Consider the following 115,343-nt stretch of genomic DNA (forward strand, 5'->3'; position numbering starts at 1 on the left):
ACAGAAGCGAACCATCGCCGATACCTGGCGACACATCGGACACCTCGTCGCCACCATAGAACCCGACGAATGCTCAAACTACTTCAACAACGCCGGATATGCTTCCGTCAAAACCTGAAAGGCTCTAGGCTGAAGATCGGCGACACGCTCTAGCTAGAGCAATTCCAGGAAAAGTGCGTAGCGGTTTTCCGTCCGGAATTGCGTAAAAGCAAATACTTAGAGCGGGTCGGCGATTCAATCAAAAGCTGAACCGCTCTAGACTCTCAGCCGCGAGCCCTCGGGATCGAAGAACGGCATCGGCGCGGCCGTCGCTCGTGTCGGAGTTCCGTCGATGTCGATGCTGAGTTCGGTGCCGACAGCGGTGAACGGCAGCCTGAGATGCGCGGTCGCCAGCACCTTGCCGAGGGAATAGCCATGATCGCTGTAGGTCACCATCCCGGCGTCCTTGCTACCCGCCGTGACCCGGGCATTGGTCGCGGCCGACTTGTCGCCGTCGAGGATCAGGCCGGTCCAGCGCTCGTCGACACCCTTGTCGCGAACCCTGAGCAAAGCGTCGCGGCCGACGAAATCGCCCTTGTCGAACCGGATCCAGCGATCGAGGCCGACATGGAACGGTGTGCGGCTTTCGTCCATGTCGATGCCATGCGCCGGATAGGCCTTCTCCAGCCCCAGCGTGAACATCGCCAGCACGCCGTACGGCTTGAGGCCGAAATCCCGGCCGGTCCGCATCAGCATGTCCCAGACCGATGCTGCCTCGTCGGCCGGCACGAACAACTCGTAGCCGAGTTCGCCGGTCACGCCGGTGCGCGAGATCAGCACGCGCGTCTCGCCGATGCGCCCTGATGTGAACGACCAGCGTTTCAGCCCGTCCAGATCGGCATCCGAAACCAGCGCCTTGAGAAGCGCGCGCGAGCGTGGCCCCTGGATCGTCGGGAAGGCGATCGCCGCCGTGATGTCGGTGACATAGGCCTTTCGCCCCTCGGCGTGATGCAGCAGCCAAGGCAACATCTTGAGGCGGTTGACCGAGCCGGTCACCAGCATGAAATGCTCCGCCGCCAGCCGGAACACGGTGAGGTCGTCGATGATGCCACCGTCCTCGCGGCACACCGTGGAGTAGCGCACCTGACCCGGCCGCATCGCCGATGCATCATTGACGATGACATGGTTGACCAGCGCCTCGGCATCCGGCCCCTTGATGTCCATCTTGCCCATGGTGCTGAGGTCCTGGACGCCGACATTGCTGCGCGTGTTCAGGTGCTCGTCGGCGATGCCGGAATAGTATCTGGCCGAGATGAAATCGCCGCCGACCCGCCCCATGGTCGCGCCCAGTCCGACGATGCTGCCGTAGAAAGGGGACCGCCGCTCAGCCAAGAAAGTCTCCCATACGGTGGTGCAGCATCAGGAGCGCCCCGAGGGACGCTCCATGGGTTGCATTGTGACGGAAATCAGCTGCCGTAGACGTCGAACGAAAAATACTTGTCGTTGATTTCCTTATACTTGCCGTTGGCGCGCAGCGCATCGATGGCGGCATTGAGCTTGTCGGTCAGTTCCTTATTGCCCTTTTGCAGCGCGATGCCGACGCCGGGCCCGTGAATGGCCGGATCGGCCGTCAGGGTGCCAAGCAGCTTGCAGCAGGCGCCGTCGGGCTTCTTCAGCCATTCGGTCAGGATGATCGAGCCATCCATCATCGCATCGAGGCGACCATTGGCCATGTCGGTGCGGGCATCATCGCCGGTCGGATAGGCCTTGATGGTCGATCCGCCGTATTTCTGCTCGGCGAAGTTCTGATGGATCGTCGCGCTCTGCACGCCCAATGCCTTGCCCTTCAAGTCGTCCGGCGAGGTGCCTGTTGCGGTCGAGTCCTTTGGCACCGCGATGGCCGGTGGTGTCTGGTAGTACTTGTGGGTAAAGTCGACCTTCTCGGCCCGCTCGGGCGTGATGGTTATGTTGATGATGGCATCGAACTTGCCGGCCTGGAGCGCGGGAATGGAGCCGTCGAAATCCTGCACGACGAACTCGCATTCGGTCTTCATCTCGGCGCACAGCGCCTTGCCGAGATCGATGTCGAAGCCGCCCAGCGTGCCGTCGGCATTGGCGTAGTTGAAGGGTGGATAGGCACCCTCGGTGCCGAGCTTGAGTTTCTTGTCCTGGGCGAAAGCCGCGCCCGAGGCGAGGGAGAAGGCAACTGAAGCGGCAAGCACGAAACGACCGAAAAGACGCATGGTCCAGATCTCCGTTGACCGGCGAAGTCTACGGTCTTTCATACTCCCGGCGGAGACGGAAACGACATGTCATGCGCCGATCACGGCGCGACGGCTTCGCGCGTGATCCTGCGCGATGCCCGCTAATCCGGCGCACCACTTTTGGCCAAGGATAAAATCGGCGCAGCGGTCGCCGATCATGATCGCCAGAGCGTTGGTCTTGTACGCGGTGTGTTCGACCTCGCAAGGATCGTCGTGCCCGACTGGTGATTCGGGCCTGACCATTTGTTCTGGCGATGCTGTTTTTGCCGAAGGGGCTGATGCGGAGTTTTGGGCGGAGGGTACAGTCGTCTGCTTAGGCGTCGCAGAAGGCGCCTCCTGGTCTTGGCAAGCGCTTTGTGTGTGTCTGAGGCTGAGAAGCTCATCGGCGTGGTTGGGTGGCAAGGGCAAGCACCTGCTCGCCCCCGACCGGTCAGGCAGCCTCGTCGCCGACTCAAATTTAAAACGTTTGCAATTTCGCAAAACCGCATTACAAACGTTTCAAAGAATTCGTTCGGGAGGAGCGATTGCCAGCCCGTGTCATCACGCTGAAGGAGCTTGCGGCGAGCCTTGACCTGTCGATCACGACGGTCTCGCGGGCGCTTGCCGGCCATCAGCAGATTGCCCTGAAGACGCGCGAGCGCGTCGCCCAGGCGGCGCGCCAGGCGGGCTATGTTCCCAACACCGCAGCGCGCACGCTGGTGTCCGGCCGCAGCGGCTTCGTCGGCCTGGTGCTGCCGATCCGTGGTCCCAACCTTGTCGATTCCTTCCTCGGCGAGTTCGTCACCGGGCTTGGCGAGGGACTGGTGTCGCACGGCGCCGACCTCATCCTCGCCACTGCCGCGGAAGGCCAGTCGGAACTGTCGGTGCTGCGCCATGTCGTCGAATCCGGGCGCGCCGACGGCGTCGTCGTCACCCGCATCGCCGAGGTCGATGAGCGGCTCGCCTATCTGCGCCAGCGCGGCTTCCCCTTCGTCGCCCATGGCCGGCTGCTCGACAGCGACTTTGCCTACAACTGGCTCGACACCGACGGCGCGCACGCCTTCGGCGAAGCCTTTGACATGCTCTACGATCTCGGCCATCGGCATTTCGGCCTGGTGACGATTTCAGAGCCGATGACCTTCCGGCATTTGCGGCAGGACGGGCTTGCCGCGGCCATTGCTCGCCGCGGCGACCCGTCGGTGCGGCTCGATGTGGCGACCGCGCCGCGCTTCGATCGCGGCGCCCGCATCCAGGCCCTCAACAAGATGCTGCACGGGCCTGAGCGGCCGACGGCCATTGTCGCCCTGTTCGACGAACTGGCCCTTACGGTGATGGAGGAGGCTGCCCGCGCCGGCCTCACGGTGCCGCGCGATCTCTCCGTCATCGGTTTCGACAATGTCGTCGCTTCGGCCTATGCGCCGCCAGGCCTCACCACCTTCGACGCCTCGATCCGCCAGTGTGCGCGCGAGATCGCCGACATGCTGCTCACCATCATCGCCGACAGGCCGGCTGAACCGCTGACACGATTGATCCGGCCGACGCTGGTTCCTCGGGCCAGCCATGGACCCGCACCACTGACAAGAAGCTGACGCCGCAAATGACGGCGCCTATCCAGGGAGGATGAGCATGATCAATGCATTGAAGACACTGGCAGGCGCAGCGTTGGCGCTGTCCCTTGCCGGCGGCGCTACGCACGCCCAGCAGGTGCTGTTCTGGTCGACACAGGCGCGCCCGGTCGAGGAAACGCAGAAGATGCGCGACGCGGTGCTGAAAGGCTTCGACGGCCCCGTCGACTATCAGGTCGCCGAGGACGGCCCCTGGCTCACCCGTCTGCAGGCCGAACTTCAGGCAGGCTCCGGCACGATCGGCCTGCTTGGCGGCCTGCATGGCGACTTCTCCACCGTCGGCGCCAACCTTGTCGACCTGTCCGGCGTCGATGTCGGCGGGGTCAAGGTCAACGAGGCCTACAGGAAGCTCGGCATGCTCGGCACCAGCGAGCAGAAATACATGCCCTGGATGCAGGCCACCTACCTGATGGCGGCGAACAAGCAGGCGCTGCAATATCTGCCGCAAGGCGTCGATCTCAACACCATCACCTACGACCAGCTGATCGAATGGTCGAGGAATATCGCCGAAAAGACCGGCTCGCCGAAATTCGGCTTTCCGGCCGGTCCCAAGGGACTGAAGCACCGCTTCTTCGAAGGCTTCCTCTACCCGTCCTACACCGGTTCGATGGTGACCAAGTTCCGCTCGGCCGAGGCCGAGACCGCCTGGAACAAGTTCAAGGAACTTTGGCAGTACACCAACCCGAACTCGACCAACTACGCCTTCATGCAGGAGCCACTGCTTTCAGGTGAGGTCTGGGTCGCGTTCGACCATGTCGCGCGGCTCGCCGATGCCTTCAACCAGAAGCCCGACGAGTTCGTCGCCTTCCCGGCCCCGGCTGGTCCCGCCGGCCGCGGCTTCATGCCGGTGGTCGCCGGCGTCGCCATTCCGAAGACCTCGCCTGACATGGACAAGGCCAAGGCACTGGTCGCCTATATGCTGAAGCCGGAAACCCAGATCGCGACGCTGAAGGCGACCAATTTCTTCCCCGTCGTCGACGTCAAGCTGCCCGACGACATGCCGGCCTCGGTGAAAGCCTTCGGCCCTGCCATCGCCACCATGACAGGCGCTCCCGATGCGCTGCCGGCGCTGCTGCCGATGGGGCTCGGCGATCTCGGCGGCAAGTTCAACCAGGTCTACACCGACAGCTTCGAGCGCATCGTGCTTGGCGGCGAGGACGTGCATGGCGTGCTCGAAGAGCAGGCGGCCGCGCTCAAGGCGATCATCGACCAGGCCAAAGCGCCGTGCTGGGCGCCCGACAAGCCGTCCGAAGGCGCTTGCCCGGTCGAATGAGTATCAACCGATCCTCCCAAGGGGCGCCCGGAGCTTTTTGCACTCCGGGCGCCCAGATCGCAGCACCATCGCAAAGGACACCACCATGCACGGCAAGGCTTTGCCCTATCTTCTGCTGATGCCGGCGACGCTGTTCCTGTGCGTGTTCTTCCTCTACCCGTTCGCGCTGGTTGCCTTCGAGGCGGTGACCCGCGACGGCGCCTTCACCCTCGACAATTTCCGCACCATGGCCGGCAGCTGGAAATTCCCGGTCACCGTCCGCAATACGCTGCTGCTTGCGGCGATCGTCGTGCCGATCCAACTGGCCGTGGCGCTGCTGATGGCTTCAGTGGTGTCGCGGCTTGAGACGGGTCGCAGTGCCGCGCTTTACATCTTTGCCATTCCGCTCGGCATTTCCGATCTCGCCGCCGGCCTGATCTGGCTTGCCATCTTCGACCAGTCCGGCTTCCTCAACACGCTGCTCTCCGGCCTCGGCATCGTTGACCGGCCGATCATGTTCCTCGGTTATCAGAGCAAGCTGACGATCTTCATCGCCGTAGCGCTGGCCGAGATCTGGCGCGCCACCGCCATCATGATGGTCATCCTCGTCGCCGGCATGGGCTTGATTCCGAAAGAGTATTACGAGGCGGCCGAAGTGTTTGGCGCCGGCCCTTGGAAGCGCTTCGTGCGCATCACGCTGCCGTTGCTTCGCCCCAGCCTGCAGACGGCGATCATCCTGCGCGTCATCCTCGCCTTCGAGGTTTTTGCCGTGGTCGCCGCCCTTGGCGGCACCAATTTGCCGGTGCTGATGGGCGAAACCTACAACTGGCAATTCACGCTGCAGGATCGCAATGTCGCGGCCGCCTCGGCGCTGCTCATCCTCGCCATCTCGATCGGTTTCACGCTGTTCTTCCTCAGGGTGCTGCGTGTGCCCAAAGAGGCGCGCATATGAGCGCCGTTGCCGAAGCGCCGATCGCTACGGCCGCCGATGCGCGCAGGGCCGGCGGCTGGCTGCTCGTCGCCACCGCCATCCTGCTCAGCGTCTGGGTGCTGCTGCCGATCTATCTCCTGATCGTCAACGCGCTGTCGTCGCCGGAACAGGTCACCGCTTTCCCCAAGCGCTTCTTCCCGTCCTTCGACGTCGGCAGTCTTTCGTTCTTCATCAATTTCGCCGGTGTCGCCAGGGCGCTGTGGAACTCTGTCCTCGTCGCCACGCTAACGATGATCCTGTCGATCGGCTTCGGCGCGCCGGCCGGCTATGCGCTGTCGCGCTTCGATTTTCCGGGCAAGGGCACGTTCCGTTTTATGGTGCTGATGACGCGCGCCTTCCCGCTCCCGCTGCTGGCCCTGCCGCTGGCGGTGATGTTCATCCGCACCGGTCTCGACGACACCGCGATCGGCCTAGCGCTGGTGCACACCACGCTGGCGCTGCCCTTTGCCGTGCTGATCACCTTCTCGCTGTTTTCGGGCATACCGGTCGAACTCGAGGAAGCGGCCTGGACGCTCGGCTGCACACGGCTGCAGGCCTTTCGCAAGGTCATCCTGCCGCTGGCGCTGCCCGGCATCGCCGCTTCGGCGGTATTCGCCTTCACCATCTCCTGGAACGAGGTGTTCGCCGCCGCTGTGCTTACCATCGAGAACCGTACGCTGACCGCCTTCCTCCTGCAGAGCCTTGGCGAGTCGCCGCTGTATCTCAAATTCGCCGGCGGCGCGGCTTTGGTCGTGCCGGCGCTGATCTTCATTTTCGCCGTCAGGAAATATCTGTTCGCCATGTGGGGGATCGCCAACCGATGACGCTCGACCGGGAGAAGGCTCATGGCTGAAATCGCGATCAAGGGAGTGGCCAAGCGCTTTGGCGGCTTCACCGCGCTGCATCAGGTAGACCTCAGCATCGCCGATCAGGAATTCATGGTGCTGCTCGGCGCCTCCGGCTGCGGCAAGACCACTCTGCTCAGGATCGTCGCCGGGCTGGAGACGCCGAGCCATGGCGAGGTCTGGATCGGCGGCCGCCGCGTCGACAACCTGCCGCCGCGCGAGCGCGGCATTGCCATGGTGTTCCAGAACTATGCCGTCTTCCCGCATCTGACCGTGTTCGAGAACATCGCCTTCGGCCTGCGCATGAAGAAGCTGCCGCAGCAGGAAGTTGAGCAACGCGTCAACCGCACCGCCGAGCTCATGCATATCGAGCAGTTGCTGAAGCGCTATTCGGGCCAGCTCTCAGGTGGCCAGCGCCAGCGCGTCGCCGTTGCCCGCGCGCTCGCCATGGAGCCCGACGTCATCCTGATGGACGAGCCGCTGTCCAACCTCGACGCGCTGCTGCGACTGGAGATGCGCGCCGAACTCAAGGGCGTGCTCGCCGCGTCGAAGACCACCACGATCTATGTCACCCACGACCAGGTCGAGGCGATGAGCCTCGCCGACCGCATCGCCGTCATGCATCAGGGCCGCATCGTCCAGGCGGCTTCGCCGGTCGAGGTCTATCGCAACCCGGCCGCCCGCTTCGTCGGCTCCTTCATCGGCAATCCGCCGATGAATTTCATTCCCGCGACGAAGGCTGCGAATGGCAGCTGGTCCGTCGCCGGACTGACGTTGCCCGGCCCGAAATCGGACAGGCAGAAGATCGAATTCGCCATCCGCCCGGAAGACGTCGACGCTGGCAGTGAAGGCCTGCAGGCCACGGTGCGCGTCATCGAGCCGCTCGGGCCACACACGCTGGTCACCTGCGATGTCGAGGGCGGGTTGTTCCGCGCCATCCTGGAATCGAATGCCAGCGTCCAAGTCGGCGATCATCTGCGCCTCGCGCCCAAACCCGACCGCATCCGCTGGTTCGATCCCGAAACCACCAATGCCCTTTGATCCAGAAAGAACGAACGCTTCATGACTTCTCTTGCCGTCGACGAAACCATCGCCCGCGCCATCGAGGTGCTGAAGGAGAATGACCACGGCGCTTACACTATCCCGACCAAGGGCCTCTATCCATTCCAGTGGAACTGGGATTCTTGCCTCACCGCGCTCGGCCTTGCCCACTATGATGAGGCGCGTGCCTGGACCGAGATCGAGACCTTGTTCGCGCATCAGTGGCCGGATGGCATGGTGCCGCACATCGTCTTCCACGTCTGGAGCGACGGTTATTTCCCCGGCCCAGAGGTTTGGCAAACCGGCCGCCCGACGGCCACCTCCGGCATCACCCAGCCGGCCGTCGCTGGCTTTGCCGTGCGACGCCTGTTCGACCGCGCCAAGGACAAGAAACTGGCGTCCGAGCGTGCCCGCGCGCTGCTGCCCAAGATCGACGCCTGGCACCGCTGGTTCTACGAAAGCCGCGACCCGAAGGGCGTGGGGCTGGTCGCCATTATCCATCCCTGGGAGTCCGGCCGCGACAACTCCATCGACTGGGACGATGCCTTCGAGCGCGTGCCGACCGAAGGCGTCGAGCCCTACACCCGCCGCGACACCCTGCACGCCGATCCGGCGCATCGTCCGACAAGAGAGCAATACGATCGCTACCTCTGGCTGGTGCAGCATTTTCGCGCACTCGGCTGGGACAATGCGCGGCTTCACGATGCCTCGCCCTTCCAGATCGTCGATCCCGGCTTCAACTCCATCTTGATCCGCGCCTCATCCGACCTTGCCGATCTCGCTGAGGCTCTTGGTGAAAAAGAGATCGCCAGCGCCAACCGTGCCCGCGTCGAAAAGGGCCTGGCGGCGATGGAGCAGCTGTGGAGCGAGGCGCACGGCCAGTATCTCTGCCTCGACCGCACCACCGGCAAGCTGGTAGACAGCGCCTCCGTCGGCGGCATCCTGCCGGCCTTCGCGGCCATCCCTGCGGCGCGCGTCGCTTCTGTCGCCACAACCGTCGAGCGACTTGCCGGCAAGGCGCGTTTTGTCGTGCCCTCGCACGATCCCGACGATCCGCGCTTCGACGCCAAGCGCTATTGGCGCGGCCCGGTCTGGCTGGTGGTCAACTACATGATCGCCGACGGACTTGCCGCCGCCGGCCATGGCGCGGTTGCCCGGCGCATCACGCAGTCGAGCCTCGATTTGATCACCGAGAGCGGTTTTGCCGAATATTACGACCCGCACACCGGCGAGCCGCTCGGCGGCGGCCGTTTCACTTGGACGGCGGCGATGGTGATCGAGTTCTTGAAGGGCAGAGGCTGACGCCCCTTATTCGCTTCGCGCGCCCCCTCGCGTAGGCTGCCGGTGGGTGCTCGATCGATAAGCTGGGCAAGGCACGCTTTCCTACATCCGCGCTACAATAATTCTTCACAAACGGCTACCTATACTGGCGACGACGTTTGGTTCGGGGTCACGAGGGGCGCGGCTTGGAATTCGACTTGAAAACCATAGAGGCGCTTGCTCCCGACCAGGCGTCGCTCGGCGCCGCCTCTAAGCTGACCAAGCGATCGAACTGGCCGCGCCTTGAAAGGAATGAGCAGCAGGCCCTGATCTGGGGCGAATGCCAGGGCTCCGGCTCCAACCCTTATCGCGTGGTGGTCGATACCAGCGATCACGGCTACAAATGCACCTGCCCATCGCGAAAGTTTCCCTGCAAACACACGCTGGCCTTGATGTGGATCGCCGCCACGGCGCCAGCCAGTTTTGCTCCCGCTGGCTCGACGCCGGACTGGGTGAATGATTGGCTTGGCCGGCGCCGGAAAACGACGCCACAGGCGGCGGGGCCAATGCCCGGCGCGGCAGCCAAGAGCATCGACGAGGCTCTGCAGCCGGATGAGGGTGCGGTCGTCGAGGACGCCGCGGCGGTCGAACGCCGCGAGGCGGCGCAGCGCAAGCGGGCGCAAGATACACGGTCCGCGGTGTCGGCGGCGCTCGATGAACTCGACCAATGGATCGCCGACCAGTTGCGGCTTGGCCTTTCCGGATTTGTCGACGCCAGCAGCGAGCGTTGCCGCCGCATTGCCGCGCGGCTCGTCGACCTGAAGGCAACTGCGCTTGCCGGGCGCATCGACGAGATACCGTCGCGGCTGATGGCGCTGCGCAGCGAGGAAAGACCGGACGCGGCGATCCGCGAGCTCGGCAAGCTGGTGCTGCTGGCCAAAGCCTGGCGATCGGAGCCTGACGACCCTGAACTGAAGCGGCTCGTAGCGACATCCGAAACCCGTGAACAGATTCTGGCCAATCCCGACGCCCGGCAGGTGGAAAGCCATTGGGAGGTTCTCGGCGAGAAGATCGAAACCCGTCGCGACGGCCTCGTCAGCCATTCGACCTGGCTGCTCGATCTGAAGAGCGCCACGCCGCAATTTGCCCTGCTGCTCGATTATTTTCCGGCTTCGGCCGGGCGCCGATCCAACGCTTTCGCGCCAGGCGACCGCTTCAACGCCCGGCTGGTGTTCTATCCATCGCGTGCACCGCTCCGCGCGCTGGTGGCGGAGCGCATCGGTGACGTCGCTTCCGGGGCGGCGTGGCCTGATTTCGGCGAGTTGAAAGACCCGCTCGCGGCGCGCGCGTCCCAACAGGATGGCGCGCCATGGCTTACCGACAGTCCTCTCATCCTGCCTCCTGGCGCGATCTCGCTCGACGACCGCGGCACCGCCTGGTGGCAGGCGGACGATGATCCGCATGGGATTGCCTTGCCGATCGCCGGTGCTGTCGATCAAACCTTGCTCGGCATCGATCTGGGAGCCGCCGCGGCGCTGTGGAATGGCGCCAGGCTTGACCTTCTGGCGGCGCAGAGCAGGTTCGGGAGGCTCGATCTGTCGTGAACGAGCTTGAGCAGACAGGCCTGGCGGCAATGCGCGACTGCTGGATCACCGGCGGACCGACATTCGACCTCGCACCAGCCGCGTGGAAGGAAATCGCTGGCACCGCAAGCCCCGACGAACGCGAGCGCCGGCTGCTGGCGATCGCCGCGCAGGTGCTCGACATCGGCTTGCGGCCTGCGGCACCGAAGGTTCTAAAGCGTCGTCCGCCGCTGCCTGTGCTTGCCCCGCCCATGCTGCCGGAGCGGCTGCGGCCACTGTTGAGGGCCGCGTTGAAACAGGCTGCTGACGCAAGGCGCAAGGTTCGTGTGGTGACGCTGGTGGCCAGCCGCGGCTTCGTGCTTCATCCAATGGACTGGATGCCTGCCGTGTCGGACCAGAACAGCCCGGATGTCTACGCCCCCTGGATCGACTGGCAAGCCGGCGTCGAAGGGCAGGCGCATGCCCCGCGCGAGAAACTGACGGAGGAAAACTGGGATGACTTCTATCCCGCAGCGCGCCGCATCGCTCTGGCCGACATGCGTCGCATCGAACCGGCCGCGGCTCGCATGCTGATCGAGACTAAGGCGCCGGGTGAAGTGGCGGAGGTCAGGCTTGCGCTCATCGAACTCATGCGCTTCGGTCTCACCCTTGAGGATGCGCCTTTCCTGAAAAGCCTTTCCACCGACCGTTCCGGCAAGGTGCGCGAACTGGCTGGCCGGCTGCTGGCAAGGTTGGGCGAGCACGGTCGCCCTAGCGACGTCGGGACGGATGATCCCGTTGCCGAACTCGCCGCTTTCGTCAGCGAAGGCAAATCCGGCTTCATCCGCCGCCGCACCACCTACACGCCGGCAAAACTCAAATCCCCGGCGCAGGAACAGCGTCGCGCCGAATTGTTCGAGACCTGCAATCTTGTCGACCTCGCCGCACGGTTCGGCGCCACCGAACCCGAAATCATCGGCGCCTGGCAGTTCGGCGCCGACAACAATGCCGACATCCTGATCGCACGAATGGTCGCCGCCTCGGGCAGCGACGCCGCGGTGACACAGATGGCGGATACGCTTGTCACCGATGGCGGCAAACCGGCGATGTTCGTGGTGCACCTGACACCGCGCCTGGACAGCCGCAGAAAGCGCGTGTTCATCCGCTCGATCCTCAAGGAAACGAACTACCTTGGCGTAATCAGTCTGGCGGAAGGCATCGAGGCCGGCTGGCTGGGATGGGACGACTTGACGAACGGGCAAGTGCTTCCGGCACTGCGTTCGATCATCGGCGGAACCGACGACGCCATGCGGCGCGGCGTCGACGATGTCCTCGAAACGATGGGCTTTCTCACCACCACCGCCACGGCGGCCAGACTGATCGACGAGGTCGTCGCAGCCGGCATTCCGCCCGCGGCTCCTTCACTGACTCTCCTGCGCCTAAACGCAGCGCTGACAGAACAATCGTCTGGAACCGACACATGATCAATCCGGAGAAGAACCCATGAACGCAGCCATCCGTCTCCCGGTCGAGCAGGCCTATGCCAGTGAATTGCAAGCGCTGGCGCGCGGCGACGACAAGCAAAAGCCCGCTGGCTGGAGCCTCTCGCCCAAGGCCGTCCTGACCTATCTGCTGGGCGGCAAGGCCAGCGACGGCACATTGATAACGCCGAAATATGTCGGCCGCCGGAGGCTGATGGAAACCGCTGTGGCGACCTTGGCCACCGACCGTGCGCTGCTCCTGCTCGGCGTTCCCGGCACCGCCAAATCCTGGGTCTCGGAACATCTCGCCGCGGCCATCATGGGCGACTCGACAATGATCGTGCAGTGCACGGCCGGAACCGACGAGAACCAGATCCGCTATGGCTGGAACTATGCCCGGCTTCTGGCGAAAGGCCCGAGCCAGGAAGCGCTGGTGCCGACGCCGCTCTACCGCGCCATGCAGGACGGCAAGCTGTGCCGCCTCGAAGAACTGACGCGCATGGGCTCGGACGTGCAGGACACGCTGATCACCGTGCTGTCCGAAAAGATGATGCCGATCCCCGAGCTGAACACCTCGATCTATGCCCAGCGCGGCTTCAACATCATCGCCACGGCAAACAACCGCGACAAGGGCGTCAACGAGCTGTCCTCGGCGCTCAAGCGGCGCTTCAATGTCGTGGTCCTGCCGCTGCCCGAGGACATGGCGCAAGAGGTCTCGATCGTCTCCAAACGCGTCGGTGAGATGGCAGGCGGCCTCGACCTGCCGGTGCCGAAGAATGTCGCCGAAGAGATTGCTCGCGTGCTGACCATCTTCCGCGAATTGCGCTCCGGCTCGACCGCCGACGGCAAGGTGACGCTGAAGACACCTTCGGGCTCGCTGTCGACGGCAGAGGCCATCGCCACCATGGTTGGCGGCCTCAGCCAGGCGGCCTGGTTCGACGGCGGCAAGCTCGGCGCCGAAGGTCTCGCCGCCAGCCTTGTCGGAGCGATCGTCAAGGATCCGGTGCAGGACAAGATCGTGCTGGAAGAATATCTGGAAACGGTGCTCAAGAAGCGGCCCGACTATGCCGGCTACTATGCGGCGCTGAACGCGGCGATCTGACAACGATGAAGCACAGCGACATCGCCTATTTCGGCATACGCCATCACGGGCCCGGCTCCGCCGACAGCCTCGTGCAGGCGTTGCAGGAATTGCGTCCGGTCGCCGTCCTGATCGAAGGGCCGAGCGATGCTTCGGCGCTGTTGCCGTTGCTGGCCCGGCCGGAAATGCAGCCGCCGGTGGCATTGCTCTGCTACCCGCAGGACGACCCGGCCTCGACCAGCTTCTGGCCGTTCGCCGAATTCTCTCCCGAATATCAGGCGGTCCTCTGGGCGGTCGGCAACAAGGCGGCATTGCGCTTCATCGACCTGCCGTCGTCGGCGCGGTTGCCCGCCGAGGCGATGGATACCGCGCAAAACACTGACGCTGCCGAAGCCAGCGAAGTCACCGAAGCCGGCGATGACGAGGACCCGCATCGCCGTGATCCGATTGGCACTCTTGCGCATGCCGCCGGCTACGAGGATGGCGAAAGCTGGTGGTCGGACATCGTCGAGCAGAACCCTGAACCCGGCCCCATTTTCGCGGCCATTGCCGACGCGATGACGACATTGCGCGAAGGTGAAGGGTCGATCGCAAAGTTCGAAGCCAGGCGCGAAGCGCATATGCGGCTCGAAATCGCCGCAGCGCGAAAAGAGTTCGATGGACCGATAGCGGTGGTCTGCGGCGCATGGCACGTGCCGGCGCTGCAGGCGACGCACGTCCAGAAAACCGATCAGGCGCTGCTCAAGGGCATCGCCCGGCGCAAAAGCACGATGACGTGGGCGCCCTGGACGGGACCGCGCCTGGCGTCGGGCCTTGGCTATGGCGCGGGCGTCGTGGCCCCGGGCTGGTGCAAGCATCTTTGGCGCACGCGCGGCCGCCATGACGGGGCAACCCTGTGGCTGGCGATGATTGCGGCGGTGCTGCGGGAGAAGGGGCACCTGATCTCGACCGCTTCGCTGATCGAGGCGGAGCGGCTCGCCCGTGCGCTCGCCGCCATTCGCGAGCGGCCAAAGCCGGGTTTTGAAGAATTGCGCGACGCTTCAGTCGCCGCCCTGTTCAACGGAGAGGCACTGCTGTGGGCGCTTGTCGGGGCCGAACTGCTCCTCGGTGCGGACGTCGGTGAAATCCCACCCGACACCCCGCTGGCGCCATTGATCGAGGACCTGCAGCGCAACCAGAAGGCGGCGCGGCTGAAACCCGAGGCGCTGGAGCGCGAACTGTCGGTCGACCTGCGCAGCGAAAGCGGGCTTTTCCGTTCGACATTGCTGCACCGGTTGAACGTGCTCGGTGTGCATTGGGGCAAGCTGACGGACGCCGGGCGCAGCCGCGGCACTTTCCGTGAGCGCTGGACGCTGGCCTGGGAGCCGGAATATGCCGTTCGGCTGGTCGAGAACCTTGTCTACGGCCCGACCATCGAAAAGGCCGCTAACGGCCGGCTGACCCAGATGGTCGGCGCGGCGGCAACCCTCGACACACTTGCCGCCCTGGTGCAGGGCGCGATCACGGCCGACCTGTCGGAAGCCTCGAGCGCCGGCCTCGTGGCGCTGGAGGCGCGCGCGGCGCACAGCAGCGAATGCCTGGAAATCCTGGCGTCGGTGCCGCCGCTAGCCGACATCATCCGCTATGGCGAGGCGCGCAAGACGGAGACGAACCGCCTGTCCGGCCTCATGGAACGGCTGATCGTCGAAGCAGCGATCGCACTGCCCTATGCCGTGCGCGATCTCGATCAGCAGGCTGCCGCGGCACTGGTCGGCGCCCTGCGCAAGGCCGATGAAGCCATCAGGCTGGTCGAACCCGGGGACGACGTGCTGAGCGGATGGCGCGACGGGCTGGCCGCCGTGCTCGACGGCCCACGATCGACGGCGCTGCTGGCGGGATGTGCCGCGCACCTTCTCTACGAAGCCGGCCAACTGTCCGCCGAAGCTGCCGCCGGATTGCTCGGGCGCCGCCTGTCGCCCGGAACGCCGGTCAGCGATGCGGCGGGGTTCTTCGAGGGCTTCTTCAGCACCGCCGGCCAGCGGCTCATCTATGACGAGGGTCTGCGTGGCGCGGTCGATTCCTGGCTGAAGTCGCTCGATGAAGAGGCTTTCGTCGCGCATCTGCCATTGCTGCGCCGCGTCTTTTCCAATCTGGACAGCATGGAGCGCCGGCGGTTGATCGAGGCGGTTCTCGGCCGCGCGGCGCGCCTGCCGGCTGGCCTGACGCCGGCGCCGGATGGTGGCGAGGCCTGGCGCCGGCACCTGGAACGGCTCGGACCATTGCTTATGGGGGGTGGCGATGGATGACGAGGCCGAAATGAACGAGCCTGGTGCACTCACGCCGGACGGCGAGCGGGAGCGTCGCTGGCGCCTGGCGATCGGCGCCGCCGACGAAACATCGCCAGCCCTTTCCGACGACGACAAGCGGCTTTCGGCCGCGCTCGACGCCCTCTACGGCGATGGCGCCGGCAATGCTGCCGCCGATCCGCGCAAGCGCCGCGGCGGCCTCGGCCGCTCTGCGCCGCGCGTTGCGCAATGGATGGGCGACATCCGCTCCTTCTTTCCCGCGCAGGTCGTCCAGATCGTCCAGAAGGACGCTTTCGAACGGCTGAACCTGAAGCAGATGCTGATGGAGCCGGAATTCCTCAAGGCGATCGAGGCGGACGTCAATCTGGTTGCCGACCTGATTTCGCTTCGCTCGGTGATGCCGTCCAAGACCAAGGACATCGCCCGCACCATTATCGCCGACATCGTCGCCAAGCTGATGCAGCGGCTCGAACAGAAGACCGCTGAGGCGATACGCGGTGCGCTCGACCGGTCGAGACGCACCAACCGCCCGCGCCAGCGCGATATCGACTGGCCGCGCACCATCTCGGCAAACCTTCGCCACTACCAGCCCGAGCACAAAACCATCGTGCCGGAAAAGCTGGTCGGCTTCATGCGCAAGCAGCGCCGGCTGGTCGACCTCGACGAGGTCGTGCTGTGTGTCGACCAGTCCGGTTCGATGGCAAGCTCTGTGATCTACGCTTCGATCTTCGCGGCGGTGATGGCCTCGCTGCCGGTCGTGCGCACCAGGCTTGTGTGTTTCGATACAGCGATCGTCGATCTCACCGAGGAACTTAGCGACCCGGTCGAAGTGCTGTTCGGCGTGCAGCTTGGCGGCGGTACCGACATCAACCAGGCGGTCGCCTATTGCGCCGAGCGCATCGAGCGGCCGACCAAGTCCCATTTCGTGCTGATCACCGACCTCTATGAAGGCGGCAACGGCCAGGAATTGTTGCGTCGGCTGGCATCGCTGGTCCGGTCCGGCGTCAATGTCGTCGTGCTTCTGGCGCTTACCGATCAGGGCCGGCCCGGTTATGACCCTGCCATGGCCGGTTCGGTCGCCGCACTTGGGGTTCCGGTTTTCGCCTGCACGCCGGACCTGTTTCCGGACATGATGGCGGCGGCTTTGCGGCGGGAGGATATCGGCGCCTGGGCCGCGGCGGCCGATATTAAGGTCGTTCGCGCCGACACCGAAGCGCCGAAGCCAGGCTGAGCTTTGTCGGCGGTCCCGGCACCGCTCAAGACGTCTTTTCGCCGACCAGTTCAAAGCGCTCGAGCTCGCAGTGCTGGCCGACCACCGCCAGCACGTCCGTCGAGGGTTCTATCGCATCGGGTTGTTTCCATTCGAGGTTGAACGAAAACACGAAGCGCTCGCGGCCGGCGTCATGCTCCATGCCGACAAAGCGCGCCTCGTAGCCGAGCGGCCGCACCATCTCCTGGAGGTCGGGCGGCAACCCTTTCGCCCAGGAGACCGAAAGGATTGCGTGATGGTCGCGCGGGATCCGGAGATCGACCCATCTCAAGGCCTGAAGCGTCACCAGGGTCAGCAGCGTCGCAATTCCCGCCAGGCCGAACTGGCCACCGCCAAAAGCCAGTCCGATCATCGTCATGATCCACATCGTGGCGGCGGTGGTGACGCCGGTCACGAGGTCGCCGCGCCGAAGGATGGCGCCGCCGCCGATGAAGCCGACGCCGGTCAGCACGCCGAGCGGAAATCGCAGCACATCCATGCGGCCGAAGGAGTCCGTTTCCTTGCCCGCTATGTCGAGCAGAATGTTGGCCTGGATCATGGCGATGGCAGCCGCAAGGCCAACCAGGATGGTCGTTCGAAGCCCGGCGGTGCGACCGCGCGACTCTCTGTTCAGGCCAATGAGGACGCCTGCCAGCAGCGTGAGCAGAAGCCGCGCGGCGAGGTCGGGCCAGGTCGGATGAAGCGGCATCTCGCAGCAAAACGGCTCGAACATCGTTCCATCTTGGCGGCTTAGACGCGCCGCGTCCTCGCATACATCGCATCCCCACCGTCTCTCAACATCGCTGGGGCAGTGATGGTTCCCCTTCGCTGACGCCACTCCTTTGCGCGATTTGAACACGCGGCGCTTGACTCCGGCAAAGCCTTGTGAAAAATTTTGCAACAACTGATAAAAATATCAAAGGGTGGAAATGGTTGGGTTCGGCAACGGCTTGCTGCGCGACGATGAGACCAGCATGGCGACCCGCGCCGCCTGGCTTCACTATGCCGGCGGCCTGACCCAGTCCGAGGTCGCCAAGCGGCTCGGCCTGACCAGCCTCAAGGCGCACCGCCTGATCACCAAGGCCAACCAGGAAGGGCTGGTCAAAGTCTATATCGACGGCGAGGTCTCCGAATGCGTCGCACTCGAGGACCAACTGTCCGGCCGCTACGGCCTCGACTATTGCGAGGTGGTGCCGGACTTCGATTCCGAGGACCTGCCGCTCAAGGCGCTGGGCATTGCCGGCGCGCAGTTCCTCAAGCGCGAGATCGAACGCGGCGAGGGCACGCTGATCGGCGTCGGCCACGGCCGCACGCTCGCCGCCTGCGTCGAATACCTGCCGCGCATATCGGCCGACGGGATCCGCTTCGTCTCGCTGCTCGGCGGCCTGACGCGAAAATTCTCGGCCAACCCGCATGACGTCATCCATCGCCTTGCCGAACGCACCGGCGCCGAAGCCTATGTCATGCCGGTGCCGATGTTCGCCAACACCGCCGAGGACCGCACTGTGCTGCTCGGCCAGAAGGGCATCAGCGAGGTCTTCGATCTCGCGAGGTGCGCCGACCTTTTGATCGCCGGCATCGGCACTGCCGAGCGCGAGGCTTCGCTCGTTGCCACTGGCATGATCGAGAAGGGCGAGATGGAGGAGACCCGTAGCAACGGCGCCGTCGGCGAGTTGCTCGGCCATTTCTTCGACGCGGCCGGAAAGCCGGTGGCGACGACGGTGTCCAGTCGGGCGCTGGCGCTGGCGCGCGAGGACATCGCCAACCGCAGGATTGTCGCCGTCGCCGGCGGCAAGGTGAAGGTTCGTGCCATTAAGTCAGTGCTGGAAGGCCGCTATCTCAAGGGCCTGATAACCGACGAGCGGACGGCGCGATCGCTCGTGGAGCAGACGCTGGTCGGGTAGCCGGCAATTTATTGGTTGAAACTACCCTGTGGAGGAGAAGAGAAAATGTATGAGAAAGAGAAAGACCTGATCGACGCGTTCATGCGCGGACAAGTCGATCGCCGCGGCCTGATCAGGGGCCTCGGCGCACTGGGCCTCGCCGCCGGAACGGCCGGCACGCTGCTCAACTTCGGACAGACCCGTGCGCTCGCCGCCGATTTCGACTGGCAGGCGCACAAGGGCAAGACCATCAAGCTCTTGCTCAACAAGCATCCCTATGCCGATGCGATGATCGCCAACCTCGAGAACTTCAAGCAACTGACCGGCATGAACGTCGTCTATGACGTGTTCCCGGAAGACGTCTATTTCGACAAGGTCACCGCGGCACTGTCGGCGAGCTCGCCCGAATACGATGCCTTCATGACCGGCGCCTACATGACCTGGACCTACGGCCCGGCCGGATGGATCACCGACCTCAATGAATGGATCAAGGATCCGGCCAAGACCAATCCGAACTATGCCTGGGACGACTTCCTGCCCGGCGTCAGGAATTCCTGCGCCTGGAACGGCAAGCCGGGCGGAGAGCTGGGTTCCGAGGATGCCAAGCAGTGGTGCATTCCGTGGGGCTTCGAGCAGAACAACATCACCTACAATCATGGGATGTTCGAGAAGGCCGGCGTCAAGGTGCCCGGCAACATGGACGAGCTGGTCGCCGCGGCGGCCAAGCTCACCAAGGATGTCGGTGGCGGCGTCTACGGCATCGGCGTGCGCGGCTCGCGCTCCTGGGCGACGATCCATCCGGGCTTCCTGTCGGCCTACGCCAATTTCGACCAGAAGGACCTGAACGTGTCGGCCGACGGCAAACTGTCGGCCGCCATGAACACCGCCGAATCCAAGGCCTTCCACAAGCAGTGGGTGCAGATGATCCAGGAGAGCGGTCCCAAGGACTGGTCGACCTACACCTGGTACCAGGTCGGCACCGATCTCGGCGCCGGCGCCTCGGCGATGATCTTCGACGCCGACATCCTCGGCTACTTCATGAATGGCGGCGACAACAAGATGGCCGGCAAGCTCGCCTTCGCCGGCTTCAAGGCCAATCCGGCCGCCAAGGCACCGACCCCGAACATCTGGATCTGGTCGCTGTCGATGTCCAACTTCTCCAAGGACAAGGACGCCACCTGGTACTTCATGCAATGGGCCTCCGGACCAGAGCATGCGCTGTTCGGCGCCACCAAGATGGACTTCGTCAATCCGGTTCGGCAGTCGGTCTGGAAGGACGATGTGTTCCGCGAGAAGCTGAACAAGAGCTATCCTGGCTATGTCGAGATGTTCGATGCTTCGGCACCGGGCGCCAGCATCAAGTTCACGGCGCAGCCGCTGTTCTTCGACCTCACCACCGAATGGGCGGCGACGCTGCAGAAGATGGTGGCCAAGGAAGTGCCGATCGACGAGGGCCTCGACAAGCTGGCCGAGAGCATCAATGGTCAACTTAAGGAAGCTGGTCTCGGCTAAATCGCGTGGCGTCTGGCCTGTTCCGGCGGGCCAGTTCGACCACGCAGTTCTAGGTTTGCGACGCGGTGCCTGATGGCACCGCCAATTCGCCCGACCGGCCGCCTGGCTCCCTGGGCGGCCGGCAGGGCGAAGCAACAGGAATGATGGAGCAGCAGATGACTGCGGCGACAGTACAGAGGGTCAGACCCTCCGGCTTCAGGATCAGCAAGCGGGTTCTGCCCTATCTCCTCAGCCTACCGGCCCTGCTGGTCTGCATCGGTATACTGATCCCGTTCCTGACTTCAGTGGTCTATTCGTTCCAGCGCTACCGGCTGAGTCAGCCCTGGGCGCGGCAGTTCAACTGGGGCGACAACTACATCTCCTTCTTCACCGACCCGAAATTCTGGAACACACTGCAGGTGTCGCTGCTCTATGCCGGCATCACCGTCGTGCTCGAACTGCTGCTCGGCCTCGCCATCGCCATGCTGCTGCAGAAGCGCTCGACACTGAACAACTTCATTTCGATCATGCTCTTGATGCCGCTGATGACGGCGCCGGCGCTCGCAGCACTCATGTGGAAGCTGATGACCAATCCGGGCTTCGGCGTGCTGAGCTATCTCGCCAGCCTCATCGGCCTGCAGGATTTCCGCTGGGCCTCCTCGCCGTCGACGGCGCTTTTGACCGTCGTGCTGGTCGACATCTGGGTCTACACGCCCTTCATCATGATCCTTTTGCTGGCCGGCCTGCGCAGCCTGCCGACGCAGCCCTTCGAGGCGGCCGCCCTTGACGGCGTGCCGCGCAGCTTCGTCTTCTTCCGCATCACCCTGCCGATGCTGACGCCCTACATCCTGACGGCGACGCTGTTTCGCCTGCTCGATTCCATCCAGCAGTTCGACATCATCTATGCGATGACCCAAGGGGGGCCCGGCGACACGCTGACCGTGTTCCAAGTCGAGGCCTATCTCAACTTCTTCCAGTCGACCAATGTCGGCCGCTCGGCGGCGCTGATGATCATCCTGTGGGCGATCACTTATTTCCTGTCGAACATCTTCATCAAGAACTGGCTGCGGCTGCGCGAACGCGCCCGCGGGCAGGCATAGGAGGCCGGGATGGAACACACCTCGCTTCTCGAACGCATCCTGCGCGGCATTGCGCTGACGCTGGTCGTCATCTTCTTCATGTTCCCGATCGTCTGGATCTTCATGATGTCGTTCCAGACCAACGAGACCATCCTGCGCATTCCGCCGCAGCTGGTCTTCGAGCCGACGCTGGCCAACTACACCGCTCTGATCACCGGCAAGCTGACGACGGTGTCCGGCACGCTCGACATCGCCTTCATGCGCAACCTGTGGAATTCGGTGTTCCTGTCGGTCACTTCTGTTGCCGTCGCGCTGCTGCTCGGTGTTCCCGCCGCCTACGCCTTTGCCCGCCACAAGTTCCGCGGCTCGGAGGACATCGCCTTCACGCTGCTGTCGTTCCGCTTCGCGCCGGCACTGCTGGTGCTCCTGCCGCTCACCCTCTATTTCCAGAAGCTTGGGCTCGCCAACACCTATTTCGGCCTGATCTGGGTCTACCAGTTGATCTGCCTGCCGCTGATCCTGTGGATCGTGCGCGGCTACTTCGAGGACATTCCAGCCGACATCGAATACGCCTATCGCATCGGCGGCCATTCCTGGTTCGCCACCTTCCGCAAGATCGCGCTGCCGCTCGCCGGCCCGGGCATTGCGGCTGCCGGCCTGCTCGCCTTCATCTTTGCCTGGAACAATTTCGTCTTCGCGCTGGTGCTGGCTTCGGCCGACAAGCAGCCGGTGACCGTCGGCGCGCTTGCCTTCATCACCTCGTCGGGCATCCAGTACGGCCAGATCTCGGCCGCGATCGTGCTGTCGATCACGCCGACGCTGGCGCTTGCCCTCTATGCCCAGCGCTATCTCGTCGAAGGCCTGTCGCTCGGCGCGGTGAAAGGATAGTCCGATGGCAAGCCTTGAACTGAAGAACGTCGTCAAGCGCTACAAGAGCCAGACTGTGCTCGACGATCTGTCGCTGACCGTCGCCGACGGCGAGACGCTGGTGCTGTTCGGGCCGTCCGGCGCCGGCAAGACGGTGCTGCTGCGCCTCGTCGCCGGCGTCATCGATCCCGATGAGGGCAAGATCCTCATCGACGGCGAGGACATGACCGACGTCGATGCCGAATTCCGCGGCGTCGGTATGGCGTTCCAGAATTTCGCGCTGTTCCCGCATATGACCGCCTTCGACAACATCGCGACGCCGCTCGAAGCCAGGCACTCCTCGCAAGGCGTGATCAAGGCCGGCGTCGAAAGCGTCGCCAAATTGCTCAAGATCGACCATGTGCTGAGCCACAAGCCGCGCGCCCTGTCCAACGGCCAGAAGCAGCGCACCGCGCTTGCCCGCGCTCTGGTCGGTTCGCCGCCGCTGCTGCTGCTTGACGATCCCTTGCGCAACGTCGATGCCAAATTGCGCTTCGAGATGCGGCTCGAACTGCCGAGGCTTCTGCACGATCGTGGCGCGACCGTCATCTACGTCACCCAGGACTACAAGGAGGCCATGGCGCTCGGCAACCGCATCGCGGTGATGTCGCAAGGCGTCATCAGGCAGCTCGGCACGCCCGAGCAGATCTATCGCGAGCCGGCTAACATCGAGATCGCCAGGCTGTTCGGCGACCCGACCATCAATCTGCTCGACGTCAAGCCGGCGCGCGACGCCAAGGGCATCTATGTCGGCCTGTCGAACGTCCAGGTGCATCTCGCCGGCGCCTTTGAGACGGCGGTCGGGCGCGAATGCGTCATCGGGCTGCGGCCCGAGGCGCTGAGCTTCGCCGGCGAAGGCACGCCCGGCGCTTTCCCCGTGACGGTCGAGGCCGAGACGCCGCTCAACGAAAAGATCGTCACGCTGGTGCGCACCGTGCGCGGCCGCGAAATCCTGGTCTCGCGCCCGGCCGGAACCCCGGGCCAGGCCGAAGGCAAGGCCCACATCGCCGTCGACAGCAAAAGCGCGCTTCTGTTCGATCATGCGAGCGGCGAGCGCATCGGCGCGAACAAGGTCGTCAATTTGCGCAGCGGAGAAGCGGCATGAGCGCCAGCGCAATCACCCTTTCCGGCGTCGACAAGTTCTACGGTCCAATCGACCGTGGCGTGCACGCGGTCAAGAACCTGACGATGGAGATCGCCAAGGGCGAGATCGTGGCGCTGCTCGGCTCGTCCGGTTGCGGCAAGACCTCGACATTGCGCATGATCGCCGGCTTCGAGGAGATCTCGCGCGGCGCGATCTCGGTTGGCGGCCGCAAGGTGCACACGCTGGCGCCGGTCAAGCGCAATGTGGCGATGGCCTTTGAGGGCTATTCGCTCTATCCGCCGCTCACCGTACGCGAGAACATGGCCTTCGCCCTGAAGGCGGCGAGGCTGCCGAAGAGCGAGGTCGACGCCAAGGTCGCCAGCATCGCCAAGCTGCTCGAGATCGAGGACATCCTCGAGCGCTATCCGAGCTTCATCTCCGGTGGCCAGCAGCAGCGCGCCAGCCTCGGCCGGGCGCTGATCCGCAATGCCGACCTGCATCTACTCGACGAGCCGATGGGCCAGCTCGAACCGCAGCTGCGCGCCGTGCTGCGCGGCCGCATCAAGCACTTCATCAAGGAGCGCGGCCTGACCGCGATCCTGGTCACCCACGACCAGACCGAGGCCAACGCGCTGGCCGACCGCATCGCGGTGATGGAGGGCGGCGTGCTGCAGCAGTTCGACACGCCCGACATGATCAAGCAGCGGCCGGCCAATTTGTTCACCGGCACCTTCGTCGGCGAACCGCCGATGAACGTCTTCGAGGCCTATGTCGGCAATGCCGCCGGCAAGATCAGTCTGAGGCTGCCCGATGGGCTGTCGCTCGACTATGACCACGACGCTTTCAGCGCCCCGGTCCGCGACCAGTTGCTCAACCGCGAGCGCGTGGTGATCGGCGTCAGGCCCTATGCGGTGCGCCGCTCCAAGGAGGGCGTGCCGGCCACCGTCTCGGCCAACCAGTGGCTCGGCGACCAGACGCATATCGCCGCCGATTTCGCCGGCGGCTCGCTGGTCCTGGTCGAGCACGACCGCACCCGCCTGGAACTGGGCGCGCCGATCAATGTCAGCATCGACCCGAAGAACCTGCATGTCTTCGACCAGGCGAGCGGCAATGCGATTTCGCACGGGATGGAGCTTGCCTGATGCGGGATGTGCTGATCGGCATCGACGCCGGCACGTCTGTCATCAAGTCCGTCGCCTTCGACACGGCGGGCCGGCAGATCGCAGCTGCGGCGCTGCCGAACAAATACGAGACACTGCCTGGCGGCGGCGCCGAGCAGGATCTGGCGCGCACCTGGGCCGATACGGCGACCACGTTGCGCCAGCTTGCCGACAAGGTGCCGGATCTCGCCAGCCGCGTCATCGCCATCGCGGTGACCGGGCAGGGCGATGGCACCTGGCTGATCGACAAGGATGGCGAGCCGGTCGCCAAGGGCTGGCTGTGGCTCGACGCGCGCTCCGCTGCGGTGGTCGAGGAGATCCGCGCCCGACCCGAGGACCGGCTGCGCTTCGAGAAGACCGGCAGCGGTCTTGCCGCCTGCCAGCAGGGATCGCAGTTCGCCTTCATCAAGCGCACCATGCCGGCCATGCTCGCGAGCGCCGCGACGGCGTTCCACTGCAAGGACTGGCTCTATTTCCGGCTGACCGGCGAGCGAGCCACCGATCCTTCGGAAGGGACCTTCACCTTCGGCGACTTCCGCACCCGCGACTATTCCGACGATGTGCTCGATGTGCTCGGCGTCGCCGATCTCCGGCATCTCCTGCCGCCGATCGTTGATGGCACCAGGCAAAGCGCTGCGCTGTCCAAGGCGGCGGCCGACGTCACCGGCCTGCTTGCCGGCACGCCGGTCGTGCTCGCCTATGTCGACGTCGTCTGCACCGCCCTCGGCGCTGGCCTGTTCGACCGGCAGCGCAAACCGGGCTGCACCATCATCGGCTCGACCGGCATGCATATGCGGCTTGCCGAGACCCCCGACGAGGTTCAGCTGAATGAGGCCGCGACCGGCTACACGATGGCGATGCCGGCGCCTGGCGTGTTCGCGCAACTCCAGTCGAACATGGCGGCGACGCTCAACATCGACTGGGTGCTCGGCCTCGCCTCCGGCATCCTCGCTTCGCAAGGGATTTCGCGCACGAATGGCGAGATGATCGCGCTTGTCGACCAGTGGATCGCATCCTCGCAGCCGGCCTCGATGATCTACCAGCCCTACGTGTCGGAGGCCGGCGAGCGCGGCCCATTCGTCGACGCCAATGCCAGGGCCGGCTTCGTCGGCATTTCCTCACGCCACGGCTATGCCGACATGGTGCGTGCCGTCTTCGAAGGGCTGGCCTTCGCGGCGCGCGATTGCTACGCCGCGATGGGTCCATTGCCCAAGGAAATCCGCCTCACCGGCGGCGCGGCGAGAAGCCCGGCCTTGCGCAAAATCCTGGGTGCCGCGGTCGGCGCCGACATCCGCACCAGCGAGCGCGAGGAAGCGGGCGCGGCGGGTGCCGCCATGATCGCGGCGGTGTGCGTCGGCCAATACGCATCGATGGACGATTGCGTCGCCGAATGGGTGACGCCGCTGCTCGGCCCGGCCGAGCCGAGCGACCAAAAGCTTGCCGCCATCTACGAGGCGATGGCCCCGTCCTACACATTGGCGCATGAGGCGCTGCGTCCGGTCTGGCGGTCGATGGCCGCCGCGCCGAAGGCAAATTGAGAAGTCGAGCATGCAGAAGAAAATAGCGATCATCGGCGACCGTTTCATGCTTCCGGACGTGTTCCGGTCGGAGATCGAGAAGGCCTGCGGCAACAGCCTCGACATCCGCACACTCGAGATGGCCTGGCCCGACGAGCCGATGGAGTTCGGCAATCCGGCGCTCGGCCTCGACAAGGTCAAGGAGTATTTCGGCGACCCGGACGAGGTGGTCGATTTCATCGGCGACGCCGAGATTTTCGTCACCCAGCTCTCGCCGCTCTCCGACGCCATGATGCGGCGCCTGCCGGCGCTCAAGCTGGTCGCGGTGTCGCGCGGCGGTCCGATCAACATCGACATGGCGGCTGCGAAAACGCATGGCATCACCGTGGTCAACGTGCCGGGACGCAATGCCAGCGCGGTGGCTGAATTCACCATCGGCGCCATCCTTGCCGAGACGCGGCTGATCCGCGTCGGCCACGAAGCCTTGCGCAAGGGCGAATGGCGCGGCGATCTCTACCGCGCCGACCGCACCGGCCGCGAGCTCAGCGAAATGACCGTCGGCGTCATCGGCTACGGCAATATCGGCACCCGGCTTGTGCGCCTGCTGCGCGCCTTCGGCTGCCGCATACTGGTCTCCGATCCCTATGTGCAATTGAGCGCAGACGACCGCAATGCCGGCGTCGAGCTGGTCGCGCTGGACGATCTCCTCGCCCAATCCGACGTGGCCACGCTGCATTCCCGCGTGACCGCGGAAACCCGTGGCCTGATCAACAAGGACACCATCGCCAGGATGAAGCCCGGCGTGATCTTCATCAACACCGCACGCGGCCCGCTGGTCGACTATGACGCGCTCTACGAGGCGCTGGTGTCCGGCCACATCGCCAGCGCCATGCTGGAGACCTTCGCGGTCGAGCCGGTGCCGTCGGATTGGCCGCTGCTGCAACTGCCCAATGTGACGCTGACGCCGCATATCGCCGGCGCTTCCGTGCGCACCGTCACCTACGCCGCCGAGCAGGCGGCCGAGGAGGTGCGTCGCTTCATCGCCGGTCTGCCGCCGGTCAATCCGTGCTAAGGCCGCCGCCATGAAACGGACAGTCTGCAGCGAGGGTCTGGCGCGATGAGCGGCGAGAGTGAAATCGTCGACCTTTTCGTCATCGGCGGCGGCGTCAACGGCGCCGGCATTGCGCGCGACGCCGCCGGCCGCGGCCTTTCCGTCATCCTGTGCGAAAAGGACGATCTGGCCGAAGGCACCAGCTCGCGCTCGGGCAAGCTTGTCCATGGCGGGTTGCGCTATCTCGAATATTACGAATTCCGCCTGGTGCGCGAGGCGCTGATCGAGCGCGAGGTGCTGCTGGAATCCGCACCGCACATCATCTGGCCGATGCGCTTCGTGCTGCCGCATAGTCCGGACGACAGGCCAGCCTGGCTGGTGCGGCTCGGGCTGTTCCTGTACGACCATCTTGGCGGCCGCAAGCGGCTGCCGGCCACCCGCACGCTCAACCTGCGCACCGCGCCCGAAGGCGCGCCGATCAAGGATGCCTTCAAACGCGGCTTCGAATATTCCGACTGCTGGGTCGACGACGCCCGCCTCGTTGTCATCAATGCGCTCGACGCGGCGGAACGCGGCGCGAAGGTTTTCACCCGCACCGCCTGCACCGCCGCCCGCCGCGAGAATGGCCTGTGGTCGGTGGAAATGCGCGACGGCAAGACCGGTGTCAAAACCACGGTCAGGGCGCGGGCTCTGATCAACGCCGCCGGTCCCTGGGTCAACGACATCGTCAACCGCGTCGCCGGGCAGAACTCCAAGCGCAATGTGCGCCTGGTCAAGGGCAGCCACATCGTCGTGCCGAAATTCTGGGAGGGCCGGCAGGCCTATCTCGTCCAGAACAACGACAAGCGCGTCATCTTCATCAACCCTTACCAGAACGACCTGGCGCTGATCGGCACCACAGACATTCCCTATGACGGGCGGCCCGAGGACGTCACGGCGGAGGACAGCGAGATCGACTACCTGATCAAGGTCGTCAACCGCTACTTCAAGCGCGGGCTTGCGCGCAGCGATGTCGTCTATTCCTTCTCCGGCGTCAGGCCGCTTTACGACGACAACGCCGACAATCCGAGCGCGGTGACCCGCGACTACATCTTCGAGCTCGACGCGTCGGACGGGCAGGCGCCGCTGCTTTCCGTCTTCGGCGGCAAGATCACCACCTTCCGCAAATTAGCCGAGCACGCGCTGGACCGGATCCAGCCTTTCTTCCCGAAGATGGGCAAGGCGTGGACGGCAAAAGCCCATCTGCCGGGCGGCGAGATCGCCAATGCCGACTTCGAGCAGTTCCTCGGCGACCTCGGCCGCGACTATCCGTGGATGCCGGCCTCGCTGGTCAAGCATTATGGCCGGCTCTACGGTACGCGCACCCGTGCGCTGGTCGGCGCCGCCGGCTCGCTCGCCGATATGGGTCGACCTTTCGGCAAGGATTTCTTCGAGCGCGAGGCCAGCTTTCTCTTAGCGCACGAATGGGCGCTGACGGCGGCCGACATTCTGGACCGGCGCACCAAGCACGGCCTGCATCTCAGCACCGCTGAGAGAGCCTCCTTCGAGGACTGGTGCACAAACCGATTGGCGAAGGCCGGCTGATGGCTGCAGGGATTGATCACAATGCCGCCGAGTTGGAGGCGCTGCGGGTGCTGTCGGCCAGGGTCGGCGCCGATCCGCTCCTGGTCCAGGGCGCCGGTGGCAACACCTCGCTCAAGCAGGCCGGCCTGCTGTGGATCAAGGCCTCCGGCACCTGGCTGATGAACGCGGCCACCACCGACATCATGGTGCCGGTTGCGCTGGCGCCCTTGCTCGATGCCGTTGCGCGTAAGGATCCAGCGGCCGAGAAGGCCGCTGAATTCACGCTTGCCGACCTCAACCCGCACCAGCTGCGGCCTTCGATCGAGACCACGGTGCATGCCTTGTTGTCGCACAAGATCGTCGTCCACGTCCATTGCGTCGAGACGATCGCGATTGCTGTGCAGACCAATGCCGAAGCCTTGCTCGAGGAACGCCTGCGTGGCCTCGACTGGGCGTTCGTGCCCTATCGCCGCCCGGGGCTGCCGCTGGCGCAAGGGATCGCCGAGCGGCTGCAGCCACGGACCAATGTGCTGGTGCTCGGCAATCACGGGCTGGTCGTCGCCGCCGACACGGTCGCCGAGGCCAGCCTGCTGCTCAGGCGCGTCACCGGCCTGCTCGCGCGAACGCCACGTGCGGCACCATCGCCCGATCTCGACGCGCTGATCAGGCTTGCCATGGGCAGAGGCTACCGGCTTCCGATCGCGGTCGAGGCGCATGCCGCCGCCACCGATCTCGCCAGTTGCCGCATCGCGGCCTCCGGGAGCCTCTATCCGGACCATGTGATCTTCCTCGGCCCCGGATCGGTAATCGCCGGTCCGAACGAGAACGCCGACGCCGTGGTGGCCAGGACAACGGCCGCCGGGCAGCCGGCCCCGGCCTCGCTCCTTTTTCCGGGCAAGGGCATCCTGATGCGCAGGGACGCCAATGCCGGCGCCGAGGCGATGGCGCGCTGCCTCGCCGATGTCGCCGCGCGCATCGATCCTGCGGCGCGCGTCAACTATCTGAGCCTCGAGCAGAATGCCGAATTGCTGAACTGGGACGCCGAGAAATATCGCCAGGAGCTCAACCGGCGCAACGTCACCACGCTGCAATGATGGCGCTCGGCCCCGATGGTGGCGGTCTGGATGATCGTGCCGCCGGGTGCGCTGCCCGGCAGGCCTGACAGGAGTTTCGATCTTGCCCTTCACGCTGTCCCTCAACACCAATCCGCTGGTCAACCGCTTCGCCGACCCGGACGATCTGATCGATGCGATCGCCTATGGCATCGGCATCAGGGACGTGCAGCTCACGCATGAGTTAGTCAATCCGGGTTGGCCGGCGGCGACGATCGCGAAGTTCGTGCGACTGTTCCGTTCGGCGCTGGACCGGACGGGCGTGCGCATCACATCTGGCATGACCGGCCCCTATGGCCGGCTCAATCATTTCGGCCATCCCGACGCCGATGTGCGCCGCTACTATGTCGACTGGTTCAAGACATTCGCCGACATCTCGGCCGAGCTCGGCGCCAGCGGCATCGGCACGCAATTCGCCATCTTCACCCATCAGGATTATGACGACCCCGAGCGCCGCGCGCAGCTGATCGACATCGCGCTCGAATGCTGGCGCGAGGTTGCCGAGCATGCCAAGGCGGCCGGGCTGACCTACCTGTTCTGGGAGCCGATGTCGGTCGGCCGCGAATTCGGCCACACGATCGAGAGCTGCCGCGCGCTGCACGAAGACATCAAGGCGGCCGGCATGGCCATTCCGCTGCAGATGATGGTCGACATCGACCATGGCGACGTGACCTCGAGCAATCCGGCCGACATCGACCCTTATGCCTGGGCCGAGGCCTTTCCCAAGGAGTCGCCGATCATCCACATCAAGCAGTCGTCGATGAACAAGGGCGGCCACTGGCCGTTCACCGCCGCCTACAACAAGGATGGCCGCATTACGCCGGAGAAATTCCTGGAGACGGTGCGGCGCGGCGGCGGCACCGACAACGAGATCTGCCTCGAATTGTCGTTCCGCGAGCGCGAGCCGGTCGATCACCAGGTCGTCGCCATGATCCGTGAATCGGTCGACTACTGGGCGCCGTTCATCGATGCCGGCAGGACGGACCTGTCGCCGCGGGCAAAATGAAAGGGCGGGAGTCGATGCGGCTCCCACCCTTTGAATTGGGTCGTCCCGGCGGCCGAACTCAGCCGAATTTCGGGTCGAGGCTGCCCGACTTGTAGCGCTTGGCCATTTCGGCGACCGGCAGCGGCTTGATCTTCTGCGCATTGCCGGCGGTGCCGAACTGCTCGAAGCGCTCCTTGCAAAGCTTGCGCATGGCAGCCATGGCCGGCGTCAGATATTTACGCGGGTCGAACTCCGAGGGGTTCTCGGTCAGCACCTTGCGGATCGCGCCGGTCAGCGCCATGCGGTTGTCGGTGTCGATGTTGATCTTGCGCACGCCGTGCTTGATGCCGCGCTGGATCTCTTCCACCGGCACGCCCCAGGTCGGCTTCATCTGGCCGCCATATTTGTTGATGATCTCTTGTAGGTCCTCCGGCACCGAGGACGAGCCGTGCATGACGAGATGCATGTTCGGCAGGCGGCGGTGTATCTCCTCGATCACGTTCATGGCCAGCACCGCGCCGTCGGGCTTGCGCGAGAATTTGTAGGCGCCGTGGCTGGTGCCCATGGCAACCGCCAGCGCATCGACATGCGTATCCTTGACGAACTCGACCGCCTGTTCCGGATCGGTCAGAAGCTGGTCGTGGCTGACGGCGCCTTCGACACCGTGGCCGTCTTCCTGCTCGCCGCCGCCCATCTCCAGCGATCCGAGCACGCCGATCTCGCCTTCCACGGACACGCCGCCCCAATGCGCCATGTCGACGACGCGCCGCGTGATGCCGGAATTGTAGGCATAATCGGCCGGCGTCTTGCCGTCCTCCTTCAGCGAGCCGTCCATCATCACCGAGGTGAAGCCGTACTGGATCGCGGTGACGCAGGTCGCTTCGTTGTTGCCATGGTCGAGATGCATGCAGACCGGGATGTCGGGGTGGATTTCGACCAGCGCGTCGATCAGCTTGGCCAGCACGACGTCATTGGCATAGGCGCGCGCGCCGCGGCTCGCCTGCAGGATGACCGGCGACTTGGTCTCCTCGGCGGCCTCCATGATGGCAAGGCCCTGTTCCATGTTGTTCATGTTGAAGGCCGGCACGCCATAGCCGTGTTCGGCGGCATGGTCGAGCAATTGTCTCAGTGTGATGCGAGCCACCCAATAGTCTCCCGTGTCTGGTTTCGAACCGTGTCTGTTGGCTGGCCGACCGTCGTCCAGCCCGTTGATGCTTCTGGCCGGATTTCCGCCGGACCGCAACCTGTGGACCGCGCGTCCGAAGCAATTCTTGTTACAGGATCGCAATCACAGGCGGGCCGATATCCCATAGAAATATAACATTATCACAAAAATTTTGGTGCAAACGCGGTTTTCTGGCGTTATATATCGGATCATGGTTCAACGCGCAGCTTGTTGCGCGAGAAAGCGTCGGGATGAAGAGCGACGACCGCCGCCAGGGCATCATGGATTTTCTGATGGACGCCGGCACGGCGTCGGTCGACGACCTTGCCTCGCGCTTCGGTGTGTCGAAGATGACCGTCCATCGCGATCTCGACGAGCTGGAGGAAAGCGGCTTCCTGCGCAAGGTGCGCGGCGGTGCCTCGATCCAGCCGAGCGGCCTGTTCGAGAGCGATTTCCGCTACCGGCAGAAGCAGGCGGCCGAGGAGAAGCAGCGCCTGGCGGCTGCTGTCGTGGCAATGATCGAACCGGGACAGACGGTGATCATCGATGACGGCTCGACGGCGGGTGGTATTGCCGCTCGCCTCGCCGAACTTCGCCCGCTGACGGTGATATCCAACAATCTGGCCGTCATCCAGGAACTGGCCGGCGTCGGTGGCATCACCCTGATCGCGCTTGGCGGCCAGTACAGCAAGAAATTCCATGGCTTTTTCGGCCTGCTTACCGAGGACATGCTGAAGTCGTTGCGCGCCGATGTCGCCTTCCTGTCCTCGTCCGCCATCCACGGCGCGTCGGCTTTCCATCAGGACCAGGAAGTGGTGCAGACCAAGCGGACTATGATGGCTGTCGCGGCGCGCAAATACCTGTTGGTCGATCACGGCAAGTTCGGCCGCACTGCCCTGCATTTCCTGACCGATCTCAGGGCGTTCGATACCGTCTTCACAGGTCGCGAGCTGGAACCGCAGGTGCGAGAAGCGCTGGATGCTGCCGGCGTTTCGCTGACGGTGGTCGGCAACAAGGATTAGAACAATTCCAGGAAAAGTGTGAAGCGGTTTTCCGTCCGGAATTGCGTCAAAACAAAGAGATCAAGGAGCAGTACGCGTGGTCTACTGGGTCGGTACAAGCTGGAAGATGAACAAGGCGCTCGCCGAGGCGCTCGATTTCGCCAGGACGCTGGCCGCGTTCGTGCCGGGTTTCGACGAGCGCATCCAGCCCTTCGTCATTCCGCCGTTCACGGCTGTGCGCGCGGTCAAGCAGGCGTTGTCGCCGACGCGCATCAAGGTCGGCGCCCAGAACATGCATTGGGCCGATGCCGGCGCCTGGACCGGCGAGATCTCGCCGGTGATGCTGACGGATTGCGGGCTCGATCTGGTCGAACTCGGCCACAGCGAACGGCGCGAGCATTTCGGCGAGACCGACCATGCGGTTGGCATGAAGACGGCGGCGGCAGTTAAGCATGGGTTGGTGCCGCTGATCTGCGTCGGCGAGACGCTTACCGAGCGCGAGAGCGGGCGAGCTGATGCGGTGCTGACCGCGCAGGTGCAAGGCGCGCTGCAATTTCTCGACGGCGAGGCGAAGGGCGCAACAATCCTGTTTGCCTATGAGCCGGTCTGGGCGATCGGCGACAAGGGCATTCCGGCCAGCTCAGACTATGCCGACAAACAACAGGCGCTGATCAAGAAGGTTGCCGGCGGCCTTTTGCCCTCCGTGCCGCCGGTGCTCTATGGCGGCAGCGTCAATCCGCAAAATGCCGCCGAGCTGATCGGCCAGCCGCATGTCGACGGCCTGTTCATCGGCCGCTCGGCCTGGCAGGCGGAAGGCTACATCGACATTCTCAGCCGCGCCTCGGCAGCGATCTGAATCAATCGAACAGGAAAGGGACAAGAAAAATGAAAATAGCCATTGGAGCCGACAGCGCCGGCAAGCCGCTGCTCGACGTCATCGCCGCACACCTCGCCACCAAATCCGGCCTTACGGTCAGCGACCTCAGCCAGGCTGGCTACTATGCCGACCTGTCGCAAAAGCTCGCCCAGACGATCGTCGACGGCGAGAATGATCGCGGCATCCTGTTCTGCGGTACTGGCATCGGCGTGTCGATTTCAGCCAACAAGGTGCCGGGCATTCGCGCAGCACTCACCCACGACACCTATTCGGCCGAGCGCGCGGCGAAATCCAACAACGCCCAGATCATCACCATGGGTGCCCGCGTCATTGGCCCGGAACTGGCCAAGGCTATCGTCGACACCTGGCTGGCCTCGGAGTTCGACGAAAAAGGTCCGTCGGCCGGCAATGTCCAGGCGATCAACCGGCTCGATGCGGCGAAGGGCTAAGCCAAGCTCTTTGTCATCGCGGCGATGACGGTCACGGCCGACGCCGCGCCCGGATCGATGTGCCCGAGCGAGCGCTCGCCGAGCCGCGAGGAGCGGCCCTTGGCGGCGATCATATCCTTGGTCGCTTCCGCACCGCGCTCGGCCGCTGCAAGGGCTGCGTCGAGGCTTTCTGCCAGGGTGCTGCCGGCGGCATGCGCGGCGGCTGCCGCTTCGGCCGCCGGCAGCCAGGCGTCGATCATCGTCTTTTCGCCGATCTCGGCCTTGCCGCGATCCTTGATGCCTTGCGCCATCGCCTGGAACATCGCGATGACGTCGGCACCCTCCAGCGCCGCCTTGCCCTTGACAGCGGCGGCTGCGCGCATGAGCGCCGTCGCGTAGAGCGGGCCCGAGGAGGCGCCGACGGCATTGAGGAACGATTTTGCTGCTGTATTCAGCAGCACTGTCGGCTCGGTCGCCGCAAGATCGAGCCGCTCCAGCGAATCGCGTACCGCATTGAAGCCAAGCTCCATGGCAATGCCGTGATCGGCGTCGCCGATGACGCCGTCGAGCTGGCAGAGCCGGTCCTTGTCGGCCTCGATCGCCACCGCGATGACATCGAACATGTGCTTCAGCCGGGCCGTGTCTATGGCTGTCATGGTCTGCCTCAGCCGGCGCGGAACATGGCGCAGTCGCAAGGGTGGTCGAGCATCGTCTGCAGCTCGCCGTCCAGATGCTCCAGCGTCACCGAGGCGCCGGCCATTTCGAGCGAGGTGCAGTAATTGCCTACCCAGGTCGCGTGCACCGAAACGCCGATGTCGTCGAGCCTCTGCTTGACCCGCCGGTTCATGATGTAGAGCTCCATCAGCGGCGTCGAGCCGAGCGAGTTGACGAGCACAGCAACCTTGTCGCCGCGCTGCGGCGCCATCTCGGCAAGGATCCTGTCCAGCATTTCGTCGGTGATCTCGTCGGCCGTCCTGAGCTTGCCGCGCGCGATGCCCGGCTCGCCATGGATGCCCATGCCGATCTCCATCTCGTCGGCGCCGATCTCGAAATTCGGCCGCCGCGTCTGCGGCAGCGAGCAGGGCGACAGCGCCACACCCATGGTGAAGGTGTGGTCGTTGGCCTTCCTGGCGATGCGCTCGCATTCGTCGAAGGAGAGTATCCGGTCGCAGGCCGCGCCCGCCGCCTTGAAGATGAAGAAATTGCCGGCGACGCCGCGCCGTTTGTCCCGCTGGTCGCGCGGGGCCGAGGCGACGTCGTCGGTGGTCAGTACCGTGCGCACCTCGATGTCATCCATGGCGGCCATCTCGGCGGCCATGTCGAAATTCATCACATCGCCGGCATAGTTGCCATACATGAACAGGACGCCGGCGCCGCCGCTGACCGCCTTGGCGCATTCGAGGATCGGGTCCGGCGGCGGCGAGGCAAAAACGTTGCCTATGGCCGCAGCGTCCGCCAGCCCCTTGCCGACAAAGCCGAGAAAGGTCGGTTCGTGGCCCGAACCGCCGCCGATGACGAGGCCGACCTTGCCGGGACGCGGCCCGTCGCGGGCGACTATCGAGCGCGGGCTGCCGTCCACGCTCTTGAGGTGGCGAGGATGCGCGGCGAGGATCCCTTCGAGCATCTCGTCGACGGAGCGGTTACCGTCATTGATGATCTTCTTGGTCTGCACCGGCATCCTCCCGCCTCGGTATTTTCCTAGATATTACCGGGTGTTGCCGGGATTTCCACCCGGCAACGAACCTTATGCCGCGATCTGTTCTCGCGCGGCGAGGATCTCGACGCAGGCCTTGGCCGCCTCTTTGCCTTTCACTTGAAAGTGCTCAAAGAAGAAGCGGTGATGCTCGGCGCTGTCGTGATAATTGTGCGGCGTCAACACCGCCGAGAGCACCGGAACGCCGGTCGACAGCTGCACATTCATCATGCCGTCGATGACGGCGCCGGCGACGAAATCGTGTCGGTAGATGCCGCCATTGACGACGAAGGCGGTGCCGAGGATCGCGGCGTAGCGGCCGGTCCCGGCAAGTGTCTTGGCATGCAGCGGGATCTCATAGGCGCCGGGCACGTCGAAGACATCCACGGCAAAGCGACCACCGCCGAGAACGGCAAGCTCGGCCTCGAAAGATTGCACGCACTGGTCGACGATGTCGGCATGCCAGCGCGCGCGAATGACGGCAACGCGAATGACTTCGTAGTCTTTTGGGGAATGCTGATTCATGGGTCCATCCTTCCGTTTCGAACCAGAATCAGGACGCACGATACGAAAATCCGGACCGTGCAAGCGGCCGTCTTCCGTTCGTTCTCTTCCATCCGGACTGTGACCGTCGGCTCCGGAATCACACCGGATCTGCTGACCTTTCCGGCTAAGCGGAAAGCGCTCGCGGGCTTGGATCGGGACCCTTACCGCCGGTGGGGACTTTCACCCCGCCCTGAGAACATTAACGCGGTTTGTATGGAAGGGCAGGGCGGCGCTGTCAATCACCATGGCCGGTGCGGATCGTTCTGGAACAACGATCTGGTTTATCTGCCCGCGACGCTGCAGAGATCACCCGCGCTCGGGGAACATCGTCTTCAGGCCTTCGCGCGAAGCCTTGGCGATGCCGCGTTCGGTGATCAGGCCGGTAACCAGCCGCGCCGGCGTCACGTCGAAGGCCGGGTTCGCCGCCGGCGTCGCTTCCGGCGACACGCGCACCTGGGCGATATCGCCGGACGCGGTCTTGCCCCAGACGAGCGACACCTCGTCGCCGGAGCGCTCCTCGATCGGGATCTCGGCCAGCCCGTCGCCCACCGTCCAGTCGATCGTGGGCGAGGGCAGCGCGACATAGAACGGCACGTCGTTGTCGGCGGCGGCCAGCGCCTTGAGATAGGTGCCGATCTTGTTGCAGACGTCACCACTGGCGGTCGTGCGGTCGGTGCCGACGATGACCATGTCGATCTGGCCGCGCTGCATCAGATGGCCGCCGGCATTGTCGACGATCAGCGTGTGCGGCACGCCGTGGCCGGCCATCTCCCAGGCGGTCAATTGGGCGCCCTGGTTGCGCGGCCGCGTCTCGTCGACATAGACGTGGACGGGAATGCCGGCCTCGGTCGCCAGATAGATCGGCGCCGTGGCGGTGCCGTAGTCGACGGTCGCCAGCCAGCCGGCATTGCAGTGGGTCAGGATGTTGACCGTTTCCCCCGGCTGCTTGCGCGCCGCGATCGCCTTGATGATTTCAAGCCCGTTCTCGCCGATGGCGCGGTTAAGCCCGACATCCTCGTCGGCGATCTCGGCGGCGCGGCGGTAGGCTGCCTCGGCTCGTTGTTCAACCGGCAGTGGCTTGAGAAAGCGCCGCATCTCGTCCAGCGCCCAGCGCAGATTGATCGCCGTCGGGCGCGTCTCGTGCAAGATCTCCCAGACGGCATCGAGCGCCGCATCCGACGGGTCCTCGGTCATCTGGATGGCGACGCCATAGGCGGCCGTGACACCGATCAGCGGCGCGCCGCGCACCCACATGTCGCGGATCGCGGTGGCGATGCCGGCGACGGTGCCGATCTTCTCGATGCGGAAATCATGCGGCAGCCAGCGCTGGTCGATGATCTCGACCGAACGCTTGTCGTCGCTCAGCCAGATGGTGCGATAGTGGCGCTCGCCGACGTTCAAATCCTGCTCTCCTGTTCGATCAGCGCGGCCAGGGTGTTGACCTCGTCGATGCTATGGATCTGGCGCCGGTTGACGGCGAGGTGGCGGCCGAATTTCAGCGCCTTTGCCTCACATGTGGCGCGCATGTCTTCGTCGGCAATGGTCTCGAAATCGGCATTGTGGGCGAGGCCGAGGATGCGCCGATGAACCTCGATGCCGGCGAAACCCAGAAGGTCGGTCCAGATCGAATGCAGCACGTAGTCGAGCGCCTGTTCGGCGCCGAGCAGGTCGCCCTGATCCTCGAACAGGCTCTTCTGGTAGAGCATGCCGCTGCGCTCGGTCCGCCACAGATGCGAGAACTCGGTGCGGAACACCGCCCATGTCTCGACGGCGACATCGAGCAGATAGGTGCGCATGGCGTCGCGCTTGCCGCTCTGTTCGTGGCCGCGCTGCGAGAAGAAGGACATCCAGAAATTGGCAAGCAGCATGCCGACATCGAAGGCCATTGGACCATAGAAGGCGAATTCCGGATCGATCATCCTGGTTTCCTGGTCGGTGACCATGATCGAGCCGGAATGCAGATCGCCATGCAACAGCGTCTCGGCATTGGCGGCGAAGAGATGCTTCAGCCGTTGCGCCTCCACCTTGAGGTCGCGGTCGGCGCGCAATTCGGCGACCAGGCTGTCGAGCTGCGGGCTGGTATGCCGGTTCATCTTGGCGTCGAAATAGGGATCGGAGAACACCAGGTTCTCAGTGATGTCGCAGAGTTCGACATTGTCGGCGAACAGTGCCAGATCCGCCTTGCGGCCCTTGGTCACCATCGAGAGGTCGGAGCCGCGGAACAAAGTGCGGGCCATGAACAGGCCGATGTCCCGAGCAATGTTCGGCAATTGCCGGCCTTCGATCAGCGCCCGCCGCAAGATGATGTGCGGCGACAGATACTCCATGATGATCAGCGCCTGGCCTTCGTCGAAATGGTAGATCGCCGGAACCGAGCCCGGTGCGCGCGCCTCCTGCCTGGTCAGCGCATGATACTCGAAGAAGGAGCGCTTCAGCGGCAGCGGCCAGCTGTCGCCGACCAGCCGGACATAAGGCAGGGCCTGCTTGACGACGGCAGCGCCCGTCGCGCCTTCGACGATGAAGACCAGGTTCAGATTGCCGTCGCCGACCTCGCGCACCTTCCAGCGGCTTGTGTCCTTGCCGATCCTCGCGCTGAGCACCTCATTGGCGCCGAGGCGCGCCGGCAGCGTCTCGACCGATAGTGCTTCGAACGGCAGTTTCTGCGTCATCGTCATCCTCCCGCATATGCGCTTCGAACATAACGGAGGCATGGCGGCGGGGCCAAGCTAGGAAGCTCTCTGGCAATTGTCAACCGTGTTGACAATTGCCGGAACACCCCATAGCGTCACAGTCAGGGAGGAACGAATGGGCGCTGATGCCGTGTTCCGTGTGGACGGCCTGAGGAAATCCTTTGGCCAGAACGAGGTGCTTGGCGGCATCTCGGTCGAGCTGCATGCGGGCGAGGTGACGGTGCTGATGGGCGCCAACGGCGCCGGCAAGTCCACCCTGGTCAGGATCATCAGCGGCGTCTACGAGCGCGGCGCCGGCATGATGAGCCTTGCTGGTGAGGATTTCGCGCCGAAGACTCCTGCTGAGGCGATCCGTGCCGGTGTCGTCACCGTGCATCAGAACATCAATGACGGCGTCGTTGCCGACCTCGACGTCGCCACCAATCTGACGCTGGACAGGCTGAGCGGCAGTGGCGTGCCGACATTGTTCAATCCAGCCCGTGTGCGCCGCGAGGCCAAGGCCGTCGCCGATCGCATGGGCCTGGCCATCGACCTCAAGGCCAGGGTCAGCGATCTGTCACTGGCCGACCGCCAGATGGTGGCCATCGCCCGGGCCATGGCGCACCGGCCGAAGGTGCTGATCCTGGACGAACCGACCTCTTCGCTATCCAGCGCCGAAGCCGACCGGCTGTTCGCGCTGATCGACCGGCTGCGCGAGCAAAGCGTGGCGATCCTCTACATCTCGCACCGCATGTCGGACATCAGGCGGCTCGCCGACCGCATCATCTCGATGCGCGACGGCGTGGTCAGCGGCGTGTTCGACCGAAAGCCGCTCGACTATGAGGGTGCCGTCAACGCCATGCTCGGCCGCAAAATCCATCTCGATCGCGTCGTCGCCCGGAATTCGGCGCATGCCGTTCTGACAGTCGAAGGCTTGCGGCTTGCGCCGGGCGCGCGGCCGATCTCACTGACGCTCGGCGCCGGCGAGGTCGTTGCCGTCACCGGTCTCGTCGGCGTCGGCAAGACGGCACTGGCCGAGACCCTGTTCGGCGTGCGCAGACCGCTCTCCGGCACCATGGCGTTGAACGGCAAGCCCTATGCGCCGGGATCGACAGGCCAAGCGATCGCGGCCGGCGTGTTCCTCGTCGCCAAGGACCGCGGCGAAAACGGCATCGTCGGCGGCTTCAACATCGAGCGAAACATCAGCCTGCCGTTCCACAAGCGCATGTCGCGTTTCGGTGTTCTCAAGCGCCGCATCGAACGTGCCACCGCCCGCCGGCAGATTCAGGATCTGGGCATCGTCTGCCGCTCGGAAAAGGATGAGATGGCGTCCCTCTCCGGCGGCAACCAGCAGAAGGTGATGGTGGCGCGCTGGATGGCGCAGGATGCAAAACTGTTCATCCTCGACGAGCCTTTCCAGGGCGTCGACATTTCGGCCAGGCGCGACATCGCCGCCAAGCTGAGGGCAAGCGCCGACGGCCGCGCGACGCTTTTGTTCGTCACCGAACTCGACGAAGCGCTGGAGACGGCGGACCGCATCCTGGTGATGTCGGAACAGACGATCGTCGGCGAGCACAGGAATGCCGATATCGATCTCGAGCGGCTGCTGGCCGAAGTGGCGGGCGGCCCGCTGCACAGCGCGGCATGAACCAAGGACATGGAATGGAGCAGGCATGAGTTGGGTTGAGACGACAGCAGCGCGCGGGTGCGCCGGATGATGCTGCGCGACCATGCCATCCGCTATGGCTTCATCGTCCTTCTGTTCGGGCTGATCGCTTGTTTCGCCATCGCCGCCGACGGTTTCGTCTCGCCGCAGAGTGCCGTGTTCATCTTCCAGTCCGTCGCCATCACCGGTGTCCTGGCGCTCGGTGTCACCGCTACGCTGGTTGTCGGCGGCTTCGACCTGTCGATCGGCTCGGTCGCCACCAGCGCCATGATGGCAGCCTCCTATGTGATGGTGGTGCTGGAGCAGAACGCCGTCGTCGCGGTCATCGCCTGCCTGCTGATTGGCGTTCTCGTCGGCCTCATCAATGGCTGGTTGATCGTCTACATGCGCGTGCCGGATCTTCTGGCAACGCTTGGCATGATGTTCCTGCTCGTTGGCCTGCAGCGCATTCCGACCGAAGGCCGCTCGATCGCCACCGGCATGACCATGCCCGACGGCTCGGTCGCCAACGGCAAGTTCGGCGATGCCTTCCTGGCGCTCGGCCGCCACCGCTTCGATTTCTTCATCCCGAACCTCATTCCGGTGTCGGTCGTCGTCCTGCTCGTGCTCGCCGTGCTGATCTGGTTCTTCCTCGAACACACCCGTTTTGGCCGCATGATGTATGCCGTCGGCAGCAATGAACGCGCCGCCGAACTCGCCGGCGCGCCTGTCAAGGCATACAAAATCTGGGCCTACGTCATTTCGGGAGTTTTTGCCTCGATCGGCGGCATTTTGCTCGCCGCCCGGCTTGGACGCGGCGACATCGCCTCGGGTAATAATCTGCTGCTCGACGCGGTGGCGGCAGCACTCATCGGTTACGCGGTCCTCGGGGCCGCCAAGCCCAACGCCTTCGGCACCGCCGTCGGCGCTGTGTTCGTCGGCGTGCTGCTGCAGGGCCTGACGATGATGAACGCACCCTACTACACGCAGGATTTCGTCAAGGGCGTGGTTCTCGTCGTCGCCCTTGTCTTCACCTTCGCCCTTTCCGGCAGGGGCAAGAGATAGGGTTTCGACCGGGGCAGATTTTGGGTTCAACAAGTGGAGGAAACAACGTGACGATCACAAGAAGACTTCTAGGAAAGCTGGCGCTCGGGCTTGCCGGCGCCACGATGCTGATGCAGGCGCCGGCTCTTGCCGCGGACAAGCCGGCGCCGTTCGACAAGCCGGGCGTCAAGATCGCGTTGGTCCGCTATCTCTCGACCGGCGACTTCTTCCAGGCCTATCTGTCCGGCGTCGAGGCACAGTCGAAAGCGCTCGGCGTCGACCTGCGCGTGCTTGACAGCCGCCAGGACGCAGCGCTCCAGGCCGACATGGTCGACCAGGCCATTGCGCTCGGCGTGCAGGGCATCATCATCCAGCACGGCCTGACGGAATCGATGAAGGAAGCCGCCCAGCGCGCCGTCGACGCCGGCATCAAGGTCGTCGCCTTCGACGTCAATGTCGAGAACCCCAAGATCCCGCAGATCGAGCAGTCCGACCGCGACCTCGCGCGGCTGGCGCTCGAGCAGGCAGTCAAGGACAATGGTGAGAGCTGGAAGGCCGGTTATGTCTATGTCGCCGGCATCGCGCCGCTCGATCGCCGCAACGAGACTTGGGTCGACGTCAAGAAGAAGCATTCGGGCATCAACGAAGTCGCCATGTTCGGCACGCTCGACAACCCGATCGCCAATTCGGTCGCCAACCAGGCGCGCTCCGTGCTGTCGGCCCATCCCGACATCAAGGTGATGTTTGCGCCCTATGACGAGTTCGCCAAGGGCGTCAAGATCGCCGTCGACGAGGCCGGCATGAACAAGGATATCAAGATCTATTCGGCCGACATCTCGACTTCGGATATCGCCGCCATGCGCGAGACTGACAGCGCCTGGGCGGCTACCGCAGCCACAAACCCGGCCGTCGTCGGCCAGGTCTCGGTGCGTGCCCTGGCACAGCTTTTGGCCGGAGAAGACCCCGGTCACAACGTCATCGTGCCGCCGACGCTGATCACCCAGAAGGAGCTGATCGACAAGGACATCAAGAACATGGAAGACCTGTCGGTCAAGCTGCCGCAGTTCGCCCATGCCGATGTCGCCATGCCGGCCTGGATGCCGAACCCGAACGCCAAGTAGTTCTTGGCTCATAGGCAAAGGAAAGAGCGGCTCGCGGGCCGCTCTTTTTGTTTGCAGCCGAAGCTTCGTCTTCAGTCGGATCGGCCAGCGCGCGCCAGCCCGTGCGCCACCAGCCGGTCGATGACCTCGGCGTAGCTGACGCCGCTTGCCGCCATCGCTTTGGCATACATGCTGATGTCGGTGAAGCCGGGGATGGTGTTGAGCTCGTTGATGACGAAATTCATGTCCGGCATGACGAAGAAGTCGACGCGGGCCATGCCGTCGCAGCCGACCGCGCGGAACGCCTTGGCCGCCGTCTCGCGGATCCTGTCTTCGATCTCCGGAGGCAGCTCGGCAGGCACCTTCAGCGCCGCCCCGTCTTTGTCGATGTACTTGGCGTCGTAGCTGTAGAAGCCATGGCTTTCGGCCGGCACGATTTCGCCGGGACGGGAGACGAACAGGCCGCCCTCTGTATCTTCCAGCACGCTGCATTCGATCTCGCGGCCACGGATGAATTCCTCGGCCAAAAGCTTGCGGTCGTGCTGAAAACCTTCGGCGAGCGCCCCGGCGAATTCCTGGCTGGCCGAGACTTTTCTGACGCCGACCGACGAGCCTTGCCGCGCCGGCTTGATGAACAGCGGCAGGCCGAGTTTCTCTTCCAATTCGGCGAGGGAAGGCGCTGCACCCTCATCGATCGTCACCGAGCGCGCGACGGGCAGTCCGGCAGCTTTCAGCAGGCGCTTGGCGATGTCCTTGTCTAGGGCTGTTGCCGAGCCAAGAATGCCGCAGCCGGCGAGCGGCACGCGCGCCACTTCGGCCAGGCCCTGCACGGCGCCGTCCTCACCATGCAGCCCGTGCAGGACAGGAAACAACACATCGATGCGAGGCAGGTCGTGCGGCGCGCTACTGGCAGGAATCGCCAGCATCCGTCCATGCCCGCCCGGTACAAGGCAGAGCTCCGTACCGCTGAATGGTGCCGCCAGCGTGCCGTTCTCGAAGCTGCTCAGCAGCCATTGCCCTTCGCGGGTAACGAAGACCGGAACGGCATCGTACTTCGCCGGCTCCAGCGCGCGCATGACATTGGTCGCCGAAAGCACGGAGACATCATGCTCGGCCGAGCGTCCGCCAAACAGCACGGCAATACGCAGTTTTTTCGAGGCCATGAACGTCTCCAAAAGGGTCCTGGGTTGAAAGGCTGAACAATCCGCGGCGATGCCGCGATTGGCGAAAAAGCGATCGAAGTTGCAAGCGGCATCGTTGCGGAGGCCCCAGCCAGCAGGAACGGTCCGAAACGGGATTTTTGATGGCCCGACAGCGACGATTCCAAGACAGCCTTGGCTCGAAGCGCAAAAGAAAAGCGACCCGCAGGCCGCTCTTCGTCGTTCCAGTATTTCCTTGTCGCCTACCGCATCGCAGCGGCGATATTTCCGCCATCGACCGTCGTCACGTCGGCGGTGGTGCGTTCGGCCAGCGCCTGGTGCAGGAAGGCCTGAGCGACGTCCTCGGCCGTCACCTCCTGTCCGAGCAGATTGCCGGACATGTATTCCTTCTCCGACACGCCGCGCGCGCCCGAGCGGCTGGCGATCATGGCGTCGGTCAAGAGCCCCGAGCGGATGCGGTCGGCATTGACCGCGTTGGAGCGGATGCCCTGCGCGCCGTAGTCGAGCGCGTATTGCCTGGACAGGAACAGCGTCGCCGCCTTGGGGATGCCATAGGCGCCGAACTTCGGACCCGGATTGACCGCCTGCTTGGAGGTGTTGAACAAGAGCACGCCGCCGGTGCCCTGTTCCAGCATGATGCGCACGGCGTTCTGCGCTGCCGACTGGTGGGCGAAGAAATTGAGCTCGAAACTCTTGCGCAGCAGGGCGTCGTCGAGGTCGCCGATCCGGCCTTCCCAGGCCGCACCGGCATTGGAGACCAGTATGTCGAGGCCACCGAAGACGGCGACGGCCTTGTCGAAGGCGGCGCGCAACTCGGTCGCATTGGTGATGTCGGCGCCGACGCCGATCGAACCGTTTCCGGCCTTCTTCGCCGCTTCCGAAGCCTTCACCGGATCGAGATCGACGATGACGGTATGCGCCCCATTGTCGGCGAACAGTTTTGCTGTGGCAGCACCAATCGCGCCGGCGCCGCCGGTGACCAGCAGCACCTGGCCGGTCAGCGGCTTCGGCTTGTTCGAGGCAAGCTTAGCCTGCTCCAGCGACCAGTATTCGAGCGGGAACAAATCGGCCTTCGACAGCGGGTGGAAATGGCCGACGGCTTCGGCGCCGCGCACCGCCTCGATCCACATCTCGCCGACATCGGAAGCGATCCTGGCGTCCTTCAGCGTGCGGCCATGGCCGAACATGCCGAGGCCCGGCACCAGCGTCAGCCGCGGCATCGGGTCGAGCATGGTGCGCTTGACGTCGTCCAGCGCGTCATTGGTCTCGAAATAGGCGCGATAATCCTTGGCGAAGGTCTCGACATGGCTGCGGATGACCGCCTTGTAGTCGCCGATCTTGTCGGCATCGGGCGCCGGCACCGCCATTGGCCCGGTCTTGATGCGGATCGACAGATCCGGCGTCGAGACGCCGCACCCGGCATAGTCGGCGATCTTGGCCGAGTTGATGAAATCGACGATCGCATCCGAAGTGCGGAAGTCGCTGATCATGCGATCGAAGCGGCCTTCGCCGCGCGCCACCGCCACCGCGCCACGCAGCATCGGCGCGATGTCCTGCGGCTTGGCCAGTTGTGCCGGCAGCGCTGCCTTTTCGCTGCGCGGCTTGCCGTGCTTCGCGACATAATCCTCGGCGACATTCACATAATGGATCATCCGGTCGTAGGCTTGCCTGGCGTCGTCGCCGAAGGTGAAGATGCCATGCTTGTCGAGGATCAGGCCCTCGACGCTCGGGTCGGCGTCGAAGACGTCGCCCGCCGCCTTTGCCAGGTCGAAGCCCGGCATGATGTAAGGCACGTAGCCCATCTTTTCGCCGAACACCTTCCGCACCAGCGGCTCGCTGTCTTCCTGGTCGACGATGGCGAGGATCGCGGTGGAGTGCGTGTGGTCGACGAATTTGTGCGGCAGGAAGGCGTGCAGCAGGGTCTCGACCGACGGGTTAGGCGAGGCGGGGTCGATGAGGTTTGCCCGCTGCAGCGCGACCATGTCCTCGTCGCCGAGTTTGTTCAGCGCCCGCGCCTTGATAAGCGCGCCCATCTTCACCGCCGGCAGGCCCTGCGGCTCGATGACGGCCATGTCCCAGCCGCTGCCCTTGACGCAGAGCACATCCCACTCGTCGCCGACGAGGTCGGTGGCCTTGGTCTTGCAGGACGTGTTGCCGCCGCCATGCAGCACGAGGCGCGGCTCGCCGCCGAGCAGGCGCGTCGTGTAGACGCGCAGCGCCAGATCGCGGCTGACGCCCTTCTTGGCATAGTCGGCAACCATTTTTTCGGCGTCGCCGTCATTCCACAAATTCTTCATTTCGCTTCGTCCGCTTTGCTGTCTTTGGTTGCTGTGAACAGGAATGCCGCGACGCTTTGATGACAATGCGCCGGCGGCAAGGATTGTGACTTTCTAGGAGGCCTTTTCGGTCGCCGCTCCCGCGTGCTCCAGCAGCCGCTTCGCCATGCGCGCGCCGACCACCAGATGCGTGCAGAGCCCGCCGGCGAGGGCAGCGAGCAGCGGTTCGAACTTGCTGTCCTCCTGCACCACCATCAGGCGCTTTTCGATCTGGCGCAGCGACGACAGCGCCGCCGAGATGACGCGGCGATTGTAGCTGCAGTCGAGCGCCTTGCCGCTGGCGTCGATGATCTGCCCGGCGATGACGCCAGCCGCACCCGCCTCGCGCAGTAAAGCCATCTCTCCGACGCTCAGCGCGCCGCATTTGACGACATGGCTGTCGGCATCGACTGTGCCGACCGAATAGAGCGCGAGATCGCAGTCGCTTATCCCGGACAATTGCTCGCGGATCACCGGCTCGGCGCGCAAGCCATGCGCCAGCGCTTCGGTCGTCAGCACCAGCGGCGCGTAGAAATTCAGTCCCTTGGCGTTGAGCCGGCGCGCGATTTCCATCGTGCACTGGTCCGGCCGGTAAGAATAGGGCGCGCCGAGATTGCCGCAGAGCTGCACCACGGTGACGTCCTGAAGATCGGCATACGACATGATGTCGGCGATGGTGTAGATGGTTCGGCCCCAGGCGACGCCGATGCGGTCGCCCTTCCTGACCAGTTCGAGAAAGACGCTCGCCGCCAGCACGGCGATGTCGGTCGATGGATCGATGACATAGTCGTTTTCCGGCGCGATCCAGACGGCATCGAGGCTCAAGGCGTCCTCGAGCCGGCGCGCCATGACGTCGTCGGTGAAGAGCTGGGTCGAGGTCGAGATGTTGACGATGCCGGTCTCGCGCGCCTTGCGCAGATACATGGCGACCGAAGCGCGGGAAATGTTGAGTTGGCTGGCCACCTGGTCCTGTCGCAGGCCGTGGGCATAGTAGAGCCATGCGGCCTTGTGGATAAGCTGTTCTGCCGGTCGGATCGCCATGCCATCTCCTCCGCTGACATTATTCACGGCTCTCGACAAAAGTCAAATTGAGCGCACGCGATGCTCGTTCGCCCGCTGAATCTGGATCATCATTGTGCCAAATGCACCCTGTCGTGGCATCGTTGGTGGTGACGCGGCGCGAGGCCTGTGATTAGAAAGTCGATAATGGACATTACAGCGCCGCGCGTCCTTTCGGACGCGCAAAGGACGCTGTAACACTTTGATCTTGCGCATGATCCTTTCCGAAAATCGATTCCGATTTTCGGGGTCATGCGCTAGGGGAGGACGGGATGGGCAATCCCTACGAACAGGATCTCGACAGGAACGCCGCCAACCACCAGCCGCTGACGCCGCTCACCTATCTGGAGCGCGCGGCCAGGACATATCCCGACCATATCGCCATCATCCATGGCAGCCAGCGCATCGCCTATCGTGATTTCTGGCGGCGCTCGCTGAAGCTCGCCTCGGCGCTCTCGAAGCGCGGCATCGGCAAAAGCGATACGGTGACCGTGATGCTCTCCAACACGCCGCCGATGCTGGAAGCGCATTTCGGTGTGCCGATGACCAAAGCGGTGCTCCATTCGCTCAATACCCGCCTCGATGCGGCGGTGATTGCCTTCCAGCTCGACCATGCCGAGACGAAAGTCCTCATCGTCGACCGCGAATTTTCCAGCGTCCTCAAGGAGGCCCTGGCGCTGGCCAAGGCCAGGCCGCTGGTCATCGACTATGACGATCCGGACTATGCCACTGATGCTCCCTATCCGAAGGGCGAGCGCATCGGCTCGCTCGACTATGAGGCGTTCGTCGCCGGCGGCGACGAGGATTTCGGCTGGTCGATGCCCGATGACGAATGGGATGCCATCTCGCTCAATTACACCTCGGGCACGACCGGCAATCCCAAGGGTGTCGTCTACCACCATCGCGGCGCGGCGTTGATGGCCTACACCAACACCATCCATGCCGGCATGGCCAAGCACGCGGTGTATCTGTGGACGCTGCCGATGTTCCACTGCAATGGCTGGTGCTTTCCCTGGACGCTGGCCGTGCAGGCCGGCACCCATGTCTGCCTGCGCTGGGTACGGCCGAAGCCGATCTACGATGCGATTGCCGATCATGGCGTCACCCATCTCTGCGGCGCGCCGGTCGTCATGTCGGTGCTGATCAACGCGAAGGTCGAGGACAAGCGCGAATTCCCGCAGTCCGTCACCTTCAACACGGCCGCCGCACCGCCGCCCGAAGCCGTGCTGTCGGGCATGGCCGATGCCGGCTTTGCCGTTACCCATCTCTACGGCCTGACCGAGACCTACGGTCCGGCGGTCGTCAACGAATGGCACAATGAGTGGGATCAGCTTGAAAAGGGCCCGAGGACGGCGAAGAAGGCGCGGCAGGGCGTGCGCTATGCCGCGCTCGAGGGCCTGACCGTCATGAACCCCGAGACGATGATGGAAACGCCGGCCGACGGCGAGACCATCGGCGAGGTCATGTTCCGCGGCAACATCGTCATGAAAGGCTATCTGAAGAACCGCAAGGCAACCGACGAGGCCTTCGCCGGTGGCTGGTTCCACTCGGGCGATCTCGGCGTCATGCACGCTGATGGCTATATCCAGCTCAAGGACCGCTCCAAGGACATCATCATTTCCGGCGGCGAGAACATCTCCTCGATCGAGGTCGAGGACGCACTCTACAAGCATCCCGCCGTCGCCTCCTGCGGCGTCGTCGCCCGGGCCGACGACAAATGGGGCGAGGTGCCGGTCGCCTATGTCGAGCTGAAGCCCGCCAAGACGGCGACCGAGGCCGAGATCATCGACCACTGCCGTGCCTTGCTTGCCCGCTTCAAGGTGCCGAAGGCGGTGATCTTCGCCGAGATCCCCAAGACCTCGACAGGGAAGATCCAGAAATTTCGGCTGCGGGAGATGGCTAAGGGGGCGTGAACTGCACGCGGCCTTCGCGACTTCGTCATCCCAGGGCGGAGCAGGAGCGAAGCGACGTCGCGGAGACCCTGGGATCCATGCCGTGACCTGGCGGCAGTGCGCCGAGGGTGGAGAACGGCTTGCCACTGGTGTAGGCCGCTGATCGTTGTAACTTCTTGATCCGCTGCATTATTCGATTGATGTATGGGCATGGATCCTAGGGTCTACGCCGCGTCGCTACGCTCCTTGCTTCGCCCTAGGATGACGACGGAGATAAGCGCCATCGCCAATCTCGGGCGTGCGCCCTTACCCTCGTCACTGTCACCATTTGTCACCAATTATACGCGTACGTCGAATCCGCGTTGACATCTCACGAATTTCGATTTATGACTGATGAAAATTGAAATTCGTCACTCGTAATTTGACAGAGAGCCATGCCCGAGACCGCAAACATCGTGGCCGATCCGACCCGCCAGGAGAATGTCACCCGCATTCTCGACTGCGCCGAACGCCTGTTCCGCCACTATGGCTACGGCAAGACCAATGTCGCCGACATTGCGCGCGAGCTCGGCATGTCGCCGGCCAACATCTATCGCTTCTTTGCCTCCAAGGTCGAAATCCACCAGGCCGTCTGCGGCCGGATGCTCGGCGCCAGCTACAAGATGGCCTACGAGATTTCCCGCCTGCCGATCAGCGCCGAGGAGCGGCTGCGCCGTTACGTGCATGCGCAATACAAGATGACGATGGAAGTCATGCTCGACGACCAGAAGGTGCATGAGATGGTCATCGTCGCCCTCGAGCGCGACTGGGGCGTCATCGACAAGCATGTCGACAGCATCCACGATCTGTTCGCGGAGGTGATCCGCGACGGCATCAAAGCCGGCGAGTTTGCCGAGCAGGATCCGGTGATCGCGTCGCGCTGCTTCGGCGCCGCCACCGTCATCCTGTGCCATCCGCAGATGGTGGCGCAATGTCTTGCCAAGACCAACCGGGCGATGCCCGACGACCTCATCGATTACGCGATCAAGGCCTTGAAGAAATAACCGCCGCCCGCCGGGCGCCGGAAGACAGTTCATCTCCAGTTTGGGAGTACTAAAGTGTCTTTGTCCAATTCCATCATGAGCAGGCTTCCGGCAGTCGGTCCGGCCGTGCTCGTCGTCGCGGTGCTCGGGCTTGCCGGCTGCAGCCAGGAAAAGGCCGAAGTCAAGGATATCATCCGGCCGGTCAAGGTAGTCGAGATCGGTCAGGCGCAAACCACCCGAGAGCTCGACTATTCCGGCTCGGTGCGCGCCCGTACCGAGATGAACCTCAGCTTCCGGGTCGCCGGCAAGGTTACCGAGCGCCTCGTCGATATCGGCCAGCATGTGACTTCGGGCGATGAGCTGGCCCGCATCGACCCTTCCGACTACGACTTGTCGGTCAAGAGTGCGGCGGCGAGCCTCGATGCCGCCGAGCGGCAGGTCGAGACAGTCGATCTGACCAAGAAGCGCGCCGAGCAGCTCTACGCCAAGAACTTCGCGTCGAAGTCGCAGCTCGAACAGGCGACGCTGACCTACAACCAGGCGGTGGCGACGCGCGATGCCGCCCGCTCGACCCTTGCCCAGGCCCGAAACCAAGTCGGCTATACCGATCTCAAGGCAAGCCAGGACGGCATCGTCACCAATGTCAGCGCCGATGTCGGCCAGGTGGTCGGCGCCGGCACGCCGGTCATGACGGTCGCCGTCGACGGCGAGAAGGAAGTGCTGATCGCCGTTCCGGAAATGGATATCGCCGAATTCAAGCCGGGCAAGGACGTCAAGGCGAGCTTCTGGTCGGACGATGCGCTGACGCTTGCCGGCAAGGTCCGCGAGGTTGCCGGCAGCGCCGATCCGCAGTCGCGCACCTTTGCCGTTCGCGTCTCGCTGCCCAACGATCCGCGAGTGCTGCTTGGCATGACCGCCAATATCGAGGCCTCGGTGGCGAGCCGGCAGCAAATGGTGTCGGTCCCGCTCAGCGCGCTCGCCGAGCAGGACGGCCAGAAGATCGTCTGGACCGTCGACCGCACCAGCGAGACGGTGCATCCGCGCCCGGTCAAGGTCGGAGACTTCACCGCCGACGGCGTCAATGTCGCCGACGGGTTGAAGCAGGGCGACGTGGTGGTTGCCGCCGGCACGCAGTTCATGACCGAGAATCTGAAGGTCAAGCTCTCCGGCGATGCAGCGCAGCAGGCCGCCTCGGCGGAGAATGATGGCGAGATCACCAGCAGCCTGCGCTGAAGCCAGGCGAAATGAAAGCCCACTTGTCATCACCTTAGGCGCAAGCCGCGAGGTCTGGTGGGTCACGGTTTCCGGGCGACGAGTGCCCGATTGTCGAGACGTCAGGTCGATGTAACCCCCACATCCGTCCTCGCGTCCCACCGCGACGAGTGTCTCTCCGCTCGGAAAGCCTCGTCGCCCGGAAGCCAGCATCGGAAATTCCGTGAGCATGCCGCGCGCATGCGCCGACAATCAATTGGATTGGACTGACGCCGATGACCACCGACACGAATGAAAAAAAGCCTTTCAATCTTTCGCGCTGGGCGATCGGACACCCGAGCATTGCGCGCTTCCTGTTTGGCCTGATCATCATCGCCGGCGCGCTCGGCCTGATGCGCATGGGCCAGAAGGAGGACCCGGATTTCACCTTCCGCGTCATGGTCGTGCAGGCGGTCTGGCCAGGCTCCTCGATCAAGGAGATGGAAGACCAGGTCGTCAACAAGATCGAGCGCAAGCTGCAGGAAACGCCGCACCTCGATTTCGTGCGCTCCTACACCCGCGCCGGCAGCGCCATCATCACGGTCCAGATCAAGGGCGACACCAACGCCGACCAGGTGAAGGATGCCTTCTACCAGGTGCGCAAGAAGGTCGGCGATATCGCCGGCGATCTGCCGCAAGGCCTGCTCGGTCCCTATTTCAACGACGAGTTCGGCGACACCTTCATCACGCTGCATTCGATCAGCGGCGACGGCTACAGCTATCCCGAGCTGAAGAAGTTCGCCATCCAGGCGCGCGATATGCTGCTGACGACGGCCGGCGTCGAGAAGGCGGTCATCATCGGCGACCAGCCCGAAAAACTCTATGTCGACGTTTCGTCCAAGGCGCTCGCCGAACGCGGCCTGACGCTCACCGATCTGCAGAACGCCATCAAGGGCCAAAACAATGTCGATCCGGCAGGCTCGGTCGATACAGGCCTGCGTTCGGTGCGCATCTCGGTCGAGGGCGACGTGACCAAGGCGGCCGACATCCGCGAGCTGCGCCTGCGCGCCGGCAACCAGGTAACGCGGCTGGGCGACATCGCCACCGTGACCTCCGGTCTCGAGGATCCCTACCAGCGCAAATATCGCTTCAACGGCCACGAGAGCGTCCAGGTCGGCGTCGTCATGGCCAAGGGCTTCAACGTCAAAGACGTCGGCAAGGACGTCGAGGCGACCTACCAGCGCTTCGAGGAAGGGCTGCCCTATGGCGTTGCGGTCGACCAGATTTCCGACCAGCCCGAGGTCGTCAAGGACGCCGTCAACGAGTTCATGGAGGCGCTTGGCGAGGCGCTGCTGATCGTGCTCGTCGTTTCGTTCCTGTCGATCGGCTGGCGCTCCGGTCTGGTGATCGCGATTGCCATTCCGCTGGTTTTGGCCGCCACCTTTGCCATCATGTACGAGATCGGCATCGACCTGCAGCGCATTTCGCTCGGCGCGCTGATCATCGCGCTCGGGTTGCTGGTCGACGACGCCATGATCGTCGTCGAGATGATGGAACGAAAGCTTGAGGAGGGGCTGGTCAAGATCGAGGCGGCGAGCTTTGCCTACTCCTCGACGGCCTTCCCGATGCTGACCGGCACGCTGATCACCACCGCCGGCTTCATCCCGGTCGGCTTCGCCGCCTCGACGGCCGGCGAATATGTGCGCACCCTGTTCTACGTCGTCGGCATCGCGCTGGTCGTGTCCTGGTTCGTGGCGGTCTATTTCACGCCATGGCTCGGCCACATGATCCTGAAGCAGCGCAAGCATGCCGGCAATCATCACGATGCCTTCGACACCAGCTTCTACCGTCGGCTTCGCGCCACCGTCGGCTGGGCCGTGCGCCATCGCATCATCGTCCTGGTGATGACCCTGGTCACCTTCGGCACCAGCCTGTGGGCGTTCCAGTTCATCCCGCAGAATTTCTTCCCGCAGTCCTCGCGTCCGGAAATCCTGGTCGATCTCTGGCTGCCGGAAGGCACGAGCATCAAGGAAGTCGAGACGCAGGCCAAGGCGCTGGAATCCAGGATGATGGACGACCCGGACAAGCGTTTCATCGCCACCTATATCGGCGAGGGCGCGCCGCGCTTCTTCCTGCCGCTCGACCAGCAGCTCAGGAATCCGAACTTCGCCCAGCTTCTGGTCATGGCCAAGGACGAACCGGCCCGCGAGAGGCTGATCGTCAAGCTGCGCACCATATTGGCGGAGGATTTCCCCTCGATCCGTTCCAAGGTCGACCGCCTGTTCCTCGGCCCGCCCACCGGCTGGCCGGTGCAGATGCGCGTCATGGGTCCGGATCGCCAGGAGGTGCGTCGCATTGCCGACGAGGTGAAGGCGAAGTTCCAGGCCAATCCGCTGCTCGGCGCCGTCCATGACGACTGGCTGGAGCCGGTGCCGGCGATGAAGCTGGTCATCGACCAGGATCGCGCCCGTGCACTCGGCGTCAGCTCGCAGCGCATCCGCCAGATGCTGCAGGCAACCATGTCCGGCGCGCCGCTCGACGACTTCCGCGACGGCGAGGAGACGGTCTCCATCGTCGCCCGTGAGCCGCAGGCGAGCCGCAAGCTGCTGTCGTCGGTCGACTCGGTCTATATCCCGACCGACTTCGGTGGCTTCGTGCCGCTGTCGCAAGTGGCCAAGGTCGTTCCGGTGCTGGAGCAGGGCGTCGAATGGCGGCGCGACCGCCTGCCGACCATCTCGGTGCGCGGCACGCTGCCGGACGGCGTGCAGTCCAACGATGTCGTCACCAAGATGTACAACGACATCAAGGGCCTGCGCGATGGTCTCGCGCCCGGCTACAAGATCGAGATCCAGGGTGGCGCCGAGGATTCGGCCGAGAGCCAGGCTTCGATCGCCGCGAAAGCTCCGATCATGCTGGCCATCATCGTCGTGCTACTGATGATCCAGCTGCAGCATTTCGGCAAGGCGATGCTGGTGCTGGCCACCGGCCCGCTCGGCATCATCGGCGCGGCTGCCGCGCTGTTGATCAGCGGGGCGCCGTTCGGCTTCGTCGCCATCCTTGGCGTCATCGCGCTGCTCGGCATCATCATGCGCAACTCGATCATCCTGGTCGACCAGATCGACCAGGACATAGCCAGAGGCATGGAACGATCCGAGGCCATCATCGGCTCGGCTGTCCGCCGCTTCCGGCCGATCGTGCTGACGGCGATGACGGCGGTGCTGGCGCTGATCCCGATCTCGCGCGCCGTCTTCTGGGGCCCGCTCGCCTACGCCATGATGGGCGGCATCCTCGTCGCCACCGTCCTCACCATCCTTGTGCTTCCGGCAGCCTACGCTCTGTTCTTCGGCCGCGAGCCCAAGAAGCGTGGAGCCGAGGAGCAACCGGCCGACGCCGGGCCGGCGGAGAACATCGAACAGCCGCAGCTGGCGCTGGCGGCGGAATGAAAAAAGCCGGCCGGTCGATGTCTCGACCGGCCGGCATTTTCTTGGGTCAACCAGGCGCTTTGAGCTACGCCCGATCCTTGAGGTCAGATGACGAACAGCCAGTTGGCCAGCAGCATCACCGCCACGCCGGCGACCAGTGTCAGATAGGGCAGCATTCCCGCCTTCTTGACCTTGAGATCGGCTGACGACATGCCGAGGTCGGCCAGCATGTGGTCGGGGAACTTGCCGCCATCCTGGATGTAGTGGCGGAAGCAGAACACCGGGATGATCAGCGCCGCGGTGATCAGGCCGGCCCACAGCGCCATCGGGTTCCAGACCTTGGCGCCGGCGCCCATGAAGATCGCATTGACATAGGCAAAGATCGCCCCGACGCCGAGTAGCCAACTCGGTGCCTTCCACGGCCGTGCGATATGGCCGTTGTCGATGCGGTGGATCCAGCCGGCATTGAGGTTGAGGAAGTTGAAGATGATGTAGCCGCAGTTCGACACGGCGAGGATGAAGAAGAAGCTCGTCGCGTCGGCCGAGGCGATGGCCAGCACGATCAGATTGAAGACGAGGTCGGTCCACATAGCTCGCGTCGGCGCGCCATGCTCGTTGACGTGGCTGAGATAGCGCGGCAGCCAGCCATCGACGGAGCCCTGGTAGAGGGTGCGCGAGGAACCGGCCATCGCCGTCATGATGCAGAGCACCAGCGCCAGGATCATCAGCATGACGAGCAGGCTGTGGATCAGCTGTCCGCCGCCGACCATGCCAGCCAGTGCATCGGCAACGCCGGAACCGTCGACGATCGGCGTCGCGAGCATGCCGTTCAAGCCAAGCACGCCCTGAAAGGTGAAGGGCACCAGGATGAACAAAAGCATGCATAGCAGGCCGGAATAGAAGATCGCCTTGAACGTGTCGGTGCCGGGGTTCTTGAACTCGGACGTGTAGCAGACGGCGGTCTCAAAACCGTAGGTCGACCACGCGGCGATGAACATGCCGCCAAGCACCAGCGTCCAGCCGGCGATGTTCCACGCGCCGGGCTCGGGCGCGTAGGCGGCGGCTAGAGGCACCAGCGGCGAGAAATTCGCCCAGTTGATCTGGCCGGTGAAGATCGGCACGACGCCGACGATCAGCATCGGGATGATGACCAAAAGGCCGATGTATTTCTGCACATTGGCGGTGCCGAGAATGCCGCGATGCTGGATCGAGAAGATGATCAGCATCAGCACCGCGCCGATGAAGAAGGTTGAGTTGAAGGTGAAGGAGACCGGACCCAGCGTGTGGCTCCACAGCGACCAGGTGCGGATCGCCGGTGTCGCGGCAGCGGTCACCGCGGCGATGGCGTCGGCGGGAGCTGTTCCAACATGCGCCGCTATATAGGCGGCGACGTCTGGCGAGGTCTCGCTGAACATAGGCAGCGGCGCCAGCGCATTGAGGATGTAGGCGGCGGCGATCGAGCAGCCGAGCGACAGCACCGGCGACCAGGCGAACCAGTTGCACCACACCGACAGCGGCGCGATGAACTTGGAGTAGCGCAGCCAGGCGGTGGCACCGTAGATCGAGGCGCCGCCGGACTTGTTCGGGAACAGGCCGGCGATTTCCGCGTAGGTGAAGGACTGCAGGAAGCCCATGATCATGGACACGGTCCAGATCACAAAGGCCAGCGTTCCGGTCGTGCCGGCAATGCCGCCGATCGAAAACAGGACGAGGGCTGGAACGCCGCTGGCCACCCAGAAGGCGCCGCGCCAGTCGATGTTCCGGTGCAGCTGCCCTTCGGCAGGCTGCACCAGGGCAGTGGTTACCGTGCTCATGTGTCTGTGTTCCCCTTTTTGTTGTCCCCGCCGGCGACGCCTCGGCTTCGCGAAGCTTCCCCCGACATGATATGGCCGACTGTCAGTGTTTCCACTCAGTCGTATTTTTTTCTTAACAGTGAAGATTGATCCGCCGCGCTTTCACGTCAAGCGTTTTGTGGACATGTGCACATCACTGTGACCGCGCATCCATTTCGACGCCGGTGAGTGCCGTAGGGCGAGCTGGTTTTGCCGGGCCTCAAGCTGGCGTCAGGAGCGCGGTTTGGTCTTCTGCGGGTCGTAATGGGCGAAGGCCACGACCCGTGCCGGCAGCCGCTTGGCATGGCCGTCGAGCTTGCCGATCTCGACCTCGGTGCCGACAGCCGAATGGATGACATCGAGCCTCGCCAGCGCGATGGTCTTGTTCAGCACGGGTGAGCGCATGCCCGAGGTGACGACGCCGATCTGGGCACGGCCGACATGCACGCAGTCGCCATGGCCGACAGCGACATTGGCGCCAATGTCGAGCCCGACCAGCTTCGTCTGCGGGTGTTCCTTGCGGCGAATCAGCGCCTCGCGGCCGATGAAATCGTCGGTCTTGGTCTTCAGCGGCACGGTGAAGCCGATGCCGGCCTCGAACGGATCGGTCTGGTCGGAGAACTCGTAGCCGGCGAAAATCAGCCCGGCCTCGATGCGCACCATGTCGAGCGCCTGCAGTCCCATCGGCTTCAGCCCGTGCGGCTGGCCGGCATCCCAGATCGCGTCGAAGACTTTTTCGGCGTCGCGTGGATGGCACCAGATCTCGTAGCCGAGCTCGCCGGTATAGCCGGTGCGCGAGACGACGACGGGGATGCCGTTGCCGCCGCCAATGCGGGCGACGGCGAAACGGAACCATTCGAGCTCGTCGATCGATGGCTGCAGCGGCGAGGTCCAGATGACCTCCCGGAGGATGTCGCGGCTCTTCGGCCCTTGCACGGCGACATTATGCATCTGATCCGTGGAGGAGCGCACCAGCACATTGAGGCCAAGTTTCTTGGCCGTCTCGCGCAGCCATTCGCCGGACAGATCGTCGCCGCCGACCCAGCGGAAATTGTCCTTGCCGAGCCGAAGCAGCGTGCCGTCGTCGATCATGCCGCCATGCTCGTAGCACATCGCCGTATAGACGACCTGACCGACGCCGAGTTTCTTCACGTCACGGGTCAGCGTGTATTGCAGAAGCGCCTCGGAGTCAGGGCCGGTGACCTCGAACTTGCGCAGCGGCGACAGGTCCATGATGACCGCGTCCTGCCGGCAGGCCCAATATTCGGCGATCGGCCCTTCCTTGGCGAAGGAGTTGGCCAGCCAATACCCCCTGTACTCGACGAAGTCGCGCGTGTGCTTGGCAAAGCTCGAATGAAAGGATGTCTCGCGGGTCATTTTCGGTTCCGAATCGGGCGTCATGCGTCTGGCGATCGCTCGCGAGAATTTGTGCTGGCCGGAATAGGTCCGCACGTGGATGTCAGTGAGGTTCCAGCCATTGGCGGGCGTCGTGTCGTCCGGGCAAGCGGAGGACACGCAGACGATATCGGTGAGGGCTCTCAGCAGCACATAATCGCCCGGCCGCGACCACGGCTCGTCGGAGACCATGACGCCATGCGCGTCGATCGCCGTGTTGAAGAAAAAGTTGATCGCCATCCAGCCGGCGCGAGGCGTGACGCCCTTGTCCGACAGCGCGCGATTAAAGTTCTCCGAGCAGTTGGTGTGGCCGGGATAGCCGATGTCGTCGTAATATTTGGCCGCGCACGCGAGCGCGAAAGCGTCGTGCCGCCCGCACGTGTCCTGCACCACCTCGACCAGCGGTTCCATGTCCTGGTCGTAATATTTCGAGTGCAGGCCGGGCATCGGATAGCTCGATCCCATCAGCGTGCGCGTCGTGGTCACGTCGAGCGGATGATCGCGCCCCTTGTCCAGCTTGCGCGCCGAAAAGCACTGGAAGTCGGTGCATTGCCGGCCGTCGACATCGATGATCTGCAGATAGTCGCCGGCCTTGATGAAATAGGATTCCGCCGTCGCCGAATGCACCCTGAGGTCGAGCACGGGATCGGCAAGTGGGTCGCCGAGCTGAGACTTCGCCGCCGTGCGGATGGTGGCGCGACGGACGATCACAGTGAGCGGCGTGGCGGTGTCGTGGCCGTCGACCAGCATTGGCCCGCCAGGCGCAGCAATCAGCATCGCGCCGTCGCGCGCGACGGTGAAACTTTGCTCGGTGCCGGCGGGCGTTGCACCGCCGAACACACGCACCGCCTTCGCCTGATCGAGCTGCACCTGACGGCGTTTGAGCCCGCGGCGCACAGCCGAAAGACTGTCGTCGCCGTCGACAAGCAGCGCCTTGATGCCGGCGGCATTGCTGTTGGATTTTTCGCCGAGGATGGTGGGGTCAGTGGCACCAGACTTGTCCCAGGCCAGTAGCTCGCAGGCCTGGCCGCCCTCGACATTGCGCACGCTGATCGTGTCGCCGGCCTCGACCTCGATCAGCACTGCGCCATTGCCCTGGATCGTGTAGCGCTCCATGCCGGGCGGCAGCGCGATCTGCCCGGGCCTGAGGATCAGGCTCGGCCGGGGCGGTCCGGCGGCAACGGCAGGGTAGGGCGACTGGCTCATCTCAGCCTTGCGGTTCGAGAAACAAGTTTGCCTGTGTGTAAAATTATTTTAGCAGCAAGAATAGCAGTGCGGTTGGATTTGGCAAGGCGAAGCTGCTGTGTCGTACGCATCGCTTGCGGTTTGAACTCGCCGCTCAGCATTATCTTCCGGGCGTTTGCGCTGCCCCTCATCTGCCTGCCGGCATCTTCTCCCCGTGAACGGGGAGAAGGGCGCTCTCATCGACGATTTCGCCACTCACCAGCGTTGCAAAAGAGGCGCCGGCGCTGCGGCCAGCTTCTTTCTCCCCGCTTACGGGGAGAAATGCCCGGTAGGGCAATGAGGGGCAGCGCCGAGATCTATGATTGGCGGTCTCCAGCAAAAGCTGGGAACGATCACGCCTCCGAATGCGCGATCGCAACGCCATACTCAGCGGCCGCATCAAGCATCGTGTGCCACAGGCTTTCGGCAAAAGTCGCCAACACAAGAAGGTTGAACACCGCCTGCCCATCCGGGCCGTCGGTGCCACGCCAGAGCGTGACACTGGTGTGGTCGATCGAAGTCGCCGCTGCAGCGCCGATCGAAAATGCATCCGGATGAAGATCGATCGACGACAGCTTGGCGAGCATGGTGCGCGCCTTGGTGCCCGACACACTGATCAAGACGCGTGCATGCGACTGATCGGACAGCGAAGCCGAGGCCGCAAATGCCTGGCCGAGCGCTTCTATCGCATGCTTGCCGCTTTTCGACAGCACAAGGAACTGGTCGGGTCCGGACCAGATGAGGGTCGCGTCTGCCGCGTCGACCGCCCTTGGCGTATCCGGAGCCGGAACGCCGAAGCGGCCCTTCGCAGCCTCGGCCATGTGAGCCGCCTTGCTACGCCGCGCCATTACCTGGATCAGGTCGAAGTTGCGGATCTCGGTCAGCGACACGCCGGCATCGCCGCGCGTGCCAAACGGTCCGGCGACAAGCGCGCGTTCGAGCGGGCTGCGGACCTCCCAGGAAAACTCAGCCACGCTGGCGCCCTCCATCCGGATCGTAGAAGACGGGATTGCAGAGCTCGACGTCGTACTCCTCGCCGCGCAGCGGATCATGCGCGCGCACGATTTCGCCGATGCGTTCGCGTCCGCGTTCGACCAGCCCGAGCCCGATCCACTGGTCAAGCGTCGGCGAGAAGCAGACCGAGGTGACATAGCCCTGGTCGTTGTCCGGCCCCGGCGTCTGGCCCTTTGGAATGATATGCGCGCCGGAGCGCAGGCGCCGTACCTTGTCCGTCGGTTTGATACCGACCACGACCTGCCGGTCCGGTGCGATCAGCGCCTCGCGGCCAGCCATGACACGACCAATGAAATCCTTCTTGGTCGACATCATCTTGCCGAGGCCGAGGTCGGACGCGGTGGTCGTGCCGTTCAACTCCGGCCCGGCGACATGGCCCTTCTCGACGCGCATGACGCCGAGCGCCTCGGTGCCATAGGGCGTGACGCCGAACTGCTTGCCGGCTTGCATGAGGTTGCGCACCAGCGCCTCGCCATAGCGGGCCGGCACCGAAATTTCGAACGCCATCTCGCCAGAGAAGGAGATGCGGAACAGCCGCGCCCTGATGCCGCCGCGCAGTGCCACTTTGCGCGCACCCATGAATGGGAAGCCCTCGTTGGAAAGGTCCTCGGCCGGATCGACGATTTCCTTGAGGACGTCCCGAGTTTTCGGTCCGGCGATGGAAAATTGCGCCCACTGGTCGGAGACCGAGGTCAGCTGCACGTCGAGTTCCGGAAACAGCACTTGGCGGCAGAATTCGAGATGCTGCATCACCGGCCCGGCCTTGGCGGTGGTGGTGGTCAGGAAATAATGGTCCTCGGCCAGCCGCGAGGTGGTGCCGTCGTCATAGACCAGGCCGTCCTCGCGCAGCATCAGCCCGTAGCGCGCCTTGCCGACGGCGAGATTGGAGAAAGTGTTGATGTAGACGCGGTCGAGGAAAGCGCCGGCGTCTGCGCCGTGCACGTCGATCTTGCCGAGCGTCGAGACATCGCAGAAGCCGACGCCGCCGCGCACCGACTTGACCTCGCGGGTCACCGATTCCAGCCAGTCCTTTTCGCCGGCGCGCGGATACCATTGCGCCCGCTTCCATAGGCCGGTGTCGACGAACACCGCGCCCTGTTCGGCGGCCCAGTGATGCGACGGCGTCAGCCGCGTCGCATGGAAGGCCTCGTCGCGATGATGGCCGGCGAAGGCGCCGATGGCGATCGGAACATAGGGCGGGCGGTAGATCGTCGTGCCGGTCTCTGGAATGGATTTGCCGCTCACCGCCGCCATGATGGCGAGGCCGGCAATGTTCGAGGTTTTGCCCTGGTCGGTCGCCATGCCGAGAGTGGTGTAACGCTTCAGGTGCTCGACCGATTCGAAACCTTCGCGCTGCGCCAGCTCGACGTCGGAAGCGGTGATATCGTGCTGCTGGTCGACGAACGCTTTGCCTTTGCCGGCGACACGCCACAGCGGGGTCAGCGAGAAAGCCTCGTCCTCTGCGACGGGCGCTGCGCCCGCGTTGCCGTTGCGCCCGGCATCGCTTGCCGCCGCAGCGCCGGCTTCAAAACCTTCGCGCAGGCAAGCGCCAAGCCCAAAGGCACCATTGGCGGCGCCGACGGCGACCATTCCCGGAGGCGCTCCATCCGGCACGAAAGCGGCGATGTCGTCGCGCCATTTCGGCCGGCCGCGATGGTAAGAGGTGAGTCCGACCGCCGGGTTCCAACCGCCGGAAACCGCAAGCCCGTCGGCCTCGACCTCGGCGCGCGCGCCGCCGGTGAGCAACACCGCAATTTTCCTGACGCCGTCCTTGCCACCCTCGACGCTGCTGACCGAACCGTGCAGCACGGTAAAGCCGCTTTTGGAGGCCAGCGAGCGGTGAGCGGGCGAGACATCCGGCCGCGCGTCGATGACCGCGGCGACCTGCAGTCCGGCACCGAGTGCTGCCTCGACCGTGCGCCAGCCATCCTCATTGTTGGTGAACAGCGCGATGCGCTTTCCCGGCGTCGCCGCATAGCGGGTGACATAGGTCCGCATCGCAGAAGCCATCATCACGCCGGGGGTATCGTTGCCGGCAAACACGATCGGGCGCTCGATCGAACCCGCAGCGACGACGCAGCGCTTGGCGACGATCCGCCATAAGCGCTGGCGCACCTGGTGCTCGGGCGGCGAGGGCAGATGGTCGTTGACGCGCTCGATGGCGCCATAGGTGCCGCCGTCGTAGACGCCGAACAGCGTCGTGCGGGTCATGATGCGGACGTCCGGCATCGAGCCAAGTTCGGCCAGCGTGCGCGAAATCCATTCGGCTGCCGGCCGGCCATCGATCGTGCCGCCATCGGCAAGCAGGCGGCCGCCGAGCGCAAAATCCTCCTCACAGAGGATAATGCGGGCTCCAGAGCGGCCAGCGGCGAGCGCTGCGGCAAGGCCGGCCGGGCCGGAGCCGGCGATCAGCACATCGCAATGCGCCCAGGCCTTGTCGTAATGATCCGGATCGGCAACGCCGGCGGCGCGGCCGAGGCCGGCGGCACGGCGGATCGCTGGCTCGTAGATCGCTTCCCAGAATTTCGCCGGCCACATGAAGGTCTTGTAGTAGAAGCCGGCGACGAAGATCGGCGCGAACAGCTGGTTGACCGCCATGAAATCGTGGCGCAGCGACGGCCAGCGGTTTTGGCTGGCGACTTCGAGGCCTTCATAAAGTTCCGCCGTCGTCGCCTTGGTGTTCGGCTCGCGCCTTGCGCCGCTACGCAATTCGACGAGCGCGTTGGGTTCTTCCGAGCCTGCGGTGAGGATGCCGCGCGGACGATGGTATTTGAACGAGCGGCCGACCAGCTTGACGCCGTTGGCGACCAGCGCCGAGGCGAGCGTATCGCCCTGGAAACCGACGTAGGTCTTGCCGTCGAAACGGAAGCTTAGCGGCGCCGAGCGGTCGATCAGGCCGCCGTTGCTCAGCCGATGTGTCTGCGGGCCGCCGACCATCACGCACCAACCTTGGCGGCGCCAGCACCCGCCGCCGGTTCGACGGCCGAAATCTCATGCGTCAGCGTGTTGCGGGTGACCTTCAGCCAGGCCCGGCAGCCGCCGCTATGATACCAGTGCTCGCTCATTGCGCCGGCAACATTGTCGCGCAGATAGACGTAGTCGAAGACGGCGTCTTCGCCGGCATCCGCCGCCGGCCGGGCCGGCTTGGCATCACCCAGATAGGTGAACTCGCCGAGTTCGCGTTCGCCACAGAAGGGACAGACAATACGCATGCGCTTCTACACCGCCTTCAATGCAGGTTCGGTTGGGCACCCTGGCCCTTTTCGTCGATCACAGCACCAGTCCGGAAGCGGTCGAGGCGGAATTTTTCGGCCTCCTTATGCGGCGTGTCGCGGGCAAGAAGATGGGCAAAGACAAGGCCGGAGCCGGGCGTCGCCTTGAAGCCGCCATAGCACCAGCCGGCGTTGATGTAGAGCCCGTCGACCGGGCCCTTGTCGATGATCGGCGAGCCGTCCATCGACATGTCCATGATGCCGCCCCACTGGCGCAAGAGCCTGACGCGGCCAATCATCGGCATCAGCGCCATGCCGCCCTCGCAGACGTCTTCCATGACAGGCAGATTGCCGCGCTGGGCGTAGGAATTGTAGCCGTCAATGTCGCCGCCGAAGACCAGCCCGCCCTTGTCGGATTGGCTGACGTAGAAGTGGCCGGCGCCGAAGGTCATGACACAGGGCAGCAGCGGCTTGATCGCCTCGGAAACGAACGCCTGCAGCACGTGGCTCTCGATCGGCAGGCGCAGCCCGGCCATCGCGGCAACCCGCGAGGAAGAACCGGCCACCGCCATGCCGACCTTGCCGGCACCGATCTTGCCGCGCGTCGTCTCGACACCAGTCACCTTGCCATTGGCGTCACGGGCAAAGCCGGTGACTTCGCAATTCTGGATGATGTCGACGCCGAGCGCGCTTGCCGCATGGGCATAGCCCCAGACGACGGCATCGTGCCGCGCCGTGCCGCCGCGCCGCTGCAGCAGTCCGCCCTGCACGGGAAAGCGCTCATTGTCGAAATTGAGGAACGGCATCATCTTCTTGACTGCCTTGAGGTCGAGCAGCTCGGCATCGATGCCGTTGATGCGCATCGTGTTGCCGCGCCGCGCATAGGCGTCGCGCTGTGCGTCGGAGTGGTAGAGGTTGATGACGCCGCGCTGGCTGACCATTGTGTTGTAGTTGAGGTCCTGCTCCATTCGCTCCCACAGCTTCATCGACAATTCGTAGAAGCCGGTATTCCCAGGCAGGCCGTAGTTGGAGCGGATGATGGTGGTGTTGCGGCCGGCATTACCGGAACCGATCCAGCCTTTTTCCAGCACCGCGACATTTTTGGTGCCGAACTCGCTGGCCAGGAACCAGGCGGTAGCCAGCCCATGGCCGCCGCCGCCGATGATCACCACGTCGTAGCGATCCTTCGGTGTGGCGTCGCGCCAGGTGCGTTGCCAGTTCTTGTGGCCGGAAAGGGCGGCGCGGGCGAGCGAGAAGATCGAGTATTTCATAAGGTCATTCCGGGATCGCTCGCGTCGCGCTGGTGGTCAGATATCCAGCGTGTGGTCGCGCTCCCACTGGGTGAAGTGGGAAGCATAGGAATTCCATTCCTGGTGCTTCAGCTTTAGATAGGCCGACGAGAATTCCTCACCCAGCGCCGCCTTGAGCGATTTGTCCTTGTCGAACTCGCGCAGCGCGTCGAGCAGATTGAGCGGCAGCTTCGGCGCGCCCTTCACCGTGTGGCCGAACTGGTACATGTCGATGTCGTACCGCTTGCCGGGATCGGCCTTGGAGCGGATGCCATCGAGGCCGGCGGCGATGATGACCGCCTGCAGCAGATAGGGGTTGGCTGCGCCGTCCGGCAGGCGCAACTCGAAGCGGCCAGGGCCGGGCACGCGCACCATATGGGTGCGGTTGTTGCCGGTCCAGGTAACCGTGTTCGGCGCCCAGGTCGCGCCCGAAATGGTGCGCGGCGCGTTGATGCGCTTGTAGGAATTGACCGTCGGGTTGGTGATCGCGGCAAGCGCCGAGGCATGCTTCATGATGCCGCCGAGGAAGTTCTTGCCCTTGGCCGAAAGGCCGAGCTCCATCGCATTGTCGGCGAAGACATTGGTCTTGCCGGCCTTGTCCCACACCGAGATATGCGCATGGCAGCCATTACCGGTCAGGCCCTGGAAGGGCTTGGGCATGAAGGTGGCGCGCAGCCCGTGCTTTTCGGCCACGGACTTGACCATGAACTTGAAGAAGGAGTGCTTGTCGGCGGTGGCTAAAGCGTCGTCGAAGGCCCAGTTCATCTCGAACTGGCCGTTAGCGTCCTCGTGGTCGTTCTGGTAGGGACCCCAGCCGAGCGCCAGCATATGGTCGCAGATCTCGGCGATGACGTCGTAGCGGCGCATCACCGCCTGCTGGTCGTAGCAAGGCTTCGACGCGGTATCGTACTCGTCGGAAATCGCCTTGCCGTCGGGGGTGATCAGGAAGAACTCGGCCTCGACGCCGGTCTTGACGTGCATCCCGTCGCCGGCCGCCTCGGCGATCAGCCGCCTCAGCGTGTTGCGCGGCGTCTGGTCAACCTCCTTGTCGTCCATGACGCAGTTGGCCGCGACCCAGGCGACCTCCGGCTTCCACGGCAGCTGGATGACCGAATCCGGATCCGGCACCGCCAGCATGTCGGGGTGCGCCGGCGTCAGGTCGAGCCAGGTGGCGAAACCGGCAAAGCCCGCACCGTCCTTCTGCATGTCGGCGATGGCTTGCGCCGGCACCAGCTTGGCACGCTGCCCACCGAACAGGTCGGTGTAGGAAATCATGAAATATTTGACGCCGTGCTTCTTGGCGAATGCGGCGAGATCGTTCCCCATTATAGTTCCTCGCTTATGGTATTTTTGGATGGTGTCTAGAAGCCGTTCTTCCCCGGTATCCAGTTGGTGCCGGCAAGCGGCACGCCGGCCATGGCGGCGGCTTCGATGGTGAGCGCGACGAGATCCTCGGGCTCGAGATTATGCAGGCTGTTCTTGCCGCACGCGCGCGCAATCGTCTGCGCCTCCAGCGTCATCACCTTCAGATAGTTCGCCAGACGCCGCCCGGCGGCGATCGGGTCGACCCGCTTCATCAGTTCGGGGTCCTGCGTGGTGATGCCGGCCGGGTCGCGGCCTTCGTGCCAGTCGTCATAGGCGCCGGCCGTGGTGCCGAGCTCGTTATAGTCAGCCTCCCAGCGCGGATCGTTGTCGCCGAGCGCGACAAGGGCTGCTGTGCCGATCGACACCGCGTCGACGCCGAGCGCCAGCGCCTTGGCGACGTCGGCGCCGTTGCGGATGCCGCCTGACACGATCAACTGCACCTTGCGGTGCATGCCGAGATCCTGCAGCGCCTGGACCGCCGGCCTGATGCAGGCAAGCGTCGGCTGGCCGACATTCTCGATGAACACTTCCTGGGTCGCGGCCGTCCCGCCCTGCATGCCGTCGACGACGACGACATCGGCGCCGGCCTTGACCGCAAGCGCTGTGTCATAATAGGGGCGGGCGCCGCCAACCTTGACGTAGATCGGCTTTTCCCAGTCCGTGATCTCGCGCAGTTCCAGAATCTTGATCTCGAGATCGTCCGGTCCGGTCCAGTCGGGATGGCGCGAGGCCGAGCGCTGGTCGATGCCCTTCGGCAACGTGCGCATCTCGGCGACGCGGTCGGAGATTTTCTGGCCGAGCAGCATGCCGCCGCCGCCGGGTTTCGCACCCTGGCCGACGACCACTTCGATGGCATCCGCCCGGCGCAAATCGCGCGGGTTCATGCCATAACGCGACGGCAGATATTGATAGACCAGTTGCTTCGAATGGCCGCGCTCTTCCTCGGTCATGCCGCCGTCGCCGGTGGTGGTCGAGGTGCCGGATAGCGTCGCGCCACGGCCCAAGGCCTCCTTGGCCGGGCCGGAGAGCGAGCCGAAACTCATGCCGGCGATGGTGATCGGGATTTTCAGCTCGATCGGCTTCTTGGCATGGCGCGAGCCGAGCACGACGCTGGTGTCGCAGCGTTCACGATAGCCTTCCAGCGGATAGCGCGAGATCGAAGCGCCGAGGAACAGAAGGTCGTCGAAATGCGGCAGCTTGCGCTTGGCGCCGGCGCCGCGGATATCATAGATGCCGGTCGCCGCGGCGCGGCGGATTTCAGAAAGCGTGTAGTCGTCGAAGGTCGCGGATTTGCGCGGCGTCGTCGGCGGGTTGCGATAGGTCATCTTGCCTCAATACGCGTCGGCGTTGTCGATATTGAAATTGTAGAGCGTGCGCGCCGAGCCGTAGCGCTTGAACTCCGACGGCTTGACGTCAGTGACGCCGGCACGGTCGAGCAGGCCTTGCAGCAGCTCGATATGCTCGGGCCGCATCTCCTTGGCGATGCAGTCGGCGCCGAGGCTCTCGACCTTGCCGCGCACGAACAGCCGCGCCTCGTAGATGGAATCGCCGAGCGCATCGCCGGCATCGCCCAGCACCACCAGATTGCCGGACTGCGCCATGAAGGCCGACATGTGGCCGATATTGCCGTGCACGACGATGTCGATGCCCTTCATCGAGATGCCGCAGCGCGACGAGGCATTGCCTTCGATGACCAGCAGGCCACCGCGGCCGGTGGCGCCGGCATACTGGCTGGCGTCGCCTTTGATGGTGATCGAGCCCGACATCATGTTCTCGCCGACACCGGGTCCGGCCGAGCCGTGCACGGTGATGGCGCCGCCGGCATTCATGCCGCCGCAATAATAGCCGACGCTGCCGCGCACATCGATGGCGACCGGCTGGTCGACGCCGACGGCGACCGAATGACTGCCCTTCGGGTTGAGCACCTCCCAGGCCGTCTCGTTCGAGCCGGGGGTCAGCTGGTGGAGCGCCTGATTGAGCTCGCGCAACGACAGATCGGCAAGGTCGAAGACCCTGGCATGGCCTTGGTCGTGCGTTGCCTTTGACACGTTGGTTGCCGGCATCAGCTCAATGCTCCCAGAAATAGACAGTTGCGGGCTCCGGTTCCCAGACCCTCGCATTGTCTATGCCGGGCAGTTTGGTGAGCGCACGATATTCGGAGCCGAAGGCGACATACTGGTCGGTCTCGGCCATGACTGCGGGCTTGCAGGCGATCGGGTCGCGCACCACGCCAAAACCGTTCTTGGTGCCGACGACGAAGGTGAAGAAGCCGTCAAGGTCGGAGAGCGTGCCTTCCAGCGCCTCGCCGAGATTCTTGCCATGCGCGATTTTCGACGAGAGATAGGCGGCTGCCACCTCGGTGTCGTTCTCGGTCTCGAACTTCATGCCGTCGCGGATCAGTTCGCGGCGGACATTGTTGTGGTTGGAGAGCGAGCCATTGTGCACCAGGCACTGGTCGGCGCCGGTCGAGAACGGATGCGCGCCCATCGTCGTCACCGCCGATTCCGTCGCCATGCGGGTATGGCCGATGCCGTGCGTGCCGGTCATCGAGCGCACGTCGAAACGATCGACGACAGCTTCCGGCAGGCCGACTTCCTTGTAGATTTCGACCACGTCGCCGGCGCCCATGATGCGGATGTCGGGACGCAGCGCCTGGATGGCCTCGCGCGCCTCGTCGATCTTGGCGGGCGTGGTCCTGATCACGGCGTGCGTCGATTTCACCGCGATGCTCACCGGCGCGCCGATGGCCTTGGCGACTTCGGCGTCGAGGCCGCCGAAGTCGCGCTCGGGCTTGGCCGACTGGATGGTGATCTTGGCCTCGTTGCCGGTCGGCGCGCCATAGATGGCGATGCCGGCGCTGTCGGGACCGCGGTCGCTGAGCGAGATCAGCATCTCCGACAGCATCGCGCCGAGCTTCGGCTCCAGCGCTTTGTCCTTAAGGAAAAGTCCGACGATTCCGCACATGTCAGGCTCCTGATGTGGATGTGATTCCGGTGCTACCAGCTTCACCAGACGAATTCAACTCACATGAAAGTTTTTTTCATAGCAAACAAGTCGCCCGGCGCAAATGGCGCCAGGCGACTGATATGGGGACTAGTAGCGGTCGATTGCCTCTCTCGTCTCGTCGCCGCTGCGATCCGCGGCCATGTCAGCCTCGATCTCAGCGTTCTCATGGCGCGTCTGGAGAATATGCCAGCCGATCCAGAAGACGAGGCCGATGATAACCATCAGGACTTCCGAGCCCTGAAACGGGTACATTGCGCCGACGTCTTTGAGATCGACAGCCCAGCTTTCCATTCCATTGGTGGACATTGCGAGTTCTCCTGTCTTCCGACTACTTGATCAAGGCCTTTTCCGCCGCTGCGACTTCGCGAACCGACGCCACGAATGCATGGTTGAGAGCAAAGTCGACACCCTCGAGCTCGACCTTCGCCGGTACACGCAGCAGGTTCATGCTGTTGAGGATCTTGCAGACCACGAAGGTGGGAGCAAAACCAAGCGCGAACATCAACACCGCACCGGCGAAATTGCCGAGCGGGTTGATGTGCGCGAAGCCTTCATAGGGCGATGACGGTTGTCCCCACAGCATGAAGCCCGCCACGACGACGCCGAGAAACCCGCCATAACCGTGCACGGCAACGGCGCCCACCGCATCGTCGATCTTGAAGCGGCGTTCGACGAAGTAGTGCAGCTTGTAGCAGATGCTCGGGACGATCGCGCCGATCAGCATTGCCTGGATCGGGTGATAGAGGTCGTTGCCTGCAGAGGTTGCGATCACGCCGCAAAGCCCCATTGAGAACGTCCAGAACGGGTCGCCTTTGGAGACGATATAGCCGGCCATCATTCCGCCCGACAACGACATCAGGAAGTTGAAGGTGATCGCCGAGAGCGTGGTCGGCGCAAGGTAGATGTTGGTCGCCGTCCAGGTATCTCCGGTGATCTGGCCGGCAATTGTGGCCGGGCTGATCAGCGGAATGTTGCAAGCGGCATAGAAGCCCCAGAAGCCGGTGTAGATCAGGAACAGGCCGATCGTGACCAGCCAGACATTGTGGGGCGGGATGTCCCGCGCCGTGCCGTCGGGCCTGAACTTGCCGATGCGCGGGCCGAGCACGATGAGGAAGGCGAGCGCCGCTCCGCCCGCGATCGCGTGCACGACGCCGGACGCGTAGGCGTCGTGATAACCCCAGAGTTTCACCATCCAGCCTTGCGGATGCCAGCCCCAGGACGCGTCGAGGATCCACAGGACCGAGCCGATCAGCACCGCGACGATCCAGAACGCACCGGAACGCGCGCGCTCTATGATGGAACCCGAGATGATCGACGCCGTCGTGATGGAGAATAGCAGGAAGGCGCCCCAGAACACGCCGTTGAGGCGGTGCCAGAGCGCGGCGTCGGTAGGCGTGACCCCCGTCTCGCCCGGATTGACGCCGGAAAGATGGGTGCCCATCAGAGGGTTCCACGGTTCAGCGAAAGGTGCCGTGGCAAGCCCGCCCGGAACCATGCCCGGCCCGTTGGGGAACCCGAAGTAGATCCACCAGCCGAAAAAATAGAACGTGACCGTAACCAGCGGGATTGCCATCGCGTTCTTCATCAGTGTTTTCAGGTGATTGCGCCGCCGCGAAACGCCCACCTCATAGGTGCAGAAGCCGACATGGATGAGGAACATCATGACGATGGTCACCCAGTAATAGAATTCCGTGAAAATGGTCGTCAGTGCGTTCAGATTCCCTTCCATTTTATGTCCCCTCGGTTCAGTTGGACTCCTTGCCTCTCAGTAAAACTTTTTGCATCTTAGTATTGCGCGCTTTTGGAGTTTTGAGTCAATATGGTTCGGAACGCCGCGCTGGCTCGCGAGTGCTTGAAGCGGCGAAACGTCGGCAATTGCAGAGGAGAAGCAGGCCCATGACGGCATCCTGGAGATTTTCGACCTTGGCGGATCGCCATCGCGCGCTCGGCTCGAAGCTCGAGGACTGGAGCGGCATGGGCACCGCCTGGACCTACGACAAGGATGCCGACGAGGAATATGTCGCCATCCGCACCAAGGCCGGGCTGATGGATGTCTCCGGCCTGAAGAAGGTCCACATCACCGGGCCGCACGCCGCGCATCTGATCGATCTGGTGACGACGCGCGATGTCGAAAAGATCTATCCCGGCAAGTCGGCCTATGCCTGCATGCTGAACGAGGCCGGAAAATTCACCGACGACTGCATCATTTACCGCATCAGCCCGAATAGCTGGATGGTCGTGCACGGTTCGGGCACCGGCCATGAGGAACTGCAGCGTGCTTCCGTTGGGCGTGACGTCTCGCTGCGCTTCGACGACAATCTGCATGATTTGTCGCTACAGGGACCGACTGCTGTCGACTATTTGGCCAAGCATGTGCCGGGCATCCGCGACCTCAACTACTTCCACCACATGCAGACGCAGCTGTTCGGCTTGCCCGTCATGATCTCGCGCACCGGCTACACCGGCGAGCGCGGCTACGAGATCTTCTGCCGCGGCCAGGATGCCGGCACGATCTGGGACAGGATCCTCGACGAGGGCAAGAGCGCCGGCATCATCCCGTGCCGCTTCACCACGCTCGACATGCTGCGCGTCGAAAGCTACCTGCTGTTCTATCCCTACGACAATTCGCAGAAATACCCGTTCGACAATGAAGGCCCCGGCGACACGCTGTGGGAACTCGGCCTCGACTTCACCGTCAGCCCCGGCAAGACCGGCTTCCGCGGTGCCGAGGAGCACTATCGCCTGAAGGGCAAGGAGCGCTTCAAGATCTACGGCGTTTTGCTGGACGGCAAGGAGCCGGCCGACGAGGGCGCGCCGGTCTACCGCGACGGCAAGAAGGTTGGCGTGGTGACCTGCGCCATGTATTCTCCGCTGGTCAAGAAATCGATGGGCATTGCCCGGCTCGACGTGGATTGCGCCATCAAGGACACCAAGCTCGAGATCCGCAACAAGAGCGGCTCGATCAAGGCCACGGCACAGCCGCTGCCGTTCGACGATCCCAAGAAGACCAAGCGCACCGCCAAAGGCTGAGGCACAATCAACAGCGAGGGGTTCGAGGCACAAAGACAGAATGGCAGCCAAAAGCATCATCAGCCGGCCGGTTTACGGAACCCTGTCTCCCCAGCCCGGCAAGCACCATCTTTTCGTGGCGGATGCGGAAGGCGCGGTCGCGATAATCGAGATGGCCAAGAACGTTCCCGCTGGTTTTTTCGGCGGAGCGGAAATCGTCTTCATTCCCGGCCCCGACGGCAAGCATGTCGGCGCCCTCGAAGCGCTGAAGCCCGCGCAATTCCATCTGGCGGCGTCCTTCGCCAGCCTGCTGCCGCGACTGAAGCAGACGCTGACCAATGCACATATGGGCCTGCGCCTCTATCTCTCCGGCACCGAAGGCCTGATCGGCCAGGCCATGCAGGTGGCGCTGGAAGCCGGCATCGACCACACCTCGATGCAGACCGAGCATCGCGGCTCGCTGGCGCGACGCATGCAGTGCGTGCACTGCAAAGGCATCACCGAGAACGTGACGACGCAGCCGGCGACCTGTGCGCATTGCGGCCTGCTGCTTCTGGTGCGTGACCATTATTCCAGGCGCCTCGCCGCCTTCCAGGGCGTTTGCATCAACGCCGAGGACCGCAGCGAGATTCCTCCGATGGAGGAGATTTTTCGATGAGCACAGGAACAACAAAACTCGATGTCGTCGTCAGCAATGTCGTCCCCGTCAACGAACTGGTCACACGCTTCCATTTCCGCCGGCGCGACGGCGAACTGTTGCCGACCTTCTCCGGTGGCGCCCATGTCGTGGTCGAGATGCGCGACGGCGACCGCACCAGGCTCAACCCCTATTCGCTGATGGGCTCGCCGCTCGACACCCGCGAATACACGATCTCGGTGCGCCGCGACGATGTCGGCCGCGGCGGCTCGCTGTTCATGCACCGGAGCGTCAAGCCGGGGCTAGAGATGGTGATCAGCTATCCGGTCAATCTGTTCTCGCTCGATCTGCGCGCCAGGAAACATCTGATGCTGGCCGGCGGCATCGGCATCACGCCGTTCATGGCGCAGACCTCGCAGCTTGCGGGGTCGGGCGGCAATTTCGAACTGCACTACACCTGCCGCACCGCCTCGCTCGGCACTTACGCCGATGTGCTTCAGCAGCGCTACGACCGCAGGGTCCGGCTCTACCACGACGACCTTGACGAACGCATCGAACTCGACCGGCTCCTGTCCTCGCAACCACTCGGCACGCATCTCTATGTCTGCGGCCCGGCCGGCATGATCAATTGGGTGCGCGACCGCGCGGCCGCCCTTGGCTGGCCGGCGGAGACCGTCCATTTCGAGCATTTCGCGGCCCCGCAACCCGGCGCGCCGTTCGACGTGACGCTGGCCGTCACCGGCAAGACGATCCGTGTCGGCAGTCAGCAGAGCCTGCTCGAAGCCATCGAGGCGGCGGGCGTCGATCCGCCCTATCTCTGCCGCGGCGGCGTCTGCGGCCAGTGCGAGACCAATGTCGTCTCCCATGACGGCAAGTTCATCCACAACGACCACTGGCTGAGCGAGGAAGACCACCGCTCCGGCTGCAAGATCATGCCGTGCGTATCGCGCTTCGAGGGCAAATCGCTGGTGCTGGAGCGGTAGAGCATTTTGCAGCCAAGTGGATACACTTGGCGTCGCAGAAATGCGGCTAAAACAAACAGATAGAGCGGGATGTCGCGTTCAACCCGAACGCATCCCGCTCTAGGAGGAAATCATGGGCATCACCTTTCGCAAGGAAACCTTCCGCGACGACTTCACCTTCAGGAACAGCCCGGAGCACATCAGGCGGTTTCCGTTCCCGTTCCACGAAGACAGCTACATGTATGCGGTCAACATCGAGCCGCATGTCGTCGGTCCAAAAGGCAGCGTGCTGGAAAACCTGATCGACGTCGACGAGCACTATGTCGCCGAGATGCAGGATCGCGCACTGGTGCTGGCCGAGGACCCGCTGCGCTGCCAGTCGCTGCCGCACATGACGCTGGCCGGCTGGGATCTGCTCGAGCTGCTGATGGAACAGCAGGCGCTAGGCTATCCCGAGCATTTCACGCTGACCCGCGACGGCGACCGCTGGCGCTGGATCAACCGGCCGCTCGGCATCGACGACACCTTCACCTTCGGCGACACCTCGACGCTGCCTTACGGGCCGATGGAATACATCACCCGGCAGAGCCAGGGCGATTTCTGCATCCTCGACCAGCGCGACGGCAATCTGTGGATGGACGCCGGCATGGTCACCACCCAGGCCGACTGGTCGCTCGATTTCGACATCGGCATGAACTTCTTCGAGTGGCACGCGCCGGTGCCGCTGGCGCATGAGAAGGGCATTTTCATCCGGGCGCTGAAATTCCTCACCAACATCCAGCAGGGCAAGCCGGCACGGCGCCTGAACTGGACGATGACCATCAATCCGCGCCTCGACACCAGCCCCGAGAACTATCACAAATGGGGTCCAGACCGGTCCACGGTGACGCCCGAGAATGTCGGCGACAAGGTGCATCTGCGCGTCGAGCTGCAAAGCTTCTGGCGGCTGCCGCGCTCGAACGGCATCGTCTTCCCGATCCGCTGCTATCTGATCAAGATGGACGAACTGGTGACGCAGCCGAAATGGGCACGGCGCCTGCACCGCGTGATCCGCGACCTGCCCGAGGAACTCGCCACCTACAAGGGCCTGACCCGCTACCGCCCGACGCTGGTCGAATGGCTGTCGAAACTGGACGATGGCAGCCCGACATCGCCAGGGTTTGGGCCAGACTAAAGCTGCCGCCGGCGAAGCTGCCGATCTCCCCCACAAGGGGAGACTGGCCAACTCAACCCGCGCTGCTCTGCGGATAGCAGATGATCGAGAGATAGCGCATCGGCAGTCGCGTCAGTTGTTCCGGCCCGTGCGGCGCGTCGGCGTCGAAGAACAGGCTGTCGCCGGGCTTCATCGGATAGAGGTTGCTGCCGTGCCGGTAAACGACCTCGCCTTCGAGCATGTAGAGGAACTCCATGCCCTCGTGCTGGAAGGTCGGGAACACATCCGAATCCTCGGTCAGCGTGATGAGATAGGGTTCGACGACGACACCGCTGGTGTTGGAGCCGATATGGCCGAGCAGATTGTACTGGTGGCCGGCGCGCGTGCCGCGGCGCTCGACATCGAGGCCTTCGCCGGCCTTGACGAAGACGGCGCTGCGCTCTTCCTCGAAACGGCGGAAGAAGGCGGTGACGGGAACGCCGAGTGCCCTGGACAGCGCCTGCAGCGTCGTCAGCGAGGGCGAGGTGATGCCGTTCTCGATTTTCGACAGCATGCCGAGCGAAATGTCGGTGGCGACCGCCAGATCGGCGACGGTGATGCCGAGCTTCTTGCGAAACGCCCGCACTTCGCGGCCGATTGCCACTTCCAGCACCTTTTCGCGCGTGTCGCGAATGGCGTGCGGGTTCTGGGTCAGCGGCGTGCGGATCGCCGGCCTGTCGCCGGCCTTCGGCAGCGGCTTGGCCTTGGCCGCGGCGACGCCAGGCTTGGGGTCCGAACTCTTCTTCGCCATGCTGCCCCTCGTGCTTCGCGGATTTATTTCACCCAAGGTGAACATATTCGCTGCCGATACAGAAGAGCAACCACCACGGCAAGCCATCCACGGCCGAATTTGTGCGTCGCCCGCCTGCCGCTCACCGATGGCTTTTTCACCGGAACTTGCGTGCGGAACGCGCTTTCCACACAAGGCCTGTTGACAGCACCGAAGGGCCAATTACTGTCCTGTGAGTGAAATTTGTTTCGTTAGGGAAATGAGACCGGGAGGCTCGCCATGAAAACTCGTGTTGCCGTCATCGGAGCCGGACCCTCCGGCCTGGCCCAGCTTCGTGCCTTCAAGTCGGCCGCCGACAAGGGCGCCGAGATTCCGGAAGTCGTCTGTTTCGAAAAGCAGTCCGACTGGGGCGGCCTGTGGAACTACACTTGGCGCACCGGCCTCGACGAGCATGGCGATCCCGTGCACGGCTCGATGTACCGTTACCTCTGGTCGAACGGGCCGAAGGAATGCCTCGAATTCGCCGACTACACGTTCGAGGAGCATTTCGGCCGCCCAATCGGCTCCTACCCGCCGCGCGCCGTTCTGTGGGACTACATCAAGGGCCGTGTCGAGAAGTCAGGCCTGCGCCAATGGGTGCGCTTCAACAGCCCGGTGCGCATGGTGACTTTTTCCGACGAGACCAAGAAGTTCACCGTCACCGCACATGACCGCACCAACGACGTCACCTATTCGGAAGAGTTCGACAACGTCGTCGTCGCCTCCGGACATTTCTCGGTACCGAACGTTCCCTATTTCGAAGGCTTCTCGACCTTCAACGGCCGCATCCTGCACAGCCATGATTTCCGCGACGCCATGGAGTTCAAAGGCAAGGACATATTGATCATCGGCCGTTCCTATTCGGCCGAGGACATCGGTTCGCAATGCTACAAATACGGCGCCAAATCGATCACCTCCAGCTACCGCTCGAAGCCGATGGGCTTCAAATGGCCGGAGAACTGGAAGGAGGTGCCGCTGCTGCAGAAGGTCGTCGGCAAGACAGCGCACTTCAAGGACGGCACCACCAAGGATGTCGACGCCATCATCCTGTGCACCGGCTATCTGCATTCTTTCCCCTTCCTCACCGACGATCTGAAGCTCAAGACCGCCAACCGCATGTGGCCTGACGGCATCTATGAGGGCGTCGTCTGGGAGAGGAACCCGAAGCTGTCCTATATCGGCATGCAGGACCAGTTCTACACCTTCAACATGTTCGACGCGCAGGCCTGGTTCGCGCGCGACGTGATCATGGGCCGTATCAAACTGCCGTCGGCCGAGGCGATGGCGGCGCATGGCGCGAAATGGCGCGCTCGCGAGGAAACACTGGAAGACGCCGAGCAGATGATCTGGTACCAGGGCGACTACACCAAGGAACTGATGGACCAGACCGACTATCCGGGCTTCGACGTCGAAGCGGTCAACCAGACTTTCATGGAGTGGGAGCACCACAAGGTGGAAGACATTATGAGCTTCCGCGACCACGCCTACCGCTCGCTGATGACCGGGACGATGGCGCCGCTGCACCATACGCCCTGGCTGCAGGCACTGGACGATTCCATGGAATCGTATCTGGAAGTGAAAGGCGTCGCGGCGGAATAACCGTCGCGCCTGAGGCCTACCCCAGCCTTGCCCTGGCCTTCGCCGTCCAGGCGCTGAACAGCCGGTCGGCGACGATGCCGATGAAGGCGATGGCGAGACCGGCGACGATGCCGCGGCCGGAATCGGCCTTGGACAGCGCGATGAAAACCTCCTGGCCGAGATCGCGGGTGCCGACCATGGCGCAGATGATGATCATCGCCAGTGCCATCAGGATCGTCTGGTTGACGCCGAGCATGATCTCGGGCAGCGCCAGCGGCAATTGCACGCGAAAGAAGGTCTGGCGCGGCGTGCAGCCGGAGACCTTGGCCGCCTCGATCAGCGCCGGCTGCACTTGGCGGATGCCGTGATTGGTGTAGCGGATCGCCGGCACCACGGCGAAGGCGACGGTGGCGATCATGGCGGTGACGTCGCCGACCCGAAACAGCATCACCACCGGAATGATGAAGCAGAAGGACGGCAGCACCTGCAGCGTGTCGATGATCGGTGTCACGATCTTTTCGAAACGGTCGCTGCGTGACGCCATCAACCCGATCGGAACGCCGATCAGGCACGAGATGAAGGCGGATATGCCGCAGAGATAGACTGTCGCCATGGTCTTTTCCCACAGCCCGGTGATAGCGCAGAAGGCGGTCAGCGCGGCGACCAGGAAGGCCAGGCGGAGGCCGGAGAGCTGGTAGCCGGCAAGGCCGAGCAGGAACACGGCGCCGAGCCACGGAAAGCCCTCGCAGAAGGCGCGCACCGGGTTCAGCACGTTGAGGATCAGCGCCACACGAAACGCCTCGATAGTGTCGAAGAAGTTGATCGTCACCCAGCTCACCGCCGCCTTCCACAAAGGCGCGGTGGTGAAAGTGATCGCCTTCGGCACGGCGGCGAAGGCCGGAACGAACAGGCTGAGCAAGGTGGTGGCGGCAAGGATGGCGACGGCCAGCGTCAGATTGGGATAACGGCGCCAGAAGATCGGACTTGCCGCCTGATAGATCTGGCCCTGCGCGTGGTTGTGGGCGATGGCCTGGCTCAGCCGGTCGAGCGCGATCGCCAGCGCCACGATGGCAAGGCCCGCTTCCATTGCTTCGCCGACCTTCAGTGCTCTCAGCGCCAGGAGCACGTCGTAGCCGAGGCCGCCGGCGCCGATCATCGAGGCGATGATGACCATGTTGAGCGCCAGCATGATGACCTGGTTGACGCCGACCATCAGCGTCGGCCTCGCCGAGGGCAGCAGCACCCGCCACAGTTTCTGCCGTGCCGTGCAGCCGGCCATCTCGCTGAAATCGTCGATCTCCGACGGCACCCTAGCCAGCCCCAGCATCGTTGCCCGCACCATCGGCGGCGTGGCGAAGATGGCGGTGGCGATCATCGCCGACACCGGGCTGTTGCCGAACAGAAGCAGCATCGGGATCAGGTAGGCGAAGGTCGGGATCGTCTGCATAAGGTCAAGCGCTGGGGAGACGATCAGCCGCTCGGCCCATGGCTTGCGCCAGGCCCAGATGCCGACGAACAGGCCGGTGACGATGCAGAACGGCACCGCGATCGAGATCAGCCCGAGCGTCAGCATGGCGCTGGTCCACTGGCCGAACAGCGCGATGTAGGCAAAGCAGCCGCCGACCAGCACGCCAAGCTTCCAGCCCCCGGCGGCGCGTCCGGCCAGGAAGGCGACCGCGCAGACGCCGATCCAGGACAGGCGCGGCAGCACGAAAGCATCCGGGCCGTGGCCGATCTTGAAATTCTTGGCCAGAAGATTGAGTGCGAAATCGAGCGGCACGCCGAGCACGGCGGTGATCGAGCGGGTCAGCCAGGACAGGTTCGACTTTATCCAGCGCATCAGCGCGCTGACCCAGTCGGCGACGGGGACGACCGCCTCGGCCGGATAGTTGACGGCCCAGGGAAGGCTGTCCTGCAGCAGGAACACGGCAAGCACGGCGGCCAGCGCCAAGGCCCAGATCGCCAGCCAGCGTTGAACCGGCGGCCTCATTGCGCTGGCGCTGGCCGTCACCGTCACGTGTCGGCTCCCCGGCGTTCAATGCCGGCCAGCAGGTCGATCACCGCTTGTGGCGTCACTTCGCCGATCGGCTTGCCGCTGCCGTTGACCACAGCGAACGGCTTGCCGGAGGAAACGATACTGGCCGAGAAGCTTGAGATCTTGGCGTCCGGCGCCACCGTGCCGCCGTGCTCCGAGCCGTCGCAGGCGCGCATCAGGCTTCGCGCCGAGATTACCTTGGCGCGGTCGACGTCGCGGGTGAATTCAGCGACATAGTCGGTCGCCGGTTTGACCACCAGCTCCTCCGGCGTGCCGATCTGGATGACCTCGCCGTCCTTCATGATGGCGATGCGGTCGGCCAGCCTGATCGCCTCGTCGAAATCATGGGTGATGAAGACGATGGTCTTGTGCAGCATCGTCTGCAGCCGCATCAGCTCGTCCTGCATCTCGCGGCGGATCAGCGGGTCGAGCGCCGAGAACGGCTCGTCGAGGAACCATATCTCCGGTTTGGTAGCGAGGCTGCGGGCGATGCCGACGCGCTGCTGCTGGCCGCCGGAGAGTTCGCGCGGATAGAAATGCTCGCGGCCGCGCAAGCCGACAAGCTCGATGACCTCCTGCGCCCGTTTCTCGCGCGTCGTCCGGTCCTGTCCCTGGATGCTCAAGGGGAAGGCGATGTTGTCGAGTACGTTGAGATGCGGCAGCAGCGCGAAATTCTGGAACACCATGCCCATGCGGTGGCGGCGCAATTCGATCAAAGCCGCGTCCGAAATCTTGAGCAGGTCCTTGCCTTCGAATTCGACCTTGCCATGCGTCGGCTCGACCAGCCGCGACATGCAGCGCACCAGCGTCGACTTGCCTGAGCCGGACAGGCCCATGATGATGAAGATCTCACCCTGGCGGATTTCGAGATCGACGGCGCGCACAGCGCCGACCAGGCCGGCCGCTGCGATGTCGGCAGGGCTCGCCTTGCCATCGCGCTGGCGAATGAAATCGGCCGCGTTCGATCCGAACAGCTTCCAGACATTGCGGCAGGCAAGTTTTATCGGACGGGCATCCTTGCCCGCTGTCTTCAAAGCCTGGTCAGTCGCTTCCGTCATTCGGTCGTCCTTCTGGAGTATCAAAGATCGAGACCCGGCCGATCAACAGCCGGGTCCCACTTTTCCAGTCGGAACGATCACTGCGCCCAGGCTTTCCAGTCGGCTTCGTGGGCGGCGATCCAGGCGGCGGCGACCTCCTCCGGCGTCTTGCCGTTCAGATCGATGTCGCCGCTCATCTTGTTGAGCTCGTCGGTGTCGATCGTGTAGGCCTTGGCCACCTTGTAGGCGACCGGCCATTTGTCCTTCATGCCGGCCCAGGAGTACTTCCAGATCTCGCCATGCGGCTTGCCGCAATCATACTTGGCGTCCGGGTTCGAGCCCCATTTCGGGTCGGTGTAGCACTCGGGCGTGTATTCGGGGAATTCAACCCATTCGCCCTTGTATTTGGCCGGCGCCCAATGCGGCGAATAGATCCACAGCATGATCGGCGCCTTGCGCTGGTAGGCCGAGTCCAGCTCGGCGAACATCGCTGCATCGGTGCCGGCATGGATGACGGTGAACGGCAGCTTCAGCGCCTCGACGCGTTCGTCGTCAAAACCCTCCCAGGTCACCGGGCCGCCGAGATAGCGCCCCTTCGGCGTCGTCTCGGCTGTCGAGAAGGCCTCGGCGCATTTCGCATCCTTCAGCGCCTCCCAGTTCGGCAGGCCCGGGCATTTCTCCTTCATGTATTCGGGGAACCACCACTCTTCCTTGGCCTTGGGGCCGAGCGCGCCGAGGCGTTCGGTCTGGCCGGTGGCGTCGGAGGCCTTCATGGCCTCGCCGGCCGTCGTGTCCCAGAACTCCAGGCCGACATCGAGATCGCCATTGGTCAGGCCGGTGGTCAGGCTGGAGAGGTAGTCGGCGGTCGGGTATTCGACCGTGTAGCCGAGCTTTTCGAGGATGCCGCCAAGGATCTTGGCGTTGAGGTTGACGCTGGTCCAGTCGAACAGCGCGATCTTGATCGGGTCGTTGGATTCAGGCGCGGCCGCTTGTGCCGTTGATGTGAGGGCACTTGCCGCGGCAAGCGCCAAAACTCCCATTGATGCTGTCGAAATCATGCTCCGAAGTGACATGCTTGTTCTCCTGTCAAGCTCTGGTGAAGATTACCGGTCGTTCCCTTCTTCTCGTCTTTTTCTGATTGTGTTGGAAAAGCTGGTCGTTGCGCAAGCTCGCCGGCACCATAAAGTTGCCGCCGCCGATGCCGGCGCGAAAGAGTGGTGCCAAATTTGATGAAGATGCTGTGCGGTGCCGGGTCATGACATCAGGTGAACAGCTGCCGGGGCAGTCACCTGCGGATCGATCGCCGCTGTTGCGGCGCTCTCAGGCATGCGAGCCATCGATGTCCCATCACCCCAACTATCGGTCGGCAAGCCCGTGTGGCTCACTAAGGCCGTTTCATAGGAAGAAATTATATATACCAACGTTCATGTTGCGCAACGCACAATGCCGTTCGGCGTGATTCAAAATCAGTATCAGACGGCGCTTCGCCGTCCTATGACATGATCAGCCCGCCATCGACATTGATGGTCTGGCCGGTGATGTAGGCCGCATCGTCGCTGGCCAGAAAACTCACCAGGCCGGATACGTCCTCGCTGCTGCCGGCGCGGCCCATGGGAATGTTCTTGACCCATTCGGCCATCAGTTCTCCGGGCTTGTAGTCGCCCATCAGTTTTCCCCAGGCGTCGTCGTTATAGGCCCACATGTCGGTGTCGATGATGCCGGGGCAGATGGCGTTGACGGTGATCTTCTCCTTGGCCACTTCCTTGGCCAGGCTCTGGGTGATGCCGACGACGCCGAACTTCGACGCCGCGTAATGCGGCGTGTAGATAAAACCCTGCCGCGCCTGGCCGGAGGCGGTGTTGATCAGCCGGCCGCCGTCGCCGTGTTTGCGCATGCGCGCGATCGCCTCCTGGCAGCACAGGAACACGCCCTTGGTGTTGACCGCCATCACCTTGTCCCATTCGGCCTCGGTCATCGCCTCGATCCTGGCGATGGTGATGACACCGGCATTCTGGACGGAAATGTCGACGCGGCCGAATTCGCGTTCGGCGAGATCGTAGAGAGCGGCGACCTCGTCCTTCCTGGTCACATCCATGCGCATCGACGCCACGTTGGCGCCCGACGCCTTCAGGCCGGCGGCGACCTCGTCGACACGCGGGTCGATGGCACTGACGACAACCGCCGCACCTTCCGCCGCGAAGCGCTTGGCCATCGCTGCACCGATGCCGCCGCTGGCGCCCGTGATCACCGCTGTTTTTCCCTGGAAACGCTTCTGCACCTTCTTCTCTCCTACCAGCAGACGAAGCCGCCATCGACGATCAGGTCGATGCCGGTGACGAAACTCGAAGCGCGACTGGCCAGGAATACGGTCGGGCCGACCATCTCCTCCGGCGTCGCCATGCGGCCCATCGGCGTGTCGCGCTCGAAGATCTTGACCTGGTCGGCGACCTCGGGCCGCTTGTTCATCGGCGTCAGCGTATAGCCGGGGCTGACGACGTTGACGCGCAGGCCGCGATCCGCCCATTCCATGGCGAGGCTCTTCGACATGTGGATGACGGCAGCCTTCGACGAATTGTAGTGCGCCTGCGTCAGGCCTCGATTGACGATCGAGCCCGACATCGAGGCGATGTTGATGATCGAGCCCTTGCGCCGCTTGAGCATCGCGCGCGCCTCCGCCTGACAGGACAGGAACACGCCGCTGACATTGACGTCGTAGATTTTCTGCCATGTCTCCAGCGGCAGCGTCTCGGCCGGTTCGGCCCCGGCGATGCCGGCATTGTTGACCGCGATGGTCAGTGCCCCGAGTTCGTTTTCGGTACGCTCGACCGCTGCCGCAAGATCGTCTTCCGAGGTCACCGTTCCGGTCAACACCAGCGCCCTGCGGCCAAGCTCCGATATCTTCTGTGCTGTCTCTTCCAGCCCGCCTTTCGAGCTGTGGCCGAAGCAGGCAATGTCGGCGCCGGCTTCGGCGAGCCCAATGGCGATCGCTTGCCCAATGCCGCTGCCGGCTCCCGTTACCAGCGCCACGTCTCCATGAAGATCGAATAATGTCATCGTCGGTTCCTCTCCTCCAACCGCCGGCTCCCGAAATGAAGGGGCGCCAGTCCTGCTGGCGCCCCGCGCGGTCCGGTGCCTGGGAGGGTATCACCTGCTGCGCTTTGTTCCGATTCCTTGCTTTTCTAGCTCGTCGCGAGTTCCATCACCGCGACATTGCTGGCTTCGCTCCGCTCGAGGATACCGCGCTGGCGGCCGCGGCTCAGCACCAGCACGCGATGCGCCAAGCCGAGCACTTCCTCGAGGTCGGAACTCACCACCACCACCGCCATGCCGGAGCGGGCGAGGTCGGCGATCACATCGTAGATCGCGGCACGCGCGCCGACATCGATACCGCGCGTCGGCTCGTCGAGGATGAACACCTTGGGCGGCCGCGACACCCATTTGGCGATAATCACCTTCTGCTGGTTGCCACCGGAAAGTTTTGAGACCGCCTGGTTCGGCCGGCCTTTGACGCCGAGCCTGGAAATGCCGGCCTCCGCGAATTTCTGCACTGCCTTCGGGAATACCCAGCCCTTTGGTGCGACATGGTCGAAATTGCCGAACGCCAGGTTCTCGCCGATGGTCTGGTCGAGCACCACGCCTTGCGCCTTGCGGTCTTCCGGCACCAGCACGACGCCGGCCTTTATCGCCGCCGCCGGGCCGCTGAGATGGATCGGCTTGCCGGCGACACGAACCGAGCCAGACGAGATCGGATCGGCGCCGGCGATCGCCCGCACCAGTTCCGTGCGCCCAGCACCGATCAGCCCGGCAATGCCGAGGATTTCCCCCGATTTCACCGAGAAGGAGACATTGTTGAAGCTCTTTTCCGGCGAGGACAGGTTCTCGACCTCGAGTAGCGTGTCCGTGCCCGGTGGCGACAGCTTCGGGAACATGCGCTCGACGCTGCGGCCGACCATCTGCTCGACCACGGTGCGCACCGGAATGTCGGCGCGCTCGTGGCGGGCGACGATGCGTCCGTCGCGCATCACCACCACGCGGTCGGCGATCTGTGCGATCTCGTCCAGCCGGTGGCTGATATAGATGAAGGACATGCCTTCGGCTTTGAGCTTGCGGATCTGCTGGAACAGCAGCTCGGTTTCTTCGCCGCCGAGCGCCGCCGTCGGTTCGTCGAAGATCAACAACTCGGCATTCAGCGTCAGCGCCTTGGCGATCTCGACCTGCTGCTGGGCGGCGATGCGCAGCGTGCGCACCTTGCGCTCCGGCGAGACGTCGAGGCCGAGCCGCTTCAATTGCGCCGAGGCCTTTGCGTTCATGGTCGCACGGTCGATGCGGCCGCCGCGCATCGGCAGGCGCCCGACATAGACATTCTCCGCCACTGACAGGTCCGGCAGCAGCTTCAATTCCTGATGGATCATGCCGACGCCGGCCTCGATGGCAGCGGCGGGGTTGGCGGGGGAATAAGGCTTCCCCCGCCAGGTGATGCTGCCGGCATCGGGCTTGGTCGAACCGGCGATGATATTCGAGACGGTCGACTTGCCAGCGCCGTTCTCACCGAGTAGCGCCACGACCTCGCCCGGCCGCACCTCGAAGCTCGCATCGGCCAGGACCTGGACCGGTCCGTAGCTCTTGCAGAGGCCGTTGACGAAGAGCCCGTTGTGCGGGCTCCCGTTTTGGCGAGGATCAGGCGACATCGTTGCGCTCGTCAACTATCAAGTCTCAAGGGTGCTTGGCGATGAATTGCTCGACATTGTCCTTGGTGGTCAGCGTCGCGTCCTGCAACTGCTCGGCGGGAATTGTCTCGCCGGCCACCAGCTTGATCGCCGCATCGACGGCGAGCCGGCCCATGCCTTGCGTCTGCTGCGTCGCGGTGACGTCGAACACGCCGTCCTTCAGCGCCTTCAGCGCCGCCACGTCGCCGTCGAAGCCGGCAACCCAGACCTTGTGGCCGGGATTGGCGACCTTGACCGCCTGCGCGGCACCCAGCGCCAGCGCGTCGGCCTGGCCGATGACGATCGAGACATCCGGATGCGACTGCAGCAGGTCCTGCGTCAGCTTGAAGCCTTCGTCCTGGTGCCAGCCTTCGCTCCACAATTCGCCGACCACCTTGATATCAGGATAGGACTTGAGCGCTTCGCCGCAGCCCTTCGAGCGGTCGACTTCCGGTGTCGTGCCCTTCTGGCCGTGGATGATGATCAGCTCGCCCTTGCCGCCGGCCTGCTTGGCGATGTAGTCGCACACCGCTTGCGCCGAGGCGACACTGTTGGTGGCGATGAAGGTGTCGCCCGGCGCGCCATCGGCGTTGCGGTCGACATTGACCACCGGGATGCCGGCGGCCTTGGCCGTCTTGGTCGGCACGGTGGCGGCGGTGGCGCCGGCCGGGATGTAGATCAGCGCGTCGATGTTCTGGGTGATCAGGTCCTGCACCTGGCTGACCTGCGTCGCCGAATCGCCCTTGGCGTCGACGGTGACCACTTCGATGCCCTTTTCCTTGCCGTAGGCTTCGACGGACTGCTTGATCTGGTTGAAGAAGTCGGCCTGCAGGTTGGCTACCGCGAGGCCGAGCTTCTTGGCCTCCTTGGCCGAGGCCATGTCGGTCAGGCCGAGCAGCGGAATGACAGCGGCTGCGGCAAGCAAGAGTGAACGTTTGGTCAGCATGGTTTTCCTCCGTTGATATTCAATCTGTCCCGCCTGCGCAGCTCAGCGCCCCTTGGCCGAACATTCCCAGTTTCGGATCGACCGATCCGTCTATCGCCCAGGCATCCGGGCGAATTCCTATTGCGCCCCGCTCTTCACTGCGCTCTGCGTCGCCAGGTGTCGGTGGCGACCGCCAGCGCGATCACCACGCCGATCACCACCTGCTGGATGAAGGGCGAAACGCCGAGCAGGTTGAGCCCGTTGCGCAGCACGCCTATGATGAGCACGCCGATGGTGGTGCCGCCGATCGAGCCGACGCCGCCCGACAGGCTGGCGCCGCCGATCACCACTGCCGCGATCGTATCCAGCTCGTAGCCGAGACCGGAACTCGGCTGCACGGAATCCAGCCGCGCCGCCAGCACGATGCCGGCGAGACCAGCGAGCACGCCGCAGATCGCGTAGACCCAGTTGGTCAGCGACTTGACCGGAATGCCGGAGAGCCGGGCGACCTCTGCACTGCCGCCGATGGCGTAGAGGCTGCGGCCGGTGGCGCGGTAGTTGAGGAAGATGGCGAAGACGATCGCCAGCACGATCATCAGCCCGACGGTGACCGACAGGAAGCCGAAATGGCGGATGATCGACAGGTTGGTGAACCAGTCGGGGAAACCGACGATCTGCGAGCCGTCGGTGATCATGTTGGCGAGACCGCGCGCCACCGACATCATCGCCAGCGTGGCAATGAATGGCGGCAGCTTCGTCACTGTCACCAGCAGACCCGAGACCAGGCCGCAGAGGCCCGCGACCAGGAGCGCCGCGACGACTCCGGCGGGAACACCCAGATTAAGAAAGTCGGGGTGCGCAACGAAGCCCATCACCATGGAAGCCAGCGCCAGCACCGAGCCGACGGAGAGGTCTATGCCGCCGATCAGGATGACCAGCGTCATGCCGATCGCCATGATGCCGAGCACGGTGATCTGATCGAGCACGTTCAGGATGTTGCGCACCGTCAGGAACGTGTCGGTGGTCAGTGTCAGCGCCAGGCACAGCAGGACAAGGCCGATCAGCGGTCCCATGGTTCCGGCAAACAGCGCCGAAAGCTTGGCGCCGGTCGCGGGCTGCGCACCGGTTCCGGCTTTCAAATCGCTCGCATCGTTGCTCACAGCCACTTCGTCTCCTCCACCAGCAAGCCGGCGATGCGTCGCCGGCTGCCCTTGTTCACCAGGCACCTCCCTGTGAACAATTTATCTTTGATATGCAATTTTGTTCAGCTAAACTGTTCGTCAGAAAATTGTCAAGTGCCGTCGCGCCATTCTGCGGCGGTTTGCGCGGCAATGCAGTTTGCCTTACGGGAGGGCTTGCTGCGGGAGGGCAAGAAAGATGGCGACCATGGAGAACGAGAGAGCCTCGCGCTTTCCGGACGCCGAACTGAAGGCCCGCGCCGCCTGGCACTACTATGTCGAGGGCCTGACGCAGGAGCGGATCTCCGAGATCCTCGGCATCGGCCGCATCAAGGTGCATCGCATCCTCTCGGCCGCCCGCGAGGAGGGGGTCGTCCAGTTCCGCATCCGCGACAGCGTCGTCGAATGCGTGCAGCTCGAGGAGAGCCTGAAGCAGCGCTTCGGCCTCAGCCAGGCTGTGGTGGTGCCGTCGGCCGCCGACCGCAGCAATGCGCCGCTGATGATCGGCCACGCCGCCGCTACCTACCTGGCCGACAATGTGAACATCGGCGATGTCATCGCGCTCGGCTGGGGCCGGACGCTGAAATTCGCCATCAAGGAATTGCCCAGGCGGCCGATCGCCAGAACCACGGTGGTCTCCATGCTGGGCGGCCTCACCCACGCCCAGCCGCTCAACCCGACCGAAAGCGCCTGGGAGTTCGCCGAAAAGATCGGCGCCGAATGTTTCCTTTTGCCGGTGCCGGTCTATGCCGACCGGCCGGAGCAGCGCGACGCCTTCATGAGCCAGCGCAGTGTCCAGGACGTCGTCTTCCGGGCGCGCCGCGCCAACATCGCCGTGCTCAGCGTCGGCTCGTTTTCCAACGACAGCCCGATCGCCAACTACGGCTTCATCAAGCCGAGCGAGCTCGAGGAACTGCAGGCAGCCGGCGCTGTCGGGGATATTCTTTGCCATTTCATCGACGCCGAGGGCCGTCCGGTCGACCATGAGGTCAACCGCCGGGTCTGCGCCTATCCGCTGCAGGACCTCTCCGACATTCCCAGCATCATCCTGGTCTCGGGCGGTCAGGAAAAGGTGGCTATCATGCGTGCTGCGCTCGCCAACACCAAGATATCGGTGCTGATTACCGACGAGGACGCGGCCAAGGGTCTGCTTAGTCGCTAAAGCCTGCCGCTTCCGGCGGGCTCAGGCCTTTCAGAATTCGCAGGGCTTGGGGCGGCTGTCGTCCGACCAGGCCGCGAGATCGATGGGCGTGAATTTCCCTTCGACCGGCTTGCCGTCGTCCAGATCCTGTGAGGCGACGCCCTTGCCGGTGAGAAAATTGATGTCGCAACCGCCGAGCGTCGTCTCGACCGTGCCATCGGATTTCTGGACGTTCCAGTCCCAGTCGCGGCTGTAGCCGGCGACCAGGAATTTTCTCTCGCGATAGACGATTGTCAGCGTCGCTTGCCAGGATTTGTTGGCGCCGCAGCCGAAGCACGAGGTGATGACAAGCGATCCCTTGCCCTTGCTTTCGAGCGCCAGAATCCGGTCCTCCGTAAGCGCTTTCTTCATGAAGTCAGGCTTGCGCGAAGGGTCGAGCTTGCCGTCGCCGGCAGCCAGATAGATGGTAAGGTCCGCCAGCCGGTTGTCGGCACCCTGCGCGATCACGACTCGATCCATCTGGCCGTCAGAGTCGATATCGAGCGCGACCTCGAACGGCGCTTCGCTAGGCTCGTCCTCTGCGAGCGCCGACATCGGGATTGTGGCAAAGGCGAAGATCCAGGGCAGGGCCGCGAGATGAAACGCTGTTTTCATGACCCGCAAATCTAGCATTGGCCGGACAAGACTCAAAAAGCGGCTGCGTGGGCACACAGAACGGCAGAAGTTTCGAGCCTGGAACCGGCCCCGTCGCCTTTACGCCGAAGCGTCGGCGAGCCGTGCGTGGATGTCGCGCGTCGCGTGATAGAGGTCGCTGTAGATCGCTTTGCGGGCGCGGTAGCCCGGGACCAGTTCGTCGACGGGGTCGACATGTCTGGTCGGCGCTGCCGTCATCGCTTCGGCCGCCGCTTCGGGTGACGCAAACCATCCGATCGCTGATGCCGCCAGCATGGCAGCGCCAAGCGCTGCCGCCTCGTTGACCGGCGAGACCGAAAGCGGCCGCTCGAGCACGGTCGCCATGATCCGCATCAGCAGCTCCGAATTGGTGCCGCCGCCGGCGGCGATCATCGCCGTTGGCTTGCCGCCGGTCTGGCTTTCCATCGCTGCGCTGGCGATGGCCTGCTCGAAGGCAATGCCTTCGAGAGTCGCGCGGAAAAGATGCTCCGGCCGGTGGTCGAGCGACAGACCGACAATGGCCCCCCGCGCCGCACCATCCCAATAGGGGCTCATTACGCCGGCCCAATAGGGCATGACCAGCAAACCGTCGCTGCCCGCGGCAACGTCCACGGCCGCCTTCTCCAGCGCGGCGGCCGAGGCCGAACCGGTGGTGCGCACGATCCAGTCGACGAGCTGCATGCCCGAGCGCAGCACGGTCTCCAGCATGAAGCCGGAGCCGGTCGGCGAGACCAGCGTCCGAAACGCATCCGAAGTCGTGACCTCTTGGGAATAGCAGCCGGTGACGACACCGGAGCCGAGCGAGAGATAACTCTTGCCGGCGCCGTAGACGCCCATGCCCAGGCCCATCGCCTGGCCGTCGCCGGCGCCGGCGACAACAGGGGTTCCGGCCCTGAGGCCGCCGGTAAGTCGCGCGACATCTTCGGTGAGCCCGCCGCAGGTCTCGCCAGGCCCGACCAGTTCCGGCAATTGCTCCGGCCGTAGACCGGCGGCTTCGACAAGGCCCGGATGCCAGGTGCTTTTCGCGACGTCGAGCAGGCCGAGCGGGTCGGCGCTTGCCGTGCTGGTGACCAGCCGGCCGGTCAGGCGATGAACGAAGAAGCCATGCACGTCGACAAGCGCTGCCGCCTTGGCGAGCGCCTGCGGCTGGTGTTCGGCCAGCCAGGCGACAGCATAGAGCGCCGGCGTCGGGTCAGGCGGCTTGCCGCTCCAGTCGCGGATTGCCTCGCGGCCGAGCTCAGCCGAAAGCCGCGCCACTTGCGGACGGGCGCGCTCGTCCAGCCACAATATGGCGGGGATAAGCGGCTTGCCGACGCCGTCGATCAGCGTGAAGGTCTCGCGCTGATGGGCGATGGAAATCGCCGCCACGCGCGATGCGCCGACCCTGTCGGTAACCTGCTTCAGCGCGCCGACGAGTGCCGTCCACCAATGCTCGGCATCCTGTTCGAAATGGCCCGGCCTCGGATTGGAAAGCGGGTAGGTCTCGCGTGCCTGGAACAGCTCCGCGCCGTCACGGGTGAAGGCGATCGCCTTCACGGCCGTCGTCGAGGCGTCGATCCCGATTACGACATCGTCCATCAGGCAAAGATCCGGTGGAGGTCAGGCGGCGTTGGTAACGAACCGTCCGTCCGACTGGTCGAGACGACGGCGGATCTGGGTTATCACCATCGAATCGTCGGGTACACAGTTTTCATAGGTCAGGAAATCGCCGGTCTTGACCTGCCTGACCACCTTGGCGCGTTCGGCGAGGCCGAGCGGCAGCGCGCCCTTGGCGCGTGCGTCCTCCCAGGTCATGGCGAAGCCGCGATAGTCGTTCTCGCCGATCATGCCGAGCGACTGGCCGGGGCCGAGGTCGCTCTTGGCCACCGCCACCGCTTCGGCCACCGGATGGTCGAGCGGCTCCATGTCGGCGCGCTTGTAGACCACGGCGCGCGCCGCCGAGAGCGGCACTTCAAGGCTGGTCAGATGATAGGGTCGGAAGATCGTGAAATAGGGACCCTTGCCGACCTTGAGGTCGACCATGCGTTCCAACACGCGCGGATGCTTCGTCTCGATGATGCAGAACACGCCGGGCGCCACACCCTTGCCGATCGAATAGTCGACCACGCCCTTGCGATGCAGCATGCCGCCATCCTCGCGCGGGCAAAGCACACTGGCCAGTTCCTCCAGTGTCGCCGTCGGGCCGTGCATGCCCGGCACGTCGGGCACCAGGCCGGTGGCGTTGGCGATCGCGACCATCTCGATCGCCGTCTTCGAGCCGTCGACGAACTCGACCAGCATGCGCGCATTCATGTTGCGCTCGCTGGCCTCCTTCTCGTAGTCGGCCGGCATGGCGTCGATCTTCAGCGGATTGTTCTTGCCCTTGCCGGCGGCGATGATGTTGAAGCCGAGGCTTTTGGCAAAGCCGATGATCTCCAGCGTGCAGGCGGGCTCGTCGCCGGCCGCACCGGTGTAGACGACACCGGCCTTGCGTGCCTCTTCTTTCAGGAAACGCCCGATGGTGATGTCGGCCTCGACATTGAGCATGACAATGTGCTTGCCGTTCTTCATCACTTCGAGTGCGAACAGCGTGCCGATATTAGGATTGCCCGTCGCATCAATGATGACGTCGATGCGGCCGGCGGCGGCCAGCGCATGCAAATCCTCGGTCACCGCGATCTTGCCGGCCTCGATGGCGCGGTCGATTGCCGCCGCATTGGGCGCCTGGACGATGTCGGAGCGGTCGTGGCCGGCGAGCAATGCGGCGTCGATCGCCGCCTGCGGCCTGACTTCGGAAATGGCGCCGATCCGCATGCCCGGCATCAGCGCGACCTGGACGACGATGTCGGTGCCCATCTGCCCGGCGCCGGCCAGCCCGATAGTGATCGGCCCCTGCTTTTCAGCGCGCTGCAGAAGTTCCGCTGCGAATTGCGGGTGGGACATGTCGCTTCCTCCAGTTCCAGACGCGCCGCCGCGTCGCAGTCATCTTTTGAACATTCCTATTTGCATTTGAAAAATATTTCAACGGTCAAATCGGTGGGCGTTACAGAATTCAGATCATGCGGCGAGGATCCAACTGGCAGCTGTGTTGGCTTGCCCGGGGGAGCGTGTACGGAAAAGGGAGACTCCGGAGGTGCCCCACCTTCGTCGTCCAAGGGCGGAGCAGGAGCAAAGCGACGTCGCGGAGACCCTGGGATCCATGCCGGGACAGTGACCGAGGAATCCGACGGCTCAGGATAGCGGCCCGACGAGTTAGCCGATAGTCGCCAACGGGCTGCGCAGAGCAGAGCCTCCGCCGTTGCGATACGTAAACGTCACGGCATGGCTCCTGGGGTCTGCGCTGCGTCGCTTCGCTCCTGCTACGCCCCAGGATGACGAAGGGAGAGATGTTTCGGCCAACCTTCAAGGTGAACGGCCGCCACTGCCAATCAATGAGCCGAATGCGAGCGGCTCAGAAATACCCATCCGATGCCGCCGTCGCCTCTTTCGGGATTTCGACGCCGTCGACCAGGATCTTGTCTACGAGTTCATGGTGGAAGCACACCAACCCCTTGATGCGCTCGGCCTCGTGCACCGGTTCGGGATAGCACCAGACAAGGTTCTCGTGGCGCTTCTTGGGAGTCGTCACATGGTAATAGCTGGAGATGCCCTTGTAGGGGCAGCGCGAGATGTAGCGGCTGGGCGCGAACATATCGAGCCTGGTGTCGGAGATCGGCAGATAGTGGCGCACCGGATGGCCGGTCTCGAACAGGAAGACGCCGCGCCGTGAATCCGCCACCTGCTCGCCGTCGAGGATGACCTGCACCCGCCTGGACGAGGGCAGGCAGTCGACGCGGCGGAACGGATCGCGGGCATGGACGAAGATCTCCTCGTCCTCCTCGAACCAGTGGCCCATCTTGCTCCAAGAGAACGACATGTAGTCCGAAATAGGCGGGCAGCCCTTGACCGGATCGAGATAACGCCAGGCGCCATCCTCGACCAGCGTGATGCCGGTGTTCAGCGAGTAGTGCGTGGCGACGCCCTTGAACGGGTCCTCCGTCGTTGTCTTGCTCGGCAGCAGGAACTCCTCGCGCACGTCGCCGATCGGGAAGTAATAGACCGGCAGGTGATCGGATTCGTAGAGCACCAGCGCCCTGGTCGTGTCGGCGACGGTCATCGAGCCGACCTGCACCCGCAGCCGCTTCGGCGACGGCATGGTGAAGGCGACGTAGCCCGGCTCGAACTCGTACTGCACGATATTGTCGAGCAAGGGGAAATGCGGCCCGCGACCGCGCAAATGAGGCTTGCGAATGGTAGTCTCCCGTTTCGTTTCTTTCGTGACCTGGCGTTGGTGCGCGGTCATGATCAGCCTATGGATACACGGTCGAGCAGCAGCCCGGCAGCGATCGGCGGCAGGCCGCTGACATTCTTGCGCACCGGCACCAGCAAATCGGGGAAGTAGCTGAAGATCACCGGCGTTTCGTCGAGCAGTAATTTCTGGATTTCGGAGGCCGCGCTGCGTTGCGCACCGATATCGAGCGCCTTCAGATAGGCGGCGACCAGCCCGTCATAGGTCGCGTTCTTGAAATGCGCTGCATTCCACGGACCGTCGCTGACCAGCGGGCTCTTCAGGAATACGTTCGGAACGCTCCGATGCGCGTAGTCGGTAATGCCGAGCGGGCTGTCCAGCCAGTCCGACTGGCCGAACACCGCCTTGCCGTAATATTTGTCCTGGTCCTCGATGTTGAGCGAGAGACGGGCGCCGATCTCCTTGGCGAAGTTCTGGAACAATTGCGCGTAGCCGGGAATGTCGGAATAGCGCAGCGTCGTCAGCGCGATGTCGAAGCCGCTGCCGAGCCCCGCGGCTTCCATGAGTTGCTTTGCCTTGGCAATGTCCTGCGTGCGCTGCGGGATCGATTTGTCGGTGGCCGGAAAGGCCGGCGCGAATGGGCTGTCATTGCCGGTCGCCGCCATGCCGCGGCACAGCCCGTCGACCAGCTTGGAGCGGTCGATGCTGAGCGCCAGCGCCTGGCGCACGCGCTTGTCGGTGAAAGGCGCCATGTCGCAGCGCATGTGCAGCTGCCTGTGCGCGGTCGAGGCGACGCGCAGCACCGTGATGTCGGGGCTGTTCAGCACCACCTGGCTGACGTCGAGCGGAACGGCATCGAGAAGGTCGACCTCGCCCGCCTGCAGTGCCAGGATACGCGGCTGCACGTCGCCATAGAACTTGAATTCGAGCCGGTCGGGCAGCGCCTTCTCGCCCCAATAGTCGGGGTTGCTCACGAAGGTGGCACCGACCTTCGGCGTGTAGGTCTCCAGCCGGAATGGTCCGGTACCCTCGAAGGTCTTTTCGTAGTCGCCCTTGTAGCTCGCCGGCAGGATGACGGCGTTGTAATTGTCGATCGACACCGAATAGGGGAAGCTGCCGTTCGGTGCGTCGAGATGGAAGGCGACGGTGTGGTCGTCGACCTTCTGCGTGCCGCCCTTCGACAACAGACCCTTGAACACCGACAGTGCGTTGGACGATCCGCTCGGATCGGCGAGCCTGTCGAAGGTCGCCACCACATCGTCGGCCTTGAAGTCCTCGCCATTGTGGAACCTGACACCCTTGCGCAGCAGAAAGTCCAGACGCTGCCGTCCTCGTTCGGCGCCCAGCTCTCTGCCAGCACCGGCTTCAATGTGAGGTCCGGCTGGGTCACGCACAGAAACTCGGCCGTCTGGAACACAAGCTGATAGCTGCCGCTGTCATAGTAGGTGACGGGGTCGATGGCGCCGCCCGGCGTGGCGATGCCGGCGCGCACGGTGCCGCCCGGCTTGCCCTCTGCGCGTGCCGACGGCGTGCCAAGCCCCAGCGACGAAACGATGCCGCCAAGGAAAGGCAGCGACAGGCCGAGCATGCTGCCGTGGCGCAGGAATTCACGCCGACCGATCCTGCCGGCCAGAAGCTCGTCGATAACAGAATTTTCGATTGCAGTGAGATTCCGGCGGGCGGTATCGATCATCCTGAAATGCTTTGGCATGACGGCATTCCTTGCTTATCGTGGGGGCTCGGCCATCTAGTTCACTGTTGATCCCACCCGGAAAGCGATATTTTTTGATGGGGGTCATCGAAATCTTCGATGCAAGTTGGAGCCATGGACACAGAAAATCTGCGCAGTTTTCTCGAGGTGGCCGCGCATGGCAGCTTCACCGTCGCGGCGAGCCGGCTGAACCTCGCCCAGTCCACCGTCAGCGCCCGGATCAGGGGTCTTGAGGAGCAATTGGGGCGCAAGCTGTTCGTGCGCGACCGCGATGGCATCACGCTGACGCCTGCCGGCCGGCAGTTCCTTCCGCATGCGTCATCGATCACCCGCACCTGGGAGCAATCGCGGCAAGACATCGCTGTTCCCGATGGCTACGAGACTCTGCTCAGGCTCACCGCGCCCGCTTACCTCTGGGACCGCATCACCTCGCCCTGGATCGCCTGGATGCGCGAAAGATGCCCGAACGTCGCACTGCGACTCGAAGGCAGTTTCCCGGATCTGGCGATCGACCAGATGGCCGAAGGCCTGCTCGACATCTGCATCCTCTATCTGCCGCGGCCGCATCCCGGCATCGTCTATGAGACGCTGGCGGTCGACCAGGTAGTGCTCGTCCAGCACACGGCGCAGACCGGACCATGGACGGAAAACTACATTCTCATGGACTGGGGGCTGGAGTTCCGCGTCGAGCACGACCGCGCTTTTGCCGGCCTGGTGAAGCCGGCGATCTCGGCCGGGCTGGTGTTCATCGGCCTCCAGCATGTCTTGTCGCAGCAGGCGGCCGCCTATCTGCCGCTCAGCGCCGTCAGCGGCCATATCGAGCGCGGCGAGTTGAAGCGCATCGAGGGCGCGCCGGTGTTCCAGCGGCCGATCTATCTCGCCTATCCATCGAACCCGGCTTCGTCGGACACGCTGAATGTCGCGCTGGAGGGATTGCGCGACCTGGCGCGGGACTGGACGACGGGCGAGGGCTTTGCCGAAGGCGACCGTGCCTTCAGCATGGCGGATTGAACAAGGCCGGATCGGCGGTCAGGCCGGCTCGGCTTGCATCGCCGGCTTTTGCAGCCTTGCCAGTTCGGCATAAGGAAGATGGCAGCGGATCGAGTGGCCGGGCTGCGCCTCGATGAGCGGCGGCTCATGCGTCTCGCAGATTGCGCCGATCTTGCGCGGGCAGCGCGTCTGGAACACGCAGCCCGGCGGCGGGTGGGTGGCGCTGGGGATCTCACCGCCGAGGCGGATACGCGAGGTCTCGGTCTGGTCGAGCTTCGGCACCGCCGACAAAAGCGCTTCCGTATAGGGGTGGTGCGGGCCGGAAAAAACCGCCTCGGATGGCCCTAACTCCATGATCCTGCCGAGATAGAGCACGGCAATCTGGTCGGAGAGATACCGCACCACGCCGAGATCGTGCGAGATGAAGATGTAGCTGACATCTTCCTTCGACTGCAAGTCGGCGAGCAGATTGAGGATCGCCGCCTGCACCGACACGTCGAGCGCCGAGGTCGGCTCGTCGCAGACGACAATGCGTGGCTCGCCGGCGAAGGCGCGCGCGATGGCGACGCGCTGCTTCAGCCCGCCCGACAGCTGGCGCGGCTTGACGGCGAGATGCCGATCGGTAAGCCGCACCGAACGGACAAGCTCGTCGAGCCGGGCCTGGAGCGCGGCGCCGCGAAGCCCGGCCAGTCGTTTCAGCGCGCGGCTGATCAGGTGCCGGATCGAATGCGAGCGGTTGAGCGCCGAATCCGGGTTCTGAAAGACGATCTGCATCGCCTTGATCTGATCGTCGGTCCGACTGTCCAGCCGCGGCGCCAGCGCCTTGCCCTCGAGCCCGATCGAGCCGCCTTCGTCCGGCGGCACCAGTCCGAGCAGCAGCCTGGCGAAGGTGGTCTTGCCGCTGCCGGATTCGCCGACCAGGCCGAGCGTTTCGCCGGGCCTCAGGCTGACGGAAACATCCTTCACTGCCCTCAGCGCATGGCCGTGGCTGGTATAGGTCTTGTTCAATCCCTCGACATGGAGAACCGGTTCCGATTTGGCCTTCGCTGCGGCCGCCACATCGCTCGGTGTGGCGCGCGGCAGCGCCTGCGCCTGCTCATGGTAGTGACAGCGCGACAGCCGACCCCCCAGGTTGTAGAGCGGCGGCAGTTCCGTGCGGCAACGGTCGGTGGCCAAAGCACAGCGGTCGGCGAAGGCGCAGCCTTTGATGTCCGCACCGATGCCGGGCAGGAAGCCCGGAATGGTGTCGAGGCGGCCCTGGTCCTTACGCTGGCCGCCGCGCGGCAGGCAGCGCAGCAGCGCCACGGTGTAGGGATGGCGCGGATCGTTGAACACGTCTTGCGTCGAGCCTTCCTCGACCAGCATGCCGGCATAAAGCACGCCGACCCGGTCGCACATTTTGGAGACGACCGCGAGGTTGTGACTGATGAACAGGATTGAGGCTGAGAGTTCCTGCCTGAGCAGCGCGATCAGGTCGAGCACTTCGGCTTCGACAGTCGCGTCGAGACCGGTCGTCGGCTCGTCGAGGATCAACATGGTCGGATCGTTGGCGAGGGCCATGGCAATCGCCACGCGCTGCTGCATGCCGCCTGAAAGCTGATGCGGGTAACGCTGCATGACACTTGCAGGGTCGGAGATGCGCACGCGGTTCAGCATGGCGATCGCCCGCTCGCTCGCCGCCTGTCCCGAAATGCCACCTAGCTCGAAGATCTCGGTCAACTGCCGGCCGATGCGCAACGACGGGTTCAGCGCCTTGCCGGGGTCCTGATAGACCATCGAGACGCTTTCGGCGCGGGCGCGTCGCAGCGCTTCGCCATCGAGCTTCATTACGTCCTGGCCGTCGAGCGAGATGGCGCCGCCGGTGATCGACCCGTTGCGCGGCAGGTAGCGCACCACGGACAACGCCACGGTTGATTTGCCGCAGCCGGACTCGCCGACCAGCCCATAGGCTTCGCCCTGGCCGATGGTGAGGTTGAGGTTGCGCAGCACCGCCCGGTTGCGGCCGCCGACGCGATAGGCGACGGAGAGGTCGGAGAGTTCGAGCGCGTTGGCTGCTTTCTCAGTCATTGAACGCTCCGTGGACGCCGTCCGCTGCAAGGTTGACGCCGATCACCAGCGAAGCGATGGCCAAAGCGTCGAACAGCACCGTCCACCAGAAGCCGCCGCCGATCATGCCGTAATTGCTGGAGATCGAGAGCCCCCAGTCGGGCGAGGGCGGCTGGATGCCAAAACCCATGAACGAGAGCGTGGCGACGGCGAAGATGGCATAGCCGAGACGCACCGTCGTCTCGACCAGGATCGGCGGGATGACATTGGGCAGGATCTCGACGAACATCGTATGCAAAGCGCTCTCGTGCCTGAGTTGCGCGGCGGCGACATAGTCGAGCTCGCGTTCGGCAAGCACCGCCGAACGCACCGTACGGGCGATGATCGGCGCGAAGCTGAGGCCGATGACGACGATGACCGTGGTCTTGGAGGTGCCAAGCGCGACGATGGCAAGCAGCGCCACGATCACCACCGGGATCGCCATGAAGGCCTCGAGGATACGGCTGATGACGTCGTCGACGATGCCGCGAAAATAACCTGTGAACAGGCCGAGCGCGGTGCCGGCCACGGTCGCCAGCAAGGTGGCCAAAGGCGCCACGGTCAGGATGTCGCGCGAGCCGACGATGACGCGCGAGAACACATCGCGGCCGATCTGGTCGGTGCCGAACCAGTGCTCGGCCGAAGGCGACGCCAGCGCGTTGATAATGTCGTCGGCGAGCGGGTCATAAGGGACAAAATGCTCGCCGAACAGGGCGCAGGCGATCCAGAACAGCACGATGCCGAGGCCGGTGAGAAACGTGCCCGACCGCAGCAGCGAGAAAAAGACCTCCGCCGTCGGACCGCGCCGGCCCGGCGCGGGGCTGGTGGCGGGACTGTCGGTGGCGCTCATTGGTCTGTCCCCAGCCGGATCCGTGGATTGAGCACGGAATAAAGGAAGTCGGCGGCCAAGGTGGCCACCGCATAGACGATGCCGATGGTCAGGATGCCGGCCTCCAGGATCGGAAAATCCTTGCCGCGCGCTGCGGTGAAGATCAGCGAGCCGATGCCCTGGTAGCGAAACAGCGTCTCGATCACGACAAGGCCGCCGATCAGGTAGCCGGTCTGCGACGCGATCACGGTGATGGTCGGCAGCAGCGCGTTGCGCAGCACATGTCGCCAGATCACCGTCCGCCACGGTAGGCCCTTGAGCACGGCGGTGCGGGTGTAGTCGGAATCCAGCGCCTCGATCATGCCGGAGCGCGCCATCCGGGCGATGTAGCCGAATAGCACCAGGAACAGCGGCAGCGATGGCAGGATCAGATAGTAGAGCTGGGTGAAGAAGCCGGCATCGCGCGGCCATGCGGCGGAGATCGGCAGCCAGCGCAACCAGACGCCGAAGATCAGGATCAGGATGATGCCGGTGACGAATTCGGGCAGCACCGTCACCGACAGGCCGCCGAGGCTGATGATGCGGTCGAGCGGCCGGTTGAGGTTGAGTGCGGCGATGACGCCGCCGAGGATGCCGATCGGCACCACCAGCACGAAGGCAACCGCCGCCAGCTTCATCGAATTGCCGAGCGCATCGATGACGAAGGGAGCTACTGGCGAGCGGAAGATATAGGAGGTGCCCATGTCGCCCTGGAGGAAATTCCAGATCCAGCTCGCATATTGGGTGAGCAGCGGACGGTCGACACCGAGCGTGTGATTGAGCGCGTCGACGGCGCGCTGATCGGCGAACGGCCCCAGTATGGCGCGACCGACATTGCCGGGCAGCACCTGGCCGCCCAGGAACACCATCACGCTGAGCAGGAACAGCGTGACGAGCGACAGAGCCAGGCGCCGGACAAGGAAGGAGAGAATGGCGATACTCCTATTGGAGCCGGCTCTCGCGAGAGAGCCGGCTGTCAGGGATTGGCTTCCTCCCGCTCAGGCCTTCGCCGCCTTGTCGAGGAACAACTGCGACATGGCGGTCGGCTGCACACCGGTCACGCCTTTCGCCGTCGCCGTCAGATAGTCGTAGAAATAGCCGAAGATGACCGGCGTTTCCTCGAGCAGCAGCTTCTGGATCTTGCCGGCGCTCGCCTTCTGCGCCTCGAGGTCGAGCGCCGCGATGTAGCTGGTCGCCAGCGTGTCGTAGTCGTTGTTCTTGAAGTGCGCCGCGTTCCAGGTGCCGTCGCTCTTCAGCGGTGCCGCGAGATAGACGTTGGGCACGCCGCGATGGCCGTAATCGGTGATGCCCATCACCGAGTCCAGCCAGTTCGACTTGCCGAACACCGCATCGCCGTAATAGGCGCCCTGGTCGAGGATGTTGAGCTCGAGCTCGATGCCGATCTCCTTGACCCAGTTCTGGATGAGCTGGGCGTATTCGGGGATTTCAAGATAGCGCTCGGTGGTCAGCGTCACCTTGAAGCCCTTGCCGGCGCCCGCCGCTTCCATAAGCTGCTTGGCCTGGGCGATGTCCTGCTCGCGCTGCGGCACGCTCGGATCGGTCGAGGGATAGGCAGAGGCGAACGGGCTGTCGTTGCCCTCCAAGGCGCGGCCCTTCATCAGGCCTGCGGCCAGCTTTTTGCGGTCGAGGCTGAGCGCGATGGCGCGGCGCACGCGCGGATCCTTGAACGGATCGGAATCGCAGCGCAGGTGCAGCTGCTGGTGTGCCACCGATTTCAGGCTGATGATGTCGACATTCGGATCGTTGAGCAGGCCGACGCCGGCCAGCACTGGCATCTGGTTGATGATGTCGACCTGGCCGCCCTGAAGCGCCAGGATCTGCGGCTGCATATCGGCGAAGAAGGTGAATTCGGTGCGCTCCGGCAGCGCCTTCGTCCCCCAATAGTCCTCGTTGCGCACGAAGGAGGCGCCGACCTTGGGTGTGTATTTCTCGATCTTGAACGGCCCGGTGCCGTCGAAGCTCTTCTCGTAGTCGCCCTTGTAGCTCGCCGGGATGATGACGGCGTTGTAGTTGTCGGACGACACCATGTAGGGGAAATTGCCGTTCGGCGCGTCGAGGTGGAACTCGACCGTGTAATCATCGACCTTCTTGGTCGCGCCCTTCTGCAATATGCCGCTGAACACCGACAGCGCGTTGGACGAATTGGCCGGATCGGCGAGGCGGTCGATGCTGGCCACCACGTCGTCGGCCTTCATCTCGCCGCCGCTGTGGAACTTGACGCCCTTGCGCAGCTTGAAGGTCCAGACCGTGCCTTTGTCGTTCGGCTTCCAGCTTTCGGCCAGCGCCGGCTGCAACACCAGGTCGGGCCCGTCGATGCAGAGGAACTCGGCGACCTGCTGCATCACCAGCAGGCCGCCGGCATCGGCGATTGTCACCGGGTCGATCGCTGCCGCCGGCACGCTGCTCGCCACGCGGATGGTGGCGCCGGGCGCGCCCGCTGCGCGAGCGAGCGACGGCATGGCACTGAAGCCGACGGCTGTGCTGATGCCGCCCAGCAGTGGCAGCGACAGGCCGAGCAGGCTGCCGTGGCGGATGAAGTCGCGGCGGCTGACCCGGCCGTCGACCAGCCCGTCGATGAGATGGTTTTCGAGCGGCGAGCGCGAGCGCCGGATGATGTCGAGAAGGCGATAGTTCTTGCTCATGGATTTATCCTTTCCCCTGTGTTCTTGTGATTGACGAATGTTCTTGTGATTGACGAATTCCGTGGAGTTCTCCTGGATCCCGGCCGTCAATGTGGTCTTCGACCGGAACTCTAACATGCGGTCCTGTCCGGTCCTTCCGGTCTTGCGAGGTAGGAGCCGGATTTCGGACACTGCTTCCACCCGTTCGTCCCGCATTCCTCGATCGTGTCGCAGCTCCGGGCTTCTCTTGTTGTATCCGTCTCCTGTCGGTTCGTGTGATCACTCCTAGTTCAACGGCAGGCGCCGATAGGTGCCGGGCTTTGCCGGGTCGTGATATTTGTTGCACGGCCCGTTCTCGACGAAGTCGCGATGGCAGGCGGCAAGGTTCTCGCGCGACAGGGTGACGCCGAGGCCGTGGCCTTCGGGCACGCGCACGACATTATTCTTCGGCGCAAATGGGCCTTCCTCGATCACGTCGATCGGCCACATGCGAAACAGCGACTGGTTGGGTTCCCTGATCCAGCCGAGCGCGGCGCACAGATGCAGATAGCAGGCGCTGCCGATGCCGCTGTCGCCACTGTAGCACCAGAAATCGATCCCGGCGTGCTCGCAGGCGCCGACGAAGCGCAGCATGCGGCCGATGCCGCCATGGGCGGTCGGGTTGCCGACGAAAGCGTCCGGCACCCTGATCTCCATCGCGCGGGCGATGTCGATGTTGTGGGTCGAAAACGGGATTGAGCAATGGCGGCGCAATTCGCGCATCTCCTCGATGGTCGCCACCGGATCTTCCCAGTTGCGCACGCCTAGCTCTTCCAGCGGCCGCGCCAGCCGCCTGGCCGTCGCCAGCGAATAGGCCTGGTTGGAATCGATGCGGATCATCACATCGTCGCCGAGCTTTTTGCGGATCAGCTCGACCATCTTCAGCGAGATTTTTGTATCCTGCATCGAGAACTTGCCTTCGAAGAACGTCGTGCCGTGGGTTTCGTGCAGCTCGGCGCAATAGTCGGCGACTTCCTCCGGCGTTTTCTCGCCCTTCACCTTGGGACCATCGCCGCGCAGTGAGAAATAGTCCGTGAACGGGATGTCCTTGCGCACGGCGCCGCCGAGCAACTGGTAGAGCGGTTGCTTCCACGCCTTGCCGCGCAGGTCCCACAACGCCATCTCTATGGCGCCGAAGGCCATGATGCGGCTGCGGTCGTTGATGGACTGCACGCCGGTCCAGTAGGGCAGGCAGGCTTCTTCCGCACCGGCGATGTCGAACGCGTCGCGACCGGCGATTCGTAGTGCCAGCACATCATTGATGATCGCCGCTGCGGCTGGCGTCGGCGCCTCGCCGAGGCCGACCAGACCGTCCTCGGTCTCGACCTCGACGATGGTTGGTGAGAAGCCGTCGAGTTCGCCGAACACCCAGGCATAAGGCGCTTCGAGCCTGAGATTGATCGGCGTCGCATCTATGCGGCGGATTTTCATCTCAGCCGATCTCGAAGAAGGGCTTGCCGAGCAGGTCGGGCACGACATCGATCCCGAGGCCCGGACCGTCCGGAATGCCCATGCTGCTGCCGGTCACCGGAGGCATGTTGGAGGCTGTGCGGACCGTCACCCATTCGTGGAAGGCGATAGCATGCAGCCGGCGCTCTTCCGGCGTCGACAGCGACAGATGCGCCATCGCGGCGGTGTCGATCTCGGCGCCGCCGGTGTCCTCTACCGTGATCATGAAGCCGAGATCGACGGCGAGGTCGCGGATCTGGCGCGTCTTGGTCACGCCGCCCAGACGCGAGATCTTCAGCGTCAGCCCGTCGGCCGCGCCCTTGCGATGAATGTCGAGCATGTCGTCCAGCGACGCGACGGATTCGTCGAGCACCATTGGCTTGTCCAGCGAGCGGCGCACCGACATGTTTTCATCGATCGTCGTGCAGGGCTGCTCGAACGTGTAGTCGACGGCCCGCGTGGCGTCGGCGAACTGGCGCGCCTGGTAGGGCGTCCAGCCGGCATTGGCGTCGCAGAAGATGACGGTGCCGTTCGGCACGGCATCGGCGACGGCGCTGACACGTTCGATGTCGTCACGGACATTGCCGCCGACCTTGACCTGCAGCCGGTGGAATCCCTGGCCGACGATGCGCTTGGCGAGTGCGGCCATTTGATCGACCGTGCCGTGCGTGACCACCTTGTAGAGTTCTGCCGTCTCGCTTTCGCGGCCGCCGAGCAGCGTCACCAACGGCACGTCGGCGGCGCGCGCCGCCAGATCCCAGCAGGCCATGTCGAGCGCCGATTTGATGTAGGGATGGCCCTTGAACACCGTGTCCATCAGCCGGCCGATGCCGGCCAGGCCGCGCGGATCTTGGCCAATCAGGTACGGCGCGATTTCGACCACGCCGGCACGCGTTCCTGCCGGGAAGGCCGGCGAATAGAAATTGCCGAGCGGCGCCATCTCGCCCCAGCCGGTGATGCCGCTGTCGGAGGTGATGGCGACGATCACCGCGTCGAAGGCGTCGGCCACGCGCCCCTTGGACATGCGGTAGGGCCCGTCCACGAAGGGCTGCACGACATGGTAGGCTTTTATGGATTTGATCTTCACGTTGTTGTCCGTTGTCGGCAAAGTTCGGGATTGGTCAGGCGCCCTTCGACGCGCGCTTTTCGAGGCCGCGCGCGTAGGAAAGAAGCTCTTCGAAATCGAGGTCGATATGTTCACGGGCATGGCGCTGGGCGGCACGCATGTCCTTGCCCTTCAGCAGCTGCACATAGGTCTCGTGGACATCCTCGGATGGCACCGGCTCGTTGCGGGCCCGCTGGTGGAGCGCGAAATACATCTGCAGCCGGCTGGTCAGCCGTTGCCAGGTTTCCAAGAGCACCGAGTTGTCGGCCCATTCATAGATCAGGCCGTGCAGCTGCAGCGCCGTTTCGATCTGGCGGGTTGTGTCTAGATCGCGCGTCGCCTGCTTCACCGCTTCGTGGCGCCGGTCGAGCTCGTCGAAGAAGCGCTGGTCGCGCAGCTTCCAGGCCCGCTCGATGGCGAGCTCGTCCATCACCTTGTTGAACGAATAGGCGTCGTCGATGTCCTTGGCGATCACATTGATCACGAATGTGCCGGCATAGGGGATGCTGGTCAGGATGCCTTCCTGCACCAGTTCACGCATCGCCTCGCGCAGCGGCGCGCGGCTGACCCGCATCTGTTCGGAAATCCTGAGTTCGTTGAGCTTCTGTCCCGGCTCCAGCTGGCCGGTCAGGATCGCCCGCCTGAGCAGCGCCACGATCTCGGCCCTGCGCGTCGTATCCGCGATCGGACTGAAGTCCAGCTTGGCCATGCGCTCACTCCGGATGGTACCGAAGACAAGACAAGCAGATTGTCGACAATCTAGCAATAGTGAGTTTCTTGGTTGCCCGCTTTTCTGATTGGCGGTCTCAGGCTGCTCTGCCGTAGAAGCCCACCCGCTCCTCCGCGCTGAACATCACGCCCGGTTTCTCGTAGTAGGAAAACACCGCGATCATCCGCTCGCAACTGCCCTCGACGGTGGTGACGCGATGCGCGGTGTTCTTGCCACGGAAGACGTTCAGCGTACCCGCCTTCATGCGCAAGATCTTCGCCTCAGGATCGCGCCCTTCGAGCAGCCTGGCAACGCCGTCATAGTTCGGATCGCCGTCGGACCGGAGATCGGTGCGGTATTCGAGGTCGCCGCCGCGCTCGGCGGCCTGCAGCAGAAGGGTGGTGGTGAACTCCGAACGGTCGAAATGCCAGTTCAGTGCCTCGCCGGCGCGATAGGCCATGACATTGGTGCGGGCCAGCGGATCCTGCATGACATGCAACCGCGGCTTGCCCATTGCCGCTGCCAGGAAGCGCAGCAGCGGTTCGTACTCATAGATGGCAAGCACGGTGCTGCCCGGAATCTGGTCGGCGCAGACGGTGTGGCTGATGGTCTCGACCTTGCGCAGCGCCGGGTGGTCGGGCGCAAGCTCGGGAATGTCAGGCTTGAAGTAGATGTTGTGCATCCGCTTGTGAACATGCGAGCGCGTATCCATGACCGGCCGGATTTCCGACGCGGCCTTCTCGGCGATGCCGGGGCGCAGAAGACCTTCCAGATTGAACATGCCGTCGGCCTCGAGTGCGGCGGCGGAGGTTTCCACAAGGCGCTTCCATTCGGCGCTGCCTTCACGGTCGAGTGGATAGCGGTCCAGGTCGAGAATGTCGTTCATCGTAAATGCTCCGGGTTTCGGAAACAGAAGACGGCAAAAAAATCTTTCTCTCAACGCGGAAAATTATTAGGGTTTCGAAAGAAAAACTTGCCGAGGCTCGGAATGGACAGGCTACCGCCACTGAACGCAATCAAGGTCTTCGAGGTTGCGGCGCGAGCCGGCAGCTTCACGCTGGCCGCTACCGAGCTCGGTGTCTCTTCTGCCGCGGTCAGTCAGCAGATACGCAATCTAGAGAGCTGGTTCGGCAAGCAGCTGTTCGTGCGCAGCGGCAACCGCATCGCGCTGACCGATGCCGGCCATGCCATCTACCCGCAGGCGTCGCGCGCTCTCGGCGACATCGCTGCGATCGGCCGGCGCATGCTGGAAGGCGGCTTGAAGACGCGTCTTGTCGTGAGCGTGCCGTTCTCGCTGGCCGAACTCTGGCTGGCGCCAAAACTGGCCGTGCTTCTGGAAACCTTTCCGCAAATGGCGATAGACGTCCGGGTCGAGGATGACCCTGTCGACTTTGCGCGCCAGAACATCGATCTGCGCATCAGCTACGGCGACTATCACTATCCCGGCTTGAAGCTCGTCCGCCTCGTCCATGACGACGTGCTGCCGGTCTGCGCGCCGGATTTTTGGCGCCGCCACGGCAATGGCGCGTCTCACCTCGAGGGCTTGCACGACAGCATGTTTATCCACACCAACTGGGGACCGAACTATGCCACGCATCCGAGCTGGGCGGACTGGTTCACCGCTGCAGGACAGAATCCTTCGCCCGATCCCTCGCAGGGGCGGCGCGTCGGCCTGTCCAGCCTGGCGATCGCCTCGGCCCGGCTCGGCCTCGGCGTAGCCCTTGGCCAGCGGGTCATGGCCCGCGCCGACCTGGAAGCCGGCCGCCTCATCGCGCTCTCATCCGTATCGGTGCGTCTCGGCCATCCCTACTGCGCCTTCATGCTTCCGGCGAAGGCTGAGCGTGCCGATGTCGCCGGCCTTGTCGACCTGCTCGGCAAAACGGCGCCCCCGGCTTGAGGCCGAGGGCGCCGTTGGACCGGGCCTGACGGGGGTTGTCAGGTGGCCGGTTTCTGGGGCAGCGGCGACACCGGCATTCCGGGTCCGATCTTCTGCAAATTGCCTGTGATCACCTGATCGCCTTCGGCAATGCCGCTGGAGATGGCGATCAGATCGCCATTGACCGGCCCGAGCGACACGATGCGCTGGTCGACCGTGTTGCCCTTGCCGAGGACATAGAGGTATTTGCCGAGCTGGCTGGAGCCCAGCGCCACCTGCGGCACCATCAGCGCGTCGGGCTGCTCCTTGATGTGCAGCCGCACCCGAACATACTGGCCGGGCAGCAGCGCGAACTTCGCATTGCCGATCGTCGCACGCGCCGTGATCGTGCCGGTCGAGTGGTCGACCGTGTTGTCGATGAAGGTGAGCTGACCCTTCTGGCTCGGCTCCGTCTCGCCGGGAAGCAGGATATCGACATCGATCGGGCCTGCCGCCTTGGCTTGCTCGATCTGCGCCAAATCCGTTTCGCTCGGATTGAAGGTGACGTAGATCGGATCGAGCTGCACCAGCGTGTTGAGCACCGTGCCGGCGACGCTGACCAGCGTGCCGACCGAGGCCTGGTTGCGGCCGATGCGGCCGGGGAACGGCGCCTTGATTTCGGCATAGCTCAGATTGAGCTCGGCCGTCCGCACCGCTGCCTGGTTGACCGCGAGCGAGGCTTCGGCTTCGCGCAACGTGCTGGTGCGCTGGTCGAAGCTGTCCTTGGCGAGATAGCCGCTCTTGGCGAGCTCGGTGCCGCGGCCGAGATTGGAGCGCGCATAGTCGAGCGTTGCCGTGTCGCGCTGCACCTGCGCCTTTGCCTGGTCGAGAGCCGCCTGGAAATCCTCCGGAGCTATTCTGTAGAGCAGGTCGCCCTGCTTGACGTCGCTGCCGTCGGCGGCAGCCTGCTCCTGCAGATAGCCGGGCACGCGCGCCTGCAGCGTGATGCTGCGGATCGGCTCGGTGCGGGCTGCATAGTCGAGATAGATCGGGATCGTCTTCCTGACGACGTTCACCACCGGCACCGGCATGACGAACGCGGCCGGAGCCGGGGCCGCCCCGGCGGTGCCGGCATTGACACCGAGATTGCCCATGTCGAGCAGATGCACGCTCGCCACCGAGATTGCGCCCAGCGCGACGGCCGTTCCCAAAGCGATTTTCCATTTACGCATGATCGATATCTCCAATCCTATTCGGCCGCTTCGGCCAGTCGCGCGAGCGCCGGTTCAGTCGTTGGTTCAGTATGTACGGGCGTGTCACCGCTGCGCTCGCGACGCTCGCGCAGCTGTTCGATCACCGCATAGAAGACCGGCACGAACACCAGAGACAGCACCGTCGCCGCAACCATGCCGCCAAAGACGGTGGTGCCGATCGACTGCCGGCTGGCGGCACCAGCACCGGTGGCGAACATCAGCGGCAGCACGCCGAGGATGAAGGCGAAGGCCGTCATCAGGATCGGCCGGAGTCTCAGCCGTGCCGCTTCCATGGCCGCGTCGACGATGCTGAGGCCTTCCTCGCGCCGTCGCCGGGCGAACTCGACGATCAGGATGGCGTTCTTCGCCGCCAGGCCGATCAGCATGACGAAGCCGATCTGCGAGTAGACGTCGATCTGCATGCCGCGCAGCAACAGCACCGCAAAGGCACCGAAGAGAGCGAGCGGCACCGCCAGCAGCACCATGAACGGCATGGCCCAGCTTTCATACTGCGCCGCCAGGATCAGGAACACGAACACCATGGCCAGCGCGAAGACGACGGACGCGATCGACCCGGCCTTCAGTTCCTGGAAGGTAATGCCCGTCCATTCATAGCCGAAATCCCTCGGCAGCGCCGTGGCCGCGGCGCGTTCCATCGCCGCCACCGCCTGTCCGGACGAGAAGCCGGGCGCAGCACCGCCATTGATCAGGGCCGAGGCATTGTTGTTGTAGTGCGGCACGGTTTCCGGACCGACGATCGGCACCAGTTTACCCAACGTGCTCAGCGGCACCATGCCGCCGGAGGCGTTGCGCACATAGAGCCGCGAGATGTCGGCCGCACCGGCACGCGCGTCCTTGTCGGCCTGGATCGTCACCCGGAAGGTGCGGCCGAACAGGTTGAAGTCGTTCACATAGAGCGAGCCGAGATAGATCTGCAGCGTGTTGAACACGTCGGGCAGGCTGAGGCCCAAAAGCTTCGCCTTGGCGCGATCGAGGTCATAGTTGAACTGCGGCGTCGAGGTCGAGAACGACGAGAACAATTGCTGCGGGTTGAGTTCGGGCTGCTTGCGCGCCTCGGCGATCACCGCTTGCGTGGCGTCGTTGAGTGCAGCACTGCCGCGGCCTGTCAGATCCTCGACCTGGAATTCGAAGCCGCCTGTGGTGCCGAGGCCCGGTATCGAAGGTGGATCGAAGCTAAGCGCAAAGGCTTCCGGAATCTGCAGCAGCTTGTTGCGCACCTCGGCGACGAGCTTGGATGCACTCTGGTCGGGGCCGCGTTCGTCCCATGGCTTCAGGATGGCGAATTCCACCGCCGAGTTCGACTGGGCGGCGCTGGTGAGGAAGTTGAGGCCGCTGATCGAGCCGACAATGTCGACGCCGGGCGTCGATTGCAGGATGTCGCGCGCCTTCTGCGCCACCGCGTCGGTGCGTTCCAGCGAGGCGCCGTCCGGCAGCTGGATGACGACGAAGAAATAGCCCTGGTCCTCGACAGGCAGGAAGGTCGAAGGCAGCTTCTGCCAGACGAAATAGGTCGCCACCAGGCCCGCCGCGAACACGCCGAGCATGATCCATCGCAGGCGGATCAGGATGCGCACGCCATTGGCATAGGCATGCGACAGCTTTTCGAAGCCGGCATTGAACCAGCGGAACAGGAAGAACTTCGTTTCGCCGCGATGGCGCAGGAAGGCGGCTGAGAGCGCCGGACTGAGCGTCAGCGAATTGAAGGCGGAGATGCCGACGGAAATCGCCACGGTCAGCGCAAACTGGTTGTAGAGCCGCCCGGAGACGCCGGGGATGAAAGCCACCGGCACGAACACAGCCATCAGCACGGCGGTGGTGGCGATGATCGGACCCGTCACTTCGGCCATCGCCGCTCTTGTCGCGGCGAGCGGTTTGAGGCCGGCCTCTAATTGTCGCTCGACATTCTCGACCACGACGATGGCGTCGTCGACGACGAGGCCGATCGCCAGCACCATGCCGAGCAGGGAGAGCATGTTGAGCGAGAAGCCGAGCATGTACATGACGGCCAAAGTCGCCACCAGCGACACCGGAATGGCGATGGTCGGGATGATCGTCGTGCGCCAGCTCTGCAGGAAGATGAACACCACCGCGACGACCAGCACCAGCGCTTCGCCGAGCGTGATCAGTACGTCATGCATGGAGGCCGAGACGAAGCGCGTCGTGTCGTAGTGCATGGCGTAGCTGACGCCCTTGGGGAAGCGCGCCGACAGTTCCTGCATCTTGTCCTTGACGCGCTGCTGCAGATCGAGCGCGTTGGAGCCCGGCATCTGGTATACGGCGAGCACCACGGTCGGGTCCTTGCCGAAGAAGGCCGACGAGGAATATTGCAGGGCGCCGAGTTCGATGCGGGCGACATCCTTCAGCCGCACCAGCGAGCCGGTCGCGGAATTGGCGCGCACGACGATGTCGCCGAACTCCTTCGGATCGCTCAAGCGCCCGACCGCGTTGACCTGCATCTCGAACGCAGTGCCGGCCGGCGCCGGCGACTGGCCGATCTTGCCGGCCGCCACCTGGACGTTCTGTTCGGAAATCGCGTTCTGCACGTCGACGGCGGTGATGCCGAGATTGGCAAGCTTGTCGGGATCGAGCCAGACGCGCATCGAATAGCGCCGCTCGCCGAAGATCTGCACGTCGCCGACGCCGGGCAGGCGCTTCAGCGGATCGACCACTTGCAGATAGGCGAGGTTGCTCAGCGCCACCGGATCGACGGAGCCGTCGGGCGAGGTGAGGTCGACGATGAGGACGAAATTCGGGTTCTGCTTCTTGATCGTCACGCCGCCCTGGTTGACGATCGCCGGCAGCGAGGATGCCGCCTGCGACACCCGGTTCTGGACGTCGACGGCCGCCGTGCTCAGCGGATAGCCGACATCGAAAGTGATGGTGATGGTCGAGGAGCCGTCATTGGAGCTCGACGACGACATGTAGGTCATGCCCTGGACGCCGTTGATCTGCTGCTCGAGCGGCGTGGTGACGGTGTCGGCCACCACCTGCGCGCTGGCGCCTGGATACTGGGCGCTGACCACAACCTGCGGCGGCGTGATGTCGGGGAACTGCGAGACCGGCAACAGGAAATAACAAATCGCCCCGGCGAGCACCATGATGATGGCGATCGCCGACGCGAAGATCGGGCGGTGGATGAAATAGTTCACCATGAGACGCAGGCCTCGTTGAATGCTTTTGCTTCGCCAAAGGCATTGGCGATTCTGGACAGCTGCCGGCTGCCCGCCGTCTCTTCCGGAAAACGCGGCGGCGCCCGGCGGGCTGGCGCCTGCGCGGCCGCCAGCGAACGCAGCGTCGCCTCGAAGGCGAGCGGATCGACGCGGTCCGCCTTCATCACCAGCCGGATCATCGGATCCCGGATGGCTTCATCGATAGTCAAATCCTTGCGCTGCGACATAGGAGCGGCTCCTGGCTTGCGATTCGCATCGGATGATCGCGAACCGTTTTTCTCGTTCTCACCGGCCGAAGCCGCATGACAGGCAGTTTTCTGTCCTACTCCGCTCCGGCAGAGCCTGTTGGCGGTGCCTTGTCGTTGACGTGGAACGCACTAGGTGTTACCAGTAAGTAACATTGCAGAAGTTACAGACCGGTAACACCCTAGTCAAGAGGTGCACCGAATTTTTAGGGAGACAAGGAGACTTCGATGGCAGACGGCACTGCGGAACGCGCTCGCCCCCGGGATCGGATCCTGGAGACGGCGCAGGACATGTTTCACAAGCATGGCATCAAGGGCGTCGGCGTCGATGCCATCACCGAGGCCGCCGGCACCAACAAGATGACGCTCTACCGTCATTTCGAGTCCAAGGACGATCTGATCATCGAATGCCTGCGCGCCACTGCATGCAAGGGTGCTGCGATATGGGACGCATTCGAGGCCGAGTATCCCGGCGACAAGCTCGCGCAACTGCATGCCTGGGTTCGCAAGGCCGCCGATATGCTGAACGCCGACAGCCGCGGCTGCGACATGGCCAATGCCGCCATCGAGCTCAGCGAGACCGATCATCCGGCGCGGCGCGTCATCAAGGAACTCAAGGAAGCCCAGCGCGATCGGCTAGTGAGCCTCTGCCGCGACGCCGGCGTCGGCCAGGCCGAGCTTCTCGCCGACACGCTGTCGCTGCTGCTCGAAGGCGCGCGCGTCTCGATGCAGAGCGTCGGCGCCGAAGGCCCGAGCGCGCAGTTCGTGCGCATGGCGGAAGGCCTGATCGCGTCGTTTAGGGTGCGCTGACGGGCAGGGCTGCGACCAAGACGCAGCCTTCAACTGTTTTCGAATTTCGCGAGGGCAAGAAAAAAGCCCGCTGCCGGGAGGAGGTGGCAGCGGGCTCGATTTCGAATGAGACGCGGGAGGAGGTGCGCCGCATTCAGCGTCGGCATCGCATCTGGGAGGAGTAGATGGCCGACACCCAGATATCTACCGATTGCTTAATGATTCGGCAACCATAAAAGTTGCATAGCAGGTGTGCAGAATTGCCGCACCACGCACCAATCCTCCTACAAATCCGGACAAAGCGGCCTTGCCCTGGCCCTCTAACCTATTGAACCGGCACGTTTTCCTTGAAGATCAGACGCGGCTCGATGAATTTTTTCGTCAGGTAAGGCGCCGAAGACGCGATCGAGCCGAGCAGGCGGATGACCGACTGTTCGGCGATCAGCCGCGCATTCTGGTCGATGACGACGTCGGCGATGTCGTCGACCAGATAGCCGCGCGTTTCCCTGGTCAGGTCGTGGCAGATGAACACCGGCTTCTTCTTCGGCCTTGCTTCCAGCAGTGCCTTGGCGACGCCCGAGCGGCCGGCGCCGACGCAATAGATGCCGAGCAGCTCCGGCTCGTTGTGCAGTGCCTTCATCGTCGCCGTGTAGCTCACCTCCGGCTCGTCATTGATCTCGACGGCGCTTGAGACGGTGAGGTTGGGGAATTCCTCGCCGAGCACGGAGCGGAAGCCCATTTCGCGTTCCTCATGTCCACGATAGGAGCGCGAGCCGACGACCATGGCCAGATATCCGGTGCGGCCGCCGAGGAAGCGGCCCATGAGAAGTGCCGCGGTGCGGCCGGCAACCCGGTTGTCGATGCCGACATAGGCCGAGCGCGGTGCCGCCGGAACGTCCGATACCAGCGTGACCAGACGGATGCCGGCCTCGACCACCTCGCGCAGGATGTTGCGGGTTCTCGGATGATCGACGGCGATAACGCCGACGCCGTTCGCCTTGAGCGACAGGTTCTCGATGGCGCCCTGCAGTGCGCCGGGCGCGATCCCGGCGAGGTTATGGATGCGGCAGGACGCGACCAGCGGCAGGCGCGCCGCATAGTCCTCGATATGTTTGGCGAGATCGATCATGAATGCGTTCGAGCCGATCGGCAGGAAGAACTCCAGATGCGCCGGCTTCGACGGCAGCGCCACCTGGTCGAAGACAGGCAGATAGCCGAGCTGCCTGGCAGCCTCCATCACACGCTGCCGGTTGGCGGCGCTGGCGCCCGCCCGGTTGTTCAGCACGCGGTCGACGGTCGCGGTCGACAGCCCGCAGCTCCTGGCGATATCGGCAACGGTGGCTTTCATTGTCACAGTCATAGGAGCTGATGCGATCCTGTGCCAGACAGCGATAGACAGTGCTTAACCCGGCCGCTGCGTGCCCTCGACGATGGCGTCGTGGATCTCCTTGTCGGACATGCCGGTGATAATCCGTTCGACCTCGGCGACATTGGTCTTCTTCGGGTCGATGTCGTCGGCCACCACTTTGCCCCGGCGCATGACGACGATGCGGTCGACCACCTGGAAGACGTGATGGATGTTGTGGGCGATGAAAATGCACGAGTGACCGGAATCGCGAGCGCTGCGCACGAAGCTCAGCACGCCTCGCGTCTCGGCGACGCCGAGATTGTTGGTCGGCTCGTCGAGGATGATCAGGTCGCTGTCGAAATGCATGGCCCGCGCGATCGCCACCGCCTGCCGCTCGCCGCCCGACAGCGAGCCGATCGGCGTCGTTGGCGGGATGTTCTTGGAAATGCCGACCTGTTTGAGCAGGTCGCGCGCCACGACGTTCATGGCTTCCTGGTCCATGCGGTTGAGGAAGCGCGGCGGCTTGATCGGCTCGCGGCCGAGGAACAAATTGCGGGCGATCGACAATTGCGTGACCAGTGCTGAGTCCTGGTAGATCGTCTCAATGCCGTGGGCGATAGCGTCGCTGGTGCTGCGCAGGTTGACCTTCTTGCCGCGGATGAAGATGTCGCCGCTGGTCAGCGGCACCGCGCCCGACAGCACCTTGATCAGCGTCGACTTGCCGGCGCCGTTGTCGCCGAGCAGGCCGACGATCTCCTGTTCGTTGACGTGGAAATTGGCGTCCACCAGCGCCTGCACGCGCCCGTAGGACTTGCGAATGTTCGTCATGCGGATGAGCGGTTCAGCCATGGTTCACGTCCCTGCCTGATGGCGGCGTTCCAGCCATGAGTGAAGCGCCATCATGCCGAGGATAATGGCGCCGATGAAGATGTTGTAGGCGAGCCCCGGCACGCCGATCAGCACGATGCCGTTGCGCATCACGCGCAGGATCAGGATGCCGAGCACGGTGCCGATGATCGTGCCGCGTCCGCCGGTAAGCGCCGTGCCGCCGATCACCACCATGGCGATGACTTCGAGCTCGTAGCCGGTACCGCTATTGGGGTTGGCCGCCGAGGTGCGCAGCGAAGAGATGACGCCGGCGAGCGAGGCCATCAGCGACGACAGCACGAACAGGCCGATCTTGACGCCGCTGACGTTGACGCCGCGGGCGCGCGCCGCGTTAGGGTTGCCGCCGGCCGCCTGGATCCAGTTGCCGGTGCGGCTCTGCGTCAGCACGTAGCCCAGTGCGCTCGCCGCGGCGATGAACCAGAACAGCGACATGTAGACGCGAAACGGGCCGATGAAGAAATCGCCGACCAGCGCTTCCGCCAGCCAGCTGCCTTCGGCGCTCCATGTCCGCTGCGGAAATCCGTCGGTGACGAACAAAGCCGTGCCGCGCACCACCAGCAGCATGCCGAGCGTCACCAGGAAGGACGGGATCTTGAGCTGTGTCACGAACCAGCCATTGACCAGCCCGATGAAGGCGGCGACGACCAGCGCAACGACGAGCCCCATCTCCAGCGAGGTGACGCCGCTGTTGAACAGCGTCCACATCAGCACCGGCGAGAAGCCGAACAGCGAACCGACCGAGAGGTCGAACTCGCCCGACGTCATCAGCAGCGTCATCGCCAGCGCGATCAGGCCAAG

95 protein-coding genes, 2 pseudogenes and 1 riboswitch (1 of these 98 running past the window's edge) are annotated in these 115,343 nt (G+C 64.0%); of the genes and pseudogenes, 44 read left to right on the forward strand and 53 right to left on the reverse strand.

What is annotated here, in order from left to right; all coding sequences use genetic code 11:
• A pseudogene (locus D3227_RS10720) lies at nucleotides 1-118 on the forward strand (IS630 family transposase); the annotation flags it as partial.
• A 137-nt stretch (nucleotides 119-255) separates the two neighbouring features.
• Here the strand turns inward: D3227_RS10720 and D3227_RS10725 are convergent.
• The 3 genes from D3227_RS10725 to D3227_RS10735 form a co-directional block, all read right to left on the reverse strand.
• The gene (locus D3227_RS10725) at nucleotides 256-1,371 is read right to left on the reverse strand and encodes an aminomethyl transferase family protein (protein ID WP_120014096.1); all 1,116 of its coding nucleotides are present in this window, start codon (nucleotides 1,369-1,371) and stop codon (nucleotides 256-258) included.
• 74 nt (nucleotides 1,372-1,445) lie between these two features.
• The gene (locus tag D3227_RS10730) at nucleotides 1,446-2,222 is read right to left on the reverse strand and encodes an ABC transporter substrate-binding protein (RefSeq protein WP_120014097.1); all 777 of its coding nucleotides are present in this window, start codon (nucleotides 2,220-2,222) and stop codon (nucleotides 1,446-1,448) included.
• A gap of 69 nt (nucleotides 2,223-2,291) precedes the next feature.
• Nucleotides 2,292-2,486 (reverse strand): hypothetical protein, encoded by a 195-nt coding sequence (locus tag D3227_RS10735; RefSeq protein WP_120014098.1) that lies wholly within the window; start codon nucleotides 2,484-2,486, stop codon nucleotides 2,292-2,294.
• A 281-nt stretch (nucleotides 2,487-2,767) separates the two neighbouring features.
• On the opposite strand from D3227_RS10735, the gene D3227_RS10740 reads away from it, so the two are divergent.
• From D3227_RS10740 to D3227_RS10790, 11 genes are all read left to right on the forward strand, one after another.
• Complete coding sequence (locus D3227_RS10740) at nucleotides 2,768-3,811, forward strand: substrate-binding domain-containing protein (protein WP_120014099.1); 1,044 nt, start codon at nucleotides 2,768-2,770, stop codon at nucleotides 3,809-3,811.
• Between the two features lie 37 nt (nucleotides 3,812-3,848).
• Complete coding sequence (locus D3227_RS10745) at nucleotides 3,849-5,120, forward strand: ABC transporter substrate-binding protein (RefSeq protein WP_120014299.1); 1,272 nt, start codon at nucleotides 3,849-3,851, stop codon at nucleotides 5,118-5,120.
• Between the two features lie 85 nt (nucleotides 5,121-5,205).
• A complete protein-coding gene (locus tag D3227_RS10750) occupies nucleotides 5,206-6,051 on the forward strand; it encodes a carbohydrate ABC transporter permease (protein ID WP_120014100.1) in 846 nt (281 codons plus the stop codon).
• Nucleotides 6,048-6,893 (forward strand): carbohydrate ABC transporter permease, encoded by an 846-nt coding sequence (locus tag D3227_RS10755; RefSeq protein WP_120014101.1) that lies wholly within the window; start codon nucleotides 6,048-6,050, stop codon nucleotides 6,891-6,893. The genes D3227_RS10750 and D3227_RS10755 overlap by 4 nt, the downstream gene beginning before the upstream one ends.
• Nucleotides 6,894-6,914: 21 nt before the next feature.
• The gene (locus D3227_RS10760) at nucleotides 6,915-7,955 is read left to right on the forward strand and encodes an ABC transporter ATP-binding protein (protein ID WP_120014102.1); all 1,041 of its coding nucleotides are present in this window, start codon (nucleotides 6,915-6,917) and stop codon (nucleotides 7,953-7,955) included.
• A gap of 21 nt (nucleotides 7,956-7,976) precedes the next feature.
• On the forward strand, nucleotides 7,977-9,257 hold the full coding sequence (locus D3227_RS10765; RefSeq protein WP_120014103.1) for an amylo-alpha-1,6-glucosidase: 1,281 nt from the start codon (nucleotides 7,977-7,979) through the stop codon (nucleotides 9,255-9,257).
• A 176-nt stretch (nucleotides 9,258-9,433) separates the two neighbouring features.
• Nucleotides 9,434-10,819 (forward strand): SWIM zinc finger family protein, encoded by a 1,386-nt coding sequence (locus tag D3227_RS10770; RefSeq protein ID WP_245451723.1) that lies wholly within the window; start codon nucleotides 9,434-9,436, stop codon nucleotides 10,817-10,819.
• Nucleotides 10,816-12,261, forward strand: coding sequence for a DUF5691 domain-containing protein (locus tag D3227_RS10775; RefSeq protein ID WP_120014105.1), 1,446 nt, complete (start codon nucleotides 10,816-10,818; stop codon nucleotides 12,259-12,261). Before D3227_RS10770 ends, D3227_RS10775 begins: the two co-directional genes overlap by 4 nt.
• Nucleotides 12,262-12,280: 19 nt before the next feature.
• Complete coding sequence (locus D3227_RS10780) at nucleotides 12,281-13,360, forward strand: ATP-binding protein (protein ID WP_120014106.1); 1,080 nt, start codon at nucleotides 12,281-12,283, stop codon at nucleotides 13,358-13,360.
• A gap of 5 nt (nucleotides 13,361-13,365) precedes the next feature.
• Nucleotides 13,366-15,624 (forward strand): DUF5682 family protein, encoded by a 2,259-nt coding sequence (locus tag D3227_RS10785; protein WP_120014107.1) that lies wholly within the window; start codon nucleotides 13,366-13,368, stop codon nucleotides 15,622-15,624.
• A gap of 10 nt (nucleotides 15,625-15,634) precedes the next feature.
• A complete protein-coding gene (locus D3227_RS10790) occupies nucleotides 15,635-16,855 on the forward strand; it encodes a VWA domain-containing protein (protein ID WP_425374495.1) in 1,221 nt (406 codons plus the stop codon).
• Nucleotides 16,856-16,880: 25 nt separating this feature from the next.
• Here D3227_RS10790 and D3227_RS10795 read toward each other — a convergent pair whose 3' ends face one another.
• Nucleotides 16,881-17,606 carry an MgtC/SapB family protein gene (locus D3227_RS10795; RefSeq protein ID WP_120014109.1) on the reverse strand — a complete coding sequence of 242 codons (726 nt, stop codon included), beginning with the start codon at nucleotides 17,604-17,606 and terminating at the stop codon, nucleotides 16,881-16,883.
• Between the two features lie 196 nt (nucleotides 17,607-17,802).
• Here D3227_RS10795 and D3227_RS10800 point away from each other — a divergent pair, with 196 nt between their 5' ends.
• The 11 genes from D3227_RS10800 to D3227_RS10850 all read left to right on the forward strand — a co-directional run bounded on the left by D3227_RS10800 (nucleotide 17,803) and on the right by D3227_RS10850 (nucleotide 30,725).
• Nucleotides 17,803-18,777 carry a sugar-binding transcriptional regulator gene (locus D3227_RS10800; RefSeq protein ID WP_120014110.1) on the forward strand — a complete coding sequence of 325 codons (975 nt, stop codon included), beginning with the start codon at nucleotides 17,803-17,805 and terminating at the stop codon, nucleotides 18,775-18,777.
• Between the two features lie 45 nt (nucleotides 18,778-18,822).
• Entirely contained in the window at nucleotides 18,823-20,268 is a 1,446-nt protein-coding gene (locus D3227_RS10805; protein WP_006206393.1) for an ABC transporter substrate-binding protein, read from the forward strand.
• A 155-nt stretch (nucleotides 20,269-20,423) separates the two neighbouring features.
• Nucleotides 20,424-21,347 carry a carbohydrate ABC transporter permease gene (locus D3227_RS10810; RefSeq protein WP_120014300.1) on the forward strand — a complete coding sequence of 308 codons (924 nt, stop codon included), beginning with the start codon at nucleotides 20,424-20,426 and terminating at the stop codon, nucleotides 21,345-21,347.
• A 9-nt stretch (nucleotides 21,348-21,356) separates the two neighbouring features.
• A complete protein-coding gene (locus D3227_RS10815) occupies nucleotides 21,357-22,214 on the forward strand; it encodes a carbohydrate ABC transporter permease (protein ID WP_120014111.1) in 858 nt (285 codons plus the stop codon).
• A 4-nt stretch (nucleotides 22,215-22,218) separates the two neighbouring features.
• Nucleotides 22,219-23,337, forward strand: a complete 1,119-nt coding sequence (locus D3227_RS10820) for an ABC transporter ATP-binding protein (protein ID WP_120014112.1) — start codon at nucleotides 22,219-22,221, stop codon at nucleotides 23,335-23,337.
• Nucleotides 23,334-24,458: an ABC transporter ATP-binding protein gene (locus D3227_RS10825; RefSeq protein ID WP_120014113.1), complete on the forward strand. Its 1,125-nt coding sequence runs from the start codon at nucleotides 23,334-23,336 to the stop codon at nucleotides 24,456-24,458. The genes D3227_RS10820 and D3227_RS10825 overlap by 4 nt, the downstream gene beginning before the upstream one ends.
• Nucleotides 24,458-26,014: an FGGY-family carbohydrate kinase gene (locus tag D3227_RS10830; protein ID WP_120014114.1), complete on the forward strand. Its 1,557-nt coding sequence runs from the start codon at nucleotides 24,458-24,460 to the stop codon at nucleotides 26,012-26,014. Before D3227_RS10825 ends, D3227_RS10830 begins: the two co-directional genes overlap by 1 nt.
• Before the next feature lie 10 nt (nucleotides 26,015-26,024).
• Nucleotides 26,025-27,065, forward strand: a complete 1,041-nt coding sequence (locus D3227_RS10835) for a 2-hydroxyacid dehydrogenase (protein WP_120014115.1) — start codon at nucleotides 26,025-26,027, stop codon at nucleotides 27,063-27,065.
• 45 nt (nucleotides 27,066-27,110) lie between these two features.
• Nucleotides 27,111-28,628, forward strand: coding sequence for a glycerol-3-phosphate dehydrogenase (locus D3227_RS10840; RefSeq protein ID WP_120014116.1), 1,518 nt, complete (start codon nucleotides 27,111-27,113; stop codon nucleotides 28,626-28,628).
• Complete coding sequence (locus tag D3227_RS10845) at nucleotides 28,628-29,701, forward strand: class II aldolase/adducin family protein (protein ID WP_120014301.1); 1,074 nt, start codon at nucleotides 28,628-28,630, stop codon at nucleotides 29,699-29,701. The genes D3227_RS10840 and D3227_RS10845 overlap by 1 nt, the downstream gene beginning before the upstream one ends.
• An 82-nt stretch (nucleotides 29,702-29,783) precedes the next feature.
• A complete protein-coding gene (locus tag D3227_RS10850; protein ID WP_120014303.1) occupies nucleotides 29,784-30,725 on the forward strand; it encodes a sugar phosphate isomerase/epimerase family protein in 942 nt (313 codons plus the stop codon).
• 58 nt (nucleotides 30,726-30,783) lie between these two features.
• Here the strand turns inward: D3227_RS10850 and fba are convergent, their stop codons facing one another.
• Nucleotides 30,784-31,848, reverse strand: a complete 1,065-nt coding sequence (gene fba, locus D3227_RS10855; RefSeq protein WP_120014302.1) for a class II fructose-bisphosphate aldolase — start codon at nucleotides 31,846-31,848, stop codon at nucleotides 30,784-30,786.
• 272 nt (nucleotides 31,849-32,120) lie between these two features.
• Here fba and D3227_RS10860 point away from each other — a divergent pair, with 272 nt between their 5' ends.
• The 3 genes from D3227_RS10860 to derI all read left to right on the forward strand — a co-directional run bounded on the left by D3227_RS10860 (nucleotide 32,121) and on the right by derI (nucleotide 34,196).
• Entirely contained in the window at nucleotides 32,121-32,891 is a 771-nt protein-coding gene (locus D3227_RS10860) for a DeoR/GlpR family DNA-binding transcription regulator (RefSeq protein ID WP_120014117.1), read from the forward strand.
• A 76-nt stretch (nucleotides 32,892-32,967) separates the two neighbouring features.
• Nucleotides 32,968-33,726 (forward strand): triose-phosphate isomerase, encoded by a 759-nt coding sequence (locus D3227_RS10865; protein WP_120014118.1) that lies wholly within the window; start codon nucleotides 32,968-32,970, stop codon nucleotides 33,724-33,726.
• Nucleotides 33,727-33,755: 29 nt separating this feature from the next.
• Nucleotides 33,756-34,196 carry a D-erythrulose-4-phosphate isomerase gene (derI, locus tag D3227_RS10870; protein WP_120014119.1) on the forward strand — a complete coding sequence of 147 codons (441 nt, stop codon included), beginning with the start codon at nucleotides 33,756-33,758 and terminating at the stop codon, nucleotides 34,194-34,196.
• Here derI and dhaL read toward each other — a convergent pair.
• From dhaL to mtnK, 5 genes are all read right to left on the reverse strand, one after another.
• Nucleotides 34,193-34,831, reverse strand: a complete 639-nt coding sequence (gene dhaL, locus D3227_RS10875; protein ID WP_120014304.1) for a dihydroxyacetone kinase subunit DhaL — start codon at nucleotides 34,829-34,831, stop codon at nucleotides 34,193-34,195. The two genes, derI and dhaL, sit on opposite strands and share 4 nt — an antisense overlap.
• An 8-nt stretch (nucleotides 34,832-34,839) precedes the next feature.
• A complete protein-coding gene (locus D3227_RS10880; protein ID WP_208646360.1) occupies nucleotides 34,840-35,853 on the reverse strand; it encodes a dihydroxyacetone kinase subunit DhaK in 1,014 nt (337 codons plus the stop codon).
• A gap of 66 nt (nucleotides 35,854-35,919) precedes the next feature.
• Nucleotides 35,920-36,393 (reverse strand): 6,7-dimethyl-8-ribityllumazine synthase, encoded by a 474-nt coding sequence (locus tag D3227_RS10885; RefSeq protein ID WP_120014120.1) that lies wholly within the window; start codon nucleotides 36,391-36,393, stop codon nucleotides 35,920-35,922.
• Between the two features lie 76 nt (nucleotides 36,394-36,469).
• A riboswitch (FMN riboswitch) is annotated at nucleotides 36,470-36,616 on the reverse strand.
• Between the two features lie 104 nt (nucleotides 36,617-36,720).
• A complete protein-coding gene (mtnA, locus tag D3227_RS10890; protein ID WP_120014121.1) occupies nucleotides 36,721-37,815 on the reverse strand; it encodes an S-methyl-5-thioribose-1-phosphate isomerase in 1,095 nt (364 codons plus the stop codon).
• Nucleotides 37,812-39,083 (reverse strand): S-methyl-5-thioribose kinase, encoded by a 1,272-nt coding sequence (gene mtnK / locus D3227_RS10895; protein ID WP_120014306.1) that lies wholly within the window; start codon nucleotides 39,081-39,083, stop codon nucleotides 37,812-37,814. The genes mtnA and mtnK overlap by 4 nt, the downstream gene beginning before the upstream one ends.
• A 136-nt stretch (nucleotides 39,084-39,219) precedes the next feature.
• On the opposite strand from mtnK, the gene D3227_RS10900 reads away from it, so the two are divergent.
• The 3 genes from D3227_RS10900 (at nucleotide 39,220) to D3227_RS10910 (ending at nucleotide 42,893) form a co-directional block, all read left to right on the forward strand.
• A complete protein-coding gene (locus tag D3227_RS10900; protein WP_120014122.1) occupies nucleotides 39,220-40,731 on the forward strand; it encodes a sugar ABC transporter ATP-binding protein in 1,512 nt (503 codons plus the stop codon).
• 66 nt (nucleotides 40,732-40,797) lie between these two features.
• Entirely contained in the window at nucleotides 40,798-41,793 is a 996-nt protein-coding gene (locus D3227_RS10905) for an ABC transporter permease (RefSeq protein WP_120014123.1), read from the forward strand.
• A gap of 47 nt (nucleotides 41,794-41,840) precedes the next feature.
• Nucleotides 41,841-42,893: a substrate-binding domain-containing protein gene (locus D3227_RS10910; protein ID WP_120014124.1), complete on the forward strand. Its 1,053-nt coding sequence runs from the start codon at nucleotides 41,841-41,843 to the stop codon at nucleotides 42,891-42,893.
• A 71-nt stretch (nucleotides 42,894-42,964) separates the two neighbouring features.
• On the opposite strand, the gene D3227_RS10915 is transcribed toward D3227_RS10910, so the two are convergent.
• The 3 genes from D3227_RS10915 to D3227_RS10925 all read right to left on the reverse strand — a co-directional run bounded on the left by D3227_RS10915 (nucleotide 42,965) and on the right by D3227_RS10925 (nucleotide 47,388).
• Complete coding sequence (locus tag D3227_RS10915) at nucleotides 42,965-44,035, reverse strand: D-alanine--D-alanine ligase family protein (protein WP_120014307.1); 1,071 nt, start codon at nucleotides 44,033-44,035, stop codon at nucleotides 42,965-42,967.
• 239 nt (nucleotides 44,036-44,274) lie between these two features.
• Complete coding sequence (locus tag D3227_RS10920) at nucleotides 44,275-46,329, reverse strand: bifunctional aldolase/short-chain dehydrogenase (RefSeq protein WP_120014125.1); 2,055 nt, start codon at nucleotides 46,327-46,329, stop codon at nucleotides 44,275-44,277.
• A gap of 93 nt (nucleotides 46,330-46,422) precedes the next feature.
• Nucleotides 46,423-47,388, reverse strand: a complete 966-nt coding sequence (locus D3227_RS10925) for a sugar-binding transcriptional regulator (RefSeq protein WP_120014126.1) — start codon at nucleotides 47,386-47,388, stop codon at nucleotides 46,423-46,425.
• 290 nt (nucleotides 47,389-47,678) lie between these two features.
• Between D3227_RS10925 and D3227_RS10930 the strand changes: the two genes are divergently transcribed.
• The 4 genes from D3227_RS10930 (at nucleotide 47,679) to D3227_RS10945 (ending at nucleotide 54,954) form a co-directional block, all read left to right on the forward strand.
• Nucleotides 47,679-49,319 (forward strand): acyl-CoA synthetase, encoded by a 1,641-nt coding sequence (locus D3227_RS10930; RefSeq protein ID WP_120014127.1) that lies wholly within the window; start codon nucleotides 47,679-47,681, stop codon nucleotides 49,317-49,319.
• 413 nt (nucleotides 49,320-49,732) lie between these two features.
• The gene (locus tag D3227_RS10935; RefSeq protein ID WP_120014128.1) at nucleotides 49,733-50,341 is read left to right on the forward strand and encodes a TetR/AcrR family transcriptional regulator; all 609 of its coding nucleotides are present in this window, start codon (nucleotides 49,733-49,735) and stop codon (nucleotides 50,339-50,341) included.
• 75 nt (nucleotides 50,342-50,416) lie between these two features.
• Entirely contained in the window at nucleotides 50,417-51,553 is a 1,137-nt protein-coding gene (locus tag D3227_RS10940) for an efflux RND transporter periplasmic adaptor subunit (protein ID WP_167480673.1), read from the forward strand.
• Between the two features lie 254 nt (nucleotides 51,554-51,807).
• Nucleotides 51,808-54,954 carry an efflux RND transporter permease subunit gene (locus D3227_RS10945; RefSeq protein ID WP_120014130.1) on the forward strand — a complete coding sequence of 1,049 codons (3,147 nt, stop codon included), beginning with the start codon at nucleotides 51,808-51,810 and terminating at the stop codon, nucleotides 54,952-54,954.
• Between the two features lie 83 nt (nucleotides 54,955-55,037).
• Here D3227_RS10945 and D3227_RS10950 read toward each other — a convergent pair whose 3' ends face one another.
• From D3227_RS10950 to D3227_RS11005, 12 genes are all read right to left on the reverse strand, one after another.
• Entirely contained in the window at nucleotides 55,038-56,747 is a 1,710-nt protein-coding gene (locus tag D3227_RS10950) for a trimethylamine N-oxide permease (protein ID WP_120014131.1), read from the reverse strand.
• 249 nt (nucleotides 56,748-56,996) lie between these two features.
• Nucleotides 56,997-59,366: a trimethylamine N-oxide demethylase gene (locus D3227_RS10955; protein WP_120014132.1), complete on the reverse strand. Its 2,370-nt coding sequence runs from the start codon at nucleotides 59,364-59,366 to the stop codon at nucleotides 56,997-56,999.
• Between the two features lie 371 nt (nucleotides 59,367-59,737).
• Nucleotides 59,738-60,358: a sarcosine oxidase subunit gamma gene (locus tag D3227_RS10960; RefSeq protein WP_120014308.1), complete on the reverse strand. Its 621-nt coding sequence runs from the start codon at nucleotides 60,356-60,358 to the stop codon at nucleotides 59,738-59,740.
• Entirely contained in the window at nucleotides 60,351-63,335 is a 2,985-nt protein-coding gene (locus D3227_RS10965; protein WP_120014133.1) for a sarcosine oxidase subunit alpha, read from the reverse strand. Before D3227_RS10965 ends, D3227_RS10960 begins: the two co-directional genes overlap by 8 nt.
• On the reverse strand, nucleotides 63,335-63,610 hold the full coding sequence (locus D3227_RS10970; protein ID WP_120014134.1) for a sarcosine oxidase subunit delta family protein: 276 nt from the start codon (nucleotides 63,608-63,610) through the stop codon (nucleotides 63,335-63,337). The genes D3227_RS10965 and D3227_RS10970 overlap by 1 nt, the downstream gene beginning before the upstream one ends.
• A 17-nt stretch (nucleotides 63,611-63,627) precedes the next feature.
• Complete coding sequence (locus D3227_RS10975) at nucleotides 63,628-64,881, reverse strand: sarcosine oxidase subunit beta family protein (RefSeq protein ID WP_120014135.1); 1,254 nt, start codon at nucleotides 64,879-64,881, stop codon at nucleotides 63,628-63,630.
• 36 nt (nucleotides 64,882-64,917) lie between these two features.
• The gene (glnT, locus tag D3227_RS10980; RefSeq protein ID WP_120014136.1) at nucleotides 64,918-66,225 is read right to left on the reverse strand and encodes a type III glutamate--ammonia ligase; all 1,308 of its coding nucleotides are present in this window, start codon (nucleotides 66,223-66,225) and stop codon (nucleotides 64,918-64,920) included.
• Nucleotides 66,226-66,260: 35 nt separating this feature from the next.
• Nucleotides 66,261-67,589, reverse strand: a complete 1,329-nt coding sequence (locus D3227_RS10985) for an FMN-binding glutamate synthase family protein (protein ID WP_065518184.1) — start codon at nucleotides 67,587-67,589, stop codon at nucleotides 66,261-66,263.
• A gap of 6 nt (nucleotides 67,590-67,595) precedes the next feature.
• Nucleotides 67,596-68,327: a GltB/FmdC/FwdC-like GXGXG domain-containing protein gene (locus tag D3227_RS10990; protein WP_120014137.1), complete on the reverse strand. Its 732-nt coding sequence runs from the start codon at nucleotides 68,325-68,327 to the stop codon at nucleotides 67,596-67,598.
• 4 nt (nucleotides 68,328-68,331) lie between these two features.
• Entirely contained in the window at nucleotides 68,332-69,228 is an 897-nt protein-coding gene (locus tag D3227_RS10995) for a class II glutamine amidotransferase (protein WP_120014138.1), read from the reverse strand.
• A 129-nt stretch (nucleotides 69,229-69,357) separates the two neighbouring features.
• Nucleotides 69,358-69,576, reverse strand: a complete 219-nt coding sequence (locus D3227_RS11000) for a hypothetical protein (RefSeq protein WP_120014139.1) — start codon at nucleotides 69,574-69,576, stop codon at nucleotides 69,358-69,360.
• 22 nt (nucleotides 69,577-69,598) lie between these two features.
• Nucleotides 69,599-70,999, reverse strand: a complete 1,401-nt coding sequence (locus tag D3227_RS11005) for an ammonium transporter (RefSeq protein ID WP_120014140.1) — start codon at nucleotides 70,997-70,999, stop codon at nucleotides 69,599-69,601.
• A 167-nt stretch (nucleotides 71,000-71,166) separates the two neighbouring features.
• On the opposite strand from D3227_RS11005, the gene D3227_RS11010 reads away from it, so the two are divergent.
• The 4 genes from D3227_RS11010 (at nucleotide 71,167) to D3227_RS11025 (ending at nucleotide 75,052) form a co-directional block, all read left to right on the forward strand.
• Entirely contained in the window at nucleotides 71,167-72,300 is a 1,134-nt protein-coding gene (locus D3227_RS11010) for an aminomethyl transferase family protein (protein ID WP_120014141.1), read from the forward strand.
• Between the two features lie 40 nt (nucleotides 72,301-72,340).
• Complete coding sequence (locus D3227_RS11015; RefSeq protein ID WP_120014142.1) at nucleotides 72,341-72,937, forward strand: dimethylamine monooxygenase subunit DmmA family protein; 597 nt, start codon at nucleotides 72,341-72,343, stop codon at nucleotides 72,935-72,937.
• Entirely contained in the window at nucleotides 72,934-73,899 is a 966-nt protein-coding gene (locus D3227_RS11020; protein WP_120014143.1) for a PDR/VanB family oxidoreductase, read from the forward strand. Before D3227_RS11015 ends, D3227_RS11020 begins: the two co-directional genes overlap by 4 nt.
• A gap of 112 nt (nucleotides 73,900-74,011) precedes the next feature.
• Nucleotides 74,012-75,052, forward strand: a complete 1,041-nt coding sequence (locus D3227_RS11025; RefSeq protein WP_120014144.1) for a heme-dependent oxidative N-demethylase family protein — start codon at nucleotides 74,012-74,014, stop codon at nucleotides 75,050-75,052.
• 52 nt (nucleotides 75,053-75,104) lie between these two features.
• Here D3227_RS11025 and D3227_RS11030 read toward each other — a convergent pair whose 3' ends face one another.
• Entirely contained in the window at nucleotides 75,105-75,821 is a 717-nt protein-coding gene (locus D3227_RS11030) for a helix-turn-helix domain-containing protein (protein WP_120014145.1), read from the reverse strand.
• Nucleotides 75,822-76,079: 258 nt separating this feature from the next.
• Between D3227_RS11030 and D3227_RS11035 the strand changes: the two genes are divergently transcribed.
• Nucleotides 76,080-77,438 carry an NAD(P)-binding domain-containing protein gene (locus D3227_RS11035; RefSeq protein ID WP_120014146.1) on the forward strand — a complete coding sequence of 453 codons (1,359 nt, stop codon included), beginning with the start codon at nucleotides 76,080-76,082 and terminating at the stop codon, nucleotides 77,436-77,438.
• Nucleotides 77,439-77,454: 16 nt separating this feature from the next.
• Here the strand turns inward: D3227_RS11035 and D3227_RS11040 are convergent, their stop codons facing one another.
• The 3 genes from D3227_RS11040 to D3227_RS11050 form a co-directional block, all read right to left on the reverse strand.
• Nucleotides 77,455-79,434, reverse strand: coding sequence for an ABC transporter permease (locus D3227_RS11040; RefSeq protein ID WP_120014147.1), 1,980 nt, complete (start codon nucleotides 79,432-79,434; stop codon nucleotides 77,455-77,457).
• Nucleotides 79,431-80,510, reverse strand: a complete 1,080-nt coding sequence (locus D3227_RS11045; RefSeq protein ID WP_120014148.1) for a quaternary amine ABC transporter ATP-binding protein — start codon at nucleotides 80,508-80,510, stop codon at nucleotides 79,431-79,433. Before D3227_RS11045 ends, D3227_RS11040 begins: the two co-directional genes overlap by 4 nt.
• Before the next feature lie 77 nt (nucleotides 80,511-80,587).
• Nucleotides 80,588-81,562, reverse strand: coding sequence for an ABC transporter substrate-binding protein (locus D3227_RS11050; protein WP_120014149.1), 975 nt, complete (start codon nucleotides 81,560-81,562; stop codon nucleotides 80,588-80,590).
• On the opposite strand from D3227_RS11050, the gene D3227_RS41545 reads away from it, so the two are divergent.
• A complete protein-coding gene (locus tag D3227_RS41545) occupies nucleotides 81,561-81,719 on the forward strand; it encodes a hypothetical protein (protein WP_167480666.1) in 159 nt (52 codons plus the stop codon). The two genes, D3227_RS11050 and D3227_RS41545, sit on opposite strands and share 2 nt — an antisense overlap.
• A gap of 262 nt (nucleotides 81,720-81,981) precedes the next feature.
• Here the strand turns inward: D3227_RS41545 and D3227_RS11055 are convergent, their stop codons facing one another.
• From D3227_RS11055 to D3227_RS11075, 5 genes are all read right to left on the reverse strand, one after another.
• Nucleotides 81,982-82,767 (reverse strand): glucose 1-dehydrogenase, encoded by a 786-nt coding sequence (locus D3227_RS11055; protein ID WP_120014150.1) that lies wholly within the window; start codon nucleotides 82,765-82,767, stop codon nucleotides 81,982-81,984.
• An 11-nt stretch (nucleotides 82,768-82,778) separates the two neighbouring features.
• The gene (locus D3227_RS11060; RefSeq protein ID WP_120014151.1) at nucleotides 82,779-83,543 is read right to left on the reverse strand and encodes an SDR family oxidoreductase; all 765 of its coding nucleotides are present in this window, start codon (nucleotides 83,541-83,543) and stop codon (nucleotides 82,779-82,781) included.
• 125 nt (nucleotides 83,544-83,668) lie between these two features.
• The gene (locus tag D3227_RS11065; protein ID WP_120014152.1) at nucleotides 83,669-85,177 is read right to left on the reverse strand and encodes a sugar ABC transporter ATP-binding protein; all 1,509 of its coding nucleotides are present in this window, start codon (nucleotides 85,175-85,177) and stop codon (nucleotides 83,669-83,671) included.
• 25 nt (nucleotides 85,178-85,202) lie between these two features.
• A complete protein-coding gene (locus D3227_RS11070; RefSeq protein ID WP_120014153.1) occupies nucleotides 85,203-86,141 on the reverse strand; it encodes a sugar ABC transporter substrate-binding protein in 939 nt (312 codons plus the stop codon).
• Nucleotides 86,142-86,275: 134 nt separating this feature from the next.
• The gene (locus D3227_RS11075) at nucleotides 86,276-87,259 is read right to left on the reverse strand and encodes an ABC transporter permease (protein ID WP_120014309.1); all 984 of its coding nucleotides are present in this window, start codon (nucleotides 87,257-87,259) and stop codon (nucleotides 86,276-86,278) included.
• A gap of 238 nt (nucleotides 87,260-87,497) precedes the next feature.
• Between D3227_RS11075 and D3227_RS11080 the strand changes: the two genes are divergently transcribed.
• Nucleotides 87,498-88,460: a sugar-binding transcriptional regulator gene (locus tag D3227_RS11080; protein WP_120014154.1), complete on the forward strand. Its 963-nt coding sequence runs from the start codon at nucleotides 87,498-87,500 to the stop codon at nucleotides 88,458-88,460.
• 30 nt (nucleotides 88,461-88,490) lie between these two features.
• Here the strand turns inward: D3227_RS11080 and D3227_RS11085 are convergent, their stop codons facing one another.
• The 5 genes and pseudogenes from D3227_RS11085 to D3227_RS11105 all read right to left on the reverse strand — a co-directional run bounded on the left by D3227_RS11085 (nucleotide 88,491) and on the right by D3227_RS11105 (nucleotide 95,038).
• Nucleotides 88,491-89,093, reverse strand: a complete 603-nt coding sequence (locus D3227_RS11085; RefSeq protein WP_120014155.1) for a hypothetical protein — start codon at nucleotides 89,091-89,093, stop codon at nucleotides 88,491-88,493.
• 99 nt (nucleotides 89,094-89,192) lie between these two features.
• Nucleotides 89,193-90,689 carry a xylulokinase gene (locus D3227_RS11090; protein ID WP_120014156.1) on the reverse strand — a complete coding sequence of 499 codons (1,497 nt, stop codon included), beginning with the start codon at nucleotides 90,687-90,689 and terminating at the stop codon, nucleotides 89,193-89,195.
• A gap of 21 nt (nucleotides 90,690-90,710) precedes the next feature.
• On the reverse strand, nucleotides 90,711-92,033 hold the full coding sequence (locus D3227_RS11095) for an NAD(P)H-dependent oxidoreductase (protein ID WP_120014157.1): 1,323 nt from the start codon (nucleotides 92,031-92,033) through the stop codon (nucleotides 90,711-90,713).
• 508 nt (nucleotides 92,034-92,541) lie between these two features.
• Entirely contained in the window at nucleotides 92,542-93,432 is an 891-nt protein-coding gene (locus D3227_RS11100; RefSeq protein WP_120014158.1) for a DUF427 domain-containing protein, read from the reverse strand.
• A 2-nt stretch (nucleotides 93,433-93,434) separates the two neighbouring features.
• Nucleotides 93,435-95,038: pseudogene (locus tag D3227_RS11105) on the reverse strand (ABC transporter substrate-binding protein).
• On the opposite strand from D3227_RS11105, the gene D3227_RS42630 reads away from it, so the two are divergent.
• Nucleotides 94,973-95,140 (forward strand): hypothetical protein, encoded by a 168-nt coding sequence (locus tag D3227_RS42630; RefSeq protein WP_245451735.1) that lies wholly within the window; start codon nucleotides 94,973-94,975, stop codon nucleotides 95,138-95,140. The pseudogene D3227_RS11105 and the gene D3227_RS42630 overlap by 66 nt on opposite strands.
• A 63-nt stretch (nucleotides 95,141-95,203) precedes the next feature.
• Nucleotides 95,204-96,100, forward strand: a complete 897-nt coding sequence (locus D3227_RS11110) for a LysR family transcriptional regulator (RefSeq protein ID WP_120014159.1) — start codon at nucleotides 95,204-95,206, stop codon at nucleotides 96,098-96,100.
• An 18-nt stretch (nucleotides 96,101-96,118) separates the two neighbouring features.
• Here the strand turns inward: D3227_RS11110 and D3227_RS11115 are convergent, their stop codons facing one another.
• The 8 genes from D3227_RS11115 to D3227_RS11150 form a co-directional block, all read right to left on the reverse strand.
• Nucleotides 96,119-98,146, reverse strand: a complete 2,028-nt coding sequence (locus tag D3227_RS11115; protein ID WP_120014160.1) for a dipeptide ABC transporter ATP-binding protein — start codon at nucleotides 98,144-98,146, stop codon at nucleotides 96,119-96,121.
• Nucleotides 98,139-99,014: an ABC transporter permease gene (locus D3227_RS11120; RefSeq protein ID WP_120014161.1), complete on the reverse strand. Its 876-nt coding sequence runs from the start codon at nucleotides 99,012-99,014 to the stop codon at nucleotides 98,139-98,141. The genes D3227_RS11115 and D3227_RS11120 overlap by 8 nt, the downstream gene beginning before the upstream one ends.
• Entirely contained in the window at nucleotides 99,011-99,964 is a 954-nt protein-coding gene (locus tag D3227_RS11125) for an ABC transporter permease (protein ID WP_120014162.1), read from the reverse strand. The genes D3227_RS11120 and D3227_RS11125 overlap by 4 nt, the downstream gene beginning before the upstream one ends.
• A 66-nt stretch (nucleotides 99,965-100,030) precedes the next feature.
• Entirely contained in the window at nucleotides 100,031-101,695 is a 1,665-nt protein-coding gene (locus D3227_RS11130) for an ABC transporter substrate-binding protein (RefSeq protein ID WP_120014163.1), read from the reverse strand.
• A 264-nt stretch (nucleotides 101,696-101,959) separates the two neighbouring features.
• Nucleotides 101,960-103,144, reverse strand: a complete 1,185-nt coding sequence (locus tag D3227_RS11135; RefSeq protein ID WP_120014164.1) for a mandelate racemase/muconate lactonizing enzyme family protein — start codon at nucleotides 103,142-103,144, stop codon at nucleotides 101,960-101,962.
• A gap of 1 nt (nucleotide 103,145) precedes the next feature.
• Nucleotides 103,146-104,249 (reverse strand): mandelate racemase/muconate lactonizing enzyme family protein, encoded by a 1,104-nt coding sequence (locus D3227_RS11140; protein WP_120014310.1) that lies wholly within the window; start codon nucleotides 104,247-104,249, stop codon nucleotides 103,146-103,148.
• 34 nt (nucleotides 104,250-104,283) lie between these two features.
• On the reverse strand, nucleotides 104,284-104,976 hold the full coding sequence (locus tag D3227_RS11145; protein WP_120014165.1) for a GntR family transcriptional regulator: 693 nt from the start codon (nucleotides 104,974-104,976) through the stop codon (nucleotides 104,284-104,286).
• Between the two features lie 97 nt (nucleotides 104,977-105,073).
• On the reverse strand, nucleotides 105,074-105,862 hold the full coding sequence (locus D3227_RS11150) for a HalD/BesD family halogenase (protein WP_120014166.1): 789 nt from the start codon (nucleotides 105,860-105,862) through the stop codon (nucleotides 105,074-105,076).
• Between the two features lie 102 nt (nucleotides 105,863-105,964).
• On the opposite strand from D3227_RS11150, the gene D3227_RS11155 reads away from it, so the two are divergent.
• The gene (locus D3227_RS11155; RefSeq protein WP_120014167.1) at nucleotides 105,965-106,873 is read left to right on the forward strand and encodes a LysR substrate-binding domain-containing protein; all 909 of its coding nucleotides are present in this window, start codon (nucleotides 105,965-105,967) and stop codon (nucleotides 106,871-106,873) included.
• Between the two features lie 38 nt (nucleotides 106,874-106,911).
• Here the strand turns inward: D3227_RS11155 and D3227_RS11160 are convergent, their stop codons facing one another.
• Genes D3227_RS11160 through D3227_RS11170 form a run of 3 tightly spaced genes read right to left on the reverse strand, consistent with a single transcriptional unit; the run spans nucleotide 106,912 to nucleotide 111,502 of the window.
• The gene (locus tag D3227_RS11160) at nucleotides 106,912-108,063 is read right to left on the reverse strand and encodes an efflux RND transporter periplasmic adaptor subunit (protein ID WP_120014311.1); all 1,152 of its coding nucleotides are present in this window, start codon (nucleotides 108,061-108,063) and stop codon (nucleotides 106,912-106,914) included.
• Between the two features lie 17 nt (nucleotides 108,064-108,080).
• A complete protein-coding gene (locus D3227_RS11165) occupies nucleotides 108,081-111,257 on the reverse strand; it encodes an efflux RND transporter permease subunit (RefSeq protein ID WP_120014168.1) in 3,177 nt (1,058 codons plus the stop codon).
• The gene (locus D3227_RS11170) at nucleotides 111,251-111,502 is read right to left on the reverse strand and encodes a hypothetical protein (RefSeq protein WP_120014169.1); all 252 of its coding nucleotides are present in this window, start codon (nucleotides 111,500-111,502) and stop codon (nucleotides 111,251-111,253) included. Before D3227_RS11170 ends, D3227_RS11165 begins: the two co-directional genes overlap by 7 nt.
• Before the next feature lie 246 nt (nucleotides 111,503-111,748).
• Between D3227_RS11170 and D3227_RS11175 the strand changes: the two genes are divergently transcribed.
• Entirely contained in the window at nucleotides 111,749-112,330 is a 582-nt protein-coding gene (locus D3227_RS11175) for a TetR/AcrR family transcriptional regulator (RefSeq protein WP_120014170.1), read from the forward strand.
• A 304-nt stretch (nucleotides 112,331-112,634) separates the two neighbouring features.
• Here D3227_RS11175 and D3227_RS11180 read toward each other — a convergent pair whose 3' ends face one another.
• The 3 genes in view from D3227_RS11180 to D3227_RS11190 are tightly spaced (at most 54 nt apart) and all read right to left on the reverse strand, a layout consistent with a single transcriptional unit that may run on beyond the window.
• A complete protein-coding gene (locus D3227_RS11180; protein ID WP_120014171.1) occupies nucleotides 112,635-113,657 on the reverse strand; it encodes a LacI family DNA-binding transcriptional regulator in 1,023 nt (340 codons plus the stop codon).
• A gap of 54 nt (nucleotides 113,658-113,711) precedes the next feature.
• Entirely contained in the window at nucleotides 113,712-114,506 is a 795-nt protein-coding gene (locus D3227_RS11185; protein WP_120014172.1) for an ATP-binding cassette domain-containing protein, read from the reverse strand.
• Nucleotides 114,507-114,509: 3 nt separating this feature from the next.
• A protein-coding gene (locus D3227_RS11190; RefSeq protein ID WP_120014312.1) for an ABC transporter permease crosses the window boundary here: on the reverse strand, nucleotides 114,510-115,343 show its 3' portion. It continues 153 nt past the right edge of the window; the window shows 834 of its 987 coding nt (coding positions 154-987); its start codon lies off the right edge, out of view; the stop codon is at nucleotides 114,510-114,512.

Source organism: Mesorhizobium waimense, from assembly GCF_003601975.1.
GTDB lineage: Bacteria > Pseudomonadota > Alphaproteobacteria > Rhizobiales > Rhizobiaceae > Mesorhizobium > Mesorhizobium waimense.

Coding starts and splice junctions, on each gene's coding strand:
- D3227_RS11145 (WP_120014165.1), bottom strand. CDS start 104,976: ATGGCCAAGCTGGACTTCAGTCCGATCGCGGATACGACGCGCAGGGCC.
- D3227_RS11015 (WP_120014142.1), top strand. CDS start 72,341: ATGGCAGCCAAAAGCATCATCAGCCGGCCGGTTTACGGAACCCTGTCT.
- glnT (WP_120014136.1), bottom strand. CDS start 66,225: ATGGGGAACGATCTCGCCGCATTCGCCAAGAAGCACGGCGTCAAATAT.
- D3227_RS11180 (WP_120014171.1), bottom strand. CDS start 113,657: ATGAAAGCCACCGTTGCCGATATCGCCAGGAGCTGCGGGCTGTCGACC.
- D3227_RS10780 (WP_120014106.1), top strand. CDS start 12,281: ATGAACGCAGCCATCCGTCTCCCGGTCGAGCAGGCCTATGCCAGTGAA.
- D3227_RS11050 (WP_120014149.1), bottom strand. CDS start 81,562: ATGTCACTTCGGAGCATGATTTCGACAGCATCAATGGGAGTTTTGGCG.
- D3227_RS10815 (WP_120014111.1), top strand. CDS start 21,357: ATGGAACACACCTCGCTTCTCGAACGCATCCTGCGCGGCATTGCGCTG.
- D3227_RS10990 (WP_120014137.1), bottom strand. CDS start 68,327: ATGCCGGCAACCAACGTGTCAAAGGCAACGCACGACCAAGGCCATGCC.
- D3227_RS10860 (WP_120014117.1), top strand. CDS start 32,121: ATGAAGAGCGACGACCGCCGCCAGGGCATCATGGATTTTCTGATGGAC.
- D3227_RS10995 (WP_120014138.1), bottom strand. CDS start 69,228: ATGTGCGGAATCGTCGGACTTTTCCTTAAGGACAAAGCGCTGGAGCCG.
- D3227_RS10805 (WP_006206393.1), top strand. CDS start 18,823: ATGTATGAGAAAGAGAAAGACCTGATCGACGCGTTCATGCGCGGACAA.
- D3227_RS10940 (WP_167480673.1), top strand. CDS start 50,417: ATGAGCAGGCTTCCGGCAGTCGGTCCGGCCGTGCTCGTCGTCGCGGTG.
- D3227_RS11095 (WP_120014157.1), bottom strand. CDS start 92,033: ATGTCCCACCCGCAATTCGCAGCGGAACTTCTGCAGCGCGCTGAAAAG.
- D3227_RS11005 (WP_120014140.1), bottom strand. CDS start 70,999: ATGGAAGGGAATCTGAACGCACTGACGACCATTTTCACGGAATTCTAT.
- D3227_RS11160 (WP_120014311.1), bottom strand. CDS start 108,063: ATGCGTAAATGGAAAATCGCTTTGGGAACGGCCGTCGCGCTGGGCGCA.
- D3227_RS11000 (WP_120014139.1), bottom strand. CDS start 69,576: ATGTCCACCAATGGAATGGAAAGCTGGGCTGTCGATCTCAAAGACGTC.
- D3227_RS11120 (WP_120014161.1), bottom strand. CDS start 99,014: ATGAGCGCCACCGACAGTCCCGCCACCAGCCCCGCGCCGGGCCGGCGC.
- D3227_RS10840 (WP_120014116.1), top strand. CDS start 27,111: ATGAGCGGCGAGAGTGAAATCGTCGACCTTTTCGTCATCGGCGGCGGC.
- D3227_RS11025 (WP_120014144.1), top strand. CDS start 74,012: ATGGGCATCACCTTTCGCAAGGAAACCTTCCGCGACGACTTCACCTTC.
- D3227_RS10945 (WP_120014130.1), top strand. CDS start 51,808: ATGACCACCGACACGAATGAAAAAAAGCCTTTCAATCTTTCGCGCTGG.
- D3227_RS10880 (WP_208646360.1), bottom strand. CDS start 35,853: ATGCCGGTGCAGACCAAGAAGATCATCAATGACGGTAACCGCTCCGTC.
- D3227_RS10800 (WP_120014110.1), top strand. CDS start 17,803: ATGGTTGGGTTCGGCAACGGCTTGCTGCGCGACGATGAGACCAGCATG.
- D3227_RS11100 (WP_120014158.1), bottom strand. CDS start 93,432: ATGACCGCGCACCAACGCCAGGTCACGAAAGAAACGAAACGGGAGACT.
- D3227_RS10975 (WP_120014135.1), bottom strand. CDS start 64,881: ATGAAATACTCGATCTTCTCGCTCGCCCGCGCCGCCCTTTCCGGCCAC.
- D3227_RS10830 (WP_120014114.1), top strand. CDS start 24,458: ATGCGGGATGTGCTGATCGGCATCGACGCCGGCACGTCTGTCATCAAG.
- D3227_RS10905 (WP_120014123.1), top strand. CDS start 40,798: ATGATGCTGCGCGACCATGCCATCCGCTATGGCTTCATCGTCCTTCTG.
- D3227_RS10730 (WP_120014097.1), bottom strand. CDS start 2,222: ATGCGTCTTTTCGGTCGTTTCGTGCTTGCCGCTTCAGTTGCCTTCTCC.
- D3227_RS10795 (WP_120014109.1), bottom strand. CDS start 17,606: ATGTTCGAGCCGTTTTGCTGCGAGATGCCGCTTCATCCGACCTGGCCC.
- D3227_RS11175 (WP_120014170.1), top strand. CDS start 111,749: ATGGCAGACGGCACTGCGGAACGCGCTCGCCCCCGGGATCGGATCCTG.
- D3227_RS10825 (WP_120014113.1), top strand. CDS start 23,334: ATGAGCGCCAGCGCAATCACCCTTTCCGGCGTCGACAAGTTCTACGGT.
- D3227_RS10760 (WP_120014102.1), top strand. CDS start 6,915: ATGGCTGAAATCGCGATCAAGGGAGTGGCCAAGCGCTTTGGCGGCTTC.
- D3227_RS10765 (WP_120014103.1), top strand. CDS start 7,977: ATGACTTCTCTTGCCGTCGACGAAACCATCGCCCGCGCCATCGAGGTG.
- D3227_RS11080 (WP_120014154.1), top strand. CDS start 87,498: ATGGCGACCATGGAGAACGAGAGAGCCTCGCGCTTTCCGGACGCCGAA.
- D3227_RS11070 (WP_120014153.1), bottom strand. CDS start 86,141: ATGCTGACCAAACGTTCACTCTTGCTTGCCGCAGCCGCTGTCATTCCG.
- D3227_RS10955 (WP_120014132.1), bottom strand. CDS start 59,366: ATGAGCCAGTCGCCCTACCCTGCCGTTGCCGCCGGACCGCCCCGGCCG.
- D3227_RS10735 (WP_120014098.1), bottom strand. CDS start 2,486: ATGGTCAGGCCCGAATCACCAGTCGGGCACGACGATCCTTGCGAGGTC.
- derI (WP_120014119.1), top strand. CDS start 33,756: ATGAAAATAGCCATTGGAGCCGACAGCGCCGGCAAGCCGCTGCTCGAC.
- D3227_RS10790 (WP_425374495.1), top strand. CDS start 15,635: ATGAACGAGCCTGGTGCACTCACGCCGGACGGCGAGCGGGAGCGTCGC.
- D3227_RS11065 (WP_120014152.1), bottom strand. CDS start 85,177: ATGTCGCCTGATCCTCGCCAAAACGGGAGCCCGCACAACGGGCTCTTC.
- D3227_RS11090 (WP_120014156.1), bottom strand. CDS start 90,689: ATGGACGATGTCGTAATCGGGATCGACGCCTCGACGACGGCCGTGAAG.
- D3227_RS10900 (WP_120014122.1), top strand. CDS start 39,220: ATGGGCGCTGATGCCGTGTTCCGTGTGGACGGCCTGAGGAAATCCTTT.
- D3227_RS11170 (WP_120014169.1), bottom strand. CDS start 111,502: ATGTCGCAGCGCAAGGATTTGACTATCGATGAAGCCATCCGGGATCCG.
- D3227_RS10885 (WP_120014120.1), bottom strand. CDS start 36,393: ATGAATCAGCATTCCCCAAAAGACTACGAAGTCATTCGCGTTGCCGTC.
- D3227_RS10970 (WP_120014134.1), bottom strand. CDS start 63,610: ATGCGTATTGTCTGTCCCTTCTGTGGCGAACGCGAACTCGGCGAGTTC.
- D3227_RS11130 (WP_120014163.1), bottom strand. CDS start 101,695: ATGAGCAAGAACTATCGCCTTCTCGACATCATCCGGCGCTCGCGCTCG.
- D3227_RS11165 (WP_120014168.1), bottom strand. CDS start 111,257: ATGGTGAACTATTTCATCCACCGCCCGATCTTCGCGTCGGCGATCGCC.
- D3227_RS11150 (WP_120014166.1), bottom strand. CDS start 105,862: ATGAACGACATTCTCGACCTGGACCGCTATCCACTCGACCGTGAAGGC.
- D3227_RS10925 (WP_120014126.1), bottom strand. CDS start 47,388: ATGGCGATCCGACCGGCAGAACAGCTTATCCACAAGGCCGCATGGCTC.
- D3227_RS10965 (WP_120014133.1), bottom strand. CDS start 63,335: ATGGTCGGCGGCCCGCAGACACATCGGCTGAGCAACGGCGGCCTGATC.
- D3227_RS10935 (WP_120014128.1), top strand. CDS start 49,733: ATGCCCGAGACCGCAAACATCGTGGCCGATCCGACCCGCCAGGAGAAT.
- mtnK (WP_120014306.1), bottom strand. CDS start 39,083: ATGACGCAGAAACTGCCGTTCGAAGCACTATCGGTCGAGACGCTGCCG.
- D3227_RS11020 (WP_120014143.1), top strand. CDS start 72,934: ATGAGCACAGGAACAACAAAACTCGATGTCGTCGTCAGCAATGTCGTC.
- D3227_RS10810 (WP_120014300.1), top strand. CDS start 20,424: ATGACTGCGGCGACAGTACAGAGGGTCAGACCCTCCGGCTTCAGGATC.
- D3227_RS11135 (WP_120014164.1), bottom strand. CDS start 103,144: ATGAAAATCCGCCGCATAGATGCGACGCCGATCAATCTCAGGCTCGAA.
- D3227_RS11110 (WP_120014159.1), top strand. CDS start 95,204: ATGGACACAGAAAATCTGCGCAGTTTTCTCGAGGTGGCCGCGCATGGC.
- D3227_RS10835 (WP_120014115.1), top strand. CDS start 26,025: ATGCAGAAGAAAATAGCGATCATCGGCGACCGTTTCATGCTTCCGGAC.
- D3227_RS10930 (WP_120014127.1), top strand. CDS start 47,679: ATGGGCAATCCCTACGAACAGGATCTCGACAGGAACGCCGCCAACCAC.
- D3227_RS10920 (WP_120014125.1), bottom strand. CDS start 46,329: ATGAAGAATTTGTGGAATGACGGCGACGCCGAAAAAATGGTTGCCGAC.
- D3227_RS10950 (WP_120014131.1), bottom strand. CDS start 56,747: ATGAGCACGGTAACCACTGCCCTGGTGCAGCCTGCCGAAGGGCAGCTG.
- D3227_RS10745 (WP_120014299.1), top strand. CDS start 3,849: ATGATCAATGCATTGAAGACACTGGCAGGCGCAGCGTTGGCGCTGTCC.
- D3227_RS11115 (WP_120014160.1), bottom strand. CDS start 98,146: ATGACTGAGAAAGCAGCCAACGCGCTCGAACTCTCCGACCTCTCCGTC.
- D3227_RS10785 (WP_120014107.1), top strand. CDS start 13,366: ATGAAGCACAGCGACATCGCCTATTTCGGCATACGCCATCACGGGCCC.
- D3227_RS10915 (WP_120014307.1), bottom strand. CDS start 44,035: ATGGCCTCGAAAAAACTGCGTATTGCCGTGCTGTTTGGCGGACGCTCG.
- D3227_RS10750 (WP_120014100.1), top strand. CDS start 5,206: ATGCACGGCAAGGCTTTGCCCTATCTTCTGCTGATGCCGGCGACGCTG.
- D3227_RS11060 (WP_120014151.1), bottom strand. CDS start 83,543: ATGACATTATTCGATCTTCATGGAGACGTGGCGCTGGTAACGGGAGCC.
- D3227_RS11030 (WP_120014145.1), bottom strand. CDS start 75,821: ATGGCGAAGAAGAGTTCGGACCCCAAGCCTGGCGTCGCCGCGGCCAAG.
- dhaL (WP_120014304.1), bottom strand. CDS start 34,831: ATGACAGCCATAGACACGGCCCGGCTGAAGCACATGTTCGATGTCATC.
- D3227_RS11155 (WP_120014167.1), top strand. CDS start 105,965: ATGGACAGGCTACCGCCACTGAACGCAATCAAGGTCTTCGAGGTTGCG.
- D3227_RS10755 (WP_120014101.1), top strand. CDS start 6,048: ATGAGCGCCGTTGCCGAAGCGCCGATCGCTACGGCCGCCGATGCGCGC.
- D3227_RS11010 (WP_120014141.1), top strand. CDS start 71,167: ATGACGGCATCCTGGAGATTTTCGACCTTGGCGGATCGCCATCGCGCG.
- D3227_RS11045 (WP_120014148.1), bottom strand. CDS start 80,510: ATGACGGAAGCGACTGACCAGGCTTTGAAGACAGCGGGCAAGGATGCC.
- D3227_RS11185 (WP_120014172.1), bottom strand. CDS start 114,506: ATGGCTGAACCGCTCATCCGCATGACGAACATTCGCAAGTCCTACGGG.
- D3227_RS10845 (WP_120014301.1), top strand. CDS start 28,628: ATGGCTGCAGGGATTGATCACAATGCCGCCGAGTTGGAGGCGCTGCGG.
- D3227_RS41545 (WP_167480666.1), top strand. CDS start 81,561: ATGCTTGTTCTCCTGTCAAGCTCTGGTGAAGATTACCGGTCGTTCCCT.
- D3227_RS10985 (WP_065518184.1), bottom strand. CDS start 67,589: ATGACCTATCGCAACCCGCCGACGACGCCGCGCAAATCCGCGACCTTC.
- D3227_RS11085 (WP_120014155.1), bottom strand. CDS start 89,093: ATGAAAACAGCGTTTCATCTCGCGGCCCTGCCCTGGATCTTCGCCTTT.
- D3227_RS10820 (WP_120014112.1), top strand. CDS start 22,219: ATGGCAAGCCTTGAACTGAAGAACGTCGTCAAGCGCTACAAGAGCCAG.
- D3227_RS11035 (WP_120014146.1), top strand. CDS start 76,080: ATGAAAACTCGTGTTGCCGTCATCGGAGCCGGACCCTCCGGCCTGGCC.